122 protein-coding genes (1 of these 122 cut by a window edge) are annotated in these 110,405 nt (G+C 58.3%); 76 read left to right on the top strand and 46 right to left on the bottom strand.

Translation table 11 applies throughout. From position 1 onward, the window contains the following. The first annotated feature begins 148 nt into the window (after positions 1-148). Positions 149-418, top strand: coding sequence for a 30S ribosomal protein S15 (gene rpsO, locus CLV87_RS04445; protein ID WP_099243260.1), 270 nt, complete (start codon positions 149-151; stop codon positions 416-418). 82 nt (positions 419-500) lie between these two features. Here the strand turns inward: rpsO and CLV87_RS04440 are convergent, their stop codons facing one another. The 4 genes from CLV87_RS04440 to CLV87_RS04425 form a co-directional block, all read right to left on the bottom strand. Beyond that, positions 501-1,412 (bottom strand): hypothetical protein, encoded by a 912-nt coding sequence (locus tag CLV87_RS04440; protein ID WP_133840687.1) that lies wholly within the window; start codon positions 1,410-1,412, stop codon positions 501-503. Between the two features lie 116 nt (positions 1,413-1,528). Beyond that, entirely contained in the window at positions 1,529-2,149 is a 621-nt protein-coding gene (locus CLV87_RS04435) for a glutathione S-transferase family protein (protein ID WP_099243262.1), read from the bottom strand. 90 nt (positions 2,150-2,239) lie between these two features. Continuing rightward, positions 2,240-3,487, bottom strand: coding sequence for a cation:proton antiporter (locus CLV87_RS04430; RefSeq protein ID WP_099243263.1), 1,248 nt, complete (start codon positions 3,485-3,487; stop codon positions 2,240-2,242). Between the two features lie 104 nt (positions 3,488-3,591). After that, the gene (locus tag CLV87_RS04425) at positions 3,592-4,059 is read right to left on the bottom strand and encodes a DM13 domain-containing protein (protein ID WP_099243264.1); all 468 of its coding nucleotides are present in this window, start codon (positions 4,057-4,059) and stop codon (positions 3,592-3,594) included. A gap of 295 nt (positions 4,060-4,354) precedes the next feature. Here CLV87_RS04425 and pnp point away from each other — a divergent pair, with 295 nt between their 5' ends. Then, positions 4,355-6,499, top strand: a complete 2,145-nt coding sequence (gene pnp, locus CLV87_RS04420; RefSeq protein WP_099244764.1) for a polyribonucleotide nucleotidyltransferase — start codon at positions 4,355-4,357, stop codon at positions 6,497-6,499. Positions 6,500-6,560: 61 nt separating this feature from the next. Here the strand turns inward: pnp and CLV87_RS04415 are convergent, their stop codons facing one another. Beyond that, positions 6,561-6,989, bottom strand: a complete 429-nt coding sequence (locus CLV87_RS04415; RefSeq protein WP_099243265.1) for an organic hydroperoxide resistance protein — start codon at positions 6,987-6,989, stop codon at positions 6,561-6,563. Between the two features lie 102 nt (positions 6,990-7,091). Between CLV87_RS04415 and CLV87_RS04410 the strand changes: the two genes are divergently transcribed. From CLV87_RS04410 to CLV87_RS04395, 4 genes are all read left to right on the top strand, one after another. Further along, on the top strand, positions 7,092-7,535 hold the full coding sequence (locus CLV87_RS04410) for a MarR family winged helix-turn-helix transcriptional regulator (protein ID WP_099243266.1): 444 nt from the start codon (positions 7,092-7,094) through the stop codon (positions 7,533-7,535). Positions 7,536-7,660: 125 nt separating this feature from the next. Continuing rightward, a complete protein-coding gene (locus CLV87_RS04405; RefSeq protein ID WP_099243267.1) occupies positions 7,661-7,990 on the top strand; it encodes a PepSY domain-containing protein in 330 nt (109 codons plus the stop codon). A 21-nt stretch (positions 7,991-8,011) separates the two neighbouring features. Then, the gene (locus CLV87_RS04400; RefSeq protein WP_235871841.1) at positions 8,012-8,521 is read left to right on the top strand and encodes a helix-turn-helix transcriptional regulator; all 510 of its coding nucleotides are present in this window, start codon (positions 8,012-8,014) and stop codon (positions 8,519-8,521) included. Between the two features lie 172 nt (positions 8,522-8,693). Further along, a complete protein-coding gene (locus CLV87_RS04395; protein ID WP_099243268.1) occupies positions 8,694-9,050 on the top strand; it encodes a YigZ family protein in 357 nt (118 codons plus the stop codon). Here CLV87_RS04395 and CLV87_RS04390 read toward each other — a convergent pair. Continuing rightward, positions 9,047-9,946 carry a helix-turn-helix domain-containing protein gene (locus CLV87_RS04390; RefSeq protein ID WP_099243269.1) on the bottom strand — a complete coding sequence of 300 codons (900 nt, stop codon included), beginning with the start codon at positions 9,944-9,946 and terminating at the stop codon, positions 9,047-9,049. The two genes, CLV87_RS04395 and CLV87_RS04390, sit on opposite strands and share 4 nt — an antisense overlap. A gap of 166 nt (positions 9,947-10,112) precedes the next feature. On the opposite strand from CLV87_RS04390, the gene CLV87_RS04385 reads away from it, so the two are divergent. Both CLV87_RS04385 and CLV87_RS04380 read left to right on the top strand, forming a co-directional pair. Beyond that, on the top strand, positions 10,113-10,403 hold the full coding sequence (locus CLV87_RS04385) for a putative quinol monooxygenase (RefSeq protein ID WP_099243270.1): 291 nt from the start codon (positions 10,113-10,115) through the stop codon (positions 10,401-10,403). Then, complete coding sequence (locus CLV87_RS04380) at positions 10,400-10,666, top strand: hypothetical protein (RefSeq protein ID WP_133840686.1); 267 nt, start codon at positions 10,400-10,402, stop codon at positions 10,664-10,666. The genes CLV87_RS04385 and CLV87_RS04380 overlap by 4 nt, the downstream gene beginning before the upstream one ends. A 204-nt stretch (positions 10,667-10,870) precedes the next feature. On the opposite strand, the gene CLV87_RS04375 is transcribed toward CLV87_RS04380, so the two are convergent. Next, positions 10,871-11,557: a response regulator transcription factor gene (locus tag CLV87_RS04375; RefSeq protein WP_099244768.1), complete on the bottom strand. Its 687-nt coding sequence runs from the start codon at positions 11,555-11,557 to the stop codon at positions 10,871-10,873. Between the two features lie 145 nt (positions 11,558-11,702). On the opposite strand from CLV87_RS04375, the gene ribA reads away from it, so the two are divergent. The 9 genes from ribA to CLV87_RS04330 all read left to right on the top strand — a co-directional run bounded on the left by ribA (position 11,703) and on the right by CLV87_RS04330 (position 21,042). Further along, a complete protein-coding gene (ribA, locus tag CLV87_RS04370) occupies positions 11,703-12,791 on the top strand; it encodes a GTP cyclohydrolase II (protein WP_099244770.1) in 1,089 nt (362 codons plus the stop codon). 121 nt (positions 12,792-12,912) lie between these two features. Next, positions 12,913-13,914, top strand: coding sequence for an LLM class flavin-dependent oxidoreductase (locus CLV87_RS04365; protein ID WP_099243272.1), 1,002 nt, complete (start codon positions 12,913-12,915; stop codon positions 13,912-13,914). After that, positions 13,914-14,432, top strand: coding sequence for a L,D-transpeptidase family protein (locus CLV87_RS04360; protein WP_235871839.1), 519 nt, complete (start codon positions 13,914-13,916; stop codon positions 14,430-14,432). Before CLV87_RS04365 ends, CLV87_RS04360 begins: the two co-directional genes overlap by 1 nt. A 236-nt stretch (positions 14,433-14,668) precedes the next feature. After that, positions 14,669-15,772, top strand: a complete 1,104-nt coding sequence (locus tag CLV87_RS04355; protein ID WP_099244774.1) for an ABC transporter ATP-binding protein — start codon at positions 14,669-14,671, stop codon at positions 15,770-15,772. A gap of 112 nt (positions 15,773-15,884) precedes the next feature. Then, the gene (locus CLV87_RS04350; RefSeq protein WP_099243273.1) at positions 15,885-16,991 is read left to right on the top strand and encodes an extracellular solute-binding protein; all 1,107 of its coding nucleotides are present in this window, start codon (positions 15,885-15,887) and stop codon (positions 16,989-16,991) included. A gap of 95 nt (positions 16,992-17,086) precedes the next feature. Beyond that, positions 17,087-17,380: a DUF1330 domain-containing protein gene (locus CLV87_RS04345; protein WP_099243274.1), complete on the top strand. Its 294-nt coding sequence runs from the start codon at positions 17,087-17,089 to the stop codon at positions 17,378-17,380. Further along, a complete protein-coding gene (locus CLV87_RS04340; protein ID WP_099243275.1) occupies positions 17,380-18,642 on the top strand; it encodes an ABC transporter permease in 1,263 nt (420 codons plus the stop codon). The genes CLV87_RS04345 and CLV87_RS04340 overlap by 1 nt, the downstream gene beginning before the upstream one ends. Before the next feature lie 5 nt (positions 18,643-18,647). Further along, on the top strand, positions 18,648-19,664 hold the full coding sequence (locus tag CLV87_RS04335; protein ID WP_099243276.1) for an ABC transporter permease: 1,017 nt from the start codon (positions 18,648-18,650) through the stop codon (positions 19,662-19,664). Between the two features lie 133 nt (positions 19,665-19,797). Further along, positions 19,798-21,042, top strand: coding sequence for a PAS domain-containing protein (locus CLV87_RS04330; protein WP_099243277.1), 1,245 nt, complete (start codon positions 19,798-19,800; stop codon positions 21,040-21,042). 275 nt (positions 21,043-21,317) lie between these two features. Here CLV87_RS04330 and CLV87_RS04325 read toward each other — a convergent pair whose 3' ends face one another. Continuing rightward, positions 21,318-22,190 carry a branched-chain amino acid aminotransferase gene (locus tag CLV87_RS04325; RefSeq protein ID WP_099243278.1) on the bottom strand — a complete coding sequence of 291 codons (873 nt, stop codon included), beginning with the start codon at positions 22,188-22,190 and terminating at the stop codon, positions 21,318-21,320. Positions 22,191-22,348: 158 nt separating this feature from the next. Between CLV87_RS04325 and CLV87_RS04320 the strand changes: the two genes are divergently transcribed. From CLV87_RS04320 to dxs, 6 genes are read left to right on the top strand one after another with little or no spacing between them, the layout of a single operon-like run. Next, positions 22,349-22,849, top strand: a complete 501-nt coding sequence (locus CLV87_RS04320; RefSeq protein ID WP_099243279.1) for a MarR family winged helix-turn-helix transcriptional regulator — start codon at positions 22,349-22,351, stop codon at positions 22,847-22,849. Continuing rightward, positions 22,849-23,550, top strand: a complete 702-nt coding sequence (locus CLV87_RS04315) for a response regulator (protein WP_099243280.1) — start codon at positions 22,849-22,851, stop codon at positions 23,548-23,550. Before CLV87_RS04320 ends, CLV87_RS04315 begins: the two co-directional genes overlap by 1 nt. Before the next feature lie 46 nt (positions 23,551-23,596). Then, complete coding sequence (locus CLV87_RS04310) at positions 23,597-24,523, top strand: histone deacetylase family protein (RefSeq protein ID WP_099243281.1); 927 nt, start codon at positions 23,597-23,599, stop codon at positions 24,521-24,523. Then, positions 24,520-24,762 carry an exodeoxyribonuclease VII small subunit gene (locus CLV87_RS04305; protein ID WP_099243282.1) on the top strand — a complete coding sequence of 81 codons (243 nt, stop codon included), beginning with the start codon at positions 24,520-24,522 and terminating at the stop codon, positions 24,760-24,762. Before CLV87_RS04310 ends, CLV87_RS04305 begins: the two co-directional genes overlap by 4 nt. A 6-nt stretch (positions 24,763-24,768) precedes the next feature. Then, positions 24,769-25,674 (top strand): polyprenyl synthetase family protein, encoded by a 906-nt coding sequence (locus tag CLV87_RS04300; RefSeq protein WP_370739614.1) that lies wholly within the window; start codon positions 24,769-24,771, stop codon positions 25,672-25,674. A 32-nt stretch (positions 25,675-25,706) separates the two neighbouring features. After that, a complete protein-coding gene (dxs, locus tag CLV87_RS04295) occupies positions 25,707-27,632 on the top strand; it encodes a 1-deoxy-D-xylulose-5-phosphate synthase (protein ID WP_099244778.1) in 1,926 nt (641 codons plus the stop codon). Here dxs and CLV87_RS04290 read toward each other — a convergent pair. Both CLV87_RS04290 and CLV87_RS04285 read right to left on the bottom strand, forming a co-directional pair. After that, complete coding sequence (locus CLV87_RS04290; RefSeq protein ID WP_099243283.1) at positions 27,629-27,946, bottom strand: hypothetical protein; 318 nt, start codon at positions 27,944-27,946, stop codon at positions 27,629-27,631. The two genes, dxs and CLV87_RS04290, sit on opposite strands and share 4 nt — an antisense overlap. Then, the gene (locus CLV87_RS04285) at positions 27,933-28,799 is read right to left on the bottom strand and encodes an SDR family oxidoreductase (protein ID WP_099243284.1); all 867 of its coding nucleotides are present in this window, start codon (positions 28,797-28,799) and stop codon (positions 27,933-27,935) included. Before CLV87_RS04285 ends, CLV87_RS04290 begins: the two co-directional genes overlap by 14 nt. A 141-nt stretch (positions 28,800-28,940) precedes the next feature. Here CLV87_RS04285 and paaA point away from each other — a divergent pair, with 141 nt between their 5' ends. The 6 genes from paaA (at position 28,941) to CLV87_RS04255 (ending at position 33,274) form a co-directional block, all read left to right on the top strand. Next, a complete protein-coding gene (paaA, locus tag CLV87_RS04280; protein WP_099243285.1) occupies positions 28,941-29,924 on the top strand; it encodes a 1,2-phenylacetyl-CoA epoxidase subunit PaaA in 984 nt (327 codons plus the stop codon). Between the two features lie 89 nt (positions 29,925-30,013). Beyond that, positions 30,014-30,298, top strand: coding sequence for a 1,2-phenylacetyl-CoA epoxidase subunit PaaB (paaB, locus tag CLV87_RS04275; protein WP_099243286.1), 285 nt, complete (start codon positions 30,014-30,016; stop codon positions 30,296-30,298). Continuing rightward, on the top strand, positions 30,298-31,032 hold the full coding sequence (paaC, locus tag CLV87_RS04270; RefSeq protein WP_099243287.1) for a 1,2-phenylacetyl-CoA epoxidase subunit PaaC: 735 nt from the start codon (positions 30,298-30,300) through the stop codon (positions 31,030-31,032). The genes paaB and paaC overlap by 1 nt, the downstream gene beginning before the upstream one ends. Beyond that, a complete protein-coding gene (paaD, locus tag CLV87_RS04265; protein WP_370739631.1) occupies positions 31,032-31,514 on the top strand; it encodes a 1,2-phenylacetyl-CoA epoxidase subunit PaaD in 483 nt (160 codons plus the stop codon). The genes paaC and paaD overlap by 1 nt, the downstream gene beginning before the upstream one ends. A 10-nt stretch (positions 31,515-31,524) precedes the next feature. Continuing rightward, positions 31,525-32,568: a 2Fe-2S iron-sulfur cluster-binding protein gene (locus CLV87_RS04260; protein WP_099243289.1), complete on the top strand. Its 1,044-nt coding sequence runs from the start codon at positions 31,525-31,527 to the stop codon at positions 32,566-32,568. 211 nt (positions 32,569-32,779) lie between these two features. Beyond that, positions 32,780-33,274 (top strand): lytic transglycosylase domain-containing protein, encoded by a 495-nt coding sequence (locus tag CLV87_RS04255; protein WP_099243290.1) that lies wholly within the window; start codon positions 32,780-32,782, stop codon positions 33,272-33,274. Here the strand turns inward: CLV87_RS04255 and CLV87_RS04250 are convergent. Then, positions 33,271-34,017 (bottom strand): class II aldolase and adducin N-terminal domain-containing protein, encoded by a 747-nt coding sequence (locus CLV87_RS04250; protein ID WP_099243291.1) that lies wholly within the window; start codon positions 34,015-34,017, stop codon positions 33,271-33,273. The genes CLV87_RS04255 and CLV87_RS04250 overlap by 4 nt on opposite strands. Before the next feature lie 251 nt (positions 34,018-34,268). Between CLV87_RS04250 and CLV87_RS04245 the strand changes: the two genes are divergently transcribed. From CLV87_RS04245 to CLV87_RS04235, 3 genes are all read left to right on the top strand, one after another. Then, entirely contained in the window at positions 34,269-35,753 is a 1,485-nt protein-coding gene (locus tag CLV87_RS04245; RefSeq protein WP_099244780.1) for an AMP nucleosidase, read from the top strand. Between the two features lie 142 nt (positions 35,754-35,895). After that, positions 35,896-36,186 (top strand): HU family DNA-binding protein, encoded by a 291-nt coding sequence (locus CLV87_RS04240; RefSeq protein WP_099244782.1) that lies wholly within the window; start codon positions 35,896-35,898, stop codon positions 36,184-36,186. A gap of 86 nt (positions 36,187-36,272) precedes the next feature. Then, positions 36,273-36,740, top strand: a complete 468-nt coding sequence (locus tag CLV87_RS04235) for a RidA family protein (protein ID WP_099243292.1) — start codon at positions 36,273-36,275, stop codon at positions 36,738-36,740. A 68-nt stretch (positions 36,741-36,808) separates the two neighbouring features. Here CLV87_RS04235 and CLV87_RS04230 read toward each other — a convergent pair whose 3' ends face one another. Continuing rightward, positions 36,809-37,540 carry a GNAT family N-acetyltransferase gene (locus CLV87_RS04230; RefSeq protein WP_099243293.1) on the bottom strand — a complete coding sequence of 244 codons (732 nt, stop codon included), beginning with the start codon at positions 37,538-37,540 and terminating at the stop codon, positions 36,809-36,811. Next, entirely contained in the window at positions 37,491-38,879 is a 1,389-nt protein-coding gene (locus CLV87_RS04225) for an aminotransferase family protein (protein ID WP_099243294.1), read from the bottom strand. The genes CLV87_RS04230 and CLV87_RS04225 overlap by 50 nt, the downstream gene beginning before the upstream one ends. A 360-nt stretch (positions 38,880-39,239) precedes the next feature. Here CLV87_RS04225 and CLV87_RS04220 point away from each other — a divergent pair, with 360 nt between their 5' ends. The 3 genes from CLV87_RS04220 to CLV87_RS04210 all read left to right on the top strand — a co-directional run bounded on the left by CLV87_RS04220 (position 39,240) and on the right by CLV87_RS04210 (position 42,499). Continuing rightward, entirely contained in the window at positions 39,240-40,244 is a 1,005-nt protein-coding gene (locus tag CLV87_RS04220) for a taurine ABC transporter substrate-binding protein (protein WP_099244784.1), read from the top strand. A gap of 117 nt (positions 40,245-40,361) precedes the next feature. Beyond that, positions 40,362-41,168 carry a taurine ABC transporter ATP-binding protein gene (locus CLV87_RS04215; protein WP_099243295.1) on the top strand — a complete coding sequence of 269 codons (807 nt, stop codon included), beginning with the start codon at positions 40,362-40,364 and terminating at the stop codon, positions 41,166-41,168. Between the two features lie 104 nt (positions 41,169-41,272). Then, positions 41,273-42,499 carry an ABC transporter permease gene (locus CLV87_RS04210; RefSeq protein WP_235871888.1) on the top strand — a complete coding sequence of 409 codons (1,227 nt, stop codon included), beginning with the start codon at positions 41,273-41,275 and terminating at the stop codon, positions 42,497-42,499. 69 nt (positions 42,500-42,568) lie between these two features. Here CLV87_RS04210 and CLV87_RS04205 read toward each other — a convergent pair whose 3' ends face one another. Then, positions 42,569-43,495, bottom strand: coding sequence for a zinc-ribbon domain-containing protein (locus tag CLV87_RS04205; protein WP_306438010.1), 927 nt, complete (start codon positions 43,493-43,495; stop codon positions 42,569-42,571). A gap of 162 nt (positions 43,496-43,657) precedes the next feature. Here CLV87_RS04205 and CLV87_RS04200 point away from each other — a divergent pair, with 162 nt between their 5' ends. From CLV87_RS04200 to CLV87_RS04185, 4 genes are read left to right on the top strand one after another with little or no spacing between them, the layout of a single operon-like run. Next, entirely contained in the window at positions 43,658-44,335 is a 678-nt protein-coding gene (locus tag CLV87_RS04200; protein WP_099243296.1) for a cell division ATP-binding protein FtsE, read from the top strand. A 29-nt stretch (positions 44,336-44,364) separates the two neighbouring features. Further along, entirely contained in the window at positions 44,365-45,237 is an 873-nt protein-coding gene (locus tag CLV87_RS04195; protein WP_099244790.1) for a cell division protein FtsX, read from the top strand. Further along, positions 45,237-45,986, top strand: a complete 750-nt coding sequence (locus tag CLV87_RS04190; RefSeq protein ID WP_099243297.1) for a lysophospholipid acyltransferase family protein — start codon at positions 45,237-45,239, stop codon at positions 45,984-45,986. The genes CLV87_RS04195 and CLV87_RS04190 overlap by 1 nt, the downstream gene beginning before the upstream one ends. Next, positions 45,943-46,545: a pyridoxamine 5'-phosphate oxidase family protein gene (locus tag CLV87_RS04185; RefSeq protein ID WP_099243298.1), complete on the top strand. Its 603-nt coding sequence runs from the start codon at positions 45,943-45,945 to the stop codon at positions 46,543-46,545. The genes CLV87_RS04190 and CLV87_RS04185 overlap by 44 nt, the downstream gene beginning before the upstream one ends. Before the next feature lie 122 nt (positions 46,546-46,667). Here the strand turns inward: CLV87_RS04185 and CLV87_RS04180 are convergent, their stop codons facing one another. From CLV87_RS04180 to mdh, 16 genes are all read right to left on the bottom strand, one after another. Next, complete coding sequence (locus CLV87_RS04180; RefSeq protein ID WP_099243299.1) at positions 46,668-47,009, bottom strand: hypothetical protein; 342 nt, start codon at positions 47,007-47,009, stop codon at positions 46,668-46,670. Continuing rightward, a complete protein-coding gene (locus tag CLV87_RS04175) occupies positions 47,002-47,238 on the bottom strand; it encodes a RebB family R body protein (protein WP_099243300.1) in 237 nt (78 codons plus the stop codon). The genes CLV87_RS04180 and CLV87_RS04175 overlap by 8 nt, the downstream gene beginning before the upstream one ends. Before the next feature lie 9 nt (positions 47,239-47,247). Then, positions 47,248-47,472 carry a RebB family R body protein gene (locus tag CLV87_RS04170; protein WP_099243301.1) on the bottom strand — a complete coding sequence of 75 codons (225 nt, stop codon included), beginning with the start codon at positions 47,470-47,472 and terminating at the stop codon, positions 47,248-47,250. 2 nt (positions 47,473-47,474) lie between these two features. Beyond that, the gene (locus CLV87_RS04165; protein WP_099243302.1) at positions 47,475-47,735 is read right to left on the bottom strand and encodes a RebB family R body protein; all 261 of its coding nucleotides are present in this window, start codon (positions 47,733-47,735) and stop codon (positions 47,475-47,477) included. Positions 47,736-47,753: 18 nt separating this feature from the next. Continuing rightward, positions 47,754-47,930 carry a hypothetical protein gene (locus CLV87_RS23805; protein WP_166652668.1) on the bottom strand — a complete coding sequence of 59 codons (177 nt, stop codon included), beginning with the start codon at positions 47,928-47,930 and terminating at the stop codon, positions 47,754-47,756. 131 nt (positions 47,931-48,061) lie between these two features. Continuing rightward, the gene (gene lpdA, locus CLV87_RS04160) at positions 48,062-49,450 is read right to left on the bottom strand and encodes a dihydrolipoyl dehydrogenase (protein WP_099243303.1); all 1,389 of its coding nucleotides are present in this window, start codon (positions 49,448-49,450) and stop codon (positions 48,062-48,064) included. Positions 49,451-49,553: 103 nt separating this feature from the next. After that, positions 49,554-49,943, bottom strand: coding sequence for an MAPEG family protein (locus tag CLV87_RS04155; protein WP_099243304.1), 390 nt, complete (start codon positions 49,941-49,943; stop codon positions 49,554-49,556). 16 nt (positions 49,944-49,959) lie between these two features. Continuing rightward, the gene (locus tag CLV87_RS04150; protein WP_133840685.1) at positions 49,960-50,358 is read right to left on the bottom strand and encodes a hypothetical protein; all 399 of its coding nucleotides are present in this window, start codon (positions 50,356-50,358) and stop codon (positions 49,960-49,962) included. Positions 50,359-50,476: 118 nt separating this feature from the next. Beyond that, positions 50,477-50,905 carry a hypothetical protein gene (locus tag CLV87_RS04145; RefSeq protein ID WP_133840684.1) on the bottom strand — a complete coding sequence of 143 codons (429 nt, stop codon included), beginning with the start codon at positions 50,903-50,905 and terminating at the stop codon, positions 50,477-50,479. A gap of 8 nt (positions 50,906-50,913) precedes the next feature. After that, the gene (odhB, locus tag CLV87_RS04140; RefSeq protein WP_099243307.1) at positions 50,914-52,407 is read right to left on the bottom strand and encodes a 2-oxoglutarate dehydrogenase complex dihydrolipoyllysine-residue succinyltransferase; all 1,494 of its coding nucleotides are present in this window, start codon (positions 52,405-52,407) and stop codon (positions 50,914-50,916) included. Between the two features lie 33 nt (positions 52,408-52,440). Further along, complete coding sequence (locus tag CLV87_RS04135) at positions 52,441-55,401, bottom strand: 2-oxoglutarate dehydrogenase E1 component (protein ID WP_099243308.1); 2,961 nt, start codon at positions 55,399-55,401, stop codon at positions 52,441-52,443. A gap of 4 nt (positions 55,402-55,405) precedes the next feature. Then, on the bottom strand, positions 55,406-56,161 hold the full coding sequence (locus tag CLV87_RS04130; protein WP_099243309.1) for a hypothetical protein: 756 nt from the start codon (positions 56,159-56,161) through the stop codon (positions 55,406-55,408). A 4-nt stretch (positions 56,162-56,165) separates the two neighbouring features. Further along, positions 56,166-57,047, bottom strand: a complete 882-nt coding sequence (gene sucD / locus CLV87_RS04125) for a succinate--CoA ligase subunit alpha (protein WP_099243310.1) — start codon at positions 57,045-57,047, stop codon at positions 56,166-56,168. Between the two features lie 77 nt (positions 57,048-57,124). Then, positions 57,125-57,682 carry a hypothetical protein gene (locus tag CLV87_RS04120; protein ID WP_133840683.1) on the bottom strand — a complete coding sequence of 186 codons (558 nt, stop codon included), beginning with the start codon at positions 57,680-57,682 and terminating at the stop codon, positions 57,125-57,127. Then, positions 57,682-58,875 (bottom strand): ADP-forming succinate--CoA ligase subunit beta, encoded by a 1,194-nt coding sequence (gene sucC, locus CLV87_RS04115; protein WP_099243312.1) that lies wholly within the window; start codon positions 58,873-58,875, stop codon positions 57,682-57,684. Before sucC ends, CLV87_RS04120 begins: the two co-directional genes overlap by 1 nt. Positions 58,876-59,219: 344 nt before the next feature. After that, entirely contained in the window at positions 59,220-60,182 is a 963-nt protein-coding gene (mdh, locus tag CLV87_RS04110) for a malate dehydrogenase (protein ID WP_099243313.1), read from the bottom strand. A 170-nt stretch (positions 60,183-60,352) separates the two neighbouring features. Here mdh and CLV87_RS04105 point away from each other — a divergent pair, with 170 nt between their 5' ends. Then, entirely contained in the window at positions 60,353-61,108 is a 756-nt protein-coding gene (locus CLV87_RS04105) for a sulfite exporter TauE/SafE family protein (protein WP_099243314.1), read from the top strand. Between the two features lie 111 nt (positions 61,109-61,219). Here CLV87_RS04105 and CLV87_RS04100 read toward each other — a convergent pair whose 3' ends face one another. Further along, a complete protein-coding gene (locus CLV87_RS04100) occupies positions 61,220-61,513 on the bottom strand; it encodes a hypothetical protein (RefSeq protein WP_099244792.1) in 294 nt (97 codons plus the stop codon). 346 nt (positions 61,514-61,859) lie between these two features. On the opposite strand from CLV87_RS04100, the gene CLV87_RS04095 reads away from it, so the two are divergent. From CLV87_RS04095 to CLV87_RS04080, 4 genes are read left to right on the top strand one after another with little or no spacing between them, the layout of a single operon-like run. Then, positions 61,860-62,708, top strand: a complete 849-nt coding sequence (locus CLV87_RS04095; RefSeq protein ID WP_099243315.1) for an HpcH/HpaI aldolase/citrate lyase family protein — start codon at positions 61,860-61,862, stop codon at positions 62,706-62,708. 35 nt (positions 62,709-62,743) lie between these two features. Then, complete coding sequence (locus CLV87_RS04090; RefSeq protein WP_099243316.1) at positions 62,744-63,292, top strand: NnrU family protein; 549 nt, start codon at positions 62,744-62,746, stop codon at positions 63,290-63,292. Positions 63,293-63,302: 10 nt separating this feature from the next. Continuing rightward, positions 63,303-63,506: a DUF1737 domain-containing protein gene (locus CLV87_RS04085; RefSeq protein WP_099243317.1), complete on the top strand. Its 204-nt coding sequence runs from the start codon at positions 63,303-63,305 to the stop codon at positions 63,504-63,506. Between the two features lie 31 nt (positions 63,507-63,537). Further along, positions 63,538-64,566: a MaoC family dehydratase gene (locus CLV87_RS04080; protein ID WP_099243318.1), complete on the top strand. Its 1,029-nt coding sequence runs from the start codon at positions 63,538-63,540 to the stop codon at positions 64,564-64,566. Positions 64,567-65,031: 465 nt separating this feature from the next. On the opposite strand, the gene CLV87_RS04075 is transcribed toward CLV87_RS04080, so the two are convergent. Continuing rightward, positions 65,032-66,348: a ferredoxin reductase family protein gene (locus CLV87_RS04075; protein WP_099243319.1), complete on the bottom strand. Its 1,317-nt coding sequence runs from the start codon at positions 66,346-66,348 to the stop codon at positions 65,032-65,034. 267 nt (positions 66,349-66,615) lie between these two features. Here CLV87_RS04075 and CLV87_RS23800 point away from each other — a divergent pair, with 267 nt between their 5' ends. The 9 genes from CLV87_RS23800 to CLV87_RS04030 all read left to right on the top strand — a co-directional run bounded on the left by CLV87_RS23800 (position 66,616) and on the right by CLV87_RS04030 (position 73,882). Then, complete coding sequence (locus CLV87_RS23800; RefSeq protein WP_166652667.1) at positions 66,616-67,281, top strand: outer membrane protein; 666 nt, start codon at positions 66,616-66,618, stop codon at positions 67,279-67,281. 331 nt (positions 67,282-67,612) lie between these two features. Next, positions 67,613-67,996 carry a succinate dehydrogenase, cytochrome b556 subunit gene (gene sdhC / locus CLV87_RS04065; protein ID WP_099243320.1) on the top strand — a complete coding sequence of 128 codons (384 nt, stop codon included), beginning with the start codon at positions 67,613-67,615 and terminating at the stop codon, positions 67,994-67,996. 10 nt (positions 67,997-68,006) lie between these two features. Further along, positions 68,007-68,378, top strand: coding sequence for a succinate dehydrogenase, hydrophobic membrane anchor protein (gene sdhD, locus CLV87_RS04060; protein WP_099243321.1), 372 nt, complete (start codon positions 68,007-68,009; stop codon positions 68,376-68,378). A gap of 12 nt (positions 68,379-68,390) precedes the next feature. Further along, complete coding sequence (sdhA, locus tag CLV87_RS04055) at positions 68,391-70,193, top strand: succinate dehydrogenase flavoprotein subunit (protein WP_099243322.1); 1,803 nt, start codon at positions 68,391-68,393, stop codon at positions 70,191-70,193. Beyond that, the gene (locus tag CLV87_RS04050; RefSeq protein WP_099243323.1) at positions 70,193-70,552 is read left to right on the top strand and encodes a hypothetical protein; all 360 of its coding nucleotides are present in this window, start codon (positions 70,193-70,195) and stop codon (positions 70,550-70,552) included. The genes sdhA and CLV87_RS04050 overlap by 1 nt, the downstream gene beginning before the upstream one ends. After that, positions 70,552-70,881 carry a hypothetical protein gene (locus CLV87_RS04045; protein ID WP_099243324.1) on the top strand — a complete coding sequence of 110 codons (330 nt, stop codon included), beginning with the start codon at positions 70,552-70,554 and terminating at the stop codon, positions 70,879-70,881. The genes CLV87_RS04050 and CLV87_RS04045 overlap by 1 nt, the downstream gene beginning before the upstream one ends. A gap of 8 nt (positions 70,882-70,889) precedes the next feature. Next, positions 70,890-71,735, top strand: coding sequence for a class I SAM-dependent methyltransferase (locus CLV87_RS04040; RefSeq protein ID WP_099243325.1), 846 nt, complete (start codon positions 70,890-70,892; stop codon positions 71,733-71,735). Positions 71,736-71,739: 4 nt separating this feature from the next. Beyond that, on the top strand, positions 71,740-72,522 hold the full coding sequence (locus CLV87_RS04035) for a succinate dehydrogenase iron-sulfur subunit (RefSeq protein WP_099243326.1): 783 nt from the start codon (positions 71,740-71,742) through the stop codon (positions 72,520-72,522). Positions 72,523-72,649: 127 nt separating this feature from the next. Then, positions 72,650-73,882, top strand: coding sequence for a PDDEXK-like family protein (locus CLV87_RS04030; protein ID WP_099243327.1), 1,233 nt, complete (start codon positions 72,650-72,652; stop codon positions 73,880-73,882). Positions 73,883-73,909: 27 nt separating this feature from the next. Here the strand turns inward: CLV87_RS04030 and CLV87_RS04025 are convergent, their stop codons facing one another. After that, positions 73,910-74,293, bottom strand: coding sequence for a winged helix-turn-helix transcriptional regulator (locus CLV87_RS04025; RefSeq protein ID WP_099243328.1), 384 nt, complete (start codon positions 74,291-74,293; stop codon positions 73,910-73,912). A gap of 106 nt (positions 74,294-74,399) precedes the next feature. On the opposite strand from CLV87_RS04025, the gene CLV87_RS04020 reads away from it, so the two are divergent. The 3 genes from CLV87_RS04020 (at position 74,400) to CLV87_RS04015 (ending at position 76,561) form a co-directional block, all read left to right on the top strand. Next, the gene (locus CLV87_RS04020; RefSeq protein WP_099243329.1) at positions 74,400-75,176 is read left to right on the top strand and encodes a nuclear transport factor 2 family protein; all 777 of its coding nucleotides are present in this window, start codon (positions 74,400-74,402) and stop codon (positions 75,174-75,176) included. A 232-nt stretch (positions 75,177-75,408) separates the two neighbouring features. Then, positions 75,409-75,555, top strand: coding sequence for a hypothetical protein (locus CLV87_RS23795; protein ID WP_166652665.1), 147 nt, complete (start codon positions 75,409-75,411; stop codon positions 75,553-75,555). A gap of 145 nt (positions 75,556-75,700) precedes the next feature. Next, positions 75,701-76,561: an urea carboxylase-associated family protein gene (locus CLV87_RS04015; RefSeq protein ID WP_099244796.1), complete on the top strand. Its 861-nt coding sequence runs from the start codon at positions 75,701-75,703 to the stop codon at positions 76,559-76,561. Between the two features lie 604 nt (positions 76,562-77,165). Here the strand turns inward: CLV87_RS04015 and deoD are convergent. The 3 genes from deoD to CLV87_RS04000 form a co-directional block, all read right to left on the bottom strand. Next, on the bottom strand, positions 77,166-77,876 hold the full coding sequence (deoD, locus tag CLV87_RS04010; protein ID WP_099243330.1) for a purine-nucleoside phosphorylase: 711 nt from the start codon (positions 77,874-77,876) through the stop codon (positions 77,166-77,168). Between the two features lie 85 nt (positions 77,877-77,961). Further along, positions 77,962-78,270, bottom strand: coding sequence for an H-NS histone family protein (locus tag CLV87_RS04005; RefSeq protein ID WP_099243331.1), 309 nt, complete (start codon positions 78,268-78,270; stop codon positions 77,962-77,964). 141 nt (positions 78,271-78,411) lie between these two features. Next, entirely contained in the window at positions 78,412-80,382 is a 1,971-nt protein-coding gene (locus CLV87_RS04000; protein ID WP_099244798.1) for a protein meaA, read from the bottom strand. Positions 80,383-80,804: 422 nt separating this feature from the next. On the opposite strand from CLV87_RS04000, the gene CLV87_RS03995 reads away from it, so the two are divergent. The 11 genes from CLV87_RS03995 to CLV87_RS03950 all read left to right on the top strand — a co-directional run bounded on the left by CLV87_RS03995 (position 80,805) and on the right by CLV87_RS03950 (position 91,993). Next, positions 80,805-82,148, top strand: a complete 1,344-nt coding sequence (locus CLV87_RS03995) for a 1-acyl-sn-glycerol-3-phosphate acyltransferase (RefSeq protein WP_099243332.1) — start codon at positions 80,805-80,807, stop codon at positions 82,146-82,148. A gap of 189 nt (positions 82,149-82,337) precedes the next feature. Then, positions 82,338-83,624 (top strand): crotonyl-CoA carboxylase/reductase, encoded by a 1,287-nt coding sequence (ccrA, locus tag CLV87_RS03990; RefSeq protein ID WP_099244800.1) that lies wholly within the window; start codon positions 82,338-82,340, stop codon positions 83,622-83,624. Positions 83,625-83,834: 210 nt separating this feature from the next. Beyond that, complete coding sequence (locus CLV87_RS24110) at positions 83,835-84,041, top strand: hypothetical protein (protein ID WP_235871835.1); 207 nt, start codon at positions 83,835-83,837, stop codon at positions 84,039-84,041. Next, entirely contained in the window at positions 83,989-84,708 is a 720-nt protein-coding gene (locus CLV87_RS03985; protein ID WP_370739632.1) for a helix-turn-helix transcriptional regulator, read from the top strand. The genes CLV87_RS24110 and CLV87_RS03985 overlap by 53 nt, the downstream gene beginning before the upstream one ends. Positions 84,709-84,818: 110 nt before the next feature. Further along, positions 84,819-85,484, top strand: a complete 666-nt coding sequence (locus tag CLV87_RS03980) for an acyl-homoserine-lactone synthase (protein ID WP_099243334.1) — start codon at positions 84,819-84,821, stop codon at positions 85,482-85,484. A 134-nt stretch (positions 85,485-85,618) separates the two neighbouring features. Next, the gene (locus CLV87_RS03975; RefSeq protein WP_099243335.1) at positions 85,619-87,157 is read left to right on the top strand and encodes an AAA family ATPase; all 1,539 of its coding nucleotides are present in this window, start codon (positions 85,619-85,621) and stop codon (positions 87,155-87,157) included. A gap of 112 nt (positions 87,158-87,269) precedes the next feature. Further along, positions 87,270-88,904, top strand: a complete 1,635-nt coding sequence (locus tag CLV87_RS03970) for a long-chain-fatty-acid--CoA ligase (protein WP_099243336.1) — start codon at positions 87,270-87,272, stop codon at positions 88,902-88,904. After that, positions 88,894-89,337 (top strand): MaoC family dehydratase, encoded by a 444-nt coding sequence (locus CLV87_RS03965; protein WP_099243337.1) that lies wholly within the window; start codon positions 88,894-88,896, stop codon positions 89,335-89,337. Before CLV87_RS03970 ends, CLV87_RS03965 begins: the two co-directional genes overlap by 11 nt. Further along, positions 89,338-90,573, top strand: a complete 1,236-nt coding sequence (locus CLV87_RS03960) for an acyl-CoA dehydrogenase family protein (RefSeq protein ID WP_099243338.1) — start codon at positions 89,338-89,340, stop codon at positions 90,571-90,573. A 3-nt stretch (positions 90,574-90,576) separates the two neighbouring features. Then, on the top strand, positions 90,577-91,599 hold the full coding sequence (locus tag CLV87_RS03955; RefSeq protein WP_099243339.1) for a phosphotransferase family protein: 1,023 nt from the start codon (positions 90,577-90,579) through the stop codon (positions 91,597-91,599). Next, the gene (locus tag CLV87_RS03950; protein WP_099243340.1) at positions 91,592-91,993 is read left to right on the top strand and encodes a PaaI family thioesterase; all 402 of its coding nucleotides are present in this window, start codon (positions 91,592-91,594) and stop codon (positions 91,991-91,993) included. Before CLV87_RS03955 ends, CLV87_RS03950 begins: the two co-directional genes overlap by 8 nt. 206 nt (positions 91,994-92,199) lie before the next feature. Here CLV87_RS03950 and rpe read toward each other — a convergent pair whose 3' ends face one another. From rpe to CLV87_RS03915, 7 genes are all read right to left on the bottom strand, one after another. Continuing rightward, the gene (rpe, locus tag CLV87_RS03945) at positions 92,200-92,880 is read right to left on the bottom strand and encodes a ribulose-phosphate 3-epimerase (RefSeq protein WP_099243341.1); all 681 of its coding nucleotides are present in this window, start codon (positions 92,878-92,880) and stop codon (positions 92,200-92,202) included. A gap of 33 nt (positions 92,881-92,913) precedes the next feature. Beyond that, positions 92,914-93,849 (bottom strand): 2-hydroxyacid dehydrogenase, encoded by a 936-nt coding sequence (locus CLV87_RS03940; RefSeq protein ID WP_099243342.1) that lies wholly within the window; start codon positions 93,847-93,849, stop codon positions 92,914-92,916. A 14-nt stretch (positions 93,850-93,863) separates the two neighbouring features. Next, the gene (gene rodA, locus CLV87_RS03935; RefSeq protein WP_099243343.1) at positions 93,864-95,003 is read right to left on the bottom strand and encodes a rod shape-determining protein RodA; all 1,140 of its coding nucleotides are present in this window, start codon (positions 95,001-95,003) and stop codon (positions 93,864-93,866) included. Next, entirely contained in the window at positions 95,000-96,919 is a 1,920-nt protein-coding gene (gene mrdA, locus CLV87_RS03930) for a penicillin-binding protein 2 (RefSeq protein WP_099243344.1), read from the bottom strand. The genes rodA and mrdA overlap by 4 nt, the downstream gene beginning before the upstream one ends. Then, complete coding sequence (locus CLV87_RS03925) at positions 96,916-97,455, bottom strand: rod shape-determining protein MreD (protein ID WP_099243345.1); 540 nt, start codon at positions 97,453-97,455, stop codon at positions 96,916-96,918. Before CLV87_RS03925 ends, mrdA begins: the two co-directional genes overlap by 4 nt. Next, positions 97,448-98,371, bottom strand: a complete 924-nt coding sequence (gene mreC / locus CLV87_RS03920) for a rod shape-determining protein MreC (protein WP_099243346.1) — start codon at positions 98,369-98,371, stop codon at positions 97,448-97,450. Before mreC ends, CLV87_RS03925 begins: the two co-directional genes overlap by 8 nt. Positions 98,372-98,498: 127 nt before the next feature. Further along, positions 98,499-99,545: a rod shape-determining protein gene (locus CLV87_RS03915; protein ID WP_099243347.1), complete on the bottom strand. Its 1,047-nt coding sequence runs from the start codon at positions 99,543-99,545 to the stop codon at positions 98,499-98,501. 327 nt (positions 99,546-99,872) lie between these two features. On the opposite strand from CLV87_RS03915, the gene CLV87_RS03910 reads away from it, so the two are divergent. Then, positions 99,873-100,814, top strand: coding sequence for a hypothetical protein (locus tag CLV87_RS03910; protein WP_133840682.1), 942 nt, complete (start codon positions 99,873-99,875; stop codon positions 100,812-100,814). Positions 100,815-100,857: 43 nt separating this feature from the next. Then, entirely contained in the window at positions 100,858-101,625 is a 768-nt protein-coding gene (locus CLV87_RS03905) for a hypothetical protein (RefSeq protein WP_099243349.1), read from the top strand. 109 nt (positions 101,626-101,734) lie between these two features. On the opposite strand, the gene CLV87_RS03900 is transcribed toward CLV87_RS03905, so the two are convergent. Further along, complete coding sequence (locus CLV87_RS03900; RefSeq protein ID WP_099243350.1) at positions 101,735-102,604, bottom strand: hypothetical protein; 870 nt, start codon at positions 102,602-102,604, stop codon at positions 101,735-101,737. Positions 102,605-103,118: 514 nt separating this feature from the next. On the opposite strand from CLV87_RS03900, the gene CLV87_RS03895 reads away from it, so the two are divergent. The 4 genes from CLV87_RS03895 to mscL all read left to right on the top strand — a co-directional run bounded on the left by CLV87_RS03895 (position 103,119) and on the right by mscL (position 107,056). Next, a complete protein-coding gene (locus tag CLV87_RS03895) occupies positions 103,119-105,626 on the top strand; it encodes a GcvT family protein (protein ID WP_099243351.1) in 2,508 nt (835 codons plus the stop codon). 93 nt (positions 105,627-105,719) lie between these two features. Then, a complete protein-coding gene (locus tag CLV87_RS03890; RefSeq protein ID WP_099243352.1) occupies positions 105,720-105,989 on the top strand; it encodes a glutaredoxin family protein in 270 nt (89 codons plus the stop codon). Between the two features lie 57 nt (positions 105,990-106,046). Further along, positions 106,047-106,496: a YtoQ family protein gene (locus CLV87_RS03885; protein WP_099244802.1), complete on the top strand. Its 450-nt coding sequence runs from the start codon at positions 106,047-106,049 to the stop codon at positions 106,494-106,496. 137 nt (positions 106,497-106,633) lie between these two features. Further along, positions 106,634-107,056: a large conductance mechanosensitive channel protein MscL gene (gene mscL, locus CLV87_RS03880; protein WP_099244804.1), complete on the top strand. Its 423-nt coding sequence runs from the start codon at positions 106,634-106,636 to the stop codon at positions 107,054-107,056. Between the two features lie 53 nt (positions 107,057-107,109). Here mscL and CLV87_RS03875 read toward each other — a convergent pair whose 3' ends face one another. Then, on the bottom strand, positions 107,110-107,646 hold the full coding sequence (locus CLV87_RS03875; protein WP_099243353.1) for a peroxiredoxin-like family protein: 537 nt from the start codon (positions 107,644-107,646) through the stop codon (positions 107,110-107,112). Between the two features lie 91 nt (positions 107,647-107,737). Here CLV87_RS03875 and CLV87_RS03870 point away from each other — a divergent pair, with 91 nt between their 5' ends. After that, on the top strand, positions 107,738-108,517 hold the full coding sequence (locus CLV87_RS03870; protein WP_099243354.1) for a helix-turn-helix transcriptional regulator: 780 nt from the start codon (positions 107,738-107,740) through the stop codon (positions 108,515-108,517). Here CLV87_RS03870 and ald read toward each other — a convergent pair. Next, a complete protein-coding gene (gene ald / locus CLV87_RS03865; RefSeq protein WP_099244806.1) occupies positions 108,488-109,609 on the bottom strand; it encodes an alanine dehydrogenase in 1,122 nt (373 codons plus the stop codon). The two genes, CLV87_RS03870 and ald, sit on opposite strands and share 30 nt — an antisense overlap. 135 nt (positions 109,610-109,744) lie before the next feature. Between ald and CLV87_RS03860 the strand changes: the two genes are divergently transcribed. Continuing rightward, positions 109,745-110,203: an Lrp/AsnC family transcriptional regulator gene (locus CLV87_RS03860; protein ID WP_099243355.1), complete on the top strand. Its 459-nt coding sequence runs from the start codon at positions 109,745-109,747 to the stop codon at positions 110,201-110,203. A 90-nt stretch (positions 110,204-110,293) separates the two neighbouring features. Further along, positions 110,294-110,405: the start of a Hint domain-containing protein gene (locus CLV87_RS03855; protein WP_166652664.1), read on the top strand. 884 nt of this gene lie beyond the right edge of the window; 112 of the gene's 996 nt are visible here — the first part of the coding sequence; the start codon lies at positions 110,294-110,296; the stop codon falls past the right edge of the window.

Below are 110,405 nucleotides of genomic sequence, written 5' to 3'. Positions count from 1 at the left end.
CAGAAACGCACAAATCTCTTCAAGAAACACTTTCCTTTCAAACAGGAATCGCGTATGTGCGCGCATCCACTTTATGTGGATACTCCATGGGCCTTGCTGGACGACATCCCGGCTTGTGCCATAACCCTTAATCCGAGAGGAGACCCCGATGTCGATCACTGCTGAAGAAAAAGCACGCCTGATGAAAGAATTCGCAACCAAAGAAGGCGACACCGGTTCGCCCGAAGTACAGGTTGCCATTCTGACCTCGCGCATCTCGACCCTGACCGAGCACTTCAAAACCCACAAGAAGGACAACCATTCCCGTCGTGGTCTTCTGAAGTTGGTTGCTCAGCGTCGTAAGCTGCTGGACTACACCAAAGCCAAAGATGAAGCCCGTTATCAGGACCTCATCAAGCGCCTGGGTATCCGCCGCTAAGTTCGGTTTATACCGTTAGAATAGAAACGCCTGCTTGGAGACAAGCAGGCGTTTTTCTTTTTGTGCTGGCAGGGTGTGGTTGTCACCGCAGCTTGTAATGAATGAAGCGGTTATACAGCACCAAGTATAGATCATTGCCGCTCAGCGCGGTGAAATCTCCGGCATCTTGGGCGCTGGGCATGACCTGGCGGGTTTTGACCTTGCCGCTGTTCAGGTCCAGTTCGTAAAGGTAATCCTTTTCACAAGACCCGCCATCAATGGCGAAAAGGCTTTTGTCGCTAAAGGCAAAATGCCGCCCGCCTGCCACCCGCAGGGGCGAGACCCATTCCAAACGGTCAAAACTGGCGGCGAGCCGCATCACGACCCCCATGCGCCGATCCCCCGAACAGCGATTGAGCGTGTCAAAGGACAAAAGCAGATCGCCGTCCGAGGCAAAGGCGACCGAAATGTCGTTTGGCACGTGAGACGACACATCCTCGCCCGCCGAAAACCCTTTGTCGCCCAAGGGGAGGTTCAGGCTCGCCATCTTGGCCTGCGTGAGGCCGGGAGACAGATGCAGGATGCTCATGGTGATTTGGCTGCTATCCTGCCAGCCCTGAACGGCTACCCAACCGGCCTCAGGCGTGCCGAATAGCGCAACATCGCGGGAATTCCTGCGCCCGCCGAGCGCTTCGTAGAGGCGGGAATTGCCGCCATCACGCGGCAGAGTTTGCAGATGCGTTTTGAGATAGTCGTATTTGGTATCAACAGGGCTGCGCTCGACCGATGTAATACGCCGCGCATTGATGTCCTTTTGAGGCCCCGGATTTTCGATGACTTTGACAAACATCGCGTAATGGCGCGAAAGGTCGGCCCCGCGCCCGGCGGCGAAGTTCTCGGCAATGGCGCGCACGGAGCTCGGGGCGGCGTTCAGATCCGGGCTGCCGCTTTGGGCCAAAGCGGCAGAGGCAGGGAACAGGGCAAGAAAGGCAGAAACAATGAAAAAGGGACGCATGGCGGTTCCTTTTGTTGGAAAGTGAATTTTCCCGAGAAGTGAAACGGCAATCGGTTTTGAAAACAAGTCAGAAAAACCGGCCCTTGGAGCCGGTTTTTTGGTCATAGCGTCCAGGCTTATGCACCCGCAATCGCGGCCATGGCCTCTTGATCCTCGGCAAAGGTCTTTTGCGCTGCCGGGCGCGCCATCATGCGGCTGTTCCAGTCTTGGATCCCGGCGTGATCGGGCAAGAGGTCCGGCATCCAGGAAAAAGAGGAATGCACGATCAGGTCGGCGACACTGAACTTGGACCCCAGCAGCCATGGCGACGTGTCCAGCGCGGATTCCAGCCGCATCATGACCTCGTCCCAGCCGCGAAAGGCAGACCGGAAAGCCGGGTTGTCGTCACCCGTCAATTTGGCAACCAGGACTGGCTCAACCACACCGGCATTCCAGGCCAGCCATTGCAGAGCTTTGCCGTGTTCCGGTGTGCCCGCAGCTGGCATCAGTTCCGCATCGGGAAACAAGGTGCAAAGATGAATGGCGATTGCGATGCTTTCGGTGATGATGGTGCCGTCGTGGTCCAGGACCGGCACTTTCTTTTCCGGATGCGGGTTCTCTGGGTCTGGCCCGCCGCCGCCATCACGGCGCTGCACCGAGACAGTTTTGACCTGCACGGCCTCGCGCGCGCCAAGCTCTTCGAGCAGGGTGACAATCCGGGTCGAACGCGACATGGGCGCGTGAAAAAGGGTCAGCATGGGATGTCCTTGTGTTCAATGAAACTCAGGACCGCTGCTTAAAAGAGCGGGCTGACAGATCCTGTCAGGAGCCTGCCAGCCCGTCGAAGTTTACACCAAATCCGGCTCGCGCCCGACCTTGTTGGCAAGTTTCGCCACAGTCAGACCCTGAATGATGATCGAGAAGACAACTATCACATAGGTGGTGGTCAGGATCAGCGGCTTCCATTCGCTATCGGGCAGGGACAGGGCCAGGGCGACGGAAATCCCGCCTTTGAGGCCACCCCAGGTCATGATCTGGATGACGCCCGGGCCAAAGGTACGGAAGGGTTTCAGCATCAGAACCGGCACAGCCACCGCGGCCAGACGCCCGACCAAAGCCAGAGCGATGGACATGACGCCGGTCATCAGGAAGCTTTGTTCCAGCTGCACGGCAAAGACCTCGAACCCGATCAACAGGAAGAGCACGGCATTGAGGATCTCGTCGATCAGGATCCAGAACTTGTCGACATATTCGCGTGTTTCGGCGGACATGCCATGTTTCGCGCCAATATCGCCGATCAACAGGCCCGCAACGACGGCTGCGATGGGGGCAGAGACATGCAGCCAAAGCGCCAAAGTATAGCCACCAAAGGCAAGGCCAAGGGTCAGCAACACCTCTAGCGAATAGTCGTCAATCAGACGCATGACGCGGAAGACCAGCCAACCCAGAACCAGACCCAGCAGCGCACCGCCAAAGGCCTCTTGCACAAAGAGGATCAGCGCGGCGCTGGCCCCGGCCTCGTGATGGGCGTCAGACGGAAAGGCCAGCCCAACCAGCACGAGAAACACCACATAGCCAACGCCATCATTGAACAGGCTTTCCCCGGCGATCTGCGTTTCCAGAGATTTGCGCATATTGGCTTCTTTCAATACACCCAGAACCGCGACGGGATCGGTGGGCGTGATCAACGCGCCAAAGACCAGCGCAATCAGGATCGGTGCTCCGGTCAACCAGCTAAAGCCAAAGCCGATGATCGCGGTCGACAGGCCCACACCAATGGTGGCCATCAGCAGCACCGTCGGCCAAACCGCGCGCAAATCCGACAGTTTCACATGCATGGCCCCGGCAAAAAGCAGCAGGCCCAACATCCCCTCAAGCAGCGCATCCGAAAAGTCGATGCCCAGGATCACACTGCGCAATTGTTCTGAAATGCCCCAGCCTGGAAAGGCAAGGTCAAAGCCCATAGTCCCGATAGAGGCCAGCAAAGCCACCACCAGAATGCCAATCGCAGCAGGCAGTTTGAGAAACAGGTAATTGATGGTGCCAAACACGCCGGCGAGCACGATCAGCAAGGAAGCAATCTGCAGAATATTCATAACGGTCCCGAAAAACTCTGTGTCACGGGCGTGTTAACATGGGGGGCGGTTTAGGAAAGGGGGAAATTGGTCTCAGGTCTTTATTGCGAACCAAGGCTAGGCCATCATTGATACTGCGCCGAGGTGATGAATTCCGAAAACGCCTCGCACCAGATCACAACGGTGGTGTAATCGGCAATGGATACTCCTTCGGGCACGGGCAGGATCAAACCGTCAAAGGTCTTGACCGGGCCGATGCGCGCAGAATTGGCCTTGATCGCTTCAAAGCCTGCCTCATCCTCGACGAATTCCGTGGTCAGATAGAGCATGTAATCCGGTCCGGGGGCGAGCTTGCCCATATGCACGATTTCACTGTCCGACAGGCTGATCACCCCTTCGCCCCAATGTAGAAAATCGCTGCCCGCGCGGTCGCGATCAAAGGTGCCGCTGAACGTGGCGGATTTGGCCTTTTCCTCAAGCATGGCGGTCTCTGGGCCGGGGGGGGCGGTGAGGATCGGCAGGAAATAGATGCCAAGGGCAAAGCCGAAACCAACGGCAATTAAATGAGAGACAAGCAGCAGAACACGGCGCATGACGGGGCCCTTTGACCTAGGAAACTGGATCAAGAATGCAGGATCAATGCCGGGGCGTCCAGCGATAGGCTAAGGTTGTTTGCTTTTCTTTGCTCTGGCCCTGTGTGCAGCGCATCTGATGGGTTCACAAACCCCTGCTTTTCCTCTATGCCCGCGCCATCTGGAACGTAGCGCGCTGACCCACGCGCTGTGACGTAAGATGACACGTGAGATGAAATATGGGGTCGGCGGCAATGGGGCCGCCCTTCAAACGGGAACTCGGCAGGGGCCGAGCGATCCCAATTAGGATACGATGATGTTCAAAGAAACCAAGAAATCCATGCAGTGGGGCGAAGAAACGCTCACACTGGAAACTGGCAAGGTTGCCCGTCAGGCTGACGGCACCGTGATCGCGACTCTGGGTGAGACCAGCGTTATGGCGAACGTGACCTTTGCCAAGCAACAGAAAGAGGGCCAGGACTTTTTCCCTCTGACCGTTCACTACCAAGAGAAATACTACGCCGCCGGTAAAATTCCTGGCGGTTTTTTCAAGCGTGAAGCACGCCCAACGGAAAAAGAAACCCTGACCGCGCGTCTGATCGACCGTCCGATCCGCCCGCTGTTTGTACCTGGCTTCAAGAACGAAGTTCTGGTGATGTGCACCGTGCTGAGCCACGACCTGGTCAACGATCCTGACATTGTTGCAATGATCGCGGCCTCTGCGGCGCTGACCATCTCCGGCGCGCCATTCCGTGGCCCGATTGCCGGTGCCCGTGTTGGCTTTGAAGACGGTGAATATGTGCTGAACCCGACCGTGGATGACATGGAAGGTCTGCGCAACAACCCTGAACAGCGTCTGGATCTGGTTGTGGCCGGTACCAAAGACGCGGTGATGATGGTTGAATCCGAAGCTTACGAGCTGACCGAAGAGGAAATGCTGGGCGGCGTTATGTTCGCGCATGAGCAGATCCAGCCGGTCATCGACCTGATCATTGATCTGGCCGAAGAATGCGCGAAAGAACCGTTTGAGTTTGTCGCGCCTGACTATTCCGAGCTGTTCGACGTCGTCAAAGCGGCTGGTGAAGAGAAAATGCGCGCCGCTTATGCCATTGGTGACAAGCAGGAACGCACCTCTGCCGTTGCAGCCGTAAAAGAAGAGATCATCGCTGGTCTTTCCGAAGAGCAGCAAGCTGACGCAAACCTTGGTTCCGCGCTGAAAAAGCTGGAATCCGGTGTTCTGCGTGGCGACGTGGTCAAGAATGGCCGCCGCATCGACGGTCGCGCCCTGAACGAGATCCGTCCGATTGTGTCCGAAACCGGTATGCTGCCACGCACCCACGGTTCTGCCCTGTTCACCCGTGGCGAAACCCAAGGTCTGGTTGTGACCACTCTGGGCACCGGCGACGATGAGCAGTTCATCGATGCGCTGCATGGCAACTTCAAATCCAACTTCCTGCTGCATTACAACTTCCCTCCCTATTCGGTGGGTGAAGTTGGCCGTGTTGGTTCCCCCGGTCGCCGTGAGATCGGCCATGGTAAGCTGGCCTGGCGCGCGCTTCAGGCGGTTCTGCCTGCAGCAACCGATTTCCCATACACCATCCGCGTGGTGTCCGAGATCACCGAATCCAACGGCTCGTCCTCGATGGCGTCGGTCTGTGGTGGCTCCCTGTCCATGATGGATGCGGGCGTTCCGCTCAAGGCGCCTGTTGCCGGTGTGGCCATGGGTCTGGTTCTGGAAGAAGACGGATCTTACGGCATCCTGTCCGACATTCTGGGTGACGAAGATCACCTGGGCGACATGGACTTCAAAGTGGCTGGTACCGAAAACGGCATCACCTCGCTGCAGATGGACATCAAGGTTGCTGGGATCACCCCGGAAATCATGTCCAAAGCGCTGGCACAGGCCAAAGAAGGCCGCCTGCACATCCTGGGCGAGATGGCCAAGGCTCTGACCGAAGCGTCTGAATTCAGCGTTCACGCGCCGCGCATCGAGACCATGAACATCCCAACCGACAAGATCCGCGAAGTGATCGGCTCGGGCGGTAAGGTGATCCGCGAGATCGTGGAAACCTCCGGTGCCAAGGTCGACATCAACGATGATGGTGTGATCAAGATCGCGTCGCCTGATGGCGAAAGCATCAAGAAGGCCTATGAGATGATCCACTCGATCGTCGCTGAGCCCGAAGAAGGTGCGATCTACAAAGGTAAAGTTGTGAAGATCGTCGATTTCGGCGCCTTCGTGAACTTCTTTGGCAAGCGCGACGGTCTGGTCCACGTTTCGCAAATCGAAAACCGCCGTCTGAACCATCCGTCTGATGTTCTGAAAGAAGGTCAGGAAGTCTTTGTTAAGCTGCTGGGCTTTGATGATCGCGGCAAGGTGCGTCTGGCCATGAAGATGGTCAACCAAGAGACCGGCGAAGAGCAGGCTCCTGAGCCGAAGAAAAAGAAAGAAGACGAGTAATCGTTGCTTCATTCTGAAACGTCAAAGGGCTCCCATTTGGGAGCCCTTTTTCGTTTGTGCATCAAACCAGCGTGGTTTCGATGTCGATATTGCCTTTGGTGGCGTTGGAATAGGGGCAGACAAAGTGGCCACGCTCGACGATGATCTGGGCGGTGGCGGCGTCAAGGCTGGGCAGGGACACCTCAAGCTTGACCTGAATGCCAAACCCGCCATCGCTGCGCGGGCCGACGCCGACCTTGGCGGTGACTTTGGCGTCGTCAGGCACATCGCCCAGTTTCTCGCTTTGCGCAGCAAAACGCATCGCGCCTAGGAAACAGGCCGCATAGCCGAGGGCAAAGAATTCTTCGGGGTTACGCCCTTTGCCTGAGCCGCCCAGTTCAACCGGCGCGGCCATGGTCGCGGTCAATGCGCCATCCGCCAGCCCAGCCAAACCATTCCGCCCGCCACCGGTTGCATAGGCATCGGCCCAGTATTTTGTATCAACAGTCATTTTGTATCGCTCCTAAATATATCGTGCGCGATACAAGTGGCGAAAACGTAGAAGTGAGTCAATAGGCTTGCGATAATATCGTGCACGATTTACTTTCTGCCCATGGATAATCTTTCCCCCCAGGACATGATCTGCTTTGCGCTCTATTCGACGGCGCAGGCGATGCAGCACGCCTACAAACCCTTGTTGACCCCGCTGGGGCTGACCTATCCGCAATACATCGTGTTGATGTCCCTTTGGGCCGAAGATGATGTGACGGTTGGTCAGTTGGGACGCCAGATCATGCTAGAGACCAACACCCTGACCCCGCTGTTGAAACGGCTCGAGGCCAAGGGATTTCTCACGCGTAGGCGCAGCGCCGATGACGAACGCGTGGTGCGCATACGTCTGACAGAGGCCGGGCGCGAGATGCAAACAGCCGCCAACACGGCCGCGCAATGCTTTTTCGCGCAGACTGAGCTGGGGCAAGACCAGGCCAAGCTTTTGCGCGACCAGATCCTGAGCTTACGCAAGAACCTGCGCGAAACCCCTGAAAAACCGGCATAAACCTTGGTCCAATAGACGCAAAATCAACCCTTTTACGAATAGAGACCCCGACGCTCCTGCCCATATGCCAGTCATCGCAACACCAGCGATGGCACTATCAAACTGACTAAGCAGGAGTAACCTTCATGAGCTTTGAAACCTTTAAACTGACCGCCCTGACCACAATGATCGCCTCGGTTCCCGTTCTTGCCTTTGCGCAATTGCAACTGGGGGATCAGGTTGGCACCGAAGAGGCGGTGATCCGTGCCTGGATGGAAGCACAAGGGGCGGAAGTCACCGAAATCGAGATCGAAGAGGGTGAGATCGAGGTTGAATACATCCTTGATGGCGCAGAATATGAGGCGGAACTGGACCCGGCCACAGGTACGGTGATTGCGCTCGAAGCCGAAGATGACTCCGGCGACGATTCTGAGGATGACGACGACGATGACGACAAGGATAGCGACGACAGCTAAGCCCCTCGAACAGGAGAGCGCATGATGCTGCGCTCTCCGACCACGTTATGGGTGTTGTTGGTGTTCCAGGGGGCCTGTACGTGTTTCTTTGTCTATGATGCGGTGCTGGATGCGCGGCAGGGGGCCGCGATGGACGGGCCCATTGCGCAGATGTTGGAAAACATGATCGCCGGGGCGTTGGTTGTCGGGACGGTCATCACCGGCCTGTCTTTGCGCCACGTCTTGGGGCGTCAGAAACGGCTGGAACAACAGTTGGACCTCGCCTCGGGCGCGTTCGAACAGGTCTTGCAGGAGCATTTCGATGATTGGGGGCTGACCCCGTCGGAACGTGATGTGGCGCGTCTCGCGATCAAGGGATTGTCGATTGCCGAGATGGCCGATCTGCGAGGATCAAAAGAAGGCACGATCAAAGCGCAATCAGCGGCGGTTTATCGCAAGGCCGGGGTCAGTGGGCGGCTGCAATTGCTGAGCTTGTTTATCGAAGAATTGATGGCAGAGCCAATCATAGCAGGCCGTTCGGGGGGAACTTAAGGTTTCATTTACCCCTGAAGGTGTATTCTGAATCTGTCAAAAGACCGCATCGGTTGCGGTTCCTTTTTTACACTCACGGGATGCGCCGCGGGGGCTTTGGACAGGGATGCCAAAGCCCCCAACTCGTTTTCAGGTTCTTGCGATAGGCCGACAGGCCCGATAGATCGGGGTCATGAAGGTTCTTGAAAACATCATTTCGGATCGCGGGTCGCGCTATGCGGTGTCGGGCGGGCCATGTGGGTCCGAGGCTGAGGCCAAGGCTTTCCTCAAGGAACTCAAGCGACGCAAGAAATTCGCCAAGGCGACCCACAACACCTGGGCCTGCCTGACCGATGACGCCCCGCTTAAGAATGATGACGGTGAAAGCGGCGCGGGTATGGTGATCTTGCGGATGCTGGAACGGGACAATTTGCGCAACCACATCATTGTCGTAACCCGCTGGTATGGCGGCAAACATCTGGGCGGTGATCGGTTTCGCCATGTTCAGGACGCGGTGCGCCTGTATACCGAGGACCTCTCGCAGAGTTAAATCTGCGCCTTGCGCATCTGCAACGGGGTTGCGCCAAAGCGTTTCTGAAACTGCGCAATAAAATGAGAGGTGTTGGCATAGCCAACCTCTTGCCCGATCTCCTGCACTGAAGACGCGCAGGTCAGGATCAGGTGTTTTGCCCGAACCATCCTCTGTTCTAACAGCCATTGACCGGGGGACTGACCGGTGACACGGCGAAACTCCCGGGTGAAACCAGCGATTGAGCGCCCGGAGATACGGGCGAAATCGGCGACGCTGATATTGTGATTGGCGTGTTCACGCATCAGATGTTTGATGTTGCGCCGCGCTGGCGTGCCTTTGTTACCCAGCAGAAACCCGGCCAGGCGTTTCACGTCATCCAATGTTGCGATCAACAACAGCAATTCCAGCAGTTTGGCCTGGACCAGTGGCGCGGCGGGTGTGACGTTTTCATAGACGGGAGCAAGCGCTGAGAAATAGCCTGACAGGCTGTGATGTGCGTCCAGCTTGTAGGCCGTCGCGCTTGCCGGAGGTGGTGTGGTGAGCGGGACCTTGCGTTCAAACTCGCCCAGAACCTCATGGCCGAAAAAGCACAGATAGGCCGCCAAAGGCCCGTCGGAATTGACGAAATCAGAAACCATATAGCTGTTGGCGGGCAAAAAGATCATCTCACCCGGCTTGATCGTCAACTCGGTCCCGTCAGCGGTGTAAAACGTCTCGCGCCCGGAAATCACATAGCAAAGACAAGGGTCCGTGCAGTGAAACTCGACCCCCAAGGCGCTGGCCTTGATGAGTTTGGAATAGATCGAGCTGCGCCCGGCCGCCATTCGCAGCGTGGCATCTTTGAACTGGGACAAGCCATCGGGAATGACCAGGCACCGCCCGGCGGCTTCGAGCTGTTTTAGGAGTGCGGTCATGGGGCTGCCTAAGTTGCGTTCATAAGAGACTGCCGTTGTCCCGCCTTAGAAACGATAGGACATCTCGCCCCAGAAGGTGATCGAAAACCGGCATTTCGGCATTTGCCCGGCATTTCCGACCCCGAAACACTGCTAAGCCAAGCGCATCACGAATTAGGAGAGACAGATGAGCATTTGGGTAACTCTAGAAATGCAGCTGCGCCCCGGCGCGATGGCTGAGTTGGAGCCGTTTCTAAAGGCCAACCTGCCCGCCGTGCGCGGCTTTGACGGTGCTTTGCTGGTGCAGTTGTATTTTAACCCGGAGACGGGTCGTTTCATGCTGCTTGAGGAATGGGTTTCGCGCGAGCATCACCAAGCTTACATCGCGGCGATCACGGAAAACGGGGTGATGGAGCAACTGCTCTCCTTTATGGCCGGGCCGCCGGATGTGCAGTATTTCGAAAGGATGCCGCTGTGAGCATGACATGTAATCGGCGTGACGTGACTCTGGGCCTTGTCGCCTCTTTGACCTTGCCAGGACTGGCGTTGGGGTCCGAGGTGCAATCCGGCAAAACCGGGTACTCGATCCAGACCGCTGTTGCAGCTGAACGGTTGCGCGAATTGCAAACGCGGCGCGGCGTGCCCGGTGTGCTGGCACAGCGGGTGTGGCAGGGCAAGTCCGGGTTGCTGATAGTCGAAGAGAAGGCGGCAGGCGGGGCTTGGATCAAACTGGAAATCTAAACAACATTTGAACGCCTTTGACGGACAAAAAAAGGCCGGGCACGCAGGCCCGGCTTAGTCCAACAGGGAGGTGCTTGTGATAACCCGCACAAGCGACGGGAACTGTTGAGACCCGGTTTAAAGATGTGGCAATGATGCGTCTTTGATCTGGGATGCGTCTTTGATCTGGGTCAATAGACAAACCTTGGGGTAGAAAGGTTAACGTTACGCTACCAAACGGTAGCCGCCGCTTTCGGTGACCAAGAGGCGCGCGTTCGAGGGATCAGGTTCGATTTTTTGGCGCAGGCGATAGATATGGGTTTCCAGCGTATGTGTCGTCACCCCGGCATTATAGCCCCACACCTCGTGCAGCAGCGTGTCACGCGGCACCACGCCCTCGGTCGAGCGGTAGAGGAATTTGAGGATATTGGTCTCTTTCTCGGTCAGGCGAATCTTGCGGTCATCATCGGTGACCAGCAGTTTCATTGACGGCTTGAACGTGTAGGGACCAACGGTAAAGACCGCGTCCTCGGACTGTTCGTGCTGGCGCAGCTGGGCGCGGATGCGGGCAAGCAATACAGGGAATTTGAACGGCTTGGTGATGTAGTCATTGGCACCGGCATCCAGGCCAAGGATGGTATCAGCATCGGTGTCATGGCCGGTCAACATCAGGATCGGGGCCTTGATCCCCTGTTTGCGCATCAAGCGGCACAGCTCACGCCCATCGGTATCAGGCAGGCCGACATCCAGAATGATCAGATCATAGATCTGCTCTTTGGCCCGGGTCATGGCATTTGCGCCATTATCGGCTTCAAAAACCTCAAAATCCTCGGTCATGATCAACTGCTCGGCCAATGCCTCGCGCAGATCGTCGTCGTCATCGACCAATAGGATGTTTTTCAACTGTGCCATTTCCGGGTCTCCCGTGTTGCCTTTTTCGGCAGATGTGCCCATTTTGGCACCTCGGCAAGGATTGCTGCAACCAATTCACGCGCTCGTGTTTCAAGTGCGAGAATGTGTCAGAAAAATTGCCCAAATGTTACAAGGGAACAAGGTTTTGGGCCTGAAACCGCTATTGAATGACATATTGGCCCGGGCGCGGGCAGATTTGCGCATGGGCGTCCCGGTTGTCTTGACCGGGCGGGGCGGTGCTTTGCTGGTCATGGCGGCGGAAACCGCGGGCGAATTACGTTACGACACATTGATGGCGCGTGGTGAGGTTGACCTGGTTTTGACCGGGCGGCGGGCCGAGACGCTGAAGGCGCGGGCCTATGACGGGGATGTGGCGCGGGTGATGTTGCCGGAAAGCGCGGGTCTGGCGTGGGTGCAGGCTCTGGCTGATCCGGCGGATGATATGCGGGTGCCGATGAAGGGGCCTTTGCAGACACGGCGCGGCGGCAATTGCGAGTTGCATCGCCTGGCGATCACCCTGGTGAAATCGGCACGCCTGTTGCCGGCGGTCCTGGTTCAGGATTTGCACGATCCTTTGGGTTTGGCCAATGACGAGAACCTGACCGTTGTACCGGGTGATCTGGCCTCGCCTCATGTGATGGAGATGGCGGCACTTGATAATGTGGTGGCGGCGCGGGTACCAATCCGGGCGGCCCGCAATACCCGGCTGCATATTTTCCGCCCCGAGGATGGCGGCGAAGAGCATTATGCCGTCGAAATCGGCCGCCCGGATCGTGACGCCCCGGTTTTGGCGCGCCTGCATTCGGCCTGTTTCACCGGCGATGTGCTGGGCTCATTGAAATGTGATTGTGGTCCGCAATTGAACGCAGCGCTTGCGGCAATGGGGGATCAGGGGGCCGGTGTTTTGCTGTACCTCAATCAAGAGGGGCGCGGCATTGGTCTGGCCAACAAGATGCGCGCCTATGCGCTGCAGGATCAGGGCTTTGACACGGTTGAGGCCAATCACCGGCTGGGCTTTGAAGATGATGAGCGCGATTTTCGCATTGGCGCGTCGATCTTACAGAAGATGGGATTTTCCTCGGTGCGGTTGCTGACCAATAATCCCGGCAAAATCGCGATGATGGAGCGTTGCGGGGTTGGCGTTGCAGAACGGGTGCCTTTGCAGGTCGGAAAGACGCCTGAGAATGAACGTTACTTGGCAGTTAAAGCTGCAAAGTCCGGGCATATGTTTTAGCGGGTAGGGGGCGCTGCCCCCGTCCGCAAGGCGGACTCCCCCGGAGTATTTGTGCCAAGAAGAAGCCTGGGGTGGTCGTAGGACTTGGCAGGCATAGATTGGGTCTCAGAGGAGAAGCAGAATGCGCTATTCAGTGTTGGATCTGTCTCCGGTGCCAGAGGGCGCGGAGATCGCTGATGCGTTTCGCAATACGGTTGCTTTGGCACAGGCTGCCGAGAGCTGGGGCTATCACCGCTATTGGATGGCGGAACATCACAACATGCCCGGAATCGCCAGCGCGGCGACGGCGGTGTTGATCGGGCATGTGGCCGGGGCGACGCAGACGATACGGGTCGGGGCGGGTGGTATCATGCTGCCCAACCATGCGCCTTTGGCGGTGGCCGAGGCCTTTGGCACCTTGGAAACCCTTTATCCCGGTCGCATTGACCTTGGGCTGGGGCGCGCACCGGGGGGCGACGGCGCTGTGATGCAGGCGCTGGGCGTTCACACTTCGCGTGCCGAAAATTTTGCCCGCGAGGTGGCTGAACTGCGGGCGATGATGGGGGACCCAACTGAGGGACGTCCGGTGCGGGCCTTTCCGGGTGAGGGCAGCCATGTGCCGCTGTGGATTCTTGGTTCATCCCTGCATGGGGCGCAGGTGGCGGCGCAGCTTGGCTTGCCTTATGCCTTTGCCTCTCACTTTGCCCCGGCGGCCTTGGTCGAGGCCTTTGATACCTATCGGCGCTATTTCCAACCCTCAGAGACATTGGCGCGCCCGCATGCGATGTTGGCGGTCAATGTGTTTGCCGCTGAAACACAGGCCAAGGCGGAACGGCTGAGGACCACCATGCAGCAGGCCTTTTATAAGCTTCGGCTTGGGAAACCTGGCAAGCTTCCAGCCCCGGTTGATGATCTGGAAAGCGTTGTGCCGAAATCGGCCTGGCCCGCGTTGGACGCTGCGTTGAAAATCAGCGTGGTCGGCACGCCGCAACAGGTTGAGCTGCAATTGCGCGATCTGATCAAGCGCCACCGTCCCGACGAGGTGATTTTTACTGGGCAAATCCACGATCACGAAGCGCGGATGCGCAGTTTTGAAATCGCGGCGCAAGCGATGCAACAAATAGCAGTGACGGAGCTGGCCTGATGTCTGCCAAAGGTCCGATGGATATGGTTCTGACGCGGCAGGGGCTGCGGTTTGCTGGACAACTCTGGCCATGCACGATTGGTAAAGGGGCGATTGCCCGTGACAAGCGGGAAGGCGATGGGGCCACCCCTGTGGGCTGCCATCGCATCACCGGCCTGCTATACCGCCCTGATCGCATGGCTGCCCCCACCCCTTGGGCGCGGGCCATCCGGCCCGGTGATCTTTGGTCGGACGACGTGAATGATCCGGCCTATAATCAATTGGTGCGCGCACCTTACGCCGCAAGCCATGAAAACCTGCGCCGAGCAGATCCCCTATATGACCTGATCTTGCTGAGCGATTGGAACTGGCCCAAGGCAATTCCGGGCCGCGGGTCGGCGATTTTCCTGCATCGCTGGCGGCGACCGGGATTTCCGACCGAGGGGTGCATCGCCTTTCGACCCGACCATCTGAGTCGGATTGTGCAACTGGCACGCCCAGGAACCCGAGTGATTGTGGCGGAATCCCTGAGCCATTGACGCTTTGTCAGCGCTATCGGCCTCAACGCGTTAGGATTTTTTGCAGGCAGATGTTTTGTTTGCACAATTTTGAATGACGTATTTGACTGCGGTATGTCGGATTCATGCGCGATTTTCCCGGAAATGCTTTTCTCACCGGTATTTTTTTCTGAAACGGTTGCAAGACGCGGCGCGAGCGGGTTTAGTTTGTAGCCAAGACAGCGAAGAAAATTCGCGGATACATAGGGAGTGTGCCTTTGGCCGATTCGGGAAACAGCGACGCGTTTGTCGCATTTGAACGCGTGCAAAAGAGCTATGACGGCGAGACGCTCGTCGTGAAAGACCTCAACCTCTCGATGCCCAAGGGCGAGTTTCTGACAATGCTGGGGCCCTCGGGGTCAGGCAAAACGACCTGCCTGATGATGCTGGCCGGGTTTGAGACCGCGACCCATGGCGATATTCTTCTTGATGGGGTAAGTATCAACAACATCCCACCGCATAAGCGCGGCATTGGCATGGTGTTCCAGAATTACGCCCTGTTCCCGCATATGACCATTGCCGAGAATCTGAGCTTTCCCTTGGAAGTGCGCAAGATGGGCAAGTCTGAGCGCGAAGAGAAGGTGAAGCGCGCTTTGGACATGGTTGAGATGGGGGCCTTTGGCGGCCGTCGTCCGGCGCAGCTGTCTGGTGGTCAGCAACAACGTGTCGCCCTGGCCCGCGCCTTGGTGTTTGAGCCCGAGCTGGTCTTGATGGACGAACCGCTGGGTGCGTTGGACAAACAGTTGCGCGAAAAGATGCAGTTCGAGATCACCCATCTGGCGCATGAGCTGGGCATCACCACAGTTTACGTGACCCATGACCAGACTGAAGCGCTGACCATGTCGGACCGTGTCGCAGTGTTCAACGATGGTCGCATTCAACAGCTGGCCCCGCCGGATCTGCTTTATGAAAAGCCTGAAAACAGCTTTGTGGCGCAGTTCATCGGTGAAAACAACACGCTTGAGGGCGTGGTGACCGAGATGAAGGGCGACACCTGCGTGGTCCGCCTGGATGACGGCGAAGAGCTGGATGCAACGCCGATCAACGTGACCTCGGTTGGGGAACGCACCCGTGTCTCGATCCGCCCGGAACGCGTTGAAGTCGACAAGAACCGTCTGCAAGAGGGCGCGCATACGCTCAAGGCCGAGGTTCTGGAATTCATCTATATGGGTGACATCTTCCGCACGCGTCTGCGCGTGGCCGGGAATGATGAATTCATCATCAAAACGCGTAACGCGCCGGATCAGGTGCGCCTGGAGCCCGGCGCGCAGATCGAGATCGGCTGGTTGCCAGAGGATTGCCGGGCGCTGGACGCGTCCTGAGCAGGAAGAGAACTGCCTCGCGGCACCGGTGTCGCGGGGTCTTGTTGAGGGGTCAGGTCAAGCCCGTGACGTGGCTCTCATCCAATAAAACGGGTACTTTAGGGAGTATACTATGAAACTCACCAAGACACTGATGGCGTCGACCGCGCTGACCGTGGCTGCCGGTGCCGTTGTCGCCGAAGATATGGCTATGGAAATGACACTGGTTTCCTGGGGTGGTGCCTATCAGGCCAGCCAGCACAAAGCCTATGTCGAGCCCTATCTGGCCGCCAATCCTGGTGTGACCGTAACCTGGGACGAAAGCTCGGGCGAGGCGGTTGCCAAGCTGCGCGCCATGGACGAAGCGGGCAATGTAACCTGGGATCTGGTTGACGTTGTGGCTTCTGACTCCATGCGTCTGTGTGACGAAGGTCTGGCCGAAGAGCTGGCACATGACGACGTTCTGGCCTCTGCCCCTGACGGCACCTCGGCCTCTGACGATTTTGGCGACCTGATCGTGTCTGATTGCTTTGTGCCTCAGATCGTTTACTCGACCACTTTCGGCTATCGCACCGATCTGGTTGGCGACACGGCCCCAACCGAAATCTGCGCGATCTTTGATCTCGAAGCCTATCCTGGCAAGCGCGCGCTGCAAAAGCGCCCGATCGACAACATGGAATGGGCCCTGTACTGCGATGGCGTTGAAAAAGACGCAATCTATGACACTCTGGGCACCCCGGAAGGCGTAGATCGCGCTCTGGCCAAGCTGGACACCATCAAGGACCAGGTTGTCTGGTGGACCGCCGGTGCGGAAACGCCTCAGCTGCTGGCAGATGGCGAAGTTGTCATGGGCTCGACCTTCAACGGTCGTCTGTTCTCGGCCATCGCCGAGCAGAACCAGCCGATTGGCATGCTCTGGGACATGCAGTCCTTTGACCTGGACGGCTGGATTGTTCCTGCCAACCTGCCGGCTGACCGCAAGGCACGCGTCATGGACTTCCTGAAATTCGCAACAGACACTCAGCGTCTGGCGGATCAGGCCAAGTACATCTCTTACGGTCCGGCACGCGCCTCGTCTGCGCCGCTGGTTGGCAAGCACGAAGAGCTGGGCATCGACATGGCACCTCACATGCCAACCGACCCTGCCAATGCTGGCAACGTGCATGTCTATGACTACGAATGGTGGGCCGACAACCGCGATGATCTGGACGCAAAATTCCAGGCGTGGCTGGCCAAGTAATCCCAAAACCAACGGGATGGTGGGGTGAAACCCCACCCTACATCTTGCCTTTGGCGGCGTGACTGCCAAAGGCCCCAGCAGACGAAAGGCGCGACATGCCCAAGGGTTACATAATCGCCCATATCACCGTGAGAGAGCCGGAAGCCTATAAGGAATACGTGGTCAAAGACACGCCGATCCTGGAAGGTTTTGGAGCGAAATTTGTGATCCGAGGCGGGCAGTCGCAGACAGTTGAGGGCGAAGCCCCCGCAACACAGCGCCATGTCGTTATTGAATTTCCAAGCTACGAGCAGGCGTTGAAGGCCTATAACGATCCGGATTACCAAGAGGTTGCCGAGATCCGCCGCCGCACTGCCGATAGCCTAATCTATGTGGTCGAGGGCACCTGATGAGCAATTCCGAACCCATGCTGGCGGCAGACGGCACGCCGCTCAAACGCTCCTTGGCACGTGCGCTGCGCCGCGAAAAGATGCGGGCGCTGATGCTGATCGCCCCGCTTTTGCTGTTCATCCTTTTGACCTTTATTCTGCCGGTGGCGGATATGCTCTATCGCTCGGTCGACAACAAAATCGTCAGCGAAATCCTTCCGCGCACCGTGGTGGCGCTGCAGGATTGGGATGCCGATAGCGGTGAATTGCCGGATGAGGCGGTTTTTGCCGCCATGGCGGCCGACCTGCAACAGGCGGCGCAAGAGAAGACCCACACCAAGGTGGGGGTACGCCTGAACTATGAACAACCAGGGATTTCCTCGCTTTTCCGCAAATCCGGGCGTAAGGCCAAAAAGTGGAACGTCGAAGAAGGTGGCCCCTGGAAAGAGCAACTGATCGAAGTGCATAAAGGCTGGGGTGACCCCGAAGTTTGGCGCACGATTCAGACCTATTCGCCGCGTGTAACCCAGGGCTATTACCTGAATGCAGTCGATATGCAGGTGGGGACGAACGGGGCCGAAATGCGCCCGGAAAACGAACAGATCTATGGCATCTTGTTCTGGCGCACGATGAAAATGTCCTTGATCATCACGCTGAGCTGCATTGCTTTGGGCTATCCGGTGGCCTGGTTGCTGGCCAATCTGCCCGCGCGCCATGCCAACCTGTTGATGATCCTCGTTTTGCTGCCCTTCTGGACCTCGCTACTGGTGCGGACATCGGCCTGGAAGATCATGCTGCAACAACAGGGGGTGATCAACGATGTGCTGGTCTGGATAGGATTCGTCGCCGATGACAGCCGATTGGTCATGATCAACAACCAGTTTGGTACCATCGTGGCAATGACCCATATCCTGCTGCCTTTCATGATCCTGCCAATGTATTCGGTGATGCAGACCATCCCGCCAAGCTATCTGCGAGCGGCCAAGTCCTTGGGCGCGACGAATTGGACGGCCTTCTGGCGCGTCTATTTCCCGCAATCCATTCCGGGGATCGGGGCGGGCAGTATTCTCGTCTTTATTCTGGCGATTGGCTACTACATCACGCCCGCATTGGTCGGCGGCACCACCGGGACGTTTATTTCGAACCGGATCGCCTTCCACATTTCCTCCTCACTTAACTGGGGGCTTGCGGCGGCGCTTGGGGCCATTCTCTTGGCGGTCGTTCTGATCCTCTACTGGGCCTATGACAAGATCGTCGGCATCGACAACGTGAAACTGGGGTAACTGATATGAGCGGACTTCCTCCTTATGCCACCACGCCCCAGCGCGTCTGGTACTATTCTTTCCGTGTGATCTGTGCGCTGATCTTTATCTTCCTGATCACGCCCATCATCATCGTGATGCCGCTGAGCTTTAACGCGCAGGACTTCTTTACCTTCACGCCGGAAATGCTGCGTCTGGATCCTGAGGGGTACAGTCTCAAACATTACCGCGACATGTTGGGCAGCGATGGCAATCCGGTGACCGGCTTGTGGATTGGTCTGGCGATTGGCGTCGCCTGGGCCGCTTTCGGGGCCTATCGCCGTGGCGGTTTGACTGCTACTTCGATCATTCCGGTTCTGGTCTTTGGCCTGTTCGGTTTGATCATCGGCAAGCTGACAGGCGCGACCGGCGACTGGATGGTGGCGCTGCGCAACTCGCTCAAGATCGCGCCCATGGCGACGCTCTTGTCGGTCAGCTTTGGCACTTTGGCCGCGATTGGTCTGAGCCAATCTCACGTGCCTTTCCGCCGCGCCATTATGGCGATCATGATTTCGCCGATGATTGTGCCGCTGATTATTTCGGCCGCTGGCATGTATTTCTTTTACAGCCGGATCGGATTGCAGGGCACCTATTTCGGCGTGGTTCTGGCCCATGCGGCGCTGGGGATTCCTTTTGTGATCATCACTGTGACGGCGACGCTGGTTGGTTTTGACCGCTCGTTGACCCGTGCTGCGGCCAATATGGGGGCAGATCCGGTCACGACCTTTTTCCGGGTTCAGATGCCGCTGATCCTGCCTGGCGTGATCTCTGGTGGCCTCTTTGCCTTTATCACCTCCTTTGACGAGGTTGTGGTGGTCATCTTTGTGGGCTCGGCCAAGCAACAGACATTGCCATGGCAGATGTTCACCGGCTTGCGGGAACAGATCAGCCCGACGATTCTTGCGGTGGCGACGATCTTGGTGGCGATCTCGATTGCGCTGCTGACCACCGTGGAAATCCTGCGACGCCGGTCCGAGAAGCTGCGGGGCATGAGCCCAAGCTAAACTCGGAAAACCGTTTCGTTCCAATTTTTGGCAATTTTTCTCCGCAGGCCTGTATTCGGGCCTGCGGTTTTCATTTTTTCGAAAGGCTTCCGACCGATTGTCTTTGGCAAACCCGGTGTCCGAGGAACTTTCAATGACCGAACTTAGTCCGCAATTCGCCGCCGAGGCGAAAACAGCCACCTCTGAGGCGTTGTTTCAACTGTCCGAGATGTTCTTTTCTCGCACAGATGAACGGGGGGTTATTCTTGCGGGGAATGAGGTTTTTCATCGCGTATCAGGGTACGATTGGGATGAGTTGCTTGGCGCTCCGCACAAGATTGTGCGTCACCCAGAAATGCCACGCGGCGCGTTTGAGTTTGTTTGGGCTAAGTTGAAAGCCGGCGAAACGGTTGCGGCTTATATCAACAACAAACGTAAAGATGGCCGGTTCTATTGGGTTATGGCGCTGATGTCGAAAACCGAGGGCGGGTATTTGTCGACGCGGATCAAACCCACGTCGGAGCATCATCAAACCATGGTGCAGATCTATAAAGAGATGCTCGACGAAGAAGCCAAAGGCATGTCGCCGAAAGACAGCGCCGACTTGTTGTTGAGCAAATTACAAGAACGCGGGTTCAGCAGCTATGCTGCCTTCCAGGCCACGGCAATCGCAGCAGAATTCGAAATGCGCGCCCGGGGGTTGGGGCGGCCGGTTGACCAGCTGCAAAAACGCTTTTTGGATATGTCCCGTGCGATTGAGCAGGTACAGGTCGAAACGACCGAAATGACTGAGGCGTTCAAAGCCATCCGCACCGTGCCTATGAATATGCGCATTATTGCCTCTCGTCTGGAAAACGCTGGCGGTCCGATCAGTGCGATCTCGGTCAATTACAGCCAGATGCTCGAAGAGATGTCGACATGGGTCTCGACCTTTGTTGACGGCGATGCCTGTGTCTTTGCCCGTATCCGAGACGCTATTTTGCAAGGTCAGTTCCTGGGCTTTGCTATGGCGTTGGAAAACGAAATGGGTGATTCATTCCGCAATAGCGGTGCTGCCTATCCGGATGAGGTCGTGGTTGAGACCGAAATCGCGCAACTCGAAAAAATGCGCCAAAAATATCTTGAGCAGACAGCAGAGGCGCTGAGCAGTGTCGAAAATGAAGCCAAACGATTTGGTCGCAGTGTTCTGGATATGAAACGCTATGTGACCGGCCTGAGCTCGACCCGCATGATGTGCAAGATCGAAAGCGCCTCTTTGTCCAATTCTGGCACGGCCCTTTCCGGGATCGTCGATCAGCTGGATGCCTGCCAAAACGAAATCGAACAACGCCTTGCTCGTATTGTCGAATTGAACTCGGTTATTCAGGGCAACACTTCAATGTTGCGATCGCTTATCTAAAGCGTTTCGAGAGATGGTTGAGGCAAGCGGATCGCAAATGGCCTGAGAACGCGAAGCGTGGCAAGGTATTTGCGATTCAGTGTTTTCTCGAGACGCTAAAGCGTTTCCAGTTTTAGTTGAAGCAAAGCATCAGCTTTCTGCGTTTGAGCCTTGGGCGAAAGGCAGCGAAAGCTGATCCATGTAAAGTGGAAACGCTCTAAAAGCGTCCGTCCGACATTTCGGACTCAAAAAGGGCGGGAATTTCCCGCCCCTTTCTATTCGTGATCTGACTACGGTTAGCTGCGCACCAGTTGTTCATAGCTTTCGGCGATGTCCTTGGTCAGATCACCCACTTCAAACGTGTAGTCACCAATCTGGCCAACCGGAGTCACTTCGGCGGCGGTGCCGGTCAGCCAGCACTGCTCAAACCCTTCCAGCTCTTTCGGCATGATATGGCGCTGGTGAACCTTGATCTGCTTTTCTTCCAGCATCTTGATCACGGTTTGGCGGGTCAATCCGTTTAGAAACACATCCGCCTTGGGCGTGTGCACTTCGCCTTCCTTCACGAAAAAGATATTCGCACCGGTCGCTTCGGCCACATAGCCGCGATAATCCATGAACAGCGCATCCGAACAGCCCTTGGCCTCGGCCTCGTGCTTGGAGATGGTGCAGATCATGTAAAGGCCCGCCGCCTTGGCATGGACCGGAATGGTTTCCGGGCTTGGGCGTTTCCACTTGGCGATGTCCAGCTTGGCCCCCTGGAACTTGGCGTCGCCATAATAGTTGCCCCATTCCCAGGCCGCGATGGCCAGGCGGACAGGGTTGCGCGCCGAAGCGACACCCATATCTTCACCCGCCCCACGCCAGGCAACCGCGCGCACATAGGCATCGGTCAGCCCGTTGGCTTCGAGAACCTGTTTCTTGGCGTCTTCGATCTCATCAACAGAAAACGGGATCTCAAAATCCAGCTCACCAGCCGAGAAATGCAGACGTTCGGAGTGTTCGCGGCTCAGGAAAATCTTGCCATTATAGGCGCGCTCACCCTCAAATACCGAACTGGCATAGTGCAGCCCGTGCGTCAGGATATGGACATTGGCCGCGCGCCAATCCACCATTTCGCCATCCAGCCAGATTTTGCCGTCGCGGTCGTCATATGCTCCATCAGCCATGTGCGTCTCTCCCTACGCTAATATTTGCAAAAGTTGCGCGCTTTTGGTCCGTTTCGGTCATAAAGTTGCGCAAAAACTGAGATTCGCTACCAGTTCAGACTTGGAATGTCAACAAGGCTGACTTAAACTTGGATCAAAGAATTTGCGAGGAGACCCCGATGGTGGATACAGCAACCAGCAGCGGTGACACACTGCTCTTCCTGACGGATGAGCAATTGCGCCAGGGGGCAGAGGCAATGTTCTTTGCTTATCGCGGGTTTACGGCGGATCCCGACCGCATTCTGGCGGGGCTCAGCTATGGTCGCGCCCATCACCGCGCCCTGCATTTCATCCATACCGCGCCGGGCACCACCGTGAATAATTTGCTCAATATTCTTGGGGTGACCAAGCAATCCTTGAACCGAGTCTTGCGGACCATGGTCGAAGACGGGCTGGTCGAAAGCCGAGTCGGGCGCAATGACCGGCGCGAACGTCACCTGTTCCTGACCGAAGCGGGGCAAGATCTGGAACGTCAGCTTTCGGACGCGCAACGCGCCCGGATGCGTGCGGCGTTTAAACAGGCAGGCCCCGAGGCCGTGGCAGGGTTTCGCAAAGTGCTCGAGTCCATGATGGACCCGGAGATGCGCAGGCAGTATCAACGTCTGAGGGAGGGCCGTTGATGAGTGAACCTGACGCACATTTGCTGATTGTCGATGATGATGAGCGGATTCGCACCTTGTTGCAAAAGTTCCTGATCAGAAACGGCTTTCTGGTCAGCGCCGCCCGTGATGCCGCCCATGCGCGACGCATTCTGAGCGGGTTGGATTTTGATCTGATCGTGCTGGATGTGATGATGCCCGGCGAGGATGGGATCAGCCTGACGCGAGGCATTCGCGAGACTTCGGGTACACCGATCTTGCTGTTGACGGCCCGGGCAGAAACCGAGGACCGCATCAAAGGGCTTGAGGCGGGGGCAGATGACTATCTTGCCAAACCATTCGAGCCCAAAGAGCTGCTTTTGCGGATCAACGCCATCCTTCGGCGTATGCCGGACGCAACCGCAGATGACACTGCGCCAAAACTGCTGACGCTGGGTGACATTCGCTATGATATTGAGCGCGGCGAGATGTGGCGCGGCGAAGATCTGGTGCGTTTGACCGCCACCGAAAGTCAGCTGATGAAGATCTTTTCAGCACGCCCGGGTGAACCGGTCAGTCGCGCCAATCTGGTCGAAGAATTGGGCCGAGATAAAGGTCAAGCGCAGGAACGGGCCGTGGATGTTCAAATCACCCGGCTGCGGCGCAAGCTGGAATCCGATCCCAAACAGCCGCGCTATCTGCAAACGGTGCGTGGTGCTGGCTATATGCTGGCCCCGGATTAAATCGCCTCTGTAACGCGCCGGAAACCTTTGAAACACTGGGGGAGCTATGACGACAGCTTTGATCACGCATGCGGATTGTCTGGATCACGTGACACCGGATGGGCATCCAGAACAGGTGGCGCGCCTTGAACATGTTTTGCATGCCCTGGCCGGTATGTCTTTGCAGCGCGAAACGGCTCCTATGGTCGAGGATAGCGACCTCTTGCGCATCCATCCGCAGGCCCATCTGGATCAGATCCGCAAATCTGCCCCGGATGCGGGCCACCATCAGTTGGACGCGGATACCTGGATGTCGCCCGGTTCTTTGACAGCTGCGTATCGCGCGGCAGGGGCGGTGGTGAAGGCCGTGGATATGGTGCTGGGTGGCGACGCGCAAAATGCGTTTTGCGCGATCCGCCCACCGGGTCATCACGCAGAAAAACAAACGCCTATGGGCTTTTGCCTGTTCGGCAACGCGGCCCTTGCGGCCAAGATCGCCTTGGACAAACACGGGCTGTCCCGTGTGGCCGTGGTCGATTTCGACGTGCATCACGGCAATGGCACGCAGGATCTGCTCTGGGATGAAGAGCGCGCCTTGGTGATCACAAGCCAGCAAATGCCGCTTTGGCCAGGCACTGGCGCGGCCTCTGAGCGGGGCAAGCACGGGCAGATCGTCAATGTGCCGCTGCCCCCCGAAAGCGACGGGGCGCATATGCGCGCAGCTTATGAGGCGCATGTTTTCCCACGTCTGCGCGAATTCGCGCCCGAGCTGATCATCATCTCAGCCGGGTTTGACGCCCATCAGGACGACCCGTTGGCCCAGCTCAACTGGTCGACCGATGATTTCCGCCGCCTTACGCAAGATCTGTGCAAAATCGCCGATGAATGTGCACAGGGCCGCGTGGTATCGACTCTGGAAGGCGGGTATGATTTGCAGGCCCTCGCAGCGTCAGCTAAGGCGCATGTAGAGGTTTTGATGGAGGCAGGCGCATGAGCGACGCAGCAATCGCAGAGATGAGTTTCGAACAGGCCATGGCCGAGTTGGAACAGGTTGTCGGCCAGTTGGAACGCGGCGACGTGGCGCTTGAGGCGTCGATCACGCTTTATGATCGCGGTGCCAAACTGCGCGCCCATTGCGAGGCCAAGCTGAAAGAGGCCGAGGAAAAAGTTGCTGCCATTACGCTGGACGGCGACGGCAATCCGGCGGGCACCAAGCCACTTGATGCGGGCTGATTTCAGGTGCAAAAACTCGAGACCATAACCTTGCCGGTTCCGGGCCCACTTCCCTTTGAGCAAGCGCTGCGTACCGCACGTGCTGCGGTCGAAGAATTCCTCGATGGCAACTTTGCCCGGTTTGATGGGCAGGTCGCCGAGGCGATGGCCTATGCGGTCAAAGGTGGCAAAGGGCTGCGCGGGTTTCTGGTTATCGAAAGTGCGCGTGTAAACGGTGTCGCTTTGGAGGGGGCGGTTGCCGTTGCGGCTGCGATTGAATGCATCCACGCCTATAGTCTGGTCCATGATGATCTGCCATGCATGGATGACGACGATCTGCGCCGTGGCCAGCCCACTGTGCATCGCAGGTGGGACGAGGCGACCGCTGTTCTTGCTGGGGATGCGCTTCAGGCCTTGGCATTCGAGCTGGTCGCCGATTCCGGCTTGCCCGCTGAAGCCACGGTTGACTTGATCCGCAATTTGGCACGCGCCTCGGGGATCGAGGGGATGGTCGGCGGGCAAGCAAAAGATATTGCTGCCGAAACCGCTGAAACCCCTCTGACACTGGACGAAATCATTGACCTGCAGGCGGGCAAAACCGGGGCCCTGATCACATGGTCTGCTTCGGCTGGGGCATGGATGGCCGGGGAAAACCCGAGTTTCCTTGAGGATTACGGCGACGCGCTTGGGCTGGCCTTTCAGATCTGGGACGATGTTCTGGATGTCGAGGGCGATGCGGCGCTGGTTGGCAAGGCCGTGGGCAAAGACGCCGATGCGGGCAAGGCAACCTTTGTCAGTCTGCTGGGCTTGGACGAGGCGAAACGCCGCGCAGAACAGCTCGTGACCGAGGCCTGTGATGCGCTATCTATTTACGGTGATGATGGCGAATGCTTGCGGCAGGCCGCGCGCTTCGTTATTTCGCGTCAAAACTGAGCGCAAAGCCGGGTAATCCCAAGGGAGACCTCATGTCTGATAGGCCAGAAACGCCGCTGCTGGATCGTGTATCTTCGCCTGCGGATCTCAAGCATTTCAGCGATGCCGAACTGACCCGGCTGGCGCATGAGCTGCGCGCCGAGACGGTGGCCACTGTGTCCAAGACCGGCGGGCATTTGGGTGCGGGGCTGGGTGTGGTTGAACTGACCGTGGCTTTGCATGCGGTGTTTGACACGCCGCAGGACAAGATCATCTGGGATGTCTCGCACCAGTGTTACCCGCACAAAATCCTGACCGGGCGACGCGATCGTATGGGCACGATCCGTCAGCAAAACGGCATTTCCGGATTCACCAAGCGCAGCGAAAGCCCCTATGACCCGTTTGGCGCGGCGCATAGTTCGACCTCGATCAGCGCCGCTTTGGGGTTCAAGGTCGCCGCCGATCTGGGCGGGAACAGCCCGGTTGGTCATGGTGACGCCATTGCCGTGATCGGCGATGGTGCCATGACCGGTGGCATGGCCTTTGAGGCGATGAACAATGCTGGGCACCTGAAAAAGCGTATGTTCGTGGTGCTCAATGACAATGAAATGTCGATTGGCCAACCCACCGGCGCGCTATCCTCTTACCTGACCCGGCTTTACGCCGAGGCCCCGATGCAAGACCTCAAGGCCGCCGCCAAAGGCGCAGTCAGCCTGCTGCCCGAACCCTTCCGCGAAGGGGCGAAACGCGCCAAGGAAATGCTCAAGGGCATGGCTTTGGGCGGCACTTTGTTCGAAGAGTTGGGGTTTAGCTATGTCGGGCCGATTGATGGCCATGACATGGACCAATTGCTGCCGATCCTGCGTACTTTGCGCGAACGCGCGACCGGGCCGGTTTTGCTGCATGTGGTGACGAAAAAGGGCAAGGGCTATGCCCATGCGGAATATGCGCCCGACAAGGGCCATGCGCGTGGCAAGTTCGACGTGGTTTCTGGCAAGCAGCACAAAGCCCCCAGCAACGCACCAAGCTACACCAAGGTATTTGCCGATCAACTGATCAAACAGGCGGCGGATGACCCGCAGATTTGTGCCGTAACGGCGGCCATGCCGGATGGCACCGGGCTTGACCTGTTTGCTGAACGTTATCCAAGCCGGTGTTTTGACGTCGGAATTGCCGAACAACATGGCGTGACCTTCTGCGCGGCTTTGGCGGCGGGCGGGATGAAACCGTTTTGCGCGATGTATTCGACTTTCTTGCAGCGCGGTTATGATCAGGTGGTGCATGACGTGGCCATTCAGCGCCTGCCGGTGCGCTTTGCCATTGATCGCGCAGGTCTCGTTGGGGCCGACGGAGCGACCCATGCCGGATCCTATGACATTGCCTATATGGCCAATTTGCCGGGCATGGTGGTTATGGCGGCAGCGGACGAGGCCGAGCTGTGCCACATGATCGCGACAGCGGCAGCGCATGACGCGGGCCCGATTGCTTTCCGCTATCCGCGCGGTGAGGGGCAGGGCGTCGACATGCCAGAGCGCGGCGAAGTGCTCGAAATCGGCAAAGGCCGGATGATCCAGGAGGGCGCGCGCGTTGCGATTCTCAGCTTTGGCACCCGTTTGGGTGAGGTCATGAAAGCCTCAGAGGCGTTGCAGGCGCGGGGCATCAAACCCACTGTGGCGGATGCGCGTTTTGCCAAACCGCTGGATCGGGATCTGATCCTGAGCCTCGCGCGTGAACACGAGGCCTTGATCACCATCGAAGAGGGGGCCGTGGGCGGTTTTGGCTCGCATGTTGGGCAGTTGCTGGCCGAAGAGGGCGTCTTTGATCGCGGCTTGAAATACCGCTCGATGGTGCTGCCGGATGTGTTCATCGATCAGGCCAGCCCAAGCGCCATGTATGACGTGGCGGCGATGAATGCGGAACATATCGAAGCCAAGGTGCTGAATGTGCTGGGCGTTGAGGTGCTGGATAAGCGTGCTTAAAGCTTGCTGGCGGTAACGCCGGTGAGCGAGAGCAACACAAAAACCAGTGATTTTCTCAGTCGCTGCACGTCGGCAAAAATTTCGGCGTCACCAAGAAGGTAGACGGGGAGCTTTTGTGGATTGCATATGCAAAGCCACTGCAGTTGGCTCATTTCACTGTGCCACAAGGGGAAGAAAAAGGGACCTGGCCCGCCCATAAGTGTTCGCTCTGACATAATTTTCTGCAAAGCGTCAGGGTAATGCTTGCGAATACGCGCACGTAACCGGCGCAAAGTCCGAGCTTTGTAAAGCATGAGGAAGTCATTCAGATCCATGAATTTCCGCCCTCAACAAAGCCTGCAACCCAGCTCGGTAGTCAGGATAGATCAACTGAACCCCCAGCTCTTCCTTAATACGCGTGTTTGAGACTTTCTTGTTCTCAGCATAAAAACTGCGCGCCATGGGGGACATTTGGGCGATTTCGAAATCGACCTCTTCGGGCAGAGGCAGGTTCAGAAGTTCTGCGGCATAGGCGATCACGTCTTGCGGCGGGGCCGGGTCGTCATCGCAGACATTGTAGACGCTACCGGGATTGGGGGCATTGATTGACGCGGCCAGAACCTGGGCGATGTCGTCCACATGGATACGTGAGAACACTTGGCCCGCTTTGATGATCCTGCGCGCGGTTCCAGCGCGGACTTTGGAAAAAGGCCCACGCCCTGGGCCATAAATCCCCGCAAGGCGGAAAATGTGCAGCGGCAGATCAGGGATGGCGCCCCAAGCGTTTTCTGCAGCAACGCGAATTTCGCCGCGATGGGTGGACGGGGTTAGCGCTGTGGTTTCATCCACCCAATCGCCGCCATGATCTCCGTAAACGCCCGTGGTCGATAGATAGCCGACCCAATTAAGCTGACGCGCCCGTTCGGCAATGTCAGGCCCAATGGCGTTGAGCGTTGGGTCCCCTTCATCCGTGGCCCCCGCAGAGATCAAAAGATGGCTGGCCTCTGACAGGGCCTCTGACAGGTTTTCGGGCGACCAGAGCACCGGATCGACGCCTTGGCTGCGCATGGAATCGGCGCGCGCCTCATCGCGGATTGTGCCGAGGATGCGCCAGCCCTGCGGGATCAGGACCCGGGCCAATGCGCTGGCTGTATAACCATGGCCCAAGGAAAAAAGTGTTTTTCTCATGGGACATAGGTGGCGCGAAACGGGTTTTGTTTCAAGTGTTACGAAAAATGCTTTTCAGATTGAGTTTTGTAACATATCTTGTCGGTAGAGCTTTAACGCGGGCATCGCTTGGATCGATGCGCGCAAGAGGAGGAAAGCCACATGTATTCCCAGGGATTGATCGGCGCGGATGGGTCTACCGAGGAAACGCAGGATTTTCTGGATGCTTTCCAGAAACGCATCGATGCCGAGGAAAAGATCGAACCCAATGACGCGATGCCCGAAGGCTATCGCAAAACGTTGGTGCGTCAGATCGGTCAGCACGCGCATTCCGAAATCGTCGGTATGCTGCCCGAAGGAAACTGGATCACACGCGCTCCGTCATTGCGGCGCAAGGCGGCTCTGTTGGCCAAGGTGCAGGATGAGGGCGGGCATGGGCTGTACCTTTATTCTGCGGCTGAAACCTTGGGCGTGTCGCGCGAGCAGATGACCGAGGAGTTGCTGAGCGGGAAGGCGAAATATTCCTCGATCTTCAACTATCCAACGCTCAGCTGGGCCGATATTGGCATAATCGGCTGGCTGGTGGATGGCGCGGCGATCATGAACCAGATTCCGCTCTGTCGCTGTTCCTATGGGCCTTATGCGCGGGCGATGATCCGGGTCTGCAAGGAAGAAAGCTTTCACCAGCGTCAGGGCTATGAGATCGTCATGTATCTGGCGCGCGGGACCGAGGCGCAGCGCGAAATGGTGCAGGATGCCTTGAATCGCTGGTGGTGGCCCTCGCTGATGATGTTTGGGCCGCATGATGCGGATAGCGCCCATTCCGAGCAGAGCATGGAATGGAAGATCAAACGCTTTTCCAACGATGCGCTGCGGCAGAAGTTTATCGACGCGACAGTGCCGCAGGCGGAGTTTCTGGGGCTGACGCTGCCGGATCCGGATCTGAAATGGAACGCGGAGAAGGGCGGTTATGATCACGGGGACATCGACTGGGAAGAATTCTGGCGCGTGGTCAAAGGCAACGGTGTGATGAACCGCGACCGGATCAAAGCGCGCAAGAAGGCCTGGGACGATGGGGCCTGGGTGCGTGAGGCGGCGCTGGCCCATGCGGATAAACGCGCGGCGCGCAAACAAGCAGCAGAATAATGCGCCAAGGGATGGGGGACGTGCGCGCAAGGCGCGACACCCCACCCACCATCCCTTTGGGCGCTCCGAAACTGGGAAGAGGAAAGAAAATGGCCAATGAAATCCCCCTATGGGAAGTGTTCATCCGCCCACGCAACGGGCTGAGCCACAAACATGTCGGCTCGCTCCATGCGGCGGATGAGGTCATGGCGCTAAACGCGGCGCGGGATGTTTACACGCGTCGGGGCGAGGGGACCTCAATCTGGGTTGTGCGTTCGAACCAGATTGTCGCCAGCGACCCCGATCAGGCGGATGAGAACTTTGAGCCCACCGGCGACAAGATTTACCGCCACCCGACATTTTACGACATCCCCGAAGAAGTGGGGCATATGTGATGGCCCTGTTCAACGCGCTTTTGGAACTGGCGGATGACCATCTGGTCCTAGGGCATCGCCTGTCGGAGTGGTGCGGCCATGCGCCGATGCTTGAGGAAGATCTGGCCATGCCCAATATGGCGCTGGATCTGATTGGCACGGCGCGGGTGCTGTATGATCACGCAGGCAAGGTCGAAGGGCAGGGGCGTGACGAGGATGCGCTGGCCTATCTGCGCGGCGAGCGCGAGTATCGCAATTGCCTGCTGGTTGAACGCGAGAATGGTGATTTTGCCGTGACCATGCTGCGCCAGCTCTATTTCGCCGCCTTTATGGAACCTTATTGGCAGGCGGGGCTAGACAGCTCGGATGAGGTGATCAAAGGCGTTGCCGGCAAGGCGGTCAAAGAGATGGCCTATCATATTCGCCATGCTGGAGAATGGGTGATCCGGCTTGGGGATGGCACCGAGGAAAGTGCCGCGCGAATGCGCGATGCGGTGGAGGAGCTGCATTGCTTTACCGAAGAGCTCTTTGAGGAAGGGGCTGCTGAGGGCGTGGATGCCTTGCCAAGCCGGGCGGCGATCCGTCCGATTTGGCAGGCGACCATTGTGCGTATCTTTGCCGAGGCCGGGTTGAGCATGCCAGAAGCTGTCTATCCGCAAACCGGTGGCCGGTCGGGGCAACATAATGAGGTGCTGGGTCATATGCTGGCCGAGATGCAAAGCCTGCACCGCGCCCATCCCGGGGCGGTCTGGTGATTGCCGAACTGACAGAGCAGGTCGCCTGGCAGGCGGCGGCCTCTGTGCCGGATCCAGAGGTGCCATGTGTCACGGTGGCCGAGCTGGGCATTTTGCGACAGGTCAGCATGGAGGATGGCGTGGCGGTGGCCAAGGTCACGCCAACCTATTCCGGGTGCCCGGCCACTTTGGCGATTGAGCTGTCCATCGAGGCGGCTTTGCGTGATGCCGGGTTTGAGGCGCGGATCGATCGTGTCTTGTCCCCCGCCTGGACCACCGATTGGATCACCGCTGAGGGGCGCGAAAAGCTGCGCGCCTTTGGCATCGCACCGCCTGTGACAGGTAGCGGCAAAGCGGCCTTGTTTGCCAGCCCGGATGTCTGTTGCCCGCGCTGTGGCAGCGTGCGCACCATCCGCATCAGCGAGTTCGGTTCAACCGCCTGCAAGGCGCATTACCAATGCCAAAGCTGCGCTGAACCCTTCGACTATTTCAAATGTATCTGAGGAGAGATGCATGTTCCACGACTTGACCATTTCCGAGATCCGGCCCGAGGGGCGCGATGCCATCGCTGTCAGCTTTGACCTGCCGGAGGCGTTGAAGGCGGATTTTGCCTTTTTGCCCGGGCAATATCTGACTTTGCGCAGTGAGATCGCGGGCGAAGATGTGCGGCGCAGCTATTCCATCGCCTCGGCCCCCGGAGCGCCGTTGACCGTTGGCATCAAACGGGTTGAGGGAGGGTGTTTTTCGACAGCCGCTCAGGATTGGAAACCTGGCGATACGGTGCAGGTCATGCCGCCGGAAGGGCGCTTTACCTATCATGGGCAGGGCCGGATTGTGCTGGTTGCCGCCGGATCCGGGATCACGCCGATGGTGTCCATAGCCTCAGAGGCTTTGGAACAAGGTGGCGAGGTCGCGTTGATCTATGGCAATCGCGACAGCGGGTCGATCATGTTTTTGGACGCGCTCGAGGCGTTGAAGGATCGCTATTTGGATCGCTTTACCTTGATCCATGTGCTCAGTCGCGAACCGCAGGATGTGGCGCTGCTGAATGGGCGCATTGATGGTGAGAAAGTGACAGCCTTGGCGCGGGCGGGCGCGATTGATCTGGCGGGCACGGATGGTGTGTTCCTGTGCGGCCCGGGCGAGATGATCGAAAACGTAACTGGTGCTTTGGATGGAATGGTGAGTGCGGATAAGATCCATCACGAATTGTTCTACACCGAAGTGGGGCCAAGACCCGAACGCTCGGCCAAAGCAATGGCGGCGGCTGAGGCGGGTGTCACCGTTGATGTCATTCTGGATGGCGCGCGGCGCAGCTTTCAGGTTGAGGCCGAGGATGAGGATGTGGTGGCCGCGGCGGCCCGGCAGGGGCTCGAGCTGCCATTTTCCTGCAAGGGTGGCATGTGCTGCACCTGCCGCTGCAAGGTGGTCGAAGGCGATGCGGAAATGGCGGTGAACTTTTCGCTGGAACCTTGGGAGTTGGAGGCGGGCTTTACCTTGGCCTGTCAGGCGCGCCCGACATCGGAAAAGCTGGTGCTGGACTTTGACGCGGCTTAAGGGGCGCTGCCCCTCTGGAGCCTAGGGCTCCATTCACCCCGAGGTATTTGGGGACCAGAGAAGACAAAGACGGTATAGGCCGGTCTTGTTCAGGAGCACCTGTGGAGGGAATGCGTGGCGGACTGGCCTGTTCTTGCCGGCAATAAGCAATCTTGTGCTCAGCACAAATCCGCTGAGAGATTTCTACTTTGAGATGTCCTAAGCTGCTCTCATGTACCCTCACTTGTTCCTGGTTGGTGCGCTGATCCTATCCGCATGTTCCAGCGTATCTAAAGTGTCCCAATCGGTGCCAGAGCCTGTCCCTGCTCTGGCACCAACCCCTTATGATCCCCCGCTTTATCCCAATGAAACGCCCGAGCTGCGGGAGCAGATCAACAGATGGGCGGATCATTATGATTTGCCACGCTTGCTGGTGCATCGACTGGCTATCCGTGAAAGCACCCATCGCCCCTGGGCGCGTAACGGACCCTATTATGGGTTGTTCCAGATCCTGCCGGAAACCGCGCGCACCATGGGGTATCGTGGTAGCGCCGAGGGGCTGTTGGATGCCGAAACCAATCTGGAATTTGCGCTGAAATACCTCAAAGGTGCCTATTTGGTGGCCGATGGCGACCCGGATGAAGCGATCATGTGGTACGCCAAAGGCTATTATTATGAGGCCAAACGAAAGGGGCTACTGGTTGAGACGGGCCTGCGCCCGGGTTAACTTGCGTAGTCGCTGCCCTCGCTATCCAGAAGAGCCTTGAGCTCGGCCAGATGGCGCGTGTCTTGTTCGGGATAGTCCTCAAGCTCGCGCGCGGTTTTCTCGGCGATCTCGTCGCTTAATACATCCAGCGGCTGCCCCGTTTGCAGGGCGCGGATAAAGGTCTCGGCGGCGCGTTCAAAGTAATAGAGCCGATTGAACGTCTCGGCCACCGTGTCTCCAATCACCATGACGCCATGATTGCCCATGATCATGACCATTTGCTTGGGATCGGTGAGCAGCGCAGCACAGCGCGCGCCCTCTTCCTCAAAGGCCAGGCCGCCGTAATGCTCATCAATCACCACGCGGTTGAAAAAGGTCGCGCAATTCTGATCGATGGGGGGCAGGCGCTTGTCCTTGAGGCAGGCCAGAACCGTGGCGTGAATGGAATGCACATGCATGGCGCAACGGGCATGCGGGCAGTGGCGATGGATGCCACCATGCAATCCCCAGGCGGTCGGGTCGGGCGCATTGGGGCCGCTGAGTGTATCGGGATCATTGGCGTCCACGACGATCATGTCCGAGGCGCGGATGCGGGCGAAATGCATCTGATTGGGGTTCATCAGAAACCGTGTGCCATCCTCGTTGATGGCAAGGCTGAAATGATTGGCGACGCCCTCATGCATGTTCAGCCGCGCGGTCCAGCGAAAGGCCGCAGCCAGATCAACCCGTTCCTGCCAGTGTTCGATATTGGCCTTGGTTTGCATGTCTAAGCCGCCTTTTCGGAAAGTGTTGTCACCTATCTGAAAACCGCAAAAGACCTGTTGTCAAATCTTCATATGCCTTCGCGCTGTTAGCGCTTGAAACCTTGCGGTGAAGCTGCCACTTTCGGTCAATTCACGCGCTGCCTGGCAGGTTTCCCCGTAAGGCAATGACGAAACCCGGGCGTTGTGACTGCTCGGTTCCGGTGAAACCGCCGAAGCGGCGCGAGACGCACATAAAAAGAAAAGGAAAAAGAATGCAGGATAAAGCCGCCGAATTGCAGATTGTCTCTCCGCATGGATTTGCCAGCGAGAGTTTCGAAGACCCAAAGGCCGCTGTTGAGCGATTGATTGCGCTCTATGATGAGGCCGCCAGCTTTTTGCGGGATCATTTCATGTCCGCCGTGGTTCAGGGGCATCCCGGGGTCCGCTATCGGGCCTTTTACCCCGAGATCCGGATCACCACCTCGAGTTTCGCCAAAGTCGACAGCCGGTTGAGCTTCGGTCATGTGACATCGCCCGGATGTTACGCCGCAACCGTGACTCGCCCGCGCATGTTTGAGCATTATCTGCGCCAACAGATTGGGTTGTTGATCCATAATCACGGGGTCAAAGTGCAGATTGGCCTGTCGGATACGCCGATGCCGGTTCACTTTGCCGTGGCCAATTTTCCGGATATTTCGGTGCCGCAGGAAGGGGCCGGATCCTTTGTGTTGCGCGACGTGTTTGACGTGCCGGATCTGGAAACCACCAATGATGACATCGTCAACGGGGTGGCAGACCCAGGCCCGGGTGAACCCGCGCCGCTGGCCCCGTTTACCGCGCAGCGCATCGATTATTCGCTCGCCCGTTTGGCGCATTACACCGCCACCGATCCCGAGCATTTCCAGAATCACGTGTTGTTCACCAACTATCAGTTCTATGTCTCTGAATTTGAGGCCTATGCCCGCACGCAACTGGCCGATCCCGACAGTGGCTATACCAGCTTTGTCAGCACCGGAAATGCCGAGATCACGACACCGGATGGTGAGTTGCCCGCCGCGCCGCGCATGCCGCAAATGCCGACCTATCACCTAAAGCGTGAAGGTGGCGGCGGGATCACCCTGGTCAATATCGGGGTTGGGCCATCTAACGCGAAAACTGCGACCGACCATATCGCGGTGCTGCGCCCCCATGCTTGGCTGATGGTGGGGCATTGTGCCGGTTTGCGGAATTCGCAGAGCCTGGGGGATTTTGTGCTCGCCCATGCTTATCTGCGCGAAGACAAGGTGCTGGATGATGACCTGCCCGTCTGGGTTCCGGTTCCGGCTTTGGCGGAAATTCAGATCGCTTTGGAAGAGGCGGTCGCCATGGAAACCCAGCTGGAAGGGTATGACCTGAAACGGATCATGCGGACGGGGACCGTGGCCACGGTGGATAATCGCAATTGGGAATTGCGCGAACATACCGGCCCAGTGCAGCGCCTGTCGCAATCCCGCGCAATCGCGCTGGATATGGAAAGTGCGACGATCGCTGCCAACGGGTTCCGGTTCCGTGTGCCCTATGGGACCTTGCTTTGCGTCTCGGACAAACCGCTGCATGGGGAGCTGAAACTGCCCGGTATGGCCTCCGATTTCTACAAGACTCAGGTGGCACGACATTTGATGATTGGGATTCGCGCCATGGAAAAACTGCGCGAGATGCCGCTGGAACGCATCCACAGCCGGAAGTTGCGCAGTTTCGAAGAGACCGCATTCCTGTAACCCAAGGTCAGTGGGAGGAAAAATGCCGGGAAAGGCCATGTTTTAAGGCTTTTCTGCACACGAATTGTTGTGTTTTCCTCCTACATCCTGTTTATTCCCGCAACAGGGCCCCAAGAGTTGGGCAGTGAAGGAGACCATTCAAATGGCGAACAAACCCATGACTAAGACTCAGCTGGTTGCTGCACTGGCTGAAAAGATGGACGCAGACAAAAAGACCGCCGGTGCGGCTCTGGACGCTGTTGTCGAGATCATCACCTCCGAAGTGTCTGCAGGCGGTGCGGTGACTCTGCCAGGCGTTGGCAAAATCTATTGCCGTGAGCGTCCTGAGCGTATGGTGCGCAACCCAGCCACCGGTGAACAGTTCAAGAAAGAGGCGGATAAGCAGGTCAAAATGACCATCGCCAAAGCGCTGAAAGATAGCGTGAACGCCTAATCCGGTATCTATCGGATCATGTTTAGGGGTCGCGCATTGCGCGGCCCTTTTTCGTTGCCAGTTTGCACCCGATTGAAGGGGAACCCATGCCAAATATTGAAACCGCTTTGAAAGCGTTAGGGATAGAGCTGCCCGACGCTCCCAAACCTTTGGGTAATTTTGCGCCTTACCTGATTGATGGGACGGATTTGTTTATTTCCGGGCAGATCTCCATCGACCCAAATGGCCGGGTGATCACGGGTCGCCTGGGTGAAGAGGTGAGTATCGAACAGGGGCAAGAGGCCGCCCGGTGTTGTGCGATTGGTTTGCTGGCGCGGGCCAAGGGGGCTTTGAGAGATTTGGAGCGAATCGACCGTTTGGTAAAACTTGGGGCCTTTGTGAATGCTGCACCGGGATTTGCCGCGCATCCGCAGGTGGTGAATGGGGCGTCTGACCTGATGGTTGCGGCCTTGGGGGCCGAAAAAGGCACGCATGTGCGCTTTGCTGTTGGCAGTAGCAGTCTGCCCGCCAATGCGGCCGTGGAGATCGAAGCGCATTTTCGCATACAAGCGTGATGGGGGGACGCTGGTTTGAGGGGAGGCAAGCTCCCCGCAAACCTCGCCCCACCCACCATCCCGCAGGATCAAATCTGGTTGAGCGATGTGATCTGTTGACCTGACGTGGTGAAATTGTTGGGGGACAGCCAGCGTTCAAACCGGGTTTTCAGCGCGGGCCATTCCGTGTCGATGATCGAAAACCACGCTGTATCGCGATTGCGTCCCTTATACAGGGTGGCCTGTCGGAACGTGCCCTCATAGGTGAAGCCCAGCCTTTGCGCTGCTGCACGGGACGGCGCGTTAAGCGCGTCGCATTTCCACTCATAGCGGCGATAGCCCAGGTCAAAGGCGTTTTGCATCATCAGGAACATGACTTCGGTCGCGAGGGCCTGTTTCTGCATCAGCGGTGAGAAATGGATATATCCCACCTCGATTGAGCCAACCTCGGGCGCGATGCGCAGGTAAGAGCAAAAGCCCAAAGGCACCCCGTCAAGATCCTGAATGCAGTAGAATTGCGGGTCGCGGCTGGTGGCGTTTTGGGCGCACCATGCGCGCGCCACTGCGCGGTCTGCCCATGGGTCTATCGGAAGGTAGGTCCAGCCGCGGCCAGTTTGATCTGCCGCAAAGGCGTCAAACAACCCATCAGAATGAGTTTCGGCCAGCGGGACGAGCTGGCCGAAACGCCCGACAAGCGGATGATGAGGTGGAACGGGGCAAGGGAATTCCCCGTCCACCTTTTGCCCCACCGGCTGACCGGTGGCAGAAAGATCAGCCAAAGACACGGCCCAGGGCTCCGTCGACGGCGGTAATGATCTCATCAATGTCGTCTTTGGTGGCGATCAGCGCAGGCGAGAAGCACAGCGTGTTGTTGTAACCCGGCAAAGACCGGTTGGTCGCGCCGATGATCACGCCCTGCTGCATGCAATCGCCAACAACGGCCTGAACGCGGGCTTCTTCCATCGGGGTGCGGGCTTCGCGGTCGCTGACCAGCTCAGCGCCCAGAAACAGGCCTTTGCCGCGCACCTGACCGATAACGGCGTGCTTGTCCTGAAGCTCGCCCAGACGGTCGAGCATATAGGCCCCCATATCGGTGCAGTTTTGCAGCAGGTTTTCATCCTCGATGATGCGCATGTTTTCCATCGCCGCGGCAGGGCCAGCGGTGCAGCCCCCAAAGGTGGAAATATCGCGGAAATAGTTCAGCGGATCATCGGCATTGTCCTTGAACAGTTCAAAGACTTTCTCGGAGGTGGTCAGGCAGGCAATCGCGGCATAGCCCGAGGCCACGCCCTTGGCCATGGTCACCATGTCTGGTTCGATCCCGTATTGTTGGTAACCAAACCATTTACCGGTCCGGCCAACGCCGCAGACCACTTCGTCAATATGCAGCAGGATCTCATATTTCCTGCAAATCTCCTGCACGCGCTGCCAGTAGCCTTCGGGCGGGGTGATCACACCACCACCGGCGGTCACAGGTTCAAGGCAAAGAGCACCGACCGTGTCCGGTCCTTCGCGCAGAATGACCTCTTCGATCTGGTTGGCGGCCCATTCACCGTAATTCTCAACCGGCGCGCCCTGATCACCGGCGCGGTATTCCAGACAATGCGGCACGCGGACAAAGCCCGGCGTATAGGGGCCATATTGTGCGCCGCGCTCGTCCTGGCCACCGGCACTCAGGCAGGAAATGGTGGTGCCATGATAGTCGCGATCGCGATACAGGATCTTGTGCTTTTGCCCACCGTAACGCTTGTGCGCGATCTGGCGCACCATCTTAAAGGCTTTCTCATTCGCCTCAGAACCGGAGTTACAGTAATAGACGCGGCTCTGCCCCGGCATCTTTTCGATCAGCTTTTCCGCATAGAGCGCGCCGGGGATCGACCCTGCGGACCCGGCAAAATAAGGCAGCTTGATCAGCTGATCAGCGACGGCTTTGACGATGCTTTCGCGGCCATAGCCGACATTCACGGTCCAGACACCGCCAGACACCGCATCCAGATGCTCTTTGCCATTCTGGTTCCAGACACGCATGCCTTTGCCCTCAACAATGATGTTGGGGTCTTTGCTTTCAAATTGCTTGTGCTGGATCAGGTGATGCCACACATGCGCCTTATCGGCCTCAACAACGTGGGACAGATCGTTTTGACTGTAATTGCCGTCCATGGTGGACCTCCTGATTGTTAGGAAATGCGGCTTATGCCGGTTGAGAGCAGATGAGCCTGAAATTCAGGCAGGCGGATAGGGCCAAATCCATTTTGCTATAAGGCCAATTGGTCTCATTAATCGGCAAAATGAATCGGTTTCAAAATGGATTACCTAGAAAATTCAGACAATTAGCGCAACGGCCTATCCCCGAAAAACCAGTTTTTCAAAAAGCTGAATGTGGAAAAAACATTGATCGAATGCCTTTTTTCCGTTCGGATTTAGGGGAGCCCCACAAGAACCGGGGCCAAATTTGCACTCGAAATTCGGATGCAAGACGCCTTGATCGGCGCGACAGACCGACGCAACAGGGAGAAAAAGATGACGATAAAGACTTATCTGAAAGGTGCCGCAGCGGGCTTGGCTCTTCTCAGTGGAACGCAGGCTGCCATGGCAGATGGGCATGGAATCACCGTGGCCTATTTCCTCGAATGGCCGATGCCGTTTGAATATGCCAAGGCCAAAGGCATGTATGACGAAGCCTTGGGCATGGAAGTGAACTGGGTCAGTTTTGACACGGGGACCGCCATGTCGGCGGCCATGGCCTCGGGCGATGTACAGATCGCGGTCAGCCAGGGTGTTCCGCCCTTCGTTGTGGCGGCCTCGGCCGGGCAAGATCTGCAAATCCTCGATGTGGCGGTCAGCTATTCTGACAATGACAACTGTGTCGTGCGCGAAGATCTGGAGATCGACAAGGATTCGGCGGGCGAGTTGGCGGGCAAGAAAGTTGCCGTGCCTTTGGGAACCGCCGCGCATTTCGGTTTCCTGAAACAGATGTCTCATTTCGGGGTCGAACTTGGCTCGCTTGAGGTGGTCGATATGGCACCCCCGGATGGGGCGGCTGCGCTTGCTCAGGGATCGGTGGACATGGCTTGTGGCTGGGGCGGCTCCCTGCGCCGTATGAAAGAGCATGGCAATGTGCTGCTGACCGGTGGCGAAAAAGAAGAGCTGGGCATTCTGGTATTTGACGTGACCTCTGGCCCGGCGGGTTGGGTTGCGGAAAACTCCGAAACCGTGTCCAAATTCCTGGCCGTCACGGCCAAGGCCAATGACATGTGGAATTCCGGCGAGCATACCGACGAAATGCTGCCGGTGATCGCCAAGGATGCCGGTATGGACGAGGCTGACGCGGCTGCATCGCTGGCCACCTTTGCCTTCCCTGGGCTGGACGATCAGCTGGGTGAAAAATGGCTGGGCGGCGGTGCGCAGGACTTCATGAAAGGCGTGGCTGACGTCTTTGTGGAATCCGGGTCGATCGATGGCGCCTTGGACAGCTATGCGGATAACGTGAATGCTGGGCCTTTGACGGCCGCAAAAGGCATGTAATCCTATCACCGGGGGGCGCGCGCTTGCGTCCCTCGGTCCCAAAAATCGTGCACGATTTTTGCAAAAGTCATCGATGACTTTTGTGCGCGGTCCCCTTTTAGCAAAAGGCCTGCTTATATGAGCGGATTATCCATTGAAAATCTCTCCATGCGCTTTGACCTGCCCAATGGTTCGGCGGTTCAGGCGCTCAAGGATGTGTCCCTTGACCTTGCCGAAGGTGAGCTGATGAGCGTGCTCGGCCCTTCGGGCTGTGGCAAAACCACCTTGCTCAACATTGTCGCCGGGTTCCTTGCCCCGACCGAAGGCGTGATCAGGATGAACGGTCACGCGGTACATGGGCCAGATGCCGAACGCGGCATGGTGTTCCAGAAAGGCGCGCTGTTTGAATGGATGAGCGTGCGTGACAATGTCAGCTTTGGCCCCCGCATGGCGGGCAAGCGTGAGGCCGATTACGGCGAAGAAGTTGACCATCTGCTTGAAATCGTTGGTCTTCAGGACTTCAAGGAAAAGGCAATTTATGAGCTTTCGGGCGGCATGCAGCAGCGCGTGGCACTGGCCCGTTGTCTTGCCAATCATCCCGATGTCATCCTGATGGATGAACCTCTGGGCGCGCTTGACGCGTTGACCCGCGAAAAGATGCAATCGCTGGTGCTGAAGCTTTGGAAAGAAACCGGCAAGACCATCATCCTGATCACCCACTCGGTCGAAGAGGCGCTGCTGCTGGGTGAACGCTTGTTGGTCATGGCCCCGCGTCCGGGTCGTATTCACCGCGAATACCGGCTGCCTTTTGCCGATCTTGGCGTGGGTCAGGATCTGCGCGAGGTCAAGAAACATCCCGATTTTGCCGTCAAACGCGAGGAAATCCTCGGCATGATCTGGGACATGGAAGAAGAAATCATGGGCCGTTCTGAGGAGGCAAGCTGATGTGGTTCCTGGACTTAATGGCCGAATTTCGAGATGTCTTTATCACTGTCGTGCAGGCTTTGCCCTATATCGCGGCCTATATTGGCATCATTCTCCTGACCTTGATGATTTGGCGGTTTATCAAACGCCTTTTGACCCCGAAAAAGGATTATGGCTCGCTCAAGACGGTCACCTTTGGTGATGAAAGCGCGGTGGCCTCTAATTATGCCGCCTCGGCGATTTCCATTCTGCTGATCTTTGTGATGTGGGGGGCCTTTACTGGCTCGCGCCTTGTGCCCTCCTTCTTGCATGCGCCGGGGCCTTTTGTCGGCACCACCAGCTTTACCTATACCGCCGAGGCGGATGGGCAGGCACCGGATGAGGCGACCGTGACCGTGCGTGTCTTTGAGGTTGGCCAAGAGGGCGATGCGCCGGAGGTTGAGCCGGGCGATGGCTGGGCCAAGAACGATTCCGATTCCATCGGGGCTTGGCGTTCTGGGCTGATCCGGGTCGACAAGAATGACGATTATGGCCGCAAAGAAGGCCACCGTGTGACCGCCGTGAACGGCCAGGCCATTGCGCCGGGTCAGTCTGTCGAAACCGAAAATGGCCGTGTGGGCATGTCGCCCAAGGGCACGCTGAACTTTGAACCGGCCAAGGGCTGGCAGATGGAGCCAATCTGGCTGCCCGCGCCCGAAGCTGTCTGGTCGCGTTTCATGGAAATCGCAAGCGAAGGCTATCGCGGCTCGACCCTGTTGGAACACCTGTCTTACTCGCTGTTCCGCGTCTTTGCCGGTTTCATACTTGGCGCGCTGATTGGCATTCCTTTGGGCTATGCCATGGGCCTGTCGGATTGGTTCCGCGGCTGGTTCGACCCGATTGTCGAATTCATGCGTCCGGTGCCACCGCTGGCTTTGATCCCGCTGGTGATCATCTGGGCGGGGATCGGCGAAGAGGGCAAGGTGATCCTGCTCTTCCTCGCGGCGCTCTGGATCATGGCGATTGCGGCCAGGGCCGGGGTGTCTGGTGTGGCGATTTCCAAGGTGCATGCGGCCTACAGCCTCGGGGCTTCCAAGACCCAGATCATGCGACACGTGATTGTGCCAAACTCTCTGCCCGAGATCTTTACTGGCGCGCGGGTGGCCATGGGTGTCTGTTGGGGCACGGTTGTGGCAGCGGAACTGGTCGCGGCGGAAAAGGGCGCTGGCATGATGATCATGGTCGCGTCGAAATTCCAGCTGACGGACATCGTGATCATGGGCATCATCCTGATCGGGATCATCGGATTTGGCATCGACATCCTGATGCGCTTGGCCGAACGCGCGTTGGTCCCCTGGAAGGGCAAGATCTGATCCACCAACAGCATGGAAAACCAAAGAGCGGGCCGCTGGCCCGCTCTTTTTTGCCATTTGGTCAGGGTGTTAGCTGTCGTTCTCTGCCCCATCCGGCGCGCTCTCGGCCTCCGAACTCATCCCGTCCAACGTGGTCAGCAAAGCGGTCACCTGCCCATCCAGCCAGAGCCGCAGCCCATCGACCTGCGCGACGTACCCATCCAGATAAGGTTTCGCTTGCGGCAGCTGCTCGGAAATCTTTGGGGCCATGACATAGACGCCCACCGCGATGGCCGCCAAAAAAACCATGGTCAGGAACCCACGCGAAAAGCCGCCCTTTTTCTTTGGTTCATCCGGGGGCAAGACCTGCTTGGGCGCGGTGTCGATGACACGCGGTTCCGAGCTGGAGCGCAGCGTCTGATTGATCTCTTCCACATCTGGCAACAAATCCCGGCGCGATCCGGCGGCGGCCGCCGCCGCAGCCTGGGCCACAGCATATTCGCGATCCGTTTCCGGCTCTGGCTCAGGCGCGGCCAAGGGCGGCGGCGGGGCCGGGGCGGCTGCTGGGTCTTCGCCGCGCATCCGCGCCATACGCTCACGCGCTTCGCGCGAGCGGCGGGCTTGTTCATCTTCGCTGGGTTCCTGCAGACCCAGATCTGGCTGGCTTTCCAGCGCATCGGCAACCCGTTGATTGGCCTCATATTCGCGCTCTTCGCGAAACAGCTCAGCCATTTCCGGGTCAATCCCGCGCGGGGCAGGCGGTGCCTCGACTGGTACGTCCTCGACCGGTGTGTCCGCAACCGGGGGCGGCGCAGGCGGCTCCTCGGGTTCCCAAGCCGTATCAGGCACTGGCTGGTTCAGGTCCTCAGCCAGGTCCGGGTCATGGTCAGGGTGGCGCTGAAACCAGGTATGCGCACAGTTTGAACATTGCACATCGCGCCCCTCATCGGGCACCACCTCGGCGGGCACCTCGTATTGCGCACCGCAATTTGGGCAGATCAACCGAATTTTGCTCACCTCATGTCCCCTTACCTCTACCCCAGAGCTGACACAGTCTCTTTTCGCGACAATAGGTTGCATGGATCGGCGGGAAAAGTCCAATTTTAGCGACGCGTCATTGCAAGATGGCCTGCGCTGCGGCAAAACAGGTCCGTTGCACAACACACGGGCGGAACAGGCGTGATCGAGCTGAACAATGTAGCCTATAGCTATGGCGGGGATGCGCTTTTGAACGATATTTCGTTCAGCCTGGCTCCGGGCTCGTTCCACTTTCTGACCGGTCCGTCTGGTTCGGGCAAAACCACTTTTCTCAAGCTGTGCTATGGGGCTTTGCTGCCAACCGATGGTGACGTCAGGATTTTTGACCATTCCGCCCGCGATATGGGCCGTGATGCGGTGGCTTATGCGCGGCGGCGCATTGGTGTGGTGCATCAGGATTGCAAATTCCTTGACCACTTGCCGGTCAATGAAAACATTGCCTTACCGCTGACCGTATCCGGTCAGGCCACGCCTGACCAGTTCGCCAATCTGCAAGAGCTGATGTCCTGGGTCGGCCTCGTTGGGCGCGGCAATGCGCTGCCGCCCGAGCTGTCAGGCGGGGAACGGCAACGTGCCGCTCTAGCGCGCGCGTTGATCATGTCGCCCGATGTCATTCTGGCGGATGAGCCCACCGGCAATGTCGATTGGGAAATGTCGCAACGCCTGCTGCGCCTGCTGGTCGAGCTGAACAAGATGGGCAAGACGGTGATGATCGCCACCCATGATCTTGCCCTGATCCGCGCCGCCAAGGCGCAGGTCTCGGCGCGGGTGCTGCGCATTTCGAACCACACGTTGCAATCAGCGGGGGTCGATCTGTGAAGCGTTTCCTGGAGTTTTTCAAACCACTGATGCAGGCGGATCTGGGTGCCGACCGGGTTGTCCCGCCCTCTGGTTTTACGGTTCGCCTGACGGTCTTTACCTCGGCGGCCATGGCGTTTTTGACGGTCTTTGCTTTGGCCCTGTCTTTGGCTGCCGACCGGCTGGCCACCAACTGGGGCGAGGAACTGGCGCGCTCATCGACCATCCGCATCTCGGCCCCAGCCGGGCAAATGGCTGCGCAGACCGAAGCGGCGCTCAAAGTACTGACCCAAACGCCCGGCGTGGTTTCGGCCCGTGCTTTGACAGCCGAAGAACAACAGGCATTGCTCGAACCCTGGTTCGGACCCGGCCTGCCGGTTGATCAATTGCCCGTGCCGCAACTGATTGAAATCGCGGAAACAGCCCAAGGGTATGATTCCGAAGGGTTGCGCCTGCGCCTTCAGGCCGAAGCCCCCGGTGCCGTGCTGGATGAACATACCCGCTGGCGCAAACCTTTGGTCGCGGCGGCCAGCCGGTTGAACCTGCTTGGCTGGGTGTCGATCCTGCTGATCACCGCCACAACGGGGGCCATGGTGACGCTGGCTGCCAATGCTTCGCTGGCCGCTAATGCGCAGGTGATCGAAGTGCTGCGCCTGGTTGGAGCGACCGATGGTTACATCGCCTCGGCCTTTGTGCGCCGCTATACGCTGCGTGTCTTGACCGGAGCGGCGGTGGGCACCGTGCTGGGATTTATCGCCATCCTGTTGATGCCGGGCGGATCGGATGCGGGCGGATTCCTGACCGGTCTGCGGTTTCAGGGCTGGCACTGGCTTTGGCCTGCCGTGGTACCGCCCCTGGCGGCCCTGGTCGCCTTTGCCGCAACACAAGCCGCGGCGCGGCGCGTTTTGGGAGAATTGGCCTGATGCAATGGCTTAAGTCGCTGATCTTTGTGATCTATATCTATCTGTTCATGGCGGTCTGGGGCGTGGTTTGCTTCCCGCTTTTGTTGCATCCCAAGGGCGCGCGCTGGGTCTGCGGCGTTTATGCGGCGCATGTGCTGTGGCTGGCGCGGGTGTTTTTGGGCATCAAGACCGAGATCCGCGGACCCATCCCAACGGGTGAAGTTGTTATCGCCGCCAAACATCAAAGCTTTCTTGACATCATGATGATCTATGACGCGGTACCAGCTGCAAAATTCATCATGAAGCGCGAACTTCTCTTTACCCCCTTTATTGGCCAATATGCCTGGCGGCTGGGCTGTGTCCCGGTCAATCGCGGCAAGCGCGGGAAGGCGATTGCGCAGATGCTCGAAGACGTGAAAAAGGGCGCAGCTCAGCCCGGACAGTTGGTGATCTATTCCCAAGGCACCCGTGTCGCTCCTGGGGATTACAAGCCTTACAAGGTGGGCACGGCGGCGATTTACAAGGAAACGGGCTGGCCCTGTGTGCCCGCTGCAACCAATGTTGGCCTGCTTTGGCCACGCAAAGGTATCATGCGTAAACCCGGTCTGGCAGTGGTCGAATTTCTCGATCCGATTCCGCCTGGGATGGCAAAGGCTGATTTTATGGCGCAACTTGAGACTCGGGTTGAGGCTAAATCAAACGCGTTGATGAAGGAGCTTGGGTTTGATGCTGAAAGTAAACTCGCTGGAGGCGCTGAGCGATCTCTATGACGCGCCAGCAGAACTGTCGCTGCGTAAGGTCGCCAACCGTCTGACACCGCTTTACCGGCAATGGGTCGAGGGCTCGCGGTTCTGCATCCTGTCCACCGTCGGGCCGCAGGGCGTGCATGGCACGCCGCGCGGCGATGATGGCCCGGTGGTGCGGGTGGCCGATGACACCACCATTCACATGCCCGATTGGCGCGGCAATAACCGTCTTGATGCTTTGCGCGATATTGTTTGTGACGGCCGCGTTGCGCTGCTTTTCATGGTGCCGGGGTCGAATACGACGGTGCGGGTAAACGGCAAGGCCTGGCTGACCGATGATGCAGCGCTGCGCGAGAGTTTTGCGCGCAAATCGATCCTGCCTGCTTCGGTGATCGTAATTGAGGTGGAGGAGGTCTTTATCCAATGCGCCAAAGCCCTGATGCGCTCGGGCCTGTGGTCGCGCGATGACGCAGGCACAGTGCCAACCGTGGGTGAGATCCTGCAGGACATGACCGAAGGCGACGTTTCCGCGAAACCCTATGACGACGGCTATGCGGATTACGCGAAAACGCGGATGTGGTGAGCCTCCAAATTCCATGCATGGAATTTGCAAATTCCGTTGACGGAATTTGGCTGCACCCAGCCTCAATAAAAGGCCCTCTGGCATCCATCAGAGGGCCTTTTCAAACGGAGAACCCGTGGCCCCTAGAGCTCGGCAACCATGTCGCGCGCATCGCGCAGGGCTTCTTGTGCGATCTTCATAATCGCTTCGCCTGCCGCAATATCGCCATTGGCCTGTTTTGAAACCGCAACTGAGAAAGCTGTCTCTGACAGGATCTGCATGCGCCGCAAATGCGCCACAGCATCCTGACGCGCCAGTGTCTTGGCCAGCGCCTGCGCTTGTGCCTCAGCCTCGCTCACCAAAGAGGAGGCATCAGAGCCAATACTCTCGTTCAAGGCTTTCAGCGTGTCTTCGATCTGGCCATTGACCGCTGTCACAGTGCTCGCAGCATCTGTTTCGGTGGAGTCTACACTCTTGTCAGTCATCCCCGCCTCCTGTCTCCATCCGGGCCAAAGCAGCAGTCATCGCGGCATCCGCCAGAATTTGCGTCGCTTCCTGCTGAGCGGTGCTATTTTGGCCAGAGGCAGCCATGGCCGCTGCGAACCCTTGGGTGATCACGCTGCGCGCCACCGATCCGGCGGTTCCGACCGACATCAAGGTGGACTGACTGACCGTATCGGTGATCTGTCCATTCACTGGTGTTGGATAAGCCATCTTTCCCCCTTAGGACGTGCCAAGTGTTTGGACGCATTTATTGGTGACAGCCTCGCGCAAAATCCCTAAGCGCGCTGACCCGGCTTGTTCTGCGCTGAGCCTGAGCCCAAAGCTATGCGCCAAGGATTGCGCGGTTGTCGCCACGGCTGTTGCGCTGGATTGTCCAAGAACAGTTAGATTGCTCTGGCTGATCGCATCGGTGATCTGATCGTTGACCGCTGTTGGAAAGGCCATGATTATTTGGCCTTGCCCGCGGATTTGAGCGCCTCAGTGTCGACACTGTAAAGCGTGGCAACCCCCATGGTTGTCGCCGCCTGTGCCGTCACGTTGTTTTGCTGCGCAGCATTCACGGCGTTTTCGTAAAGCATCCCGGTGCTATGGGCCAGGCTCTGATAAATTGCTCCCATCGCCATGGCCGGAGCCTCTCCGACGACTTTGACATTGGATTGGGTGACGGCATCGGTGATCTGGGAATTCACGGCTGTTGGTTCGGCCATTCTGGCGCTCCTTTTGGATCAATCGGATTTGGGATTTAATAGGGATTGAATGAGATCAACGGTTTCAGACAGGTGCTTTTGCTGGCGTTCCTGCTGATCGGCAACCGCGTCCAACATCATTTTCGAGATATTCTCGGCCGTCTGCAAAGACGCCAAAGCCACCGCTTGCGCGGATTTCATATCAAAATCGGACATGCTTTCCCCTGTTCGCAAATTCAGCTTATGGGCGAAGCTGACCTATGGGAAGCTCTTTTTGCAGGTGGGGCCAGACATGAAAAAGCCCCAGTTGAAACCGGGGCTTTGACACGGCGTAATAAAAGACGCGCTTACATATGGATTGCGCCGTCGCCACAGGCCAGCGCTGCCTCGCGCACCGCTTCGGAAAAGGTCGGGTGGGCGTGGCAGGTCAGGGCGATGTCTTCGGCAGAGGCACCGAACTCCATGCCGACACAGATCTCGTGGATCAGATCGCCGGCACCGGGGCCGATGATGTGACAGCCCAGCACGCGGTCGGTTTCCTTATCCGCGAGCAGTTTGACAAAGCCGTCGCCCTGGAACACGGCCTTGGCGCGGGCATTGCCCATGAAAGAGAATTTGCCGACTTTATAGGCGACACCCTCTTCTTTCAGTTGCGCCTCGGTCTTGCCGACCGAAGCAACCTCGGGCGCGGTATAGATCACGCCCGGGATCACGTCATAGTTCACGTGACCATGCTTGCCCGCAATGACCTCGGCGGCGGCCATGCCTTCGTCTTCGGCTTTGTGGGCCAGCATCGGGCCGTCGATTGCATCGCCGATGGCATAGATGCCGGGCACATTGGTGCGCCACTGGTTGTCAGTCTTGATCTGACCACGTGGGGAGATTTCAACACCCAGCGCTTCGAGACCCAAACCGTCAGTGAACGGCTTGCGCCCGGTGGCGACCAGCACGGTATCGGCGTCGATGGTGTGCTCGCTGTCATCTTTGCGCAGCTTATAGGTCAGCTTGGCCTTGGTCTTGGTGGTCTCGACCTTTTGTACAGCCGCACCCATGGTAAAGGTCATGCCCTGCTTTTTCAGGATCTTCTGGAAGTTGCGCTGCACTTCGGTGTCCATGCCGGGGGTGATGACATCGAGGAATTCGATCACCTGCACCTCAGAGCCGAGACGCGCATAGACCGAACCCAGTTCCAGGCCAATCACGCCCGCACCGATCACCGCCAGTTTCTTGGGGATCTTTTTCAGATCCAGCGCGCCGGTAGAGCTGACGACGATGTTTTCGTCGATCTCGACACCGGGGATGGACGAAGGTTCGGAGCCGGAAGCGATAATGATATTCTTGGCCTCATGGACCTCATCGCCGACCTTGACCTGACCGGCGGCGGGGATGGAGCCCCAGCCCTTGAGCCAGTCGATCTTGTTCTTTTTGAACAGGAATTCGATGCCTTTGGTGTTCTGGCCAACCACGTCGGATTTATAGGCTTTCATCTGGTCCCAATCGACCGACGGGGATTTGCCCTTGAGGCCCATAGTGGCAAAGTTGTGCTCGGCCTCGTGCAACTGGTGGGTGGCGTGCAGCAGGGCTTTGGACGGGATACAGCCGACATTCAGACAGGTGCCGCCCAGGGTTTCGCGACCCTCGACACAGGCGGTTTTGAGGCCGAGCTGGGCGCAGCGGATGGCCGCGACATAGCCGCCAGGGCCCGCGCCGATTACGATGACGTCATATTGTGCCATTATGGATGTCCTTTCTGTGGGGCGGGGAGGGGGGCCAGCCCCCCGTCATGCGCTGCATGACTCCCCCCGGAGTATTTGGGCCAAGAAGAAACGAAAGAGTGCGTCATATCAGGGCCAGGATGAGAATGAGGAAGGTTGAGGCGAAACCCAGCAGCCAGATCAGCGTACGCCAGGGGGTGAAACCCCAGTAATAAGCGGGCAGATAAAGGATGCGGGCGATGAGAAAGACCAGGGCAAGCGCGCCGGTGGTGGTGGTGGCCTGATCGGAATAGGTGATCACCATAGTTGCGATGGCAAAGAGGATCAGCGCCTCAAAATGGTTGTTGAGCGCGCGTTGCAGCCGGGCGGGTTTGCCGCTGAGTTGGCGGTTTTGATCGCGCGGGCCCATGGTGTAGTCAAACCCGACCTGACGCCCCGCTGTCCAGGCATAGGCGCAGAAATGCACGGCAAGCCAGAGCGTGGCGAGGGTGAGATATGTGAGTTCGGCGGTCATAGCGCTTGTCTCAGTGTCATACGAGGTATCCCCTTCGCCACGCTTTCACCACGAATTCCGCGACAAAAATAACAATCGCCAGGCTCACGATGCTAAAGAGTGCGACGCTCGAGCCGAACAGCATTTCGGCCTCGTGGTTCGCATTGTAGATCTGCCACAAGCCAAACCCTTTGCGCACCAAGATGACCGCAATGAAAGCAATTGCAATTCTGTGAAGCATGAAAATCGCCGCGGCCAGGCCTCCCCAGAGAGCGGCACCAAGGACGTAGCTGGGCAAATGAGTTTCCCAGACAGGTTTTCCGGTAGTAAACCACAAGCCAAAGCCAACCATCGTGGCATTGATCAATGCTATCGTTGCACAGACCATAAAGGCAATTTTGAACGAGAGTGGAGACATTTCAGTATGGTCTGTCACTGGCTCGCTCCAAACGTCGTAAGATGGCCTTTGAGGCTTTCATATGCCTGCGCCCCTAAGATGGCTTCTATTCGGTCCGTTTGAGGCACGCGGAAGGTGAGATATGTGAGTTCGGCGGTCATTTCGAGTGCTGCAGTTCGCCAAAAAGTTTTAGAAGAAGCGCCATCGGGGGGCCAAAAATCGCAACATATTTGAACCAGTACCATTGTGAGGACAGCCATCCTCCGATGAGGTCATCGACCAATTCATGCCCCCAATAGGAACGCGCGATCCACCAAGAAAGGGGCAAGCCAAATAACGCCCACCGCCAGGTTACGTATTTGTTCCCTTTTTTGACTTTTTCGAACCTTTTGCGAACGGCGAGTAGGCCAAAACCAATGAACAAAGGTGTGAGCCAGCCAAAGACGATAGCGACCCCCAGGAAGCCTGTTTTGTGCAACGGTGCATTTTGCAATAATCCTCCCAACCCCGCCGCCATAGAACAGAGCGCGCATCCAAGGACGAGTGCCGGTGCCTTTGGGTAAATGGCGGGGTCAGGAGACGACATGATTATTGTTACAGATCCATCAACAAACGACGGGGATCTTCCAGCGCTTCCTTGACGCGCACCAGGAAGGTTACAGCGCCTTTGCCGTCGACGATGCGGTGGTCATAGGACAGGGCCAGATACATCATCGGGCGGATCTTGATTTCGCCATTGATGACCATTGGGCGGTCCTGGATCTTGTGCATGCCGAGGATGCCGGATTGCGGTGGGTTCAGGATCGGCGAGGACATCAGCGAGCCGTAAACACCACCGTTAGAGATGGTGAAGGTGCCGCCCTGCATTTCTGCCATGGACAGCTTGCCGTCGCGGGCGCGCTTGCCCTTTTCGGAAATCGCCTTTTCGATGGCCGCGAAAGACATGCTATCCGCGTCGCGGATCACCGGAACAACCAGACCGGTCGGGGTGCCAGCGGCAACGCCCATATGGACAAAGTTCTTGTAAACGATGTCGGTGCCGTCGATTTCGGCGTTGACCTCGGGCACTTCTTTCAGCGCATGGCAGCAGGCCTTGGTAAAGAAGGACATAAAGCCGAGACGCACACCGTGTTTCTTTTCAAACAGGTCTTTGTACTCTTTGCGCAGCGCCATCACCTCGGTCATGTCGACCTCGTTATAGGTGGTCAGCATGGCGGCGGTGTTCTGGCTGTCTTTCAGGCGCTTGGCGATGGTCTGGCGCAGGCGGGTCATCTTCACGCGCTCTTCGCGGGCGGCGTCATCGGCTGGCACCGGCGCACGTGGGGCAGCGGCAGGGGCCGGCGCAGGCGCGGCAGAGGCCGCAGCCACGGCGGCGGCAACATCGGCCTTGGTGGCGCGACCATCGCGGCCTGTGCCGGTAACAGCGTCACGGGAAATGCCCGCCTCGGCGATGGCTTTTTCGGCGGCTGGGCCGTCTTTGATGTCTTTGCCAGCGGCCGGAGCAGCAGCAGGCGCCGGGGCTGCAGCAGGGGCGGCGGCAACCGCACCGGCGCTGCCGGAGATCACACCAAGCTTGGCTGTGGCATCCACAGTGGTGCCTTCGGCGGCGGTGATTTCTGCCAGAACGCCAGCGGCGGGGGCAGGCACCTCGACCGAGACCTTGTCGGTTTCCAGCTCACACAGCATTTCGTCTTGTGCAACCGCATCGCCAACCTTTTTGAACCAGGTGGAAACAGTGGCTTCGGTCACCGATTCACCCAAGGTGGGCACCATCACATCGGTGCTCTCAGCAGAGGCCGCCGGAGCCGCCGCAGCTGCAGGGGCCGCCGCCGGGGCCGGGGCCGCAGCGCCCGCACCCTCAGAGATATTGGCCAGCAGGGCGTCGACGCCCACGGTGTCACCTTCGGCGGCGACGATCTCGGCCAGGGTGCCCGCCACGGGAGAGGGCACTTCGACGGTGACTTTGTCGGTTTCCAGCTCGCAGAGCATTTCGTCAACGGCAACCGCATCGCCGGGTTTCTTGAACCATGTGGCCACCGTGGCTTCGGTCACGGATTCGCCCAATGTGGGAACGCGCACTTCGGTCATGTTGTTTTCCTTCTTTGATCCCGTAGGGAGGGCTTATTCGATTGTCAGCGCTTCGTTCACGAGCGCGGCTTGTTGGGCTTTGTGCTGGCTGGCGAGACCGGTGGCCGGAGAGGCCGAGGTCGCGCGACCGACATAACGGGGGCGCGGGTGCGAGGCTTTGATGCGGCCCAGAACCCATTCGATATTGGGCTCGATAAAGGACCATGCGCCCTGGTTCTTGGGCTCTTCCTGACACCAGACCATTTCCGCCTGCGGGAAGCGTTCCAGCTCCTTGACCAGCGCCAGCGCCGGGAAGGGGTAGAACTGTTCGACGCGCAGCAGATAGATGTCGTCGATGCCCCGGGCGTCGCGCTCCTCAAGCAGGTCGTAATAGACCTTGCCGGAACACATGACGACGCGCTTGATCTTGTCGTCAGCCTTGAGCTTGGTGTCGGACTGGCCCTTTTCGGCATCATCCCACAGCACACGGTGGAAGGACGACCCATCGGTAAAGTCCTCAATCGCCGAGGTGCAGAGCTTGTGACGCAGCAGCGATTTTGGTGTGACCATGATCAGCGGCTTGCGGAACGAGCGGTGCAGCTGGCGGCGCAGGATGTGGAAATAGTTCGCCGGGGTCGAGCAGTTCGCCACGATCCAGTTATCCTGACCACACATCTGCAAGAAGCGTTCCAGACGCGCCGAGCTGTGCTCGGGGCCCTGACCCTCAAACCCGTGGGGCAGCAGGCAGACCAGGCCGGACATGCGCAGCCATTTGCTTTCGCCCGAGCTGATGAACTGGTCAAACATGATCTGCGCACCATTGGCAAAGTCGCCGAACTGCGCTTCCCACAGGGTCAGCGCGTTGGGTTCCGCCAGCGAATAGCCATATTCAAAGCCCAGAACCGCATATTCGGACAGGGCCGAGTCGATGACCTCGTACTGGGCCTGACCTTCGCGGATATTGTTGAGCGGGTAGTAACGCTCTTCGGTTTCCTGGTTCACAAAGCCGGAATGGCGCTGCGAGAAGGTGCCGCGCGTACAATCCTGACCGGCCAGACGCACAGGATACCCTTCGAGCTGGAGCGAGCCGAATGCCATCGCCTCGGCTGTAGCCCAGTCAAAGCCCTGACCGCTTTCAAACATCTTGGCGCGCGCATCAACAAGGCGGCCAACGGTCTTGTGCAGCGGAAAGCCTTCGGGAATGCGGGTCAGCGCGGTGCCGATATCCTGCGCAGTCTCGGGCTTGATTGCGGTTTTGCCGCGCTGGTAATCGCCCTCTTTGATCTTGTCGAGATGGGACCAGCGGCCATCCAGCCAGTCGGCCTTGTTGGGCTTAAAGACTTTGCCGGCCTCGAACTCTTCGTTCAGATGCGCCTGGAAGGCGGCCTTCATGTCTTCGATCTCGCCCTCGGGTATCAGCCCGTCTTTGACCAGGCGTTCGGTGTAGAGCGACAGGGTGGTTTTGTGGCTCTTGATCTGCTTGTACATGATCGGGTTGGTGAACATGGGCTCGTCGCCCTCGTTGTGACCAAAGCGACGGTAGCAGAACATGTCGATGACCACGTCCTTGCCGAATTTCTGGCGGTACTCGGTCGCGACCTTGGCGGCGTGCACCACCGCCTCTGGGTCATCCCCGTTGACGTGGAAAATCGGGGCCTCAACCACCAGCGCGTTATCGGTTGGATAGGGGCTGGAGCGGCTGAAATGCGGCGCGGTGGTGAAACCGATCTGGTTGTTCACAACGATATGGATCGTGCCGCCGGTCTTGTGGCCACGCAAGCCAGACAGGGCGAAACATTCCGCCACAACACCCTGACCGGCAAAGGCCGCATCGCCGTGCAGCAAGATAGGCAGCACGCTGGTGCGCGCCTTGTCTTTGACCTGATCCTGCTTGGCGCGGACCTTGCCCAGAACAACCGGGTTCACCGCCTCAAGGTGCGATGGGTTCGCGGTCAACGACAGGTGCACCGGATGACCGTCAAAATCGCGGTCGCTTGAGGCACCGAGGTGATATTTTACATCGCCCGACCCGTCGACATCTTCGGGCTTAAAGCTGCCGCCCTGGAATTCGTTAAAGATCGCTTTGTAAGGCTTGCGCATCACGTTCGCCAGAACTGACAAACGGCCACGGTGCGGCATGCCGATGACGATTTCCTTGACGCCCAGATTGCCGCCGCGCTTAATGATCTGCTCCATCGCGGGGATCAGGCTTTCGCCGCCATCCAGACCAAACCGCTTAGTGCCCATGTATTTCACATGCAGGAACTTCTCAAAGCCCTCGGCCTCGACCATCTTGTTCAGGATCGCCTTGCGCCCTTCGCGGGTGAATTGGATTTCCTTGCCGAAACCCTCGATCCGCTCCTTGAGCCAGGCCGCCTGTTCCGGGTCGGAAATATGCATGTATTGCAGCGCAAAAGTGCCGCAATAGGTGCGTTTCACGATCTCGACGATCTGACGCATCGAGGCAATTTGCAGGCCCAGCACGTTGTCGATAAAGATCGGGCGATCCATGTCGGCATCGGTAAAGCCATAGCTTTTCGGATCCAGCTCAGGATGCGGGTCGCGGCCATGCAGGCCCAGCGGGTCCAGATCGGCGGCCAAGTGGCCACGAATACGATAGGCCCGGATCAGCATCAGCGCGCGGATCGAATCCAGCACGGCACGCTGGATCTGATCATCGGTCAGCTCAACGCCCTTGGCCTCGGCCTTTTCCTTGATCTTTTTGCCAGCACCCTTGGCCTCTGCCGGGGCGGCGGGCCATTCGCCGGTCAGCGCGCCGGTCAGATCATCATTGGGCTGTGGAGGCCAGTCACCGCGCGACCAACTCGGCCCCTCGGCCTCGCGCTTGGCGTCCAACTCGGCATCGCCCAACTGGCGGAAAAACTCCTGCCAGGCCTGATCGACCGCGTTGGGGTCATTGGCATAGCGGGCATACATCTGCTCCAGATATTCCGCATTATGCCCCTGCATAAAGCTGGAAGCATGGAAGAGGTCGTTTGGGCTTTGATCGTTCATTGCGCTACTGCCTTTTTCGGACGACGGTGAGTGACGAAGTTGCTAGCAAAGCTTCGTTCAGATGTTTATTCAACTCCCCGGCATTGAGCTCAACGAGCCTGCTCGAGCTGCCAATGGAGTTCGTTTTCTTACTGACAACCAAGATTTCATCATTGGTGTCGATTCTGCGAAGGCCGTTCATGTAAAGATGTTTGTCAACGTTTAGGTCGCTGGGAATATCTGTGCGTGTGCTTGCTGCGCGACAAAAGAGCCTGTCGGCCTTAACTTGATAGTACAGGTTTACAAAAGTGCTGTTGTTATCCGGTGACGCGAACGTGCTCGACTGGAAATAGGTCGAGTTCTTTGTTTTGACGTACTTCGCTAACATCAAACGCGCAGTTGTTCGATGCCGTTTTAACTGCTCTGCAGAAGTCGCAATTTTGTAACTTTGAATGTTTCCATCACCAATAATTTTAGCAATTTCATCAGAGCGACCCTGGGGGATAGATGTCCAGCCAGCATCATTCAAACCTGCAACCGCGTTTTCAAAATCAGCGGAGGGCGATGCGCAATAGGTCAGGACGTCAGAATAGGGGTGTGGAGAAGTTGACTGCGCATCGACGACCTTGAATGGTACAATTAACAAAGAGACCAATGCGACAGTAAAATGGCCCGCCCGGCGGCACCGCCGGGCAGCGACCGACCGCCCCCTCGGGCGGGCGCTTCTCGCCCCCCCGCGGCCGGTCGCTGCCCTCAGCACATATGCCAGACGGGCCCACATGTTTTTAGCCGATCGCCTTCAGCACGGCTTCGCCCAAGGTGGCGGGGCTGTCGGCGACGACGATCCCGGCCTCTTGCATCGCGGCGATTTTGTCTTCGGCACCACCTTTGCCACCGGCAACAATCGCACCCGCGTGGCCCATGCGGCGGCCCGGAGGCGCTGTGCGGCCTGCGATAAAGCCAGCTGTCGGCTTCCAACGGCCTTTCTTGCGCTCATTCGCCAGGAATTCAGCGGCTTCTTCTTCGGCAGAACCACCGATCTCACCGATCATGATGATCGACTGGGTTTCTTCGTCGCTCAGGAACATGTCCAGCACTTCCAGGTGCTCGGTGCCTTTGATCGGGTCGCCGCCGATGCCCACAGCGGTGGACTGACCGAGACCAATGTCAGCAGTCTGCTTCACCGCTTCGTAGGTCAGAGTACCGGAGCGGGACACAACGCCGACCGAGCCACGCTTGTGGATATGGCCGGGCATGATGCCGATTTTGCAGGCGTCAGGCGTGATGATGCCGGGGCAGTTCGGGCCGATCAGACGGCTAGAGCTGTCTTCCAGCGCGCGCTTGACCTTCATCATGTCCAGCACCGGGATGCCTTCGGTGATGCAGACAATCAGCTCCATCTCGGCGTCAATCGCCTCAAGGATCGAGTCCGCGGCGAAGGGTGGGGGCACATAGATCACCGAAGCGTTGGCTTCGGTCGCGGCCTTGGCTTCGTGAACGCTGTCAAAGACCGGCAGACCCAGATGGGACTGACCGCCTTTGCCCGGCGTCACGCCACCAACCATCTTGGTGCCATAGGCCTGCGCCTGTTCAGTGTGGAATGTGCCCTGCGAGCCGGTCAGGCCCTGACAGATCACTTTGGTGTTTTCGTCTACGAGGATTGCCATTTTGGCTTACTCCTTGATCGGTTCATGTGCGGGCCAAGCGCAGGCCCGCGAGGATTTCGTTTTGTTTCAAAGACCCGTCATACCAAGCGGTCCGCAACGATTTCAGCACCTAGGCTGTCATCGCATTTAGAAGCGTCCTCTGGCGGAAAGACAAAGATCTCAAAGGGCAAGGGATGGCTTTCGTCTTTTTCGATGAAGCTCGGGCAGATTAGCTCTTCGCCAAACACTCGAGTTCCAATTTCACGCTCTCGGAATAGACCAGCGTGATTGGTTTCAAGATGTTGGCGAATGATACTCACGACGTCCGATGCACCCACTGTATTCGATGAGACCCTGCAGTGTGGAGCCATTTGCCCGTAAAAGATCTCGACAGTCGCTGCACCGTTCGGTGAGGTCAGCCAGTGCGTTGCTTCAAAGACATGATCATTTTTAATGGTGATATCCGAGGTCTCGGTGAAACCCAGAGCGCTCAATTTCGCAATTGTTTGCTTTTCATCACCTTCCCAGGCCATGCAGATGCTGAACGCTTTCTCTAGCTCAGATTTGTGCAAAGAATAGGTTTCGTCTGCTAAGGCATAGCCGCCAAAGCAGAGCAAAAACGTGCTAAACACTGTACTGAGAAGAGCGCGTTGCATCAGCCCTTAACCGCCTTAACGATCTTCTCAGCCCCGTCCGACAGGTTGTCGGCGGCGATGACGTTCAGGCCGGAATTGTTGATGATGGCTTTGCCCTCATCCACATTGGTGCCTTCCAGACGCACGACCAGCGGAACCTGCAGGCCAACCTCTTTCACCGCGGCCACAACGCCCTCGGCGATCACATCACAACGCATGATGCCGCCAAAGATGTTGACCAGGATGCCTTTGACATTGTCGTCCGAGGTGATGATCTTAAACGCTTCGGTCACTTTCTCTTTGGTTGCGCCGCCGCCCACGTCGAGGAAGTTGGCAGGCTCAGCACCGTAGAGCTTGATGATGTCCATGGTCGCCATGGCCAGGCCCGCGCCGTTCACCATGCAGCCGATTTCACCGTCCAGAGCGATGTAGTTCAGGTCGTATTTCGACGCTTCCAGCTCTTTGGGGTCTTCTTCGGTCTCGTCGCGCAGCTCGGCCACGTCGGGGTGGCGATACACGGCGTTGCCGTCAAAGCCAACCTTGGCGTCCAGCACCTTGAGCTTGCCGCCGGGCATGACGATCAGCGGGTTGATTTCCAGCTGCTCCATGTCTTTTTCCATGAAGGCTTTGTAGAGAATGCCCATCAGCTTGACGCATTCCTTGACCTGCGCGCCTTCCAGGCCCAGGGCAAAGGCAACGCGGCGGCCGTGGAAAGCCTGATAGCCGGTGGCCGGATCAACAGAGAAGCTCAGGATCTTTTCCGGGGTTGCGGCGGCAACCTCTTCGATGTCCATGCCACCCTCGGTCGAGCAGACGAAAGACACGCGGGACGAGACGCGATCGACCAGCAGGGCCAGGTACAGCTCGCGTTCGATGTCAGAACCGTCTTCGATATAGATGCGGTTGACCTGCTTGCCTGCCGGGCCGGTCTGATGCGTGACCAGGGTGCGGCCCAGCATCTTTTTGGCTTCTTCGGCGGCTTCTTCAACCGACTTGGCCAGGCGCACACCGCCCTTTTCGCCTGCATCTTCTTCTTCAAAGGTGCCTTTGCCGCGACCACCTGCGTGGATCTGCGCTTTGACAACCCAAAGAGGACCGTCCAGCTCGCCCGCGGCAGTTTTCGCGTCCTCTGCTTTCAGAACGACGCGGCCGTCCGAGACCGGAGCCCCGTAGCTGCGCAAAAGCGCCTTGGCCTGATACTCGTGGATGTTCATGGGAATATGTCCCCCGTTTTGCTGCGATTTAGACTGGTTTAGGCCTCTCTAGCAGCAGAGGTTAAACGAAATTTTGCCGCATGGGGTGATTTTGCGCAAGTTTTCGACATTTGTGATCACACTTTTTGTGGGTGTGATCACAAGTAAAATAAATGTTAGCGCTGAGCGGGGAATCAAATAAAATTAACTTGTTTATGACCGCTATGCGGGAGGGAAGCGAAACGTGTCTGTCGCCTTTGAGTAAAAGGCGCGACAGTTTCCAGCGACCTCATGCCCGGCCTCGCGTCTTCCAAAGCAAAAGGGCCCGGCGAACCGGACCCTTTCGTAATCTGTCTAGCCGTGGCTTAGGCCAGCGACGGGTCGATGCCTTTGCACGCGTCGACCAGACCTTTGACCGCGTTGACCGAGGTGTCGAACATCTCTTGCTCTTCTTTGTTGAGCTTGATGTTCATGATCTTCTCGACACCGCCGGCACCGATCACGGTTGGCACGCCAACATACATGTCGGACACGCCAAGGTCGCCGTCGCAATAGGCGGCGCAAGGCAGAACGCGCTTTTGGTCTTTCAAATAGGCTTCGGCCATTTCAATCGCCGAAGTTGCAGGCGCGTAGAAGGCGGAGCCGGTTTTCAGCAGGCCAACGATTTCTGCGCCACCGTCACGGGTGCGCTGAACGATCGCGTCCATTTTCTCTTGGGTGGTCCAGCCCATGTCGATCAGGTCAGGCAGAGGCACACCGGCAACGGTCGAGTAACGCACCGACGGCACCATGGTGTCGCCGTGGCCGCCCAGAACGAATGCGGTGACGTCTTTCATCGACACGTCGAACTCTTCGGCCAGGAAGTGGCGGAAGCGCGCGCTGTCCAGAACACCGGCCATGCCGCAAACTTTGGCATGGGGCAGGCCCGAGAATTCGCGCAGCGCCCAAACCATGGCGTCCAGCGGGTTGGTGATGCAGATAACAAACGCGTCGGGGCAGTTGTCGCGGATGCCTTCGCCAACGGATTTCATGACCTTCAGGTTGATGCCCAGTAGGTCGTCGCGGCTCATGCCCGGTTTGCGCGGAACACCGGCGGTGACGATGCAGACATCTGCGCCTGCGATATCGGCGTAATCCTGAGTGCCCTTCAGCTTGGCGTCAAAACCTTCGGACGGGCCGGATTCGGCGATGTCCAATGCTTTGCCTTCAGGTGTGCCTTCGGCGATGTCGAACAGGACAACGTCGCCCAGTTCTTTCATTGCCGCGAGGTGGGCAAGGGTGCCACCGATCTGACCTGCGCCGATAAGGGCAATCTTGGGTCGTGCCATGGAAAAATCTCCAGTCCTTGGTGAATTTTGCCGAGTGCGTAAGCCTTTACGCCGCTTCGCGCAAGGGTGCTGCGTTGCGGCGTGTGCGCGCGGGGGGCGGTTTTGAGGGCTGTTAACGCGAACAATTTCGCGATAAAGCCATGTAAACGCGCGAGTTTAGGGAGATAGGCGTGGAGCTGTTCAGCTTGTCGGTTTTTGCCGTCACAATACCGGCAGTTGTCTTTGCGGGCATATCCAAGGGCGGGTTTGGCTCGGGTGTGGCCTTTGCCAGCGCGTCGATTCTTGCGCTGGTTTTGGAACCGGCCGTGGCCATCGGGCTGATGCTGCCGCTTTTGATGCTGATCGACGTGGCCAGCCTTCCGGCCTATTGGCGCAAATGGGATTGGGGCGCGGCGCGGGTCCTGCTGGCCGGGGCTGTTCCTGGCACGCTTTTGGGGGCGTATTTCTTTGCGCTCGCGGATCCGGACATGATTCGACTGATGATCGGCCTGGTGGCATTGACCTTCGTCGCTTGGCAGGGCGCGCAGAAATTTGGGCTGATCCGCCTGGGTCAGGCGCAATTTGGCCCCAAAACGGGGCTTTTATCCGGGCTTGTCCTGGGGTTTACCAGCTTTGTCAGCCATGCGGGCGGGCCCGCAGCGGCGGTGTTTCTACTGGGGCAGGGGCTGAACAAGCTGACCTATCAGGCAACCACGGTTCTGGTGTTCTGGGCGGTCAATTTCTTCAAATCCGGCTTTTACGCCGGAATGGGAATTTTCACGCGCGACACGCTCTTGATGGATCTGTTCCTGATCCCGGCGGCCCTTCTGGGCACATGGATCGGGATCCGGGCGCATCATTTTGTGTCTGATCGGATCTTTTTCGGGATCACCTATGTGGCCCTGACATTGACCGGGGCCAAGCTGGTCTGGGATGCCCTGACCTGATCGACGCGGTGCCCCGGGATAATCCGGGCCAGCACATAACGCAGATGGGATCTGGAGTGATGGGGGGCAGACGCAGCGCCGCGCCCCGAAAACCACAAAACATCTGGGGCCTTAAGCCGGGTCACCTTCGGGTGGCAATGCTTCTGCCAGCTCTTCAAAGGCTTGGCCGCTTGCCACGAGGCAGGTCACACCGTTTGCCATGGTCACTGTGATGGTCCAGGAACCGCTATCCAGCGATGCGAACACTTCCATGACTGCATTATTGCTGCCCAGACCCATGCTTTGGCGGGTTTCGCCATATTTCACGGCCAGGCGTTCGACAACTTTTTCACGTGGGGCACAGTTTTGCGCGCCCTGAGCTTCTACCAATGTCGCTGCGCCCAGAACCAGACCTGCGCTCAGCATGGCTACTTTTGCGAATTTCTCCGTCATAGTGTCACCTTTCGGCTTGGCTTTGGGCAGGCGCATCTTTGGCGTTGCCCAGAACCGGATGAAGTCCCCTCATTCAAGGTGCGGGTCTGTTGCGACGCCGCCGATGCCGTGTTTTCCGGCATGTAACAACTTTCGGTCTCAGCGACTTCAAAAAGGTTAACAGGGCGTGCGTTGCGTCAAATCCAACGCAAATGCCGCGCTTGCGTAGGGTTATTTTGCCTATTTTCTGCGCTGCGGCACATTTTCCCTTGAACTTTTCCGCCAAAACGGGCCATCTGCGCGCAAGAAAATTACTCACCCGATGTCAGGAGAGAGTCTAATGGATATGCAAGCCCGCCCTTATCGTTCCGTTCTTTATATCCCAGGGTCCAAGGAACGCGCCTTGGAAAAGGCCCGGACCTTGCCGATTGATGCGATCATCTTTGACCTCGAAGACGCCGTTGCGCCGGGCGAAAAAATCGCTGCGCGCGAGACGCTCAAAACCGCTCTGACTCAAAGCTATGGCAACCGTACCCGTATCGTGCGCATCAATGGGCTCGACACCGAATGGGGCGCGGATGATGCCCGCGCGGTGAACGAGATGGAGTGTGACGCGGTTCTCTTGCCCAAGGTCGAAAGCGCAGCGCAACTGGATGAGCTGGCCAAGCTCTGCGACAAACCGATCTGGTCGATGATGGAAACGCCGCGCGGCATGTTGAACGCCGCTGAAATCGGCGCGCATCCCAAAATGGCGGGCATGGTCATGGGCACCAATGACCTCGCCAAAGAGCTCAATTCCCGCTTTCGTCCTGACCGCCTGCCCATGATGCCGGGCCTTGGCCTGTGCCTGCTGGCCGCCAAGGCCACTGGCTGTATCATCGTTGATGGCGTCTATAACGCCTTTAAAGACACGGAGGGTCTCAAGGCCGAATGTGACCAGGGCCGCGACATGGGCATGGATGGCAAAACCCTGATCCACCCGGCGCAGGTTGATGTGGCGAACGACGCCTTTGCGCCTTCAGCAGTCGAAATCGATCTCGCCCAGCGTCAGATCACCGCCTTTGAGGAAACCATCGCCGCAGGCGGTGGTGTGGCAGTGGTTGACGGCAAGATTGTTGAAAACTTGCATGTCGAAACCGCGAAAAAGACCTTGGCCAAGGCCGAGGCTATTGCCGCTCTGGCTGAATGAGATAGGTGTGAAGCGGGTTAACATGAGGGATAACCATGCTTCTACTATGTCTCGGCCTCGCCATTTGGTGGGGGGCGCATCTTTTCAAGCGCGTTTTGCCAGAACAACGCGCCGCACTGGGCGATCAAAAGGCCAAGGGCATGGTTGCCCTGGCCCTGTTCGGCGCGATCATCCTTATGGTGCTGGGCTACCGCATGGCCGATGGCACCTTCTTCTGGGGGCGCCACCCCGCCACGGTGGGCATCAACAATCTGCTGATGATCTTCGCGCTCTATTTCACCAGCCCAGGCCCGTCCAAGGGCGCGCTGTTCTACAAGATGCGTCATCCGATGCTGACCGGCTTTGCCATCTGGGCCGCCGCGCATCTGCTGGTCAATGGCGATACCGAATCCTTTATCCTGTTTGGCGGCTTGCTGATCTGGTCGCTTGTGACCATGGTCGTGATCAACCGCTCCGAGCCGGATTGGACACCGCCCGCCAAGGGCAGCATCGCCAAAGACGGCATGTTCCTGGCCGCGTCCGTCATCCTTTTGGCGGTAATCGGCTATATCCACGGCCTTCTTGGCCCAGCAGCCTTTGGATGAGGGATCTGACATGAAACTCTATCGTTTTCTCAGCGCCGATGACACATCGGCCTTTTGCCACAAAGTCACCGAAGCCCTGAACAAGGGATGGGAATTGCATGGCGACCCGACCTATGCCTTTGACGCCGCCAATGGTGTCATGCGCTGTGGTCAGGCCGTCGTCAAAGACGCCGAGGGCACCTACACGCCCGACACCAAACTGGGCGAGCATTAGCGCGCCGACCAAACAAGGGAACCTGAAAGCCATGGCCAAAACCAATCCGGGTCGCTTTTTCGAAGATTATCATATCGGGCAGGTCATTGCCCATGCGGTGCCCCGGACGGTGGGCGAGGGCGAGCGCGCGCTGTATCACGCGCTCTATCCCGCCCGCCATGCGCTTTATTCCTCTGACGAATTTGCCCGTGATTGTGGGCTCGAGGGCAGCCCTCTCGACGATCTCGCCGCCTTTCATGTGGTGTTTGGCAAAACCGTCCCGGATGTGTCGCTGAACGCTGTGGCCAATCTTGGCTATGCCGAAGGCCGCTGGCTCAAGCCAGTCTTTCCCGGCGACACCCTGCGTTCCCTCTCCGAAGTAATCGGACTGAAACAGAACTCCAATGGCAAGACCGGTGTTGTCTGGGTGCGCACCCGCGGCATCAACCAGATGGGTGAAACCGTGATGGATTACGTGCGCTGGGTCATGGTGCGCAAACGCGACATCGACGCCCCCGCGCCGGAAACCGTGGTGCCCGAGCTCAAGAAAGTGCTCGCCCCCTCTGATCTGGTCATCCCCGAAGGCCTCGATTTCTCCAATTACGATTTCACCCTCGCCGGCGAGCCGCATCGCTGGGGCGATTACGAGGTTGGCGAGACCATCGACCATGTGGATGGCGTGACCGTTGAAGAGGCCGAGCACATGATGGCCACCCGCCTCTGGCAGAACACCGCCAAGGTGCATTTCGACCTGACCTTCCGCCCCGAAGGCCGTCTGATCTATGGCGGCCATGTCATCTCCATGGCGCGGGCGCTGTCCTTTAACGGACTCGCTAACGCGCAGATGATTGTCGGCTTGAATGGCGGGGCCCATGCCAATCCGTGTTTCTCCGGCCTGACCATCAAAGCCTGGTCCGAAGTGCTCGACAAAGCCGAAACCTCCGCCCCCGGCGTCGGTGCCATCCGCCTGCGCCTGGTCGCCACCAAGGGCGGCGAACCGTTCCAACTGCGCGGCGAAGACGGCAAATACAACAAAGACGTCCTGCTCGACCTCGACTACTGGGCGCTTATGCCGATGTAATTACAGCGTGTTCAGTTTGATCGGATTCAAGCATTCACTCAGCAGGGCGAGGCAGCGTTTGTAGGGCACAACGCGTTCGCTCTGCTGAGTTTATTCAATTGAACTGAACGCGCTCTAAACGCCCGCCCCAGGCATGGCCGGGGCGGGCTTGAACCGTGGTTCGGGTCTTTTAGACTCTAGTCACGTGGAGCCGAAATCCTCGTCATAGAGAAAATGTTCCCGGATCGCTTGCGATCCGGTTCGCGCTCATGCCAGAGGCATGCTTTCCGTATGACCCCGCCCGTCAAACCAAAGGTTTGGCTTCGGCAAAGCGGCGGGCGCGAATTCATATCAACGTTTCAACAAGATGCACTGTTACCTAATCCCTCCACTCAGCTGCCAAGGTTTGACGCGCCCACCCTCGGTGCCGGGCGCGAACCTGTGTGGTAACTAATTGTCTATGTTGCGGATTACAGTTCCAGGTGGCTAACTCCCCCGCGCCTGACGCGACACTTCCAGGCCGCGTCGCAGTACCCAGGCGGCCAGGCGTTGCAGCCCGATCCCCGTGCGGAATTCGAACTCTTCATAATGAAACTGCCGCGCTGACACCCCATAGCGGGCCAAACCGGTTCTCAGAGCCTCGCGCAGCGCGACGGGGCCACAAAAGGCCACCCTTGCCTTGGCCAGATCTTCTCCGACCATCTCTGCGATCTTGTCTGCCGAAACCCGTTGCCCCTCGCTCGAGACCATCAGATGCAGGCGCAGATTGGGCTTGGCCTCTGCCATTGCCTGCAACTCCGCCAGATGCGGGGCGGCGTCGCGGCTGCGGATGCAGTAGAACAGGTCGACCACGCTTCCCTCTGCCCTCAGCGCCTGCGCTCCTGCCAGAAATGGCGTGATCCCGATGCCTCCAGCGATCCAAACCTCGCGGGCCTTCTCGCCCAGCCGAAACCGCCCAAACGGCCCCTGAATGCGCAGATCCTGCCCAACAGCCAGGTCGCGCTCCAACCCGGTGGTGAAATCCCCCAGCGCCTTGATCGTCACCCGCAGCGCCCCATCCGGGTCAATGCTGGAAAAGCTGAACGGGTGCGGCTCGGACTTGCCCGCCGCCCCAAAACTCAGCACACCAAATTGCCCCGCCGCCGGGGTGATCCCCTTGCCCTTGGGCACCATCGACACAACCAAAGCTCCACCGCTCTTGTCCAACCCGCTGATCTTATACCCTTTGGACGGGCGCAGGGTTTCCGGCAGCAGCGTCCAAAGATAGGCCAGCACCCCCGCGCCACAAAACGTACCCGTATAGAGCCCCGCCGGATCGCCCATGGCAAAGGGCTTCATGATAAAGACAAAGTGGAACACACCAGCAGCAAACAGCGCCCCCATGGCCTTATGCGTCCATTTCCACAGGTGATACGGCACAAAGGTCGCGACCGAGATCACCACGAGGATCAACAGACCATACAGGCTCATCTCGCCCAAGGTCTCTGCCAACTCACTCAGAAAGGTGTCGCGCCCGCCATCACGCATCTCGGCGTCGATCGTGTCATGCAGCAGGATCGCGGCCATGGCGACGATCCCGGCCCATTTATGCAGCACATAGACCCGATCCAACCCGCCAAACACCGTCTCAATCCCCGGCAACCGCGTCGCCAAAATTTGCCCCCAGGCCATCAGGATCAGCGCCGCCAATCCCAGATATTGCGAAAACAGCGCCACTTGATCGCTGACATTGGGCAGGGCCCACAACTGAAATGCCGGGAAAATCGTGGTTGCTACGATGATCAGAATGCCGAGTGGGGCCATGGGTCTTCCTTCCTGTGCGCGCGCCCTTATCGCATTCTGCGCGGCAGGCGTGAACCCGGCTTAGCTCGTGCGCCCCAAGTTGCGGGTTTTTCACGCAAATCTCACTTGTATTTGACAGGAAATGAGCCGCCGTCGCACAAACCCCTATTCTCGCGCAACGTCTTCACAACCGCGCACAAAGCCGCCACGCGAGTTGTTTTGAACCCCATTCCCGAGCGGGTCATGAATAGGCCCAGCGAACCTTCTCGCACTACTCAGGAAACACACATGTTAAAACATCTCTCCCTCGCGGCTTTGGCGGCTGCGACATTGTCTTCTGCGGCCTACGCGGATGGCTTTTACTTCTCCGGCTCGCTCAGCGGCACCACCTTGGATCATTCCATCGAACGCGACACCGCAGGCACTGTCCTGCCAGTTCCCGATGTCGGCGGCACCTCCTTTGTCTCGGAAACCGATTTCTCCTTTGGCGCAGCACTTGGCTATGAGCAGCATTTCGGCCAGTCCGATTTCTTTTGGGGGGCCGAAGTCTTTTACAACTTCGAAAATGGCGAAACCCGCAATATCAACGGCGTCCTCGTCACCGATATTGAACTTGAGGCCAGCTATGGCGCGCGTCTGATCGGTGGTTTCGACATCACCGAGAAATTCGCCGCCTATGCCCATGCCGGTGTCACCCAGGTCGATTTCGAGGCCCGCAACGCCTATACCTTTGCCCCGCCCAAGCGGGATCGCAACTTCTCGGAAACCGGGTATTCCTATGGGGTTGGCGGCACCTATAAGATCGACGACCAGATCGCGCTCTTTGCCGAATACACCAAGGTCGACGGGATTGAGTTTGACGGCATCGCCGAAGTGGCCGGTGGCACCGGGCGCGAAAATCCCAACACTCTGGACCTGTCCAAAACCACGTTCGGGGTCAAATTCTCCTTCTGATTTCCCGATCAAAGGCACCTGGGGCGCAGCGTGATCACGTTGCGCCTTTTGGCATGTCATAGGGGATAAGCGTCCATTCCTCTGGCAAACCCGACCCCGCAGGCGTGCCGCGAATCCGAGTCTTTACCTGATAGAATAGCTCAGAATTCACCTTTCTGCATCGCGGCACTGTTGGCGCTGAATTTGTGATCACACTGCATTTGTCAGTGATCACAAATTAACAAAAACCGGCCAATTGCGCCAAAAAACCGCGCCTGAGGGCCTGTCATGCACGTGACAGGCGAGAAAAAGTCAGTAGAACAGAAGGCAAGGGAAAGAAAAGGACATCATCATGGCCGACGTGAACCGGGGCAATCGCCCGCTTTCGCCGCATTTGCAAATTTATCGCCCGCAGTTGACCTCGGTCACCTCCATCCTCACCCGTGTGACAGGCAACGCTTTGATCGTTGCTGTGATCCTTGGGGTCTGGTGGCTGCTCGCTGCGGCCACTTCTCCGGAATATTTCGCCATCGTTGATGGGATCGTGACCTCCTGGTTTGGCGATCTGATCTTCCTCGGCTCGACCTGGGCCATCTGGTACCACTACCTGGCCGGTCTGCGTCATCTCTATTTTGATGCGGGCAAAGGGCTCGATATTCCGACAGCAGAAACCCTGGGCTGGGTCATCGTGATCGCCTCGGTTTTGCTGACCATCTTCACCATCGTCGTCGTCTAAGGGGGCTGTCATGGGTTATCTGACTGATCGCAAGCGCGCCGTTGGCAAAGGGTCCGCGCATTCGGGCACTGAACATCACTGGTATATGCAGGTCTCTTCCGTGGGCCTGGCATTGCTGATCCCAACCTTCGTTTTCTACTTTGGCTCCGCTCTGGGTGGTACGCATGAAGAGGTCCTCGCGACCTTTTCGCGCCCGTTCCCGGCCATCCTGACCGCTCTGGTTCTGGTGGTTGGCCTGCAGCATTTCCGCCGCGGGGCTCAAATGATGATCGAGGATTACATGCGCGGTTCCGCGCGCAAGGCTGCAATCATGGTCACGATCTGCCTCAGCTACACGCTGATGGGTGCCGGGCTGTTCGCCCTGGCCAAGATCGCGCTTTGAAGGACATAAGACATGGCTGAATATCAATACGAGACGCATGACTATGACGTCGTAGTGGTCGGTGCCGGGGGCGCGGGTCTGCGCGCCACTCTGGGCATGGCCGAACAGGGCTTGCGCACCGCTTGCGTGACCAAGGTTTTCCCAACCCGCTCCCACACGGTTGCGGCGCAGGGCGGTATCGCCGCCTCGCTGTCGAATATGGGCCCGGATAACTGGCAGTGGCATATGTATGACACTGTCAAAGGCTCTGACTGGCTGGGTGACACCGACGCGATGGAATACCTCGCCCGCGAAGCGCCCAAGGCGGTTTACGAGCTGGAGCATTACGGCGTGCCTTTCTCGCGTACCGAAGAAGGCAAGATCTACCAGCGTCCATTTGGTGGCCACACAACCGAATTTGGCGAAGGCCCGCCCGTACAGCGTACCTGTGCTGCCGCTGACCGCACCGGCCACGCGATCCTGCATACGCTCTATGGTCAGTCGCTGAAAAACAACGCGGAATTCTACATCGAATACTTCGCCATCGACCTGCTGATGGAAGACGGCGAATGCAAAGGCGTGCTGTGCTGGAAGCTGGATGACGGCACCATGCATGTCTTCAACGCCAAGATGGTGGTTCTGGCGACCGGCGGTTACGGCCGCGCCTATTTCTCCGCCACCTCGGCCCATACCTGCACCGGTGACGGTGGTGGCATGGTGGCCCGTGCGGGCCTGCCAATGCAGGACATGGAATTCGTGCAGTTCCACCCGACCGGCATCTACGGCTCTGGCTGCCTGATCACCGAAGGCGCGCGCGGCGAAGGCGGTTACCTGACCAACTCCGAAGGCGAGCGTTTCATGGAACGCTACGCGCCGACCTACAAGGATCTCGCGCCGCGTGACTATGTCTCGCGCTCGATGACCATGGAAATCCGCGAAGGGCGCGGTGTCGGGGCCGAAGGGGATCACATCCACCTGAACCTCAGCCACCTGCCTGCCGAAGCACTGGCCGAACGCCTGCCGGGTATCTCCGAAAGCGCCAAGATCTTTGCCGGTGTTGACGTGACCAAGGAACCAATCCCGGTTATCCCGACGGTTCACTACAATATGGGCGGTATCCCGACCAACTATTGGGGCGAAGTGCTGAACCCGACCTCTGAGGATCCGAATGCTGTTGTTCCGGGCCTGATGGCCGTGGGCGAAGCGGGCTGTGCCTCGGTGCATGGCGCCAACCGCCTTGGCTCCAACTCGCTGATCGACCTCGTGGTCTTTGGCCGCGCCGCCGCGATCCGCGCCGGTAAGGTTGTTGATCGTGACAGCGCCGTGCCGACCGCGCCGAAATCCGAGATCGACAAGAGCTTTGCCCGCTTTGACGCCCTGCGCTACGCCAAGGGCAACATTGCCACCGCCGAGCTGCGCCTTGAGATGCAAAAGACCATGCAGCGTGACGCCGCCGTCTTCCGCACCGCCAAAACCATGGCCGAAGGTGTCACCGCCATGACCGAAATCGCCGGCAAGATGGATGACCTCAAGGTCACCGATTCCTCGCTGGTCTGGAACTCGGATCTGATGGAGACGCTGGAACTGACCAACCTGATGCCAAACGCCTTGGCAACCATCGTCGGGGCCGAGGCCCGCAAGGAAAGCCGCGGCGCCCATGCGCATGAGGATTTTGCCGAGCGTGACGATGATAACTGGCGCGTCCACACCATTTCCCGCATCGACGGGAACAAGGTGGATCTGGAATATCGCCCGGTTGTCAAAGACCCGCTCACCACTGAGGCAGAAGGCGGCATCTCGGTCGCCAAAATCGCCCCGAAAGCACGGACATTCTGATGCGCAACATTCTGGTCATATCTGCTCTGGCCGCGATGGTTGTTGGGGCTCTGCCAAGCCCCGCTTCCGCCAATACGCGCGCAATCGAAGCTGAACAGCGCAAAATCCTGACAGCCTGTCAGGACCGCCTGTTCGGTGTCCCCCCGCAAGGGGCCGAAACCTTTATGGAAACCACCTACAATCAAGGTCACCCGATTGTGCGCGTGGTTCCCGGTGGCATCGTCAATGAATGGCAGGCCCGCGACATCAATTCCTGCGCCGCGCGCACGCTGGGCTTCCAGGGGCCGCTGGCCTCGTCCACCTATGGCTGCCCGGTTGGCTATCGCGGCATGTATCGGGGGACGCTCTATTGTCGTTGATGGCCGTGCATAAACCTGTCGCGCTCCTGTCCGGCCTCGCTCTGATCGCCCTCAGCGCCTGCTCTCCGCAGGCGCAGGACGATATCGCCCGCGAGGCGGCGCGCCGCGCCGTTACCCCGGTCGTGCAGGACAAATTCCCCGGCGTGCCCGTGGAACCGGCAGTCAATTGCGTCATCGACAATGCCAACAGCACGCAGATCGGGGCGCTCGCCCTAGATGCCGTGACCGGCCCCACCGAAAGCACCGTGGAAATCGTCACCCAGATCATTTCCAAGCCCGAGACCGTCACATGCCTCGCCACCGACGGTCTGGCCGCCATCCTTAACTAGAGAACTCGATGTTCAACCTGTTGAAAAAAAGCAGCAAAAAGAAGGTCCAGCCCATAGGATCGGTGACCGCTCTGGGTCATCGCGCCGGGCAAACGGACTCGCGCTTGCCGCCTTTCATCCTCGAAGAGATGGAGCCGGGGCACCCTTTGGTGGACGGCCCGCACTATCACGACGTCCTAGGGACTTTGCACCAGATCCTGCGCCCCGAATGGTATCTTGAGATCGGAACCCGCACCGGCACCAGCCTTGAGCGTTGCCTTGGCAATTTCGTTGCCATCGACCCCGAATTCCGGCTCAAGAAATATACCCTGGGCAAGATGGAAAAGGGCCACTTTTTCCAGCAGACCTCGGATGCTTTCTTTGACAGCGGCTTCCTGACCAAGAACGAGATCAAACCGACCCTTGGTTTTCTGGACGGCATGCATCTCAGCGAATTCCTGCTGCGTGATTTCATCAACTTTGAAAAACACGCCGGTCCAGATGCGGTGGCCGTGTTGCATGACTGCCTGCCGCTCAACGCCGCCATGGAAGACCGCGACACCGATCCCGCCGATGTCCGAATGTGGACCGGCGATGTCTGGAAAACCCTTGTGGTTCTTCAAGATCTGCGGCCCGATCTGAACATCTCGGTTCTGGATGCCTATCCGACCGGGCTGGTCGTCGTACAAAATCTGGACGCAGAAAACACAGCCCTACAGGCGGGCTATGATGCGTTTGTCGAAAAATATGAGAAGCTGTCGCTCTCCGAGTTCGGCGTTGAAACCTATTTCAACCGCTTCGAGGTCCTGAGCAGCTATAAATTCATTGAGGGCCTTGCGTCCAAAGCCTCGCAGCCAAAAACAGAAAGGATCTAGCCTCATGGTCCAGTTCACCCTCCCCAAGAACTCCACCATCCGCACGGGCAAAACCTGGCCCAAGCCCGAAGGGGCGACCAATGTACGCCAGTTCCAGATCTATCGCTGGAACCCGGATGACGGCAAAAATCCTCAGGTCGACACCTATTTCGTCGATATGGACAGCTGCGGCCCGATGATCCTGGACGCGCTGATCAAGATCAAGAACGAGATCGACCCGACCCTGACCTTCCGCCGTTCCTGCCGCGAAGGCATCTGTGGCTCCTGTGCGATGAATATCGACGGCATCAACACCCTGGCCTGTATCTATGGTCTGGATGAGGTCGAAAAAGACGTGGTCAAGATTTACCCGCTGCCGCATATGCCGGTGGTCAAGGATCTGATCCCCGACCTGACCCATTTCTACGCCCAGCATGCCTCGATCATGCCTTGGCTCGAGACCAAGACCAACCGCCCGGCCAAAGAGTGGAAGCAATCCATCGATGACCGCAAAAAGCTCGACGGTCTCTATGAATGCGTCATGTGCGCCTCCTGCTCCACTTCCTGCCCAAGCTATTGGTGGAATGGCGACAAATATCTCGGCCCAGCGGCGCTGCTGCACGCCTATCGCTGGATCATCGACAGCCGCGATGAGGCCACCGGCGAGCGTCTGGATGACCTCGAAGATCCGTTCAAGCTTTATCGCTGCCACACCATCATGAACTGCGCGAAAACCTGCCCTAAAGGCCTGAACCCAGCCAAGGCCATCGCCGAGATCAAAAAGATGATGATCTCGCGCCACGTGTGATCTGAACTGGTCGTGATCTAGGAAAAACGCAGGTCCCAGCGCTCCTTGGCGCTGGGACTTTTTCAATTTTTTTCATACGGTTCCTTAACAGGCCGGTCATTAAACAAGCCCGTTGAGAGTGTTCCCCATGTCCGATTTCATGATGTTAGAAAAGCTATCCCAGTTGGTTTTGAGTTCTCCCGAGTTTGTAAAAATCGAACGGGAAATGCATCAGTTTTGCCCTTTTGAAGCTATTGGAATGGCAAGACAGGAAATCCGGCACTCTCATTTTCTAAGCTATATTCTTGACCCTTCGCGTCCGCACGGGCTTGGGGACACAGCTCTGCGGGCTCTGTTAAAGGCTTTGCCCTTTGCTTTGCCAAGTGAAAGCCTGCGCTTTCATTTTTTGCCTCTGTCGTCGGCCAATGTCTGGCGCGAACGGGAACGGATCGACATTCTAATCGAAATCCCAAACCAAGGTGGTAAGGGCGCTGTGATCGCTATCGAAGTCAAGGTCGATGCTTCGGAACGCCAGAACCAGCTCAAGGATTATGCGCAACGGATCACGTCGATTTATCCCGCCGAGAGCTGGCATCATCTCTTCTGCTTTTTGTCTCCGGATGGCCGTGAGGGCGAAACACAAGGAGACCAGGAATGGAAGAGTTTATCCTTTCAGGACCTCTTGAACGAAATTGATCAAGCGCTTTTACGAGAGAACATTATCGGCGACGGGGCCGAACTCTTTGGACATTACAAAAACATGATGAAGAGGCATGGGTTGGTACACGAAACGGGTGAACAAGACGATTTGGATCAAGCGGTCCAGATGATTTGGTCGAAACACAAGGAAGCGTTGGACTATCTGATAGCGAACCGTCCCGACCCCTTGAATGACGTTCTCGAAGCGATGGAAGAACAGAAAGACGCATTTGCGCAAAGGCTTGGAGGTGACATACGGATCGTGGCAGATGAAACGTTTCGGCGATATCGGCGCTTTTCATTCCCGGACCTTATGGATGAGTACCCTGCTTTGCGAAAGGGAGATAAGAATTGGATTTCTTCTGCCTCTCAATTGGTTCTTGAAGTGACCGCAGAGAATGAAGAGATCGTCGCCTCTTTTGCTGTGGGTCCCATTGGTGAGGATGTGGAATTTCGGCTCCAACTGATTTCTGCAATGAACGAAGCTTTTGCAGAGCGGAAAAAACCCACAACGAGGGTTCACCATTACAAGAGAGGTGGCATTCTTACTTGGGAAGAGTTGCACGGCTGTGAAAATAGGCTCGGGGAGTTGAAAACTAAGTTAAAAGCATTTGTCCTTGACCACTATGATTTAGTTGCAGCCGCGGTGAACCAAGCTGCAAAAGCGCAGCCAGCGTCTTGATGGCAGATCGCGGGAGAGGGGCCTTCCTCACCCCCGCCCGTCAAACGCCTCTCGCGCCGCCTCAACCGATGGCAGGTTCCGCTTGGCCCACCCGGCCAATGAGCGCAATTCCCGCGCCAGCTCCTCCCCAAGCGGGGTCAGCGCATAGCTCACCGCCACCGGTGGCCCTGGGTTCACGTCGCGGGTCAGATAGCCGTCTCGCTCAAGCGAGCGTAGATTCTCAGTCAGCACCCGCTGCGTGACATCCCCGATCGAACGGCGCAGCGCGTTGAACCGTTGCGGCCCATCCATCAGCACCAGCATGATCAGGATATGCCACTTGCCCGTTGCCCGGCTCAGCACCTGGCGGACGGGGCAGGGGTTGTCTTTGTCTTCCTTCAGCTCACCTTCCAGGTTGGTATCCTTCACCATACTTGGTCACCTCTACGGTATTTGATATGAAATTAGTGCGTAATTGACGCTAAGTGCAGAATCAATACTTACACTGTTCCATCACGTCTGACAAAGGAACAGAGATATGAGTGTCACCGAAACCGTCCTCAACGCCGTCACCGCACTGTTTGTGAATTTCGATGCCGAGGCCGCGGCCGAGCTGATGAAACCCGATTACATCCAGCACAACCCATCTGTGCCCACCGGGGCGGCCCCCTTGCTCGGCTTCCTGCCGGCGCTCAAAGAGTCCGGCCTCACCGCCACTCCGCACCGCATCCTGACCGAGGGCGACCTTGTGGTTCTGCACGCCACCTATCACAACGCTCAGGCCTTCGGCGCGGAAAGCCTTGTCGCCTTTGATGTTTTCCGGGTCGAAGATGGCAAGCTGGCCGAACATTGGGACAATCTGCAAGCGGCGGTGCCCGCCGATCAAACCGCCTCTGGCCGTTCGATGACCGATGGTGCGACCGAGGTCACGGATCTCCACAAAACTGCCCAAAACAAGACCCTCGTCACCAATTTCATCGACGCGGTGCTCTATGGCAAAGCGCCCGAGACCATCACCGATTACATCACGCCCGACAATTACGCCCAGCATAACCCGCTGGTGGCGGATGGGCTTGACGGTCTCAGCGCGGCCTTGCAGGCCATGGCGGATGCGGGCACGCCGATGTCTTACAAGGAAACCCATATCGTTGTGGCCGAGGGCAATTTCGTCTTTGCCGCTTCCGAAGGCTATCTCGGCGACCAACACACCGCCTTTTTCGACCTCTTCCGCGTCGAAGATGACAAGATCGTCGAACATTGGGACACGCTCTCGCCCATCCCAACCGAATTCGCCCATGAGAACGGCAAGTTCTGATCTTGTCCCTTTCTAGGTTTCTCTGGGCTACAAATATCCCGGGGGAACCCGCCTCGGCGGGTGGGGGCAGCGCCCCCATCCCCCTCAAATCAATGCATCCTGACCCTAGAGCCCGCCACCCCTATGCAAAAATCGCAAAGCGTCCTTGCAACCTTGTGGGCTGACCCCGGGCCGGGCCGCACCTAGATTGCGCCACAGGGAGGAGTTGCCAAAATCAAGGAAAGGCACTCCGATGGCAAACACAGCGGCACTCAATTCGACAAAAACCAAAGCGCAAGAAGCGCTTGAGGTCCTGGAACAGGCCTGGGCCTATTACACTCCGACCCCGCGTCCCGCACCCGCTGGCCCCGCTTACGAGGATATCCCTCTCGCAGCCTGACCCTATCAAATGGCTGCTTCGACAACCGCGCTGACCAGGCGCGGTTTTCTTTTGCACAACGCGTTTTCTGGCTTGCCTAAACGCCGCCTTGTGCGTTTCCTTGCCCCCAAAGCACCCCAACCAACAAAACGCCACGGACCCGCCCATGACAGAGCTCCAAACCGCCCCGCCCGAGGATGCCGAGGCGCGCCGCGCGATTGCACCGGTGATCTGCTATCCCAATGACACTCTGCCGCATATCGATCTGCCCGCCTATCAGGCGGCCCTGACCACGGCAGAGGTTACGGATACCTGCCTGATCCCGCCGCGCGATGCCCGCTGTTTTGAGGCTCCGGCAGGCAGTTTCGTCCGCATCACCTCGGTTGACGGGCCACAGGTCGGCGACCTGAACCTCTGGAACGCGCAGGACCTGTCCGAACGTTTCTATTCCGGCAAGACCCGCGCCCTGCATGGCTCCCATGTCAATCTTGGCGATCGGCTCTGGTCCTCCTTCCCACATCTGCGCCCCATGGCCAGCGTGGTTCAGGACAGTCTGGATTGGTACGGAATTGATGAATTTGGCGGTTCGGTGCATGACGTGATCGGCACGCGCTGTGATCCCTATACCCACAACCTTTTGGCCGGGGATCATTACCATTATTGCTGTCATTCCAACCTGATCCGCGCCTTGGCCGATCACCTTGGCATCGCGGCCGAGGATGCCGAACCGCATGTGCATGACGTGCTGAATGTCTTTATGTGCACCGGCTTTACCCGCGATACCGGCCAATATTTCATGAAGGCCAGCCCGGTGCGCCCCGGTGACAGCTTGACCCTATTTGCCGAAATTCCCCTGCTTGGCGCGCTCAGCGCCTGTCCGGGTGGCGATTGTTCCTCGGAACACAGCTCCGATACGGCGGCCTGTCACCCGCTCAAGGTCGAGGTCCTTACGCCAGACCCGGACAGCTTGTCGGGCTGGTGGACCAGCCCGCCGCGCAACGGTTACAACCGCAGCCACGGTTTGTAACTAGGGTAGGGTGGGGTTCTACCCCACCACAATCTAGTCCCCCGGAACAAAAACTCTTGTCATAGAGTTAATGTCCTCGGATCGCCTGCGATCCGGTTCTCGCTCATTCTAGAGGCATGCTTCCAGCATGACCCCGCCCGTCAAACCAAAGGTTTGCCTTCGGCAAAGCGGCGGGCGCGAATTCGTCTTAACGTTTCAACAAGATGCACAGTTACCTGATGCCACCACCCAGTCGCCAAGGTTAGACACGCCCACCCTCGGTGCCGGGCGCGAACCTGCGTGGTTACTAGGGCCTGTGGACAATCACCATAAACCATCAGCGCGAGACCCATTTTACCGCTGACAAGGCGATTTTCCCGCAGCGATCTGGTTGATCGGAAGGGAAAATCAACGAAGGCAGAGGCAAAATGTGCCGCGCAGCTCCGCTGTTTCGCCAAAATTGCTCATTTCGTCGTTATTTGACCGTGAAATAGATAACTATTCCTGTGGCCAAATTCCTAGAACTGAGCAATTTTGGACTGAAACTGATGGTCTATGGTGATTGTCCAAAGGCCCTAATTGTCTATGTTGCGGATTTCGGTTCCAGGGTTCTGACCCTAAAAGCTCAAGATTGCGGGAAAGCCGCCTCAAGCGCGATTTCCACCATATCACCGAAAGAGCGTTCGCGATCTTCTGAGGGCAGCGCCTCGCCGGTCAGCAGGTGGTCAGACACGGTCAGAACCGCCAGCGCGCGCACCTTGTGACGGGCCGCAACCAGATACAGCTCGGCAGCTTCCATCTCGACCCCCAGCGTGCCATGGCGCACCATCTGTTCGTTCAGATCGGGGCGCTCGTCATAGAACACATCCGACGAATAGATCCCGCCCACATGATAAGGGGTCTCGCGCGATTTGGCTGCGTTGACCGCCGCCTCCAGCAGGCTGTAATCGGCGCAAGGGGCAAAGTTCAGCTCGCGTAAAATACCGCGTGACGGGGTCGACAGGGTTGTGGCGGTCATGGCGATGATCACATCGCGGATCTTGACCGCGTCCTGCATGCCGCCGCAGGACCCGATGCGGATCAGGGTCTTGGCCCCATAATCGCGGATCAGCTCATTGGCATAGATCGACAGCGATGGCATCCCCATGCCTGACCCGTGAATGGTGACCCGATTGCCGCGCCAGGTGCCGGTGAAACCCAGCATGCCGCGGACTTTGTTGATGCAAACCGCATCGTCAAGAAACGTCTTGGCGGCCCATTCGGCGCGATAGGGATCGCCCGGCATGAGAACGGTTTCAGCGATTTGGCCTTGTTCGGCCCCAATATGGACTGTCAATGCAATACTCCACCTGTGGATGTGTGGCCCTCTCTGTCCAAAGTGAACAGTATTCGGGCTGATGGGCCACAATACCAGTCAGGTGTCAGATTTCCAGATCTTCGACAGGTGTTCCCTTGGCCAAGGCATCGACAACCCATTTCGGCTTGCGACCGCGACCTGTCCAGGTCTGGCTTGGATCCGCCGGGTTGGCGTATTTCGGGGCACCTTTGGTGGTTTTGCCACCGGCATTCAGAATTTCATCCAGCGAATAGCCAAATTCCTTGGCAACCTTTTCCGCAGCGATTTTCGCTTCGGCTTTGCGGCGTGCATCCACTGTTTTTAGGGCTTTTGTTGCGTCGGCAATCAGTTGGCTCAGTTCCTCGCGGGACATGCCTTCTAGATCGATGCTCATTGCAGTCTCCTTCGTTTCCGGGACGTTACCTCAATAACTTAACCAAGAAGTGCAAGCTGTCGTTTTGTGTCAATCCAGATAAAATAGCATAAATCCGCGCGAATGGCAGTCGCGCGGATCATTTTTGGTATTCTAAATCGATTATTCGGCCGCGACCGATTTGGGATCAGCCAATGTCACGATATCGCGCATGATCGAATTCAGCTCGAAATCCTTGGGTGTATAGACTCGCGCAACGCCCATGGCGCGCAGGCGCTCGGCGTCCTCATCCGGGATAATGCCGCCCACTGTGACCGGAATATGGGTGAGCCCCTCGGCGCGCATCCGGGCCATGACATCTTCGACCAAAGGGATATGGCTGCCCGACAGGATCGACAGGCCGATCACATGTGCGCCATCCTTGGCCGCCTCGATGATCTGCTCCGGCGTCAGGCGGATGCCCTCATAGTCGATCTCCATGCCGCAATCCCGCGCACGGAAAGCGATCTGCTCGGCCCCGTTGGAATGCCCATCCAGCCCCGGCTTGCCGACCAGGAACCGCAGGCGACGGCCCAGCTTGTCACTGACCGCATCAACCATTTCGCGAATGTCTTCCAGACCTTCGGTCTTGTTGCTCACCGATTTCGACACGCCGGTCGGGCCGCGATATTCGCCATGTACCGTGCGCATCTGCGCCGCCCATTCGCCGGTTGTCACCCCGGCCTTGGCACAGGCGATCGAGGCGGGCATGACATTCTCACCCGCTTGCGAGGCCGCCCGCAGCGCCGCCAGAGCCGCCTCAACAGCACCCGCATCACGACCCTCACGCCATTCGTTCAACCGCGCGACCTGTTCTTGCTCGACCGCCGGATCAACCACCATGATCCCGCCATCTTCACCCACCAGGGGCGAGGCCTCACCCTCGGTCCATTTGTTCACGCCAACCACGATGGTTTCATTGCGTTCAATCCGGTTCAGGCGATCCGCATTTGAATCGACCAGGCGACCCTTCATATATTCAATGGAGCCAATCGCACCGTTCATGGCTTCGATATTGGCCAATTCCGCCCGTGCGCCCTCTTTCAGGGCTTCGACTTTGCGATCCACCGCCGGGTTGCCCTCAAACAGGTCGTCATATTCCAGCAAATCGGTTTCATAAGCCAGGATCTGCTGCATCCGCATCGACCATTGCTGATCCCAAGGGCGCGGCAATCCCAAGGCTTCGTTCCAGGCTGGCAATTGCACCGCCCGCGCGCGGGCCTTTTTGCTCAGCGTCACCGCCAGCATTTCAATCAGGATCCGGTAAACGTTGTTTTCCGGCTGTTGCTCGGTCAATCCCAGCGAATTCACCTGCACCCCATAGCGGAAGCGGCGGAATTTCGGGTCTTCTACGCCATAGCGGGTTTGCAGGATCTCATCCCACAGATCGACAAAGGCGCGCATCTTGCACATTTCGGTGACAAAGCGAATGCCCGCATTCACGAAAAAGGAAATCCGCCCACACAGCGCCGGGAAATCCTCGGCCGCAACGCGTGGCTTCAATTCATCCAGCACCGCAATCGCTGTCGCCAGGGCAAAGGCCAATTCCTGTTCCGGCGTCGCACCGGCCTCTTGCAGGTGATAGGAACACACATTCATCGGGTTCCATTTCGGCACATTCTTATAACAATATTCGGCCACATCCCCGATCATCTTCAGCGACGGCTTGGGCGGGCAGATATAGGTGCCGCGGCTCAGATATTCCTTGATCAGATCGTTTTGAACCGTGCCCTGCAGCTTGGACACATCCGCGCCCTGTTCCTCGGCCACCGCGATATAAAGCGACAGCAGCCAGGGCGCGGTCGCGTTGATGGTCATCGAGGTGTTCATCTGCTCCAGCGGAATCTGGTCAAACAGGGTGCGCATGTCACCCAGATGGCAGACCGGCACCCCGACCTTGCCGACTTCTCCATGCGCCAGGATATGGTCGCTGTCATAGCCGGTCTGAGTCGGTAGATCGAACGCCACGGACAGCCCGGTCTGACCCTTGGCCAGGTTGTTGCGATACAGCGCGTTTGACGCTTTGGCAGTCGAGTGGCCGGCATATGTCCGGATGAGCCAGGGGCGGTCGCGTTTGATTTCGGTCTCGGTCATCAGGGCCTCCATCGGCAAGAATCTGGGGTCGCAATCATATTGCTTTCGCGAATGGATAGACGAAAGAATATGTCGCGTCAATTCGCTGCGTTGCGGCAGTGCATTTGCAGAATACCGCATCGGGCACCACCCCCAATGGGGCGCCTCGCCGCAAATTGCGAAAATCCGGTGTATCTTACGCGCGCAGTAACCGCATCAGGGCGCAACAGGCACAGGCAATCCCCCCTAAAATCAGGGTGTTTTGTACAGATTGGCCGTTGCGCACAGGGCGCGCGGCGGAATTAACCAGTTTTCGGGTGCAAATCACGCCCGCCCGGCGTTTTTTCGGGCCTCAAAGGGGGGCAATCAGACTCAATCATCCCGAGAATCGGACAGATTCCCCCTCTTGAACGGTGTTGCCTGCCCTGTCAGGCTCATTAACCATGAGTAATCCCGTCACACTGCCCCTTTGGATGTTCCTGCTGATCCTGGTCTTTGCCGCGATCACCTTTGCCAGTCATTTTCTGTTCCCCTCGGTGCGCTGGTTTTTTCGCCGCCGGATGGAGCGTGCGGTCAAGCAGCTTAACACCCGGCTGCAGCGCCCGATCGAACCCTTTCGCCTGCTCAGACGCTATGACCTGATCCAGCGTTTGATCTATGACCCCGAGGTCACCCGCGCCGTCGTCGACCATGCGCGCGAGGCAGGGATGCGCGAGGATGTCGCCTTTGAACAGGCGCGCCGCTATGCCCGCGAAATCGTGCCCAGCTTTTCCGCCTTTGCTTATTTTGGTTGGGGGGTGCGCGGGGCGCGGTTTCTGTCCCGCGCGCTTTATCGTGTGCGCCTTGGCCATCACGATCCACAGGAACTGGCCGGGATCGACCCCGAGGCGACGGTGATCTTTGTGATGAACCATCGCAGCAACATGGATTACGTGCTGGTCACCCATCTGGCGGCGGATCGCTCGGCGCTGAGCTACGCGGTGGGGGAGTGGGCGCAGGTCTGGCCTTTGTCGCAGCTGTTTCGCTCGATGGGGGCGTATTTCATCCGTCGCAAATCCCGAGATGCCTTATATCGCAAGGTGTTACGCCAATATGTCGGGCAGGCGACCCAAGGCGGAGTCACCCAGGCCATTTTTCCCGAAGGCGGGCTCAGCCTGGATGGCGCGCTGGCCAAACCCAAGCTGGGATTGCTGAGTTACATTGTCGAAGGGCTCGATCTTGAGGCGCGGGATGTGGTCTTTGTCCCGGTTGGGCTGAACTATGATCGCGTGCTCGAAGACAAGGTTCTGATCGGCGGGGCCGAGGCGGGCGGGCGGCGGTTCAATGCTGGGATAGGCAAGGTGACCCGTGCGATTCTGCGTCAGATCTGGCTGCGCCTCCGGGGCAAATATCACCGTTTTGGGTATGCCGCCGTCAGCTTTGGCGCGCCGGTTTCCTTGCGGGGACACCCCGATCTGGTCGCCAACCCCGAGGTTCTGGCCGAACATCTGATGGCGCAGGTCGGTCAGGTCATCCCGGTTTTGCCCGTGCCTCTGGTGGCGCATCTGCTGCTGGAAAACGATCTGGATCGGGCAGGGCTGGAACAGGCCTTTCTCGCCGCGCTTGACCGGCTTCAATCCAGCCATGTGCATCTGCCACGCGCCGATAAATCCTATGCGGTCGAGGTCGGTTTGCGGGCGCTGACCGAACGGGATCTGGTCGCAAAACAGGGGGAAATCTACCGGGTTAACGAAGCGTCTCGAAAAATCGTCGAATTTTATGCGAATTCGATCCGGCACCTGTTTTAACTGAATTTTAAGGGAAATTCTGCGTGCGCGAAGGTTTTTCTGCGTTCGCTCGGTTATAAAATTACAAAATACCCAGTTTCTGCGATTGCATTGTTGCGCGCCCTCTTGTAGTCCATTGGGCAATCCCGGCCCGATTCCGCAGTGCAGAACGGTCCGGAAGCAGGAAACCTAAGTGAACAGGAGGCCCAAATGGCTCTGGATCAGGACACCGGCATCGCTGCATACGACGCCCCCGAAAAAGACCTCTACGAGATCGGCGAAATGCCCCCATTGGGCTATGTCCCAAAGCAGATGTATGCCTGGGCCATCCGCCAGGATCGTCAGGGTGAACCCAAGCAGGCGATGCAGGTCGAAGTGGTCGACGTGCCCAAGCTGGACAGCCACGAAGTGCTGGTTCTGGTGATGGCTGCTGGCGTGAACTACAACGGCATCTGGGCCGGTCTGGGCGTTCCGATTTCCATGTTTGACGTGCACAAACAGCCCTATCACATTGCCGGTTCCGACGCCTCCGGCATCGTTTGGGCCGTGGGTGACAAGGTCAAGAATTGGAAAGTCGGCGACGAGGTTGTTATCCATTGTAATCAAGATGATGGCGACGATGAGCATTGTAACGGCGGCGACCCGATGTTCTCGCCAACCCAGCGGATCTGGGGCTATGAAACCCCCGACGGGTCCTTCGCTCAGTTCACCAATGTTCAGGCCCAGCAGCTGCTGCGCCGTCCCAAGCACCTGACCTGGGAAGAGAGCGCCTGCTACACCCTGACCCTGGCCACCGCCTACCGCATGCTGTTCGGTCACCACCCGCACGAGCTGAAGCCGGGCCAGAACGTTCTGGTTTGGGGGGCTTCCGGCGGTCTGGGCTCTTATGCGATCCAGCTGGCCAACACCGTTGGTGCCAACGCGATTGGTGTGATCTCGGATGAAAGCAAGCGTGATTTCGTCATGGCGCAAGGCGCTAAGGGCGTGATTAATCGTAAGGATTTCAACTGCTGGGGCGAATTGCCCACCGTGAACAGCCCCGAATATAACGAGTGGCTGAAAGAAGCCCGCAAGTTCGGCAAGGCGATCTGGGAGATCACCGGCAAGGGTGTTAATGTCGACATGGTGTTCGAACATCCCGGTCAGGCCACCTTCCCGGTTTCGACCCTCGTGGTGAAAAAGGGCGGCATGGTCGTGATCTGCGCCGGCACCTCGGGTTTCAACTGTACCTTTGACGTGCGCTACATGTGGATGCACCAGAAGCGCCTGCAGGGCTCGCACTTTGCGCACCTGAAACAGGCCGCAGCTGCCAACCAGCTGATGATCGAGCGCCGCCTTGATCCTTGCATGTCCGAAGTCTTCCCTTGGGATGAAATTCCGGACGCGCATATGAAGATGTACAAGAACCTGCACAAGCCCGGCAACATGGCTGTTCTGGTGCAAGCGCCGACCACCGGTTTGCGCACATTCGAAGACGCGCTGGAAGCCAAGAAGTAAGCACGTCTGACCACCCATCGGAAACGCCCGCGAATCGCCCTTTTGGCGCGCGGGCGTTTTCTTTGGATAGATCGCATTTTAGAAAACAATACCTTGGGAAATCGCCCCCTCGCAGTTTTTGGGGAGTAGGATTCCGTGAATATTAACCGTGATCGGGTCATGCTATGGTTGATTTAATGGATCATTAACCTGCTATAAGTGAGACTACACATGGGACAAGATTGGATTTTGGACGTACTGGCTGACCTGAAAACCTTTGCACGCGAAAATGGTATGCCGTCGCTGGCGGCGCAGCTGGATGATGCGAGCTTTGTGGCTCAGGCGGAAATTGCGTCCCTTGCCGAGGAAAACGGGGTTGGGATTTTTGGACGAGGTGCCGCGACTGGACCGTCTGATCGAACGGTTGGAGTCCAGTGAGGGGTTAGACGACCTTCAGATCGTTATCGAAGAGCTTCGGGATGGCTATTCGATCGATCACATGCTGTATCATTGGGTGAACAGCAACGGCGATCAATATGGCTGCGGGACCTATCCGCTGGATTGGGTCAACCGCTATGTCGAAAAGGGATATCTGCGCGTCGATCCTGTCATCATAGGCTGCTTTCAACGCTTCCACCCGGTGGATTGGAAACGCCTCGACTGGTCCGGCAAAGCCGCCCGCGCCTTTATGCAAGACGCCATCAACCATGGCATCGGCAATCAAGGCTATTCGATCCCGATCCGGGGCCCGAACGGTCAGTTTGCGCATTTCACCCTAAGCCATAATTGCAGCGACGAAGACTGGCAGGAGTTTACGACAAAGAACCGGCGCGATCTTATCTTGATTGCGCACAGCTTTAACCAGAAGGCGCTGGACTTTCAGCCGGGGCGTACGCCTGAACCCTCTCAATCCTTGTCCCCACGTGAGATTGAGGCGATGACCCTTCTGGCGATTGGTTACAGCCGCGCACAGGCCGCCGATACCTTGTCGATCTCCGAACATACGCTTCGGGTTTATGTCGAAAGTGCCCGCCACAAACTGGGCGCGTTGAACACCACACATGCGGTCGCCCGGGCCCTGAACCGCGGGTTGATCGTCATCTGATTGTGCCCTCTGGTAAACTCTCGTTTACCGGAGCGTACGCTTGGATCAGCACCCGTTAACCGGGAAATTTCAGTGTTGTCCTCATCAAGTTTCACGAGGGGCACCACACCATGATCCGCTTTATCTACGCCGAAGATCTCCACAACTTTCCGCTGCTGGCTCGCACGATGTTTCAGGACCGCGCCGCGCAGTTCAAAACCCGCCATGATTGGGACGTTACCGTTGATGAGGACGGGCTGGAGCGCGATCAATATGACGTCGAAAACCCGCTTTATATTATCTGGCAGAACCCCGATGGCACCCATGGTGGTTCGCTGCGCCTGATGCCAACCGTGGGCAAGACCATGGTCAATGATCACTTTCTGCACCTGACCGACGGCGTGCGCATCGAAAGCCCGCTGATCTGGGAATGCACCCGCTTTTGCCTGGCCCAAGGCGCGCGTCCCGGTGTGGCTGCGGCCCTGATGCTGGCCGGGGGCGAGGTGATGAAAGAGTTTGGTATCGAACATTTTGTCGGTGTGATCTTTGCTCATATGGTCCGCGTCTTCCGCCGCATTGGCTCCACCCCCGAAGTGCTGGGCACCGATGGGACCGGCAAAGGTGCTATCAGCGTTGCGATCTGGGAATTTACTGAGGAAAATCAGCGCGCTGTGTCCAAGGTCGCCGGCGTCTCGCCCGATCTCATGAAACGCTGGTTCGAAGCCTCCTTTGGCGAAACCGTACGCATGGACACCATGCCAAACCCGTTTCTGGCATTGGCCCCGCAAGCGGCCTGAGCCCGAAAGCCCGGCGGGAGGTTACCCCCACAAAGCCCCTTGATCCATATGCGAGGGTTCACCCCCTCGCATATCGGCCCCTAATTCTGGCCTTTCAACTGGTGCATCCCGACGCGGCCCGATAGGGTGCCGCCATGAACGCGCCAGCCCTCACTTTCTCCGAAGATCAGGCCCTTGCCCATGACCGTGTCGCCGAGATGCTGCGCGCGGCCGGTGTTGATCTGGATGACGGCATTTGCCTGCCTGCCAGTGATGGCTCCGGTCAGGTGATGGCGCTGATGGGCAAGGCGGGCAGCGGCAAGACGCTGCTTTTGTCCGAACTCGTCAAAGCGCTCGAAGCCATTGATGTTGAAATTGTTTCAGGCGATTTCGAATCCAAACAGCGCAAAGGGCGGCGCAGCCTTGCGGTGCTGGCCCCGACCAACAAGGCGGCCTTTGTTCTGCGCACCCGCGGCGTGCCCGCCACCACCATTCACCGCATTCTTTATACACCGGTCTATGATCCGGAATACGAAAAGATCGCCGAATGGCTGGCCGGACACGAAGAACAACCCGAGATCGAGGGCATCACCCAAGAGGCGCTGGATCGGGCCAAAGCGACCTATGAGGCGCATAAATCGATTCCCGCAGCTTTGGCGGCGGCGGGCCTGCGCGGCTCGGATTTCATCACCGGTTGGAAACGGCGCGAAGACCCTCTGGATATTGGATTCGTTGATGAATCCTCGATGCTGGATGACCGGCAATTCGAAGATCTGAAAGAGATTTTTCCGAACCTCGTGCTGTTTGGCGACCCGGCGCAGCTGGCTCCGGTCAATCAATCCGGGCAGATGGTCTTTGACAAACTGCCCGAAAAGAACAAGCTCGAACTGCACCGCATCCACCGTCAAGAGGCGGATAACCCGATCCTGGATTTGGCCCATGCCTTGGCTGATCCCCAGATTGGCTTTGAGGATTTTGAGCGTCTGGTCGAAGAGGCCTCGCGTCGGGATGTGCGGGTTAATTTCGCCCAAAGGGTCGAGGTTGACCTGATGGCGCGCTCGCCGGTTCTGGTCTGGCGCAATGCCACACGCATCCGGCTGATCAACGCCTTTCGCCTGGTTCATGGCGCGCCCGAAACCGAGCTTTTGCCCGGTGAGCCGCTGATTTGCGACGGGATCGAATTGCCGCTGAAACATCGCAAGAAACGCCTCGATCTTGAGGCGCGCGGGCTGATCAAGGGTGCGCAGGTGGTCTATCTTGGCCCCGGTCGCAAACCGGGGTTTTCGCGGCTGCATGTGATGGGCGCGATTGAACCACAAGTGTCGGCGGCCTCGATTGTGAAAATCGAAAAACCTGAGGAAGAAGAACCGTTTATCCCCTATGCCGCCCGGATGGGGGCGACGTTTTTGCATGGGGCGGCGGTGACGATCCACAAGGCGCAGGGCAGCCAGTGGGAAGACGTGCAGGTCTTTGCCCCCGACCTTTATGCCGCGGCTCGGATGGGGCGCAGCGAGGCAGGCCAACCGCTTTGGAAACGTCTGGCCTATGTGGCGATCACCCGCGCCTCGGAGCGGTTGCATTGGGTCGTGCGCAATCGCTTGGCCAAGCCCAACAGCCCGCTGATGGTCGATGATCTTGGCGGAACGCCCGCACCGCTGGCGCTGGAACCGCAGAGCGAAATTGACGGGCTCTGAGCGTAAATCCCCTTACGTCATTTTTTTGCTGCGAGTCGAAATGCCTATTGCCTAGCGCTGCGCGAATTGGCCAATCTGTCCCAATACATAGCGGACGGCAGGGGAGGGCCAGATGCAGGGCATGATGATGCAAATGCCGCTGCGCATTATCGAAATTCTACGATATGCGAGCGAAGTTCACCCGGAAGGGGAAATCGTTTCGGTGCGGACCGAAGGCGACATTCACCGCGAGACCTATGATCAGGCCTATCGGCGCAGCGCGCAATTGGCCTATGGTCTCAAGGGTTTGGGGATTGGTGACGGCGATCGTGTCGCCACGCTGGCCTGGAACGGTTACCGCCATTTCGAACTCTATTACGCCATTTCCGGCATGGGGGCGGTCTGTCACACGATCAACCCGCGTCTTTCTGCTGAACAGATGCTCTATATCATCTCCCATGCCGGTGACCGGGTGCTGTTTGTCGACCTGACCTTTGTCCCGATCCTTGAGGCGCTGGCCGATCAGCTGCCCGATGGGCTGCGTTTGGTTGTGATGACGGATCGCGCCCATATGCCTGACAGCGCGCTTGATTTGCTCTGCTACGAAGAGTTGTTGGACGGTCAACCCGAGCAATTCGACTGGCCGGAAATGGATGAAAACAGCGCGGCGGGGCTGTGTTACACCTCGGGCACCACCGGCAATCCCAAAGGCGCGCTTTATTCACATCGCTCGACCGTTTTGCACGCCTTTATGGTGGCCATCGCCGTGCCGCGCAGCCTGCATGAAGGCGCGCGCATCCTCCCCGTGGTGCCAATGTTCCACGTCAATTCCTGGGGGCTGCCCTATGCCGCGCCGCTGGTCGGGGCCAATTTGATAATGCCGGGGCCGAAACTGGATGGGGCCTCGGTCTTTGATTTGATGGAGAGCGAAAAAGTCACCGCCAGTTGGGGTGTGCCAACGGTCTGGATGGGCCTTCGCGCCGAGATTGAGAGCCGCAATGCCACCCCATCCGAGCTGGATCAACTGGTGATCGGCGGCTCGGCTGCGGCGCGCGACATGATTACCTTTTTTGAAAGCAAAGGTGTTGATGTCTGCCATGCCTGGGGCATGACCGAGATGAGCCCGATTGGCACACAAGCCCAGGTCTCGCGCCCGATGAAACAGTTGCCCGCCGAAGAACAGCTTGATTTCAAATGCAAACAGGGGCGGCGCGTCTTTGGGGTCGACATGAAAATCGTCGATGAAGAGGGCAAGCGCCTGCCCCATGATGGCGAGGCCGTGGGCGAGCTTTATGTGCGCGGCAATGCGGTGATTTCGGGCTACTTCAACAATGATGAGGCGACCGAGGCCGCGCTGGACAAAGAGGGCTGGTTTGGCACCGGCGATGTGGCGAGCATTGACAAACGTGGCTTCCTCACGCTTCAGGATCGTTCCAAAGACTTGATCAAATCGGGCGGCGAATGGATCAGCTCGATTGATTTGGAAAACATCGCCCTGGGCCATCCCAAGATTGCCAACTGTGCCGTCATCGCGATTGCCCATCCGAAATGGGATGAACGCCCGCTGCTGATTGTCGTGCCGCATGACGCAAATGACCCGCCCGCTTTGGCTGAGATCCACGAGATGATGCTGGAACATGTGGCGCGCTGGCAATTGCCCGATGATATGGTGTTGACCGATGCGCTGCCACTGACCGCGACGGGTAAGGTTTCGAAACTCACCCTGCGTAAAACCTTTGGCGATCACGTGCTGCCTGATGCTGGTTGACGATCTGCGCGCCCTGCCAGAGCGGCACTCGGACTGGGTCACTTTGGACGCCGCGCGGGTGCGTGCCTTTGCCGATACCACCGAGGATTGGCAGTTCATCCACCTGGATGAGGCCCGCGCCGCCGCCGAAACCCCGTTTGGAGGGGCAATTGCGCATGGGTTTCTGACCCTGTCGATGTTGTCGATGATGTCCTATCAGATCGTGCCCGATCTGCCCGGCCTTGGGGCCAGCATCAATTACGGGTTTGATCGCATCCGCTTTGTCTCGCCCGTGCGGGTGGGCGCGCGGGTGCGTGGGCGCTTTGCTGTGGCCTCGGTTGATGAGGGCGATGGCTGGCTGGCGGTGCATTGGGATGTCACGGTCGAAATTGAAAACGCCGAGCGGCCAGCCCTGGCCGCGCAATGGATCACCCGATTTGAGAGGAAGAGTTAGATGGATCTTGGAATGACGGATCGGGTGCGGCCACTGATCGAGGCGGTGCGACGCATGGTCGAGGATGATATCGCCCCGCTGGACGCGGAATTCCACGGCGAGGTGGGCAAACACCCCTCAGGCGACCGGTTTCAACACACTGAACGTCAGTTGGAAATCCTGAACGGTCTCAAGGGTTTGGCGCGTGAGCGCGGGTTGTGGAATTTTTGGCTGACCGATAGCGACCGCGGCTATGGGCTCAGCACCGTGGAATACGCCTATCTGGCCGAAGAGATGGGCAAGGTCGGCATAGCCGCCGAGGTGTTCAACTGCAACGCGCCTGATACCGGCAATATGGAAGTGCTGGAACGCTATGGCGAAGACTGGATGAAAACCCGCTGGCTGGTGCCGCTGCTCAATGGCGACATCCGCTCAGCCTATGTGATGACCGAGCCGGATGTGGCGTCATCTGACGCGGCGCAACTGGCCTTTGAGGCCCGGCGTGATGGGGATGATTATGTGCTGAACGGCGAAAAATGGTGGATCAGCGGGGCAGGGGATCCGCGCTGCCAGCTTTATATCCTCATGGCCTGTACCGATCCTGACGCCGCCAAACACAGCCGCCACACCATGTTTGTCATGGATGCCGACACGCCGGGGATCGAGATCCTGCGCCCGATGCAGGTCTTTGGTCAGGATGACGCGCCCCATGGCCATATGCATCTGCGTTTCACCGATGTGCGCATCCCGGCGCGCAATATTGTGCTGGGCGAGGGACGCGGCTTTGAGGTGGCGCAGGGACGCCTTGGCCCCGGCCGCATCCATCACTGCATGCGCGCGATTGGTCAGGCGGAAAAGGCGCTGGACATGATGTGCAAACGCGGCCTTGACCGCGAAGCCTTTGGCAAGCGCATCGCTGATCTGGGCGCAAATTACGACATCATCGCCAATGCCCGGATGGAGATCGAAATGGCTAGGCTGTTATGTCTCAAGGCTGCCTGGATGATGGACACCGCTGGTGTGCGCGCCGCCCAGCCCTGGATTTCCAAGATCAAGGTCATCGCGCCCTTGATGGCGGGCAAGGTGATCGATGAGGCGATGCAATTGCACGGCGCGGCGGGGATCTCTCAGGATACGTCGCTGGCCGCGATGTGGACCCATGTGCGCACCCTGCGCTTTGCCGATGGTCCGGATGCGGTGCATCGCCGTCAGGTCGCCCGGGCCGAGCTGCGCAAGCACAGCAATCAGGCGAGCTGAGCCATGACCCCAGAGGAGTTGCAGCGGGTCAGTGACTGGATGGTCTCCAATGTGGCGGGCTTTCAAGGCTCGGCGCGGGCGGCGAAATTCGATGTTGGCCAATCCAACCCGACCTATCGGCTTGAAACACCTCAGCGCAACTATGTGCTGCGCCGCAAGCCTCCCGGGGTGCTGCTGAAATCGGCCCATGCGGTGGATCGCGAATTTCGCGTGCAAAAGGCCCTGGCAGACAGCGATGTGCCCGTCCCCGCCATGCTGGCCCTCTGTCAGGACGACACCGTCCTGGGCACCGATTTCTACATCATGGAGCATATCACCGGGCGCAATATCGTTGACCCTTCCATGCCCGATGCCACCCCCGCCCACCGCCGCGCCATCATCGCTGAAATGGCCCGCGTTCTGGCTGCCATCCACAAAGTGGATGTCGACGCGGTTGACCTGTCCGATTACGGCCCACCGGGCCATTACTTCGAACGCCAGCTTGCCCGCTGGTCCAAACAATACCGCGCCAGCGAGACCGAAACCATCCCGGCGATGGAGGCGCTGAACCAATGGCTCAGCGCGGAAATGCCCGCCGATGACGGCCAGCGTACCCTTGTGCATGGCGATTTTCGCATCGACAATCTGCTCTTTGCACCAAACAGCGCTGATTGCCTGGCCGTGCTTGATTGGGAGCTGTCCACCCTCGGCCACCCCTTTGCCGATCTCGCCGGGGTGATCATGCAATGGCAATTGCCACCGGGCAGCGAAGGGCGCGGGCTGGCCGAGCTTGATCGGGCCGCCTTGGGCCTACCCAGCGATGCCGAATTCGTCGCCGACTATTGCGCGCGTCGCGGCATCGCCCAGATCGCAAACTTTGGCTTCTACCTGGCCTTTGCGTTTTTCCGCATGGCGGCCATCCTGCAAGGCGTGAAGAAACGCGCGCTTGACGGCAATGCCGCCAACCCCGACAAAGGCTTGAAACTCGGGGCTTTTGTGCCGCGATTTGCAGAGTTAGGATTAGAGGCGCGCGACTGGAATGGATGAAGCTTTACGGGAAAAATCATACGCCTATGCGCGTCACTTGGGCTTTGAGATGGTGGATTGGCGCGAGGGCTATTCGAAATTCCAGCTCCCGCTGGAACCCCATATCATGAACCGCCATGGCAGCCCGCATGGCGGCTCACATGCCTCGCTGCTCGACACGGTCATGGGCTTTGCCGGCTGCTATACCGGTGATCCGGACAACCGCCAAATGTGCTGGACGCTGACCCTGAACGTGCAATACCTGTCGCGCCCGCGCGGTCAGATGTTCATCGCCGAAGGGTTCAAAACCGGCGGTGGCAAATCCACCTTCTTTGCCGAAGGCAAAATCACCGACGAAACCGGCGAGTTGATCGCCAAAGGCGCCGGCACCTTCCGCTACCGCAAGTCCGGCTGACCCACGCCAATTAGATCACGCGTCTACAGCGTGTTCAGTTTGATCTGATTCAAGTATTCGCTCGGCAGGGCGAGGCAACATTTGCAGAGCATAACGCGTTCGACCAGCTGAGCGAATTCAATTGAACTGGACGCGCTCTAGGTTTCTTTGGGCCAAAAATATCCCGGGGGAGGCCGCAGGCCGGGGGCAGCGCCCCCAACCCCCTATCAACCGGCGACCGAGGCCTTGATCGCGCGGATATTCTCACCATAGGGGGCCGGGTTCTCGACCGAACCACCGCGGAACACGGCAGAACCCGCCACCAGAACATCCGCCCCGGCTTCAACCACCAGCGGCGCGGTGGTGGGATCAACGCCACCGTCAATCTCGATATGCACCGGACGGTCGCCAATTATCTCGCGCAGCTTGCGCACCTTGGCGGTCATATCGATGAACTTTTGCCCGCCAAAACCGGGGTTCACGGTCATCACACAGACCAGATCGGTCAGGTCCAGCAAATGCTCGACCGCTTCCGCAGGTGTGCCCGGGTTCAAGGCGATCCCGGCCTTCATCCCCGCGCCACGAATGGCCTGCAAGGTGCGGTGGCTATGGGGCCCAGCCTCAACATGGGCGGTCAAAACATCCGCACCGGCATCGGCATAAGCGTCGATATAAGCATCCACCGGCGAGATCATCAGATGCACATCCATGACCGTTTTCACATGTTTGCGAAACGCTTTCACGGCGGGGGGACCAAAGGTCAGGTTCGGCACAAAATGCCCGTCCATCACGTCGACATGAATCCAATCCGCGCCTTGCGCTTCAATGGCCTGAATTTCACGGCCGAAATCGGCGAAGTCGGCTGAGAGGATAGAGGGGGCGATCTTGACGCTGCGATCAAAGCTCATGGTCGAATCCTTGCGGCTAGGGTTGGCTAGGGCTTAATACCCTGCGCTGCGGTCAACAAGATGCAACAGAGGCGTGCCGGTCTCGGCGCGGCGAATGTTTTGCGCTATCACTCGTGCGGCACTGTCAGGACGGGTGGTCGAGGCGATATGCGGGGTCACGGTGACCTTTGGATGGGCCCAGAACAGGTGATCCGCAGGCAGCGGTTCGACGCGGAAAACGTCCAAAGTCGCATGACCGATCTGGCCGCTGTCCAACGCCGCCAGCAGCGCCGCATCATCGATCAAAGGCCCACGCCCCGGATTGATGATCACACTGCCCTTGGCCATCAGCGCCAGGCGTTCTGCGTTGATCACATCCTCGGTCGCCGGCGTGTTGGGCAGCAGCAGCACGACAATCTCGGCCCCGCTCAGCGCGCGCGCCAATCCCTCGTCACCATGTTCGCAGATCACATCTGCAATCTCCTTGTCGGATCGGCTCCACCCGGTCACGGCAAAGCCGATCTGCGCCAGCATCCCGGCGCAGGCAGTGCCAAGCGCGCCAAGCCCCAGCACCGTCACCTTGCGATCCTTAGCCAAGGGGGGCGGCGTGTCGTCCCAGATCCGCTCCGGGTTCACAATATGTGCATCCATCCCCAGATGGTGGCGCATCACATGGCCGGTGACCCATTCCACCATGCCCTGTGTCAGGCCCTCTTCATCAACCATTCGGGTCAGCGGCACAGTCAGAGTCTTATTGCCAACCACATCCTCGACCCCGGCCCAGAGGTTCATCACTGCCTTGAGGCGGGGAAAGACCGAAAAATCGCTGAGCCCGGAATTGGGCGCATAGATGATGTAATCCACCAGCTCCGCATCCATCTCACAGGACAGCACATAATCCAGACCTTCCGCGTCCAGGGCTGCGCGCAAAGGGGCTTCGTATTCCGGCCAACGTTCGGATTTGGCGGCAAACAGGATATGGGTCGTCATTTTTTTGGGGCCAGTTATCTAGGTCTGTGGACATGCGCGCTTTGCACCAACCCAAAGCCCAGCATCAGGATCAGCATCGCCGATCCACCAAAGCTGACCAGGGGCAGGGGAACGCCGACAACCGGGGCCAGCCCCATCACCATCGACATATTGACCGCAAAGAACAGGAAAAAGGTCAGGCCGATCCCGAGGATCAGCAGCGAGGAAAAGCGATCTTTGTTCTGCAGGGCCGAGACCGTGCAGAAAAACAGGATCAGCATGTAAAGCACGAGCAACGAGAACCCGCCGACAAAGCCGAACTCTTCGGCCAGGGTGTTGAAGATAAAGTCGGTTTGTTTCTCAGGCAGAAAGTTCAGCCGCGACTGGGTGCCTTGCATAAAACCCCGCCCGGTCCAGCCGCCAGAGCCCATGGCGATCTTGGCCTGTGTGATGTGATACCCAGCGCCGAGTGGATCGGTGCTTGGGTCCAGGAATGTATCAATGCGGCGATATTGGTAATCCTTCAGCAATTGCCAATCCGTGGCGCGGCTTTGGAAAACCGCCCAGATCGTTCCGGCCCCAGCCGTGGCAACAGTCGCAAAATAGAGCCAATGCACCCCGGCGAGAAACATCATCAATCCGCCGGACACCAATAGCAGCAGGGCTGTCCCAAGGTCCGGCTGGCCAAGAACCAAAATGGTTGGCAGGACAATCAGCACGATTGGCAGGAGAACCCAGGTCGGTCGCGAGGTTCGGTTGAGAGGCAACCAGTCGTAATAGGCGGCCAGCACCATGACCATTGCGATTTTCATCACCTCTGAGGGTTGCAAACGCATGAAACCAAGGTTGATCCAACGCTGAGCGCCCATGCCGACCTCGCCAAAAAGCTCGACCATGACCAGCAGGATCAGCCCGACAATATAGGCCACAATCGCCATATTGCGCCAGAACCAGATCGGGATCATCGCGACAATGAACATGCCCGCCAGACCAAGGGCAAAGCGTTTCATTTGTGGCTCGGCCCAGGGGGTGAATGACCCGCCTGCCACCGAATACAGCATCAGAAACCCGACCGACGCCACCGCCGCCAGCAACACGATCAGCGCCCAGTTCAGGTGCAAGATCTTGCGCCAGCCGGTGGGGACGCTCTTGATATTATGTTCAAGAAAGGTCACGCGCGGTTGCTCCGCAGCGCTTGACGTTCCTCACGCTCCTTTGACAGTCGCGCCTGAAGCGCCTTCACGCGGGCGCGGTCCTTCTTCGGATAGGCATCCAGTGGAGGATCACCGCCGTAAAGGGCCTGCAAAGTGACATCGCGGGCAATCGGGGCGGCCGCGACCGAACCGCCGCCGCCATGTTCCACCACCACCGACACGGCGATCTTGGGGTTGTCCCAGGGGGCAAAATTCACGAACAGCGCATGGTCGCGCTTTTCCCAAGGCACAGCCGAGTTATCGACCACGGTTGACGATACCTGCGCGGTGCCGGTCTTGCCCGCCATGCGCATCCCGTCGGCGATGATGCGCGAGCCATAGGCGGTGCCGCGGCGATTGTTGCTGACCGAATACATGGCACGGTGGATCAGGCGCAGGTGGTTGGGGTTCAACCCCAGATCGGTGCCGCCGCGCAATGGGGTGTCCACATCGCCAATCCGTTTGACCAAGCGGGGCGAGATATCACGCCCCGTCGCAATCCGGGCCATCATCACCGCCAATTGCATTGGCGAGGTCAGCACAAAGCCTTGCCCGATCGAGGCGTTGACGCTGTCGCCGATCACCCATTCCTGCTTGTGCTTGCGCAGTTTCCAGGCCTTGTCCGGTACCAGACCACTGGTGACGGCAGACATGGGCACGCCATGGGTCTCGCCCAGCCCCAAACGCCGCGCCATGGCGGCGATGCGTTCGATCCCGACCTTGAGCGCCAGATCGTAATAATAGACGTCACAGGAATGGCGCAGGCTTTGTTCGAGGTTCATATTGCCGTGACCCGAACGTTTCCAGCAATGGAACTTGCGCCCGCCGACCTCCATATGGCCGGGGCAATAGACCGTATCTTCGGGCGAAATCAAACCGGCATCCAACCCGGCCAGCGCCGTGACCATCTTAAAGGTCGATCCGGGCGGATAGGCATCCTGTACGGTTTTCGAGGCTTGCGGGCGGTGATCATTGTCGCGCAGCAACGCGTAATCCGCCGTCGAAATTCCGTGCACAAATTTGTTGGGGTCATAAGACGGGGCCGAGGCAATCGCTTTGAGGTCGCCATTCTCCAGATCCATCACCACGACCGAGGCTGATTCCTCACCCAGCCTTGCGAGAATGTAATCTTGCAGATCCGTATCCACGGTGAGCTGCAAATCAGCCCCGGTCGAGCCTTCGCGCCGGTCCAATTCGCGCATCACGCGGTTGGCCGAGTTCACTTCGACCCGTTTGACCCCGGCCTTGCCGCGCAAGAGGTCCTCGTATTTCGACTCGATCCCGACTTGACCAAATTGAAATCCAGGCAGGTTCAGCACCGCTGGCGGGTCTTCGTAGCGCGACAGGTTGCGGTCATTCACCTTGGCCACATAGCCCGCCACATGGGCGTAAAGTTCGGATTGGGGATAGACGCGCGATTGGCCCACCTCGGTCGAGATGCCGGGCAGGGCGGGGGCATTGGCGGCGACGCGGCTGATATCGGCCCAGCTGACGCGGTCGGCAATTGTCACAGGGTCAAACGGGCGGCGCGGGTTGATGCTGGTCAGGGCGCGGTTCAAATCACCCTCTTCCAACTCAACCAGTTGCGAGACCCGCGCGATGACATCCTGCACGTCTTCGGCATCTTCGGGAACAAGAATGATGCGATAGGTCGGCTCGTTCTCGGCAATCACGCGGCCATTGCGGTCAAAGATCCGGCCCCGGGTTGGCGGGATAAAACGGATGGAGATGCGGTTTTCTTCGGCCAACAGGCGGAATTCATCGGCCTGTTCCACCTGCATATAACGCATCCGCGCGCCCAAAACGCCAGCAAAGGCCAGCTGCGCGCCCCCCAAAAGCAGCCCGCGCCGGGTGATCCGGCGGGCGCTCAGTTCGGTTTCGCGGGATGTGCGCCTCATGTGCGGTGCCTCATCTGGTCTAAATCGTCTTTCTTCCCTTTGGCCGAGCCAAATACCAAATAGCTAAGCCCGGCAATCAAGGGGTAAATGGCCATTGTGGTGCCATATTGCATGAAAGACAGAGATAGCGCACCCGGCGAGACCAGCAATAGGCCAAGAACCGCGCGATAGGTGACAAGGGCCAGCAAAAGCACCGAGGCCACCGTGACCCATTCGGCGAAAAATGTGTTTTCGCGCAGGGCCCGGTCGCGGGATTTCAGCCATTCGGTGCCCAGCAATATCAACCCGGCCCACAATCCCGGCGGGCGTTGTAGCAGCATATCGGCCAGCAGCAGCACAAAGGCGACCAGCAACATGGGCACATATTGCGGGCGGCGCAGGGCCCAGGCAAAGGTCAGCGCCACAAGCACATCAGGGCCACCAAAGGGGCGCGGGCTGATCTCAAGTGGGAGAAGATGCGCAAACAAGATCAGCAAAGCAAAACCAAGATAGGCCAGGCGCATGAGCCATAGTTTGACCGGGTTCAGCTCAGCCATCGCCTTCCCCTTCGCTGCCGGGCAGGGCCGGGGCGGGGGCTTCGGAATCCGGCAGGTTTTCGGGCAGGATCAACCCGCTGGGAACGGTCACGCGCCGCGCACCATGATCGCGCAGAACCCTCAGGAATTCCAAGCGTTCATAATCGGCGGCCAGACGGGCGCGCAGGCGTCCACCGGGATCTTGCGCAACCTGACCAACCAGCAGGCCGGGGGGAAAGACATCGCCATCACCGGTGGTGACAATGCGATCACCCGGGCGGACCTGGTCAGGGTTTTCCAGGAAATCAATCGGGGGGGCGGCGGTGTTGTCACCGGCGACAAGAGCGCGCTGACCCGAGGGCTGGATCTCAACCGGAATGCGCGAACTGGTATCGGTCAGCAGGATGACCCGGCTGGTATTGGCCCCAACCCCGGCGATGCGACCCACAAGGCCGATCCCGTCCATTGTTGCCCAGCCGTCAACAATCCCATCGCGAGAGCCGACATTGATCAGAACCGACTGGCGAAACGGCGACCCGGAATCGGCCAGCACCACCCCGGTGATAAAGGTCAGGCGCGGATCAAGGCGGACATTGTTCAGGTCGCGCAGCCGGGCGTTTTCCTGCTCCAATTGCAGCGCCGCCTCTTTCCAGGCCGTCATCTGACGCAATTCACGGCGCAATTCCTGGTTTTGCTCGTGAATGCTTTGATAGCTTTGAAAATCCCGGAACAGTTGCGCTGTTGCGGTGACAGGGGCCATGGCCCAATCCATGTTGGGCACCACCGTATCTACCACCTGGGCGCGAAACCGTTCCACGCGTGGCGAGTCAATGCGCCAGACAAGGAACAGCAACAACAGGCACAGGGTCACGACCGCCAGCAAGAGCCGCCTGAGCGGGCGGGTGAAATCTTCGCTGTTGGAGCGATCCTGCGCCAAAACGCCTCCGTTTCCTGATCAAAGCTGTGATCTTTGTGCGACCTATCGTGTTGCGGGACAAGAATTTTCGAAAATTCTTGCAAATTCCGTGCACGGAATTTGGGGCATCCAGATCAGAAGGCGTCGATCAACTGTCGTAATCAATCGCGTGGCGCAGCTGTTTTTCATATTCCAGCGCCTTGCCGGTGCCCAGCGCCACGCAGTTCAGCGTTTCATCCGCAATCGAAACCGCCAGACCGGTCTGTTCGCGCAAGGCGAGGTCCAGATCACCCAGCAGTGCACCGCCGCCGGTCAGCATCACACCGCGATCCACGATATCAGCCGCCAGATCCGGAGGGGTCGCCTCAAGTGCAGTCATCACCGCTTCGCAAATGGCCTGAACCGGCTCGCTCAGCGCCTCGGCGATCTGGGCCTGGCTGATTTCGGTTTCCTTTGGCACCCCGTTCAACAGGTCGCGTCCACGGATTTGCATCGAGCTGCCGCGCCCGTCATCGGGCATACGCGCCGTGCCGATCGAGGTCTTGATCCGTTCAGCCGTGCTTTCCCCGACCAGCAGGTTCTGCTGGCGGCGCAGGTAGTTGATGATGGCTTCATCCATCCGGTCGCCACCCACACGAACAGAGCGCGCATAAACAATGTCGCCCAGCGACAGAACCGCAACTTCGGTCGTCCCGCCGCCAATATCGACAACCATGTTACCGGTCGGGTCGGTGATCGGCATGCCCGCACCAATGGCGGCAGCAATCGGTTCGGCGATCAGCCCGGCGCGGCGCGCACCGGCGGACAGAACCGATTGGCGGATCGCGCGTTTTTCAACCGGGGTGGCCCCATGAGGCACGCAGACAATGATTTTCGGCTTGGACAGGAAGGAGCGGCGATGCACCTTGCGGATGAATTCCTTGATCATCTCTTCGGCGGCGACAAAATCGGCAATCACGCCTTCGCGCATTGGACGGATGGCCTCAATGCTGCCCGGCGTGCGGCCCAGCATCAGCTTGGCGTCTTCGCCCACGGCCAGCACACGTTTTTGACCGTCTTTGGCGTGGTAGGCGACCACGGAGGGTTCTGACAGGATCACGCCTTTGCCTTTTACATAGACCAGCGTATTCGCCGTCCCAAGGTCAATGGCCATGTCCGAGGAAAACATGCCCATGATACCGTCAATTCCAAACATTCGCGTCCTGCCCCTGAAGTGGCCCCATAGCCTGATAAGTCCGCGACTCTGCCAGTGCGGACCGGCTGTTCTTATAGGGGGGAGACACGGGATGGGAAAGGGTGCGCTGCGGGGAAATCAGCATGAATTCGCCGCATTTGTGGCAGCTCTCTAAAATTGCACAAGAATTGCCGTGTCGCAGCCGTTTTTCTGCCCGCATTGGTTGAGAGAACCTATCCAAAAGGTCATTCAAGCCATCCGGTCTGGGCCGGAATGGCGTGTCGCCTGCGTATTGAGCGTATGGCGTGATTGTCTGGCTAGAGGTGCTTGGAAACACACGAGGGCAACGTGCGTATTGCGATAGGTATTCTTTGCGGTTTTATTTCGATTGTCAGTTCTTTGGGCATGGCAGATTACGCCATGCAGGCGATCAACGCCAATCAGGGATTTCTTGAATTTGGGCTCAAGGGCTGGGCCAATTCCTTTGCCGAACGCGGACGGATTGCCGCGGAAAAACGGCGGTCAAAACAGCTGGTCACGGAGAATCTGGGTAATGATCTGCGCGATCTCTTGCCCGCCGCCCCGGCTGGATGGACCAGGCAATCCTGGAGCATCACACAATCCAAGCTGATCAAAGGCCATTACCGGGGCGCGATCCCCAGCCATGATGAGCTGGAGCGTATCGCGCAGGAGGAGCTGGGCGCGTCCAATGCATCCTTTTCCGACTTGATGGGGGGCTATTCCAAGGCCACCTATCACCGCAAGAAGGCCAAGCAGACTTATGTTTACGCCAAGGGCAAGGATCGGATTGCCCTGAGCATTCGCCAGATCGAGGCCCCGCGCAAGGCGCGCACCATCGAAGAGGCGGCCATCAGAAATGCGGCCAAGCAAACGGCTTGGAGTAAAAAAGAGATCGGCTTTGCCCGCATTCGTGGGGTGGTCTTTTTAGAGATCATGGATGATTGGGAGGCGCAGACCTTCCGCACCATCCGGGCGGATATGATCCTGCCCGACGGGTCCAGCATCCGGGTCACGGCTCTGGCCCGTGCCAAGGATGCCGAAATCAAACGCGTCTTGAACGGGGTTGATTTTACCCGCATCCGCAAACTCGCTGATCCCGGTGCGCATAGCGAGTTGATGGCGGGCGTATCCGAGGCGGTTTTGGCCCGGCGCGAGGCGGCCATGCTCAAGGAAAAACGCCTGATGCAAAGGGCGGCACAGGATCGCGCCCGTTATCGCGCTCAGTTGCGCCACCATAACGAACGTTACGGGTTGTCACGGGAATATTAAGGCCTGCCCGAAGGGGAAAGGCAGACTGAGGAAGGGCTGAGTTATGTGGAAAATATTGGTTGTTGTCGCTGCCATTCCGGTGATGCTGATGATGGCGCTGGGCATCGATTTCATGATGTTCCGCGCCTACGCCAATGCGCTGAACCGACCGGCCGGGCCGGTTGCCTATGTCGAGATGCGTCTGGGCAAGGAAACCCAGGCCCTGCAAGCGCCGCGCATGGCGACGGTCACCCCGATTGGCAGTAAAAAAGACCTCGCCCGCCAGATTGACGCCATTTATCCGCCCGCGCCAACCGGGTGGAGCAAGCGCCAATATGTCGAAGATGATTTCTGGACCATGTTCCCGGAAATGGCCTTCTGCAAAGGGCGCAATCGCACGCCGACCATGGTGGAAATCATGGATGGAGATCCCGAAGGTTGCCCGATGAAGCCGCAGGAAAAGGGCGCGTGGATCTACGAAAAAGGCCACCAGAAGGTCGCGGTCTTCATCAAATATTTCCGGGAAAAGCATCAAGGTGGGCGAGTTTCGTCTGGCCCGACCCCCAGCTTTATTCTGGACAGTTTCGAACGGGGCTATACCAAACCCCACCATCCACATTTCATGCGTTACAATGGGATGGAGTTCCGTAAACTTCCGGTCAAAGAATGGTACCCGTCTCGGGCAAAATCTCAGCGTACGACACGGATTTACGCCGAGGCGGAAGGCAATGGGGAATTGTGGGTCTATGCGGTGGCGCGGGCCTCGGATGACTCGGTCAAGGCGATCCTGCGCCAGATCAACCGGGATATGTCAGCGCATCTGCTGAAATAACAGCCGTCGGCTTTCTTCCCCATTCCCAGACACAGAAAAACCAACCCGGCAATGCGCGCGGGTTGGTTTTTGTTTGGTGCGTTTTGATCCTGGGTCCTGAACCTTTCCCTCAATCCACCTTGCAAAACGTCCCGTTTCCACAGGCCCCGGTCAGGCGGGTGACCTGCGGTTTGGATCCTGTGCGAACGGGCGCGGGTTTTGGTTCAGCACGGGCCATCTGGGCCGGGGCATCTGCAACCGGCTGACCGGCCAGATGGCGGATGCCGTTCAGATCAACCTGCTCCATAAAGCTGCGGATCATCTTGTCTGAGGCGCGGGTGGTCAGCGAGAGCTCGACCTCGCCAATTTGCGCCTCGAAATGGCGCAGCTTATAGGGTAGGTGGGCGTTAGAGGCCTTTTCAACCGGGCTGAACACCTCAACCCAGGTTAGATCCTGAAGACGCGCATAGGATTGCTTGCTCTCGATCTTGTCGAAATGCGCCTCCATCCGGTCGAGCGCTGCACGCCAAAAGGCGCTGTTTACAGGTTTGGTCGGGTCATTGACCCACAGCGCCACACCGTGATCGCCATATTCGTAATAGACCGATGTGTCGCTGTGATAGGCCTCTAACAGGTCCAGATCGGGCAATTGGTTGAATTCGAATTCCGGAATTCCAAGCTGCGCGGTTTCGGCGTGTTTGGCAAAGACCTCGGCCTGTTTGGCGCTATAGAGGATATCATCAATTGCCTCGTTCCACTCATAGGCAAACCACCCATGCGGTGCCTCGGGCAAGACGGCGTAAACCATCGCAGATTTGCGCAGAATCAGACCCAAAGTGCCCCCGCTATCGCCAAACCTGTCGTAAAGGCTCATGACGTATTGCGGCCCGCTAAACTCTGCGCCGGCCTTGTTCCATTGAACAGAATAATCCACGGCAAAGGCCCCAAGGCCTGCCAGCCCGGCAATCGCCGTGACGCCCATGATTTTTGCAATTGACATAACCAACTCCTGAAAAGACCTTTACCCATGTGGTGACGCCGAATAGCGGCAGGGGTAAGGCCAAACTGCGGAGTTTGCAGGGATGTTTTATCGCGCGCCCCATACAGTTCGCGAAACCCTAGGCTCTGTTGACAAAACCCCGCCATCACCGGCGCGTGTCAGAATTTGCTGCTGACAAGCTGATTTGACCGCAGCGATCTGGGGGATCGGAAGGGAAAATCAGAGCAGGCAGAAGCAGCAAGGGCCATGCCGCCATTGGTCCGAGGCGTGGCCCGGCCCGCCGCGTCGCTTGCGATTTCGCCAAATTTTGCCAGCGCGTCGTTGTTTCCGCTTGCAAGGGGGCCACACTGGCTGCACGAAAACGCTTAGCGTCGCAAAATTTGGACTGAAACCGGAGGTGGCGGGGTTTTGTCAACAGAGCCTAGGTCGTTTTCTCACCCTAACCGGTCGGGCTGGCTCTGACGGACGGGGCAAGGGCCGGTATCACTTTGGCAAAGCTCGCAGGAGAAGTGACATGAAAACCCAAGTCAAAGCATTGGTTGTTGGCGGTGGCGCCGTCGGAACCTCGATTGCCTATCACTTGGCCAAGGCTGGCTGGGATGATGTGATGTTGATTGAACGGGATGAACTGACATCCGGTTCCACCTGGCATGCGGCGGGCCTGTTGCCGCTGTTCAATATGTCTTATGCCACCACGCATATCCACAAATATTCGGTGGATTTCTACAAGACCCTCGAAGAGGAAACCGGGCTGAATGCCGGTTTTGCCGTGGTCGGCAACCTGCGCATGGCGCAGACACAGGAACGCATGGATGAATACATGCTCTATGCCTCGACCGCCGAAACCTGTGACGTGGCCTATGAATGGCTGACCCCCGAGCAGATCAAGGAACGCTGGCCGCTGATCGAGACCGGCGACCTCAAGGGTGCGATCTATCACACTGAGGACGGTTATATTAACCCTGCGGACGTGACCCAGGCCATGGCCAAGGGCGCGCGCCAGCGTGGGGTGGACATCGTGCGCAAGATCCAAGCGGATGCTTTCCACTGGAACGGCACCCATTGGGAAGTCACCTGCACCAAGATGGTGGAAAAGGGCGGCAACCTTGTGCCATCCGACGAACAGGTCGTGATCACCGCCGAGCATGTTGTAACCGCATCCGGCAACCACGCGCAGCGCACCGCCAAGATGCTGGGCATCAAGATGCCCGCCATCCCGGTCGAGCACACCTTTATCGTCATGGATAAAGACCCCGAATTGGTGAAATGGCGTGAGGCCGGCAATCCTGAACACCCGGTTGTGCGCGACGCTGACAATGAATCCTATGCCCGCGAAGAGCGCGGCGGCTGGATCCTGGGTATCTACGAACATGGCGCACCGGCGCGCTTTGAACATGGGGTGCCTGACAGCTTCCGCGCTGACCTGTTCCCGCTCGATCTGGACCGGATTGCCGATCAATACATGGCCATGGCCGAGCGTGTGCCATCCTGCGCCGAATCCGGCCTCAAGGATGATTTCAACGGCCCGATCTGCTACACGCCCGACGGCAATCCGCTGGTTGGCCCGGCTCCGGGCTTGCGCAACATGTGGCTGGCCGAGGGCTTCAGCTTTGGCATCACCGCAGCAGGCGGCACCGGCTATTACCTCGCTCAGATGATGGTGGATGGAGAGGCCGAGATCGACATGGCCTCGCTCGATCCCAAGCGCTACAGCTCCAACTGGATGACCACCGAATTCGCAGCGCGCAAGAACGAGGAATGCTACGAGCACGTCTACATCCTGCACCACCCGGATGAAGAGCGTGAGGCCTGCCGCCCATTGCGCACCGCCCCTGCCTATGAGCGTCAAAAGGCCCGCGGCGCACAGTTCGGTTGGGTCAATGGCTGGGAACGCCCGAACTATTTCGGCCCGCTGGACGCACCGGACAATTTTGACAAGGAAAGCCGGTCTTTCCGTCGCGGCGGCTGGTGGCAACACGCGGTGGACGAGGCCAAGGCGATCCGCGAAGGCGTGGGCCTGATCGACGCCACCGCCTTTACCAAACACGTGGTCAAAGGCCCCGGCGCAACGCAGTTCCTTGACTGGTTCACCTGTAACAAGCTGCCCAAGGTTGGTCGTATTAACCTGACCTATGCGCTGACCGCTGCCGGGACCACCCGCACCGAATACACCATCGTGCGCAATGGCGAGAATAACTACTATCTCGTCTCCGCCGGGGCCTGGACCGAATATGACGCAGATTTCCTGCGCAAGGCGGCCGAGGACAAGATGGAGGAATTCGGCTATATCGAGATCCAGGATGTCACCACGCAATGGGGCGTCTTTGCGATTGCCGGGCCAAAATCCCGCGACGTGCTGAAAGAGGTTATCGTTGACGCCGATCCTGCCACGGCGCTCTCTAACAAGCGTTTCCCATGGCTTAGTGCGCGCCAGATCGAGCTGGGCATGTGCCCGGTCAACGCCATCCGCGTCGCCTATACCGGTGAACTCGGCTGGGAGCTGCACCACCCGATCGAGATGCAGAACTACCTCTTTGACCTGCTCGAAAAGGCCGGGGAAAAGCATGGCATGAAGCTGGTTGGCGCGCGCGCGCAGAACTGGCTGCGTCAGGAGAAATCCTACCGCGCCTTTGGCACCGAGCTGGGCCGCGATGCGACCCCGGCCGAAGCCGATCTGCCGCGCTTTATCGACCTGTCCAAGGATTTCCACGGCAAGGCCGAGATGGAAGCCAAAGGCATTCGTGTAAAATGCTGCACCCTGCTAATTGATGGCCCGTCTGATGCCGATCCCTGGGGCCGCGAGGCGCTTTACACTCTGGATGGCACCCGTGTTGGTCGTTTGACCTCGGGCGGCTACTCGGTCGCCTTCGGAAAGAGCATCGGCATGGGGTACCTGCCGCCAGAGCTGGCGGTCGAAGGCACCAAGCTGCAAGTCAAAATGCAAGACAAGCTCTGGGATGCTGTTGTCACCTGCGACAGCCCCTATGACCCAAAGAACGAGACCATCCGCAAGGATGGGTGAGTGGGCCTGCAAAAGGTCACCGAAACGTGAAAAGGCGGGGCTTGCTTTGGCAGGCCCCGTTTCTTTTGTAAGTGTCTCACAAAGGAGACCCCGATGCCCAAAGCCGTTCTTTATCGCATGGAATTGCCCAAATACACCTGCGGCTATGGCACCGCCGCGCGCGACCTGCTGCGCAAACAGGGTTTCGAGATCGAAGAGCACATCCTGCGCACTCGCCACGAAACCGACGCCTTTAAAGACAAGCATCACGTGGCGACCACGCCCTTGATCTTTATCGACGGGCAAAAGATCGGCGGCTACACGGATCTGCGCAAACACCTCAAGGCTAACAAATCGAAATCAAAACGGTTCTGGCAACGCTGATTGCCAATTCTGCGCGGGCAGCTATCTTGGGGCAAAATTCAGGACAAAGGCCTCACCATGACATTCCACGTCTACCTTTCCGGCGAAATTCACACCGATTGGCGCGATCAGATTATTGACGGGGCCGACGGGCTCGACATGATTTTCAGCGCGCCAAATACCGATCACGCGGGGTCAGATGATTGCGGGGTCAGGATTCTTGGCGCTGAGGACAACAAATTCTGGCACGATCACAAGGGCGCGCAGATGAACGCCATCCGCACCCGCAAGCTGATCGAAGAGGCTGATATCGTTGTGGTCCGCTTTGGCGAAAAGTACCGCCAGTGGAACGCGGCCTTTGATGCAGGCTATGCCAGTGCGCTGGGCAAGTCTCTGATTATCCTGCAACAACCTGAGCATGACCATGCTTTGAAAGAAGTGGATGCCGCCGCCCTTGCCGTGGCCCGCACGCCCGAACAGGTGGTGCAGATCCTGCGCTATGTGCAGACCGGCGACCTGCCCGGGTAACCGCCAGCACGCCCCTTTGTGGGAAAGGCACATCTAATTTCCCTCTTTTTCTCAAACACCATTGCGTGAATGAACTGTTCCCGCGTTATCTTGACGCGGCAGGGGTGGGCCTGCTTGGGAAAAAGGGGAACTGGGACATGATCCAGGAATTCAAGGATTTCATTGCCAAGGGCAATGTTATGGATATGGCAGTCGGTATCATCATTGGTGCCGCATTTACCGCGATTGTGACATCGCTGGTTGGCGATCTGATCAATCCGATCATCGGCTTGTTCATGGGTGGCGTTGATTTCACCGAATGGTTCTATGCGCTGAACGGCGAAGCCTATGGCACTTTGGCCGCCGCCGAAGAAGCAGGCGCGCCGGTCTTTGCCATTGGTCGCTTTGTCATGGCCGTGATCAACTTTTTGATCATCGCCTTTGTGGTCTTCATGCTGGTCAAGATGGTCAACAAGGCCAAGGCCGCCGCAGAAGAGCCCGAAGAGCCCAAGGCAGAAGAGCCAGCAGGCCCGACCGAGCTGGATATCCTGATGGAAATCCGCGACAGCCTGAAAAAGTAATCTGCACTACGGTGCGATGGGAAAGGGGGCCACAAGGCCCCCTTTTTTATGGTTCAAACGGCCCCGGTATATTCGCCACGCGCCGGGTAATTATTGGCGATGGCAAAATCCAAGGCTCCAACCAGCTCAGAGAAATGCGGGCGCACAAAGGGCATGGTCTGTACCGAACCAAAATAAAGCGTCTGATCGGGATTGATCAAAAAGAAACCGGGTTCCGAGAACAGCGCAGGTTCTTCGATCCCAATCGAGGTCTTGCCGCGCGAGGTCGAGATATACAGCCCCCAATCACGGGCCTGATCCAGCGGCAGATCATAGGCAAAGCGCAAGCTCTCTGCGCCAACCTTGTCCGCCATGGCGCGGGCGCGCTCTTGGCCATCCGAACTGACGGCAATCACATCAACCCCGCGCTCTGCGAACTTGGCTTGCTGCTTGGCCAATTCGCTGAGGTAATTGGCGCAGATCGGGCAATGCAGCCCGCGATAGAACACCACCAAAATGCCACGCTCAGAGGTGATCTGGGACAGGTCAAAGGTGCCGTGGTCAAGCGTTGGCAACTGCAGGTTCGGGGTTTTCTGGCGGGGCATCAACATCTGGAATTCCTCTGTGAACTTGACGATGACCCTATATTGCGCAAATCTAAGCTAGGAAATTCCGAAAAACCTTGCAGGAATATCGAAGCTCATGTCCGACCCCAACCGCCCCGACCGTTTGGCTGATTTGATCGAACGCTTTGATATTGCGATAACCCCTGTCGTGGATGAACCGGCGCATCTGGTGGTGACGCAATCGGGGGCGGGGCAGCACATCTTGTTTCACAAACAGGCGCAGCCTGTGCCCGGCGCACAATTTGCGGCGCTGGTGGATTGGGGCAGCAAGGACAATCCGATTCAAAGGGGTCTGCCCGAGCGGATGGAGATGCCCGTTTCCAGCCCTGACTTGCAGGGGCTGGTGATCGCGCTCACCTGCGAGGCCGAGGCGCATCGCTGCGGTGGCACCTCGGTGATGCGGCGGCTGGCAGAGGTGATTATCGTGCGGCTGCTGCGCTTTCAATTCGAAAACGGCTGCGCGCAGATTGGCATCTTGTCCGGCCTGTCGGATGATCGCCTCGCCCGGGCTTTGGTGGCCATGCATAACCGGCCGGGCCATGGTTGGACCGGGCCGGATCTGGCGGCCGAGGCGGGGCTGTCCCCCTCGCGCTTTGCCGAGATCTTTGCCCAGAAAGTCGGGCAAACCCCGATGAGCTATCTGCGGCAATGGCGGTTGAGCGTAGCGCGTCAGGATCTGCGCCTGGGGCATCGTGTCGATGCGGTGTCGCGGCGCTATGGCTATGCCTCGCCCGAGGCGTTTTCGCGCGCCTTTCGACAGAAATATGGGGTGCCGCCCCTGGCAATTAGGGGACGCGAAGGGACGGCACCGGGTGCCAAGCCGACCTTAGGCCGCCTTGAGCGCCAACTGGGGTGAGGTGACATCAATGCCAAGCGCTTTGCCGACCGCGAAATAGGTCAGCTTGCCGGCATGGACGTTCAGCCCGTTCAGCAGATGTGGATCATCGGCACAGGCCTGCTGCCACCCTTTGTCTGCCAGGTTCAGCATGAAGGGCAGGGTGGCATTGCCAAGCGCGATGGTCGAGGTGCGCGCAACCGCGCCCGGCATGTTGGCGACGCAGTAATGCATGATGCCATCGACGTCATAGACCGGGTCCGCATGGGTGGTCGCCTTGGAGGTCTCGAAGCAGCCGCCCTGGTCAATCGCAACGTCAACCAGCGCCGCGCCGGGCTTCATGGTCGAGAGCTGCGCACGTGAGATCAGCTTGGGCGCCGCTGCACCGGGGATCAGAACCGCGCCGACGACCATATCGGCCTCTTTGATCAGCTCAGCAGTCGCACCAGCCGTGGAATACTGGTTCTTGAACGTGCCGCCATAGACGTCATCCAGGTAACGCAGACGCGGCAGCGAGCGATCCAGAACGGTCACATCCGCGCCCATCCCTGCGGCGATCTTGGCCGCATGGGTGCCAACGACACCGCCGCCGATCACGACAACCTTGGCCGGACCAACACCGGGAACGCCGCCCATCAGCACACCGCGCCCGCCATTGGCCTTTTGCAGCGTCCAACTGCCAACCTGCGGGGCGAGACGACCGGCAACCTCGGACATCGGGGCCAGCAGAGGCAGGCCACCGCGATCATCGGTCACGGTTTCATAGGCAATTGCAGTGCAGCCAGAGGCCAGCAGATCATGGGTCTGATCCGGGTCCGGGGCAAGGTGCAGATAGGTGAACAGCAGCTGGTTTTCGCGCAGCATCTTGCGTTCAACCGCCTGGGGTTCCTTGACCTTGACGATCATATCCGCGGTGGCAAAGATTTCCTCGGCGGTATCGATGATCGCAGCACCCGCGGCGACATAGTCTTCGTCAGTGAAACCGGCACCGATCCCGGCACCTTTCTGCACGATCACCTGATGGCCATGTGCCACGGCCTCCTGTGCCGCATTGGGCGTCAGACCGACGCGAAATTCCTGGGGTTTGATTTCTGTGGGGCATCCGATTTTCATGGTCATCCTCCGTTCGCCTATTTTTTAAGCATGAATGAAACCCTTGAATTTTCTGTCCGAAAATGCTGCGTAGTTAGCGTCAACAATCGAAGAATCTTCGATGATTGTGGGAAAACTTCGATGAAAGGGGCGTAGATGAGCCTGGACGAGACAGATCGCCGAATCCTAAGGGTGCTGCAACGCAAGGGGCGCATTTCCAATGCCGACCTCTCCGAAGAGGTCAATCTTTCGGCCTCGGCCTGTCACCGTCGGGTGCAGAGATTAGAGGCCGATGGCTATGTGCGCGACTATGTGGCGCTTTTGAATGCACGCAAGCTGGGCATGCCGACCACGGTTTTTGTCGAGATCAAGCTCAGCGCACAGGCGGATGAAGTGCTTGAGGCCTTTGAAAAGGCGGTGGCGCGGGTGCCGGATGTGCTGGAATGCCACCTGATGGCGGGCACGGCGGATTACATCCTCAAGGTTGTTGCCGAAGATACCGAAGATTTCGCCCGCATTCACCGCCAATACCTGACCCGCCTGCCAGGGGTGGCGCAGATGCAATCCAGCTTTGCCCTGCGCACCGTGTTCAAGACTACAGCGCTGCCCGTTTAGGGTAAGCCCCTGAATATCACGGCTTTACTGTGAATTAACCCCGAACCGGTAATTTCTGCGCAGCAGCGTGACGCAGGGGTATTTGAATTGGTGGCCTCGTTTACAATTGAAGGAGGGGATAACTCCTTTGCCGTGGCAAGCGGCAGCAATGTGGGAATCCAACCCGGCTATTCTCGGTTCGATCATCCGCCCAATTCGACCT

The organism is Pelagimonas phthalicica, from assembly GCF_004364805.1.
GTDB lineage: Bacteria > Pseudomonadota > Alphaproteobacteria > Rhodobacterales > Rhodobacteraceae > Pelagimonas > Pelagimonas phthalicica.
Note: the sequence above shows the minus strand (reverse complement) of the source record. Positions and strands in the feature narration are given on the sequence as shown.

Bases quoted from the DNA above. Each gene is read 5' to 3' on its own strand.
- CLV87_RS23795 (WP_166652665.1), top strand. From the start codon at position 75,409: ATGGCAAACACAGCGGCACTCAATTCGACAAAAACCAAAGCGCAAGAA.
- CLV87_RS04315 (WP_099243280.1), top strand. From the start codon at position 22,849: ATGAGTGAACCTGACGCACATTTGCTGATTGTCGATGATGATGAGCGG.
- CLV87_RS03960 (WP_099243338.1), top strand. From the start codon at position 89,338: ATGGATCTTGGAATGACGGATCGGGTGCGGCCACTGATCGAGGCGGTG.
- CLV87_RS04050 (WP_099243323.1), top strand. From the start codon at position 70,193: ATGCGCAACATTCTGGTCATATCTGCTCTGGCCGCGATGGTTGTTGGG.
- ald (WP_099244806.1), bottom strand. From the start codon at position 109,609: ATGAAAATCGGATGCCCCACAGAAATCAAACCCCAGGAATTTCGCGTC.
- CLV87_RS24110 (WP_235871835.1), top strand. From the start codon at position 83,835: ATGGGACAAGATTGGATTTTGGACGTACTGGCTGACCTGAAAACCTTT.
- lpdA (WP_099243303.1), bottom strand. From the start codon at position 49,450: ATGGCACAATATGACGTCATCGTAATCGGCGCGGGCCCTGGCGGCTAT.
- sucC (WP_099243312.1), bottom strand. From the start codon at position 58,875: ATGAACATCCACGAGTATCAGGCCAAGGCGCTTTTGCGCAGCTACGGG.
- CLV87_RS04350 (WP_099243273.1), top strand. From the start codon at position 15,885: ATGAAACTCACCAAGACACTGATGGCGTCGACCGCGCTGACCGTGGCT.
- mscL (WP_099244804.1), top strand. From the start codon at position 106,634: ATGATCCAGGAATTCAAGGATTTCATTGCCAAGGGCAATGTTATGGAT.
- CLV87_RS04385 (WP_099243270.1), top strand. From the start codon at position 10,113: ATGAGCATTTGGGTAACTCTAGAAATGCAGCTGCGCCCCGGCGCGATG.
- CLV87_RS04080 (WP_099243318.1), top strand. From the start codon at position 63,538: ATGGCCAAAACCAATCCGGGTCGCTTTTTCGAAGATTATCATATCGGG.
- sucD (WP_099243310.1), bottom strand. From the start codon at position 57,047: ATGGCAATCCTCGTAGACGAAAACACCAAAGTGATCTGTCAGGGCCTG.
- CLV87_RS04395 (WP_099243268.1), top strand. From the start codon at position 8,694: ATGAAGGTTCTTGAAAACATCATTTCGGATCGCGGGTCGCGCTATGCG.
- CLV87_RS04195 (WP_099244790.1), top strand. From the start codon at position 44,365: ATGCAGGCGGATCTGGGTGCCGACCGGGTTGTCCCGCCCTCTGGTTTT.
- CLV87_RS04325 (WP_099243278.1), bottom strand. From the start codon at position 22,190: ATGGCTGATGGAGCATATGACGACCGCGACGGCAAAATCTGGCTGGAT.
- CLV87_RS04390 (WP_099243269.1), bottom strand. From the start codon at position 9,946: ATGACCGCACTCCTAAAACAGCTCGAAGCCGCCGGGCGGTGCCTGGTC.
- paaA (WP_099243285.1), top strand. From the start codon at position 28,941: ATGTATTCCCAGGGATTGATCGGCGCGGATGGGTCTACCGAGGAAACG.
- CLV87_RS23800 (WP_166652667.1), top strand. From the start codon at position 66,616: ATGTTAAAACATCTCTCCCTCGCGGCTTTGGCGGCTGCGACATTGTCT.
- CLV87_RS04210 (WP_235871888.1), top strand. From the start codon at position 41,273: ATGATTTGGCGGTTTATCAAACGCCTTTTGACCCCGAAAAAGGATTAT.
- CLV87_RS04175 (WP_099243300.1), bottom strand. From the start codon at position 47,238: ATGGCTTATCCAACACCAGTGAATGGACAGATCACCGATACGGTCAGT.
- CLV87_RS03995 (WP_099243332.1), top strand. From the start codon at position 80,805: ATGAGTAATCCCGTCACACTGCCCCTTTGGATGTTCCTGCTGATCCTG.
- rpsO (WP_099243260.1), top strand. From the start codon at position 149: ATGTCGATCACTGCTGAAGAAAAAGCACGCCTGATGAAAGAATTCGCA.
- mrdA (WP_099243344.1), bottom strand. From the start codon at position 96,919: ATGAGGCGCACATCCCGCGAAACCGAACTGAGCGCCCGCCGGATCACC.
- CLV87_RS04135 (WP_099243308.1), bottom strand. From the start codon at position 55,401: ATGAACGATCAAAGCCCAAACGACCTCTTCCATGCTTCCAGCTTTATG.
- CLV87_RS04260 (WP_099243289.1), top strand. From the start codon at position 31,525: ATGTTCCACGACTTGACCATTTCCGAGATCCGGCCCGAGGGGCGCGAT.
- CLV87_RS04435 (WP_099243262.1), bottom strand. From the start codon at position 2,149: ATGCTGACCCTTTTTCACGCGCCCATGTCGCGTTCGACCCGGATTGTC.
- sdhC (WP_099243320.1), top strand. From the start codon at position 67,613: ATGGCCGACGTGAACCGGGGCAATCGCCCGCTTTCGCCGCATTTGCAA.
- CLV87_RS04285 (WP_099243284.1), bottom strand. From the start codon at position 28,799: ATGAGAAAAACACTTTTTTCCTTGGGCCATGGTTATACAGCCAGCGCA.
- CLV87_RS03860 (WP_099243355.1), top strand. From the start codon at position 109,745: ATGAGCCTGGACGAGACAGATCGCCGAATCCTAAGGGTGCTGCAACGC.
- CLV87_RS04425 (WP_099243264.1), bottom strand. From the start codon at position 4,059: ATGCGCCGTGTTCTGCTGCTTGTCTCTCATTTAATTGCCGTTGGTTTC.
- CLV87_RS04310 (WP_099243281.1), top strand. From the start codon at position 23,597: ATGACGACAGCTTTGATCACGCATGCGGATTGTCTGGATCACGTGACA.
- CLV87_RS04360 (WP_235871839.1), top strand. From the start codon at position 13,914: ATGTCTGCCAAAGGTCCGATGGATATGGTTCTGACGCGGCAGGGGCTG.
- CLV87_RS04130 (WP_099243309.1), bottom strand. From the start codon at position 56,161: ATGTGGGCCCGTCTGGCATATGTGCTGAGGGCAGCGACCGGCCGCGGG.
- CLV87_RS04015 (WP_099244796.1), top strand. From the start codon at position 75,701: ATGACAGAGCTCCAAACCGCCCCGCCCGAGGATGCCGAGGCGCGCCGC.
- CLV87_RS04215 (WP_099243295.1), top strand. From the start codon at position 40,362: ATGAGCGGATTATCCATTGAAAATCTCTCCATGCGCTTTGACCTGCCC.
- CLV87_RS03875 (WP_099243353.1), bottom strand. From the start codon at position 107,646: ATGTTGATGCCCCGCCAGAAAACCCCGAACCTGCAGTTGCCAACGCTT.
- CLV87_RS04290 (WP_099243283.1), bottom strand. From the start codon at position 27,946: ATGGATCTGAATGACTTCCTCATGCTTTACAAAGCTCGGACTTTGCGC.
- CLV87_RS03975 (WP_099243335.1), top strand. From the start codon at position 85,619: ATGAACGCGCCAGCCCTCACTTTCTCCGAAGATCAGGCCCTTGCCCAT.
- CLV87_RS04025 (WP_099243328.1), bottom strand. From the start codon at position 74,293: ATGGTGAAGGATACCAACCTGGAAGGTGAGCTGAAGGAAGACAAAGAC.
- CLV87_RS04040 (WP_099243325.1), top strand. From the start codon at position 70,890: ATGTTCAACCTGTTGAAAAAAAGCAGCAAAAAGAAGGTCCAGCCCATA.
- CLV87_RS04410 (WP_099243266.1), top strand. From the start codon at position 7,092: ATGGATAATCTTTCCCCCCAGGACATGATCTGCTTTGCGCTCTATTCG.
- CLV87_RS04415 (WP_099243265.1), bottom strand. From the start codon at position 6,989: ATGACTGTTGATACAAAATACTGGGCCGATGCCTATGCAACCGGTGGC.
- CLV87_RS03900 (WP_099243350.1), bottom strand. From the start codon at position 102,604: ATGTCAATTGCAAAAATCATGGGCGTCACGGCGATTGCCGGGCTGGCA.
- CLV87_RS04085 (WP_099243317.1), top strand. From the start codon at position 63,303: ATGAAACTCTATCGTTTTCTCAGCGCCGATGACACATCGGCCTTTTGC.
- CLV87_RS03870 (WP_099243354.1), top strand. From the start codon at position 107,738: ATGTCCGACCCCAACCGCCCCGACCGTTTGGCTGATTTGATCGAACGC.
- CLV87_RS03970 (WP_099243336.1), top strand. From the start codon at position 87,270: ATGCAGGGCATGATGATGCAAATGCCGCTGCGCATTATCGAAATTCTA.
- sdhD (WP_099243321.1), top strand. From the start codon at position 68,007: ATGGGTTATCTGACTGATCGCAAGCGCGCCGTTGGCAAAGGGTCCGCG.
- CLV87_RS04180 (WP_099243299.1), bottom strand. From the start codon at position 47,009: ATGACTGACAAGAGTGTAGACTCCACCGAAACAGATGCTGCGAGCACT.
- pnp (WP_099244764.1), top strand. From the start codon at position 4,355: ATGTTCAAAGAAACCAAGAAATCCATGCAGTGGGGCGAAGAAACGCTC.
- CLV87_RS04430 (WP_099243263.1), bottom strand. From the start codon at position 3,487: ATGAATATTCTGCAGATTGCTTCCTTGCTGATCGTGCTCGCCGGCGTG.
- CLV87_RS03955 (WP_099243339.1), top strand. From the start codon at position 90,577: ATGACCCCAGAGGAGTTGCAGCGGGTCAGTGACTGGATGGTCTCCAAT.
- paaB (WP_099243286.1), top strand. From the start codon at position 30,014: ATGGCCAATGAAATCCCCCTATGGGAAGTGTTCATCCGCCCACGCAAC.
- CLV87_RS04335 (WP_099243276.1), top strand. From the start codon at position 18,648: ATGAGCGGACTTCCTCCTTATGCCACCACGCCCCAGCGCGTCTGGTAC.
- dxs (WP_099244778.1), top strand. From the start codon at position 25,707: ATGTCTGATAGGCCAGAAACGCCGCTGCTGGATCGTGTATCTTCGCCT.
- CLV87_RS04185 (WP_099243298.1), top strand. From the start codon at position 45,943: ATGCTGAAAGTAAACTCGCTGGAGGCGCTGAGCGATCTCTATGACGCG.
- CLV87_RS03925 (WP_099243345.1), bottom strand. From the start codon at position 97,455: ATGGCTGAGCTGAACCCGGTCAAACTATGGCTCATGCGCCTGGCCTAT.
- CLV87_RS03965 (WP_099243337.1), top strand. From the start codon at position 88,894: ATGCTGGTTGACGATCTGCGCGCCCTGCCAGAGCGGCACTCGGACTGG.
- rpe (WP_099243341.1), bottom strand. From the start codon at position 92,880: ATGAGCTTTGATCGCAGCGTCAAGATCGCCCCCTCTATCCTCTCAGCC.
- CLV87_RS04190 (WP_099243297.1), top strand. From the start codon at position 45,237: ATGCAATGGCTTAAGTCGCTGATCTTTGTGATCTATATCTATCTGTTC.
- CLV87_RS04235 (WP_099243292.1), top strand. From the start codon at position 36,273: ATGCCAAATATTGAAACCGCTTTGAAAGCGTTAGGGATAGAGCTGCCC.
- CLV87_RS04220 (WP_099244784.1), top strand. From the start codon at position 39,240: ATGACGATAAAGACTTATCTGAAAGGTGCCGCAGCGGGCTTGGCTCTT.
- paaC (WP_099243287.1), top strand. From the start codon at position 30,298: ATGGCCCTGTTCAACGCGCTTTTGGAACTGGCGGATGACCATCTGGTC.
- CLV87_RS04375 (WP_099244768.1), bottom strand. From the start codon at position 11,557: ATGGCACAGTTGAAAAACATCCTATTGGTCGATGACGACGACGATCTG.
- CLV87_RS04365 (WP_099243272.1), top strand. From the start codon at position 12,913: ATGCGCTATTCAGTGTTGGATCTGTCTCCGGTGCCAGAGGGCGCGGAG.
- CLV87_RS03940 (WP_099243342.1), bottom strand. From the start codon at position 93,849: ATGACGACCCATATCCTGTTTGCCGCCAAATCCGAACGTTGGCCGGAA.
- mdh (WP_099243313.1), bottom strand. From the start codon at position 60,182: ATGGCACGACCCAAGATTGCCCTTATCGGCGCAGGTCAGATCGGTGGC.
- CLV87_RS04020 (WP_099243329.1), top strand. From the start codon at position 74,400: ATGAGTGTCACCGAAACCGTCCTCAACGCCGTCACCGCACTGTTTGTG.
- CLV87_RS04100 (WP_099244792.1), bottom strand. From the start codon at position 61,513: ATGCTGAGCGCAGGTCTGGTTCTGGGCGCAGCGACATTGGTAGAAGCT.
- CLV87_RS04075 (WP_099243319.1), bottom strand. From the start codon at position 66,348: ATGGCCCCACTCGGCATTCTGATCATCGTAGCAACCACGATTTTCCCG.
- CLV87_RS04400 (WP_235871841.1), top strand. From the start codon at position 8,012: ATGATGCTGCGCTCTCCGACCACGTTATGGGTGTTGTTGGTGTTCCAG.
- CLV87_RS04030 (WP_099243327.1), top strand. From the start codon at position 72,650: ATGTCCGATTTCATGATGTTAGAAAAGCTATCCCAGTTGGTTTTGAGT.
- CLV87_RS04045 (WP_099243324.1), top strand. From the start codon at position 70,552: ATGGCCGTGCATAAACCTGTCGCGCTCCTGTCCGGCCTCGCTCTGATC.
- CLV87_RS03905 (WP_099243349.1), top strand. From the start codon at position 100,858: ATGTGGAAAATATTGGTTGTTGTCGCTGCCATTCCGGTGATGCTGATG.
- CLV87_RS04035 (WP_099243326.1), top strand. From the start codon at position 71,740: ATGGTCCAGTTCACCCTCCCCAAGAACTCCACCATCCGCACGGGCAAA.
- CLV87_RS03915 (WP_099243347.1), bottom strand. From the start codon at position 99,545: ATGTTTGGAATTGACGGTATCATGGGCATGTTTTCCTCGGACATGGCC.
- CLV87_RS04305 (WP_099243282.1), top strand. From the start codon at position 24,520: ATGAGCGACGCAGCAATCGCAGAGATGAGTTTCGAACAGGCCATGGCC.
- CLV87_RS03885 (WP_099244802.1), top strand. From the start codon at position 106,047: ATGACATTCCACGTCTACCTTTCCGGCGAAATTCACACCGATTGGCGC.
- CLV87_RS04240 (WP_099244782.1), top strand. From the start codon at position 35,896: ATGGCGAACAAACCCATGACTAAGACTCAGCTGGTTGCTGCACTGGCT.
- CLV87_RS04170 (WP_099243301.1), bottom strand. From the start codon at position 47,472: ATGGCCTTTCCAACAGCGGTCAACGATCAGATCACCGATGCGATCAGC.
- CLV87_RS03980 (WP_099243334.1), top strand. From the start codon at position 84,819: ATGATCCGCTTTATCTACGCCGAAGATCTCCACAACTTTCCGCTGCTG.
- CLV87_RS03895 (WP_099243351.1), top strand. From the start codon at position 103,119: ATGAAAACCCAAGTCAAAGCATTGGTTGTTGGCGGTGGCGCCGTCGGA.
- CLV87_RS04120 (WP_133840683.1), bottom strand. From the start codon at position 57,682: ATGCAACGCGCTCTTCTCAGTACAGTGTTTAGCACGTTTTTGCTCTGC.
- CLV87_RS04320 (WP_099243279.1), top strand. From the start codon at position 22,349: ATGGTGGATACAGCAACCAGCAGCGGTGACACACTGCTCTTCCTGACG.
- CLV87_RS04225 (WP_099243294.1), bottom strand. From the start codon at position 38,879: ATGGACGGCAATTACAGTCAAAACGATCTGTCCCACGTTGTTGAGGCC.
- odhB (WP_099243307.1), bottom strand. From the start codon at position 52,407: ATGACCGAAGTGCGCGTTCCCACATTGGGCGAATCCGTGACCGAAGCC.
- CLV87_RS03890 (WP_099243352.1), top strand. From the start codon at position 105,720: ATGCCCAAAGCCGTTCTTTATCGCATGGAATTGCCCAAATACACCTGC.
- sdhA (WP_099243322.1), top strand. From the start codon at position 68,391: ATGGCTGAATATCAATACGAGACGCATGACTATGACGTCGTAGTGGTC.
- CLV87_RS04345 (WP_099243274.1), top strand. From the start codon at position 17,087: ATGCCCAAGGGTTACATAATCGCCCATATCACCGTGAGAGAGCCGGAA.
- CLV87_RS04245 (WP_099244780.1), top strand. From the start codon at position 34,269: ATGCAGGATAAAGCCGCCGAATTGCAGATTGTCTCTCCGCATGGATTT.
- CLV87_RS04095 (WP_099243315.1), top strand. From the start codon at position 61,860: ATGGATATGCAAGCCCGCCCTTATCGTTCCGTTCTTTATATCCCAGGG.
- CLV87_RS04405 (WP_099243267.1), top strand. From the start codon at position 7,661: ATGAGCTTTGAAACCTTTAAACTGACCGCCCTGACCACAATGATCGCC.
- CLV87_RS23805 (WP_166652668.1), bottom strand. From the start codon at position 47,930: ATGTCCGATTTTGATATGAAATCCGCGCAAGCGGTGGCTTTGGCGTCT.
- CLV87_RS04440 (WP_133840687.1), bottom strand. From the start codon at position 1,412: ATGCGTCCCTTTTTCATTGTTTCTGCCTTTCTTGCCCTGTTCCCTGCC.
- CLV87_RS04005 (WP_099243331.1), bottom strand. From the start codon at position 78,270: ATGAGCATCGATCTAGAAGGCATGTCCCGCGAGGAACTGAGCCAACTG.
- CLV87_RS03950 (WP_099243340.1), top strand. From the start codon at position 91,592: ATGGATGAAGCTTTACGGGAAAAATCATACGCCTATGCGCGTCACTTG.
- ccrA (WP_099244800.1), top strand. From the start codon at position 82,338: ATGGCTCTGGATCAGGACACCGGCATCGCTGCATACGACGCCCCCGAA.
- CLV87_RS04255 (WP_099243290.1), top strand. From the start codon at position 32,780: ATGTACCCTCACTTGTTCCTGGTTGGTGCGCTGATCCTATCCGCATGT.
- CLV87_RS04090 (WP_099243316.1), top strand. From the start codon at position 62,744: ATGCTTCTACTATGTCTCGGCCTCGCCATTTGGTGGGGGGCGCATCTT.
- CLV87_RS04000 (WP_099244798.1), bottom strand. From the start codon at position 80,382: ATGACCGAGACCGAAATCAAACGCGACCGCCCCTGGCTCATCCGGACA.
- CLV87_RS04145 (WP_133840684.1), bottom strand. From the start codon at position 50,905: ATGTCGTCTCCTGACCCCGCCATTTACCCAAAGGCACCGGCACTCGTC.
- CLV87_RS04230 (WP_099243293.1), bottom strand. From the start codon at position 37,540: ATGAGATCATTACCGCCGTCGACGGAGCCCTGGGCCGTGTCTTTGGCT.
- CLV87_RS04155 (WP_099243304.1), bottom strand. From the start codon at position 49,943: ATGACCGCCGAACTCACATATCTCACCCTCGCCACGCTCTGGCTTGCC.
- CLV87_RS04330 (WP_099243277.1), top strand. From the start codon at position 19,798: ATGACCGAACTTAGTCCGCAATTCGCCGCCGAGGCGAAAACAGCCACC.
- CLV87_RS04340 (WP_099243275.1), top strand. From the start codon at position 17,380: ATGAGCAATTCCGAACCCATGCTGGCGGCAGACGGCACGCCGCTCAAA.
- CLV87_RS04250 (WP_099243291.1), bottom strand. From the start codon at position 34,017: ATGCAAACCAAGGCCAATATCGAACACTGGCAGGAACGGGTTGATCTG.
- CLV87_RS04165 (WP_099243302.1), bottom strand. From the start codon at position 47,735: ATGGCCGAACCAACAGCCGTGAATTCCCAGATCACCGATGCCGTCACC.